103 protein-coding genes and 1 pseudogene (1 of these 104 running past the window's edge) are annotated in these 115343 nt (G+C 37.3%); 23 read left to right on the top strand and 81 right to left on the bottom strand.

Annotation, left to right across the window (positions count from 1 at the left end; genetic code table 11):
* From pyc to glsA, 3 genes are all read right to left on the bottom strand, one after another.
* Positions 1 to 3209: the 5' portion of a pyruvate carboxylase gene (gene pyc, locus AC1FXP_RS06875; RefSeq protein ID WP_480059712.1), read on the bottom strand. 238 nt of this gene lie to the left of the window's left edge; only the first 3209 of its 3447 coding nucleotides appear in the window; the start codon lies at positions 3207 to 3209; the stop codon falls past the left edge of the window.
* Positions 3210 to 3491: 282 nt separating this feature from the next.
* Positions 3492 to 3773, bottom strand: coding sequence for an Fpa/YlaN family protein (locus tag AC1FXP_RS06870; RefSeq protein WP_250095249.1), 282 nt, complete (start codon positions 3771 to 3773; stop codon positions 3492 to 3494).
* 99 nt (positions 3774 to 3872) lie between these two features.
* On the bottom strand, positions 3873 to 4802 hold the full coding sequence (gene glsA, locus AC1FXP_RS06865; protein ID WP_480059710.1) for a glutaminase A: 930 nt from the start codon (positions 4800 to 4802) through the stop codon (positions 3873 to 3875).
* A gap of 216 nt (positions 4803 to 5018) precedes the next feature.
* On the opposite strand from glsA, the gene AC1FXP_RS06860 reads away from it, so the two are divergent.
* Positions 5019 to 5534 (top strand): peptidyl-prolyl cis-trans isomerase, encoded by a 516-nt coding sequence (locus tag AC1FXP_RS06860; protein ID WP_480059708.1) that lies wholly within the window; start codon positions 5019 to 5021, stop codon positions 5532 to 5534.
* Positions 5535 to 5600: 66 nt separating this feature from the next.
* On the opposite strand, the gene AC1FXP_RS06855 is transcribed toward AC1FXP_RS06860, so the two are convergent.
* Both AC1FXP_RS06855 and AC1FXP_RS06850 read right to left on the bottom strand, forming a co-directional pair.
* Positions 5601 to 6932, bottom strand: coding sequence for a PhoH family protein (locus AC1FXP_RS06855; RefSeq protein ID WP_480059706.1), 1332 nt, complete (start codon positions 6930 to 6932; stop codon positions 5601 to 5603).
* Positions 6933 to 7155: 223 nt separating this feature from the next.
* Entirely contained in the window at positions 7156 to 7614 is a 459-nt protein-coding gene (locus AC1FXP_RS06850) for a pyridoxamine 5'-phosphate oxidase family protein (protein ID WP_480059704.1), read from the bottom strand.
* Between the two features lie 302 nt (positions 7615 to 7916).
* Here AC1FXP_RS06850 and AC1FXP_RS06845 point away from each other — a divergent pair, with 302 nt between their 5' ends.
* The gene (locus tag AC1FXP_RS06845; protein ID WP_480059702.1) at positions 7917 to 8120 is read left to right on the top strand and encodes a YlaI family protein; all 204 of its coding nucleotides are present in this window, start codon (positions 7917 to 7919) and stop codon (positions 8118 to 8120) included.
* Positions 8121 to 8144: 24 nt separating this feature from the next.
* On the opposite strand, the gene AC1FXP_RS06840 is transcribed toward AC1FXP_RS06845, so the two are convergent.
* Positions 8145 to 8471, bottom strand: a complete 327-nt coding sequence (locus AC1FXP_RS06840; RefSeq protein ID WP_250095244.1) for a YlaH-like family protein — start codon at positions 8469 to 8471, stop codon at positions 8145 to 8147.
* A gap of 21 nt (positions 8472 to 8492) precedes the next feature.
* Positions 8493 to 10328, bottom strand: coding sequence for a translational GTPase TypA (gene typA, locus AC1FXP_RS06835; protein WP_480059699.1), 1836 nt, complete (start codon positions 10326 to 10328; stop codon positions 8493 to 8495).
* 270 nt (positions 10329 to 10598) lie between these two features.
* Between typA and AC1FXP_RS06830 the strand changes: the two genes are divergently transcribed.
* Complete coding sequence (locus AC1FXP_RS06830; protein ID WP_480059697.1) at positions 10599 to 10784, top strand: DUF5325 family protein; 186 nt, start codon at positions 10599 to 10601, stop codon at positions 10782 to 10784.
* Between the two features lie 75 nt (positions 10785 to 10859).
* On the opposite strand, the gene AC1FXP_RS06825 is transcribed toward AC1FXP_RS06830, so the two are convergent.
* The 3 genes from AC1FXP_RS06825 to AC1FXP_RS06815 all read right to left on the bottom strand — a co-directional run bounded on the left by AC1FXP_RS06825 (position 10860) and on the right by AC1FXP_RS06815 (position 12890).
* Positions 10860 to 11750, bottom strand: coding sequence for an NAD(P)-dependent oxidoreductase (locus AC1FXP_RS06825; protein WP_480059695.1), 891 nt, complete (start codon positions 11748 to 11750; stop codon positions 10860 to 10862).
* Between the two features lie 3 nt (positions 11751 to 11753).
* Positions 11754 to 12554 (bottom strand): inositol monophosphatase family protein, encoded by an 801-nt coding sequence (locus AC1FXP_RS06820; RefSeq protein WP_480059693.1) that lies wholly within the window; start codon positions 12552 to 12554, stop codon positions 11754 to 11756.
* Positions 12555 to 12701: 147 nt separating this feature from the next.
* Positions 12702 to 12890: a hypothetical protein gene (locus AC1FXP_RS06815; protein WP_250095239.1), complete on the bottom strand. Its 189-nt coding sequence runs from the start codon at positions 12888 to 12890 to the stop codon at positions 12702 to 12704.
* A 240-nt stretch (positions 12891 to 13130) separates the two neighbouring features.
* On the opposite strand from AC1FXP_RS06815, the gene AC1FXP_RS06810 reads away from it, so the two are divergent.
* Positions 13131 to 13760: a YktB family protein gene (locus tag AC1FXP_RS06810; RefSeq protein ID WP_480059691.1), complete on the top strand. Its 630-nt coding sequence runs from the start codon at positions 13131 to 13133 to the stop codon at positions 13758 to 13760.
* Between the two features lie 23 nt (positions 13761 to 13783).
* On the opposite strand, the gene AC1FXP_RS06805 is transcribed toward AC1FXP_RS06810, so the two are convergent.
* Together AC1FXP_RS06805 and AC1FXP_RS06800 are read right to left on the bottom strand one after the other, a co-directional pair.
* Complete coding sequence (locus AC1FXP_RS06805) at positions 13784 to 14059, bottom strand: UPF0223 family protein (RefSeq protein WP_480059689.1); 276 nt, start codon at positions 14057 to 14059, stop codon at positions 13784 to 13786.
* A 3-nt stretch (positions 14060 to 14062) separates the two neighbouring features.
* The gene (locus AC1FXP_RS06800) at positions 14063 to 15031 is read right to left on the bottom strand and encodes an NAD(P)H-dependent flavin oxidoreductase (RefSeq protein ID WP_480059687.1); all 969 of its coding nucleotides are present in this window, start codon (positions 15029 to 15031) and stop codon (positions 14063 to 14065) included.
* 182 nt (positions 15032 to 15213) lie between these two features.
* On the opposite strand from AC1FXP_RS06800, the gene AC1FXP_RS06795 reads away from it, so the two are divergent.
* The gene (locus AC1FXP_RS06795; protein WP_480059685.1) at positions 15214 to 16689 is read left to right on the top strand and encodes an aminotransferase class I/II-fold pyridoxal phosphate-dependent enzyme; all 1476 of its coding nucleotides are present in this window, start codon (positions 15214 to 15216) and stop codon (positions 16687 to 16689) included.
* A 14-nt stretch (positions 16690 to 16703) separates the two neighbouring features.
* Here AC1FXP_RS06795 and AC1FXP_RS06790 read toward each other — a convergent pair whose 3' ends face one another.
* The 5 genes from AC1FXP_RS06790 to AC1FXP_RS06770 form a co-directional block, all read right to left on the bottom strand.
* Entirely contained in the window at positions 16704 to 16910 is a 207-nt protein-coding gene (locus AC1FXP_RS06790) for a hypothetical protein (protein ID WP_480059824.1), read from the bottom strand.
* Entirely contained in the window at positions 16837 to 17022 is a 186-nt protein-coding gene (locus AC1FXP_RS06785) for a GapA-binding peptide SR1P (RefSeq protein ID WP_480059683.1), read from the bottom strand. Before AC1FXP_RS06785 ends, AC1FXP_RS06790 begins: the two co-directional genes overlap by 74 nt.
* Positions 17023 to 17144: 122 nt before the next feature.
* Complete coding sequence (locus tag AC1FXP_RS06780) at positions 17145 to 17594, bottom strand: hypothetical protein (RefSeq protein WP_480059681.1); 450 nt, start codon at positions 17592 to 17594, stop codon at positions 17145 to 17147.
* 105 nt (positions 17595 to 17699) lie between these two features.
* A complete protein-coding gene (locus tag AC1FXP_RS06775) occupies positions 17700 to 18788 on the bottom strand; it encodes a M23 family metallopeptidase (RefSeq protein ID WP_480059679.1) in 1089 nt (362 codons plus the stop codon).
* A 270-nt stretch (positions 18789 to 19058) separates the two neighbouring features.
* Positions 19059 to 19901 (bottom strand): polysaccharide deacetylase family protein, encoded by an 843-nt coding sequence (locus tag AC1FXP_RS06770; RefSeq protein WP_480059677.1) that lies wholly within the window; start codon positions 19899 to 19901, stop codon positions 19059 to 19061.
* 154 nt (positions 19902 to 20055) lie between these two features.
* Here AC1FXP_RS06770 and AC1FXP_RS06765 point away from each other — a divergent pair, with 154 nt between their 5' ends.
* The 3 genes from AC1FXP_RS06765 (at position 20056) to AC1FXP_RS06755 (ending at position 23499) form a co-directional block, all read left to right on the top strand.
* Positions 20056 to 21096 carry an FUSC family protein gene (locus AC1FXP_RS06765; RefSeq protein ID WP_480059675.1) on the top strand — a complete coding sequence of 347 codons (1041 nt, stop codon included), beginning with the start codon at positions 20056 to 20058 and terminating at the stop codon, positions 21094 to 21096.
* Between the two features lie 119 nt (positions 21097 to 21215).
* The gene (locus AC1FXP_RS06760) at positions 21216 to 22832 is read left to right on the top strand and encodes a glycine betaine uptake BCCT transporter (protein ID WP_480059673.1); all 1617 of its coding nucleotides are present in this window, start codon (positions 21216 to 21218) and stop codon (positions 22830 to 22832) included.
* Positions 22833 to 23028: 196 nt separating this feature from the next.
* Positions 23029 to 23499: a hypothetical protein gene (locus tag AC1FXP_RS06755; RefSeq protein WP_480059671.1), complete on the top strand. Its 471-nt coding sequence runs from the start codon at positions 23029 to 23031 to the stop codon at positions 23497 to 23499.
* Positions 23500 to 23563: 64 nt separating this feature from the next.
* Here AC1FXP_RS06755 and lpdA read toward each other — a convergent pair whose 3' ends face one another.
* The 5 genes from lpdA to AC1FXP_RS06730 form a co-directional block, all read right to left on the bottom strand.
* Positions 23564 to 24973: a dihydrolipoyl dehydrogenase gene (gene lpdA / locus AC1FXP_RS06750; RefSeq protein WP_480059669.1), complete on the bottom strand. Its 1410-nt coding sequence runs from the start codon at positions 24971 to 24973 to the stop codon at positions 23564 to 23566.
* 2 nt (positions 24974 to 24975) lie between these two features.
* On the bottom strand, positions 24976 to 26265 hold the full coding sequence (locus tag AC1FXP_RS06745) for a dihydrolipoamide acetyltransferase family protein (protein WP_480059668.1): 1290 nt from the start codon (positions 26263 to 26265) through the stop codon (positions 24976 to 24978).
* A gap of 92 nt (positions 26266 to 26357) precedes the next feature.
* On the bottom strand, positions 26358 to 27335 hold the full coding sequence (locus tag AC1FXP_RS06740) for an alpha-ketoacid dehydrogenase subunit beta (RefSeq protein WP_480059666.1): 978 nt from the start codon (positions 27333 to 27335) through the stop codon (positions 26358 to 26360).
* Between the two features lie 3 nt (positions 27336 to 27338).
* The gene (gene pdhA, locus AC1FXP_RS06735; protein WP_480059664.1) at positions 27339 to 28424 is read right to left on the bottom strand and encodes a pyruvate dehydrogenase (acetyl-transferring) E1 component subunit alpha; all 1086 of its coding nucleotides are present in this window, start codon (positions 28422 to 28424) and stop codon (positions 27339 to 27341) included.
* Between the two features lie 448 nt (positions 28425 to 28872).
* Entirely contained in the window at positions 28873 to 29520 is a 648-nt protein-coding gene (locus AC1FXP_RS06730; RefSeq protein ID WP_480059662.1) for a YkyA family protein, read from the bottom strand.
* A gap of 343 nt (positions 29521 to 29863) precedes the next feature.
* On the opposite strand from AC1FXP_RS06730, the pseudogene AC1FXP_RS06725 reads away from it, so the two are divergent.
* The 4 genes and pseudogenes from AC1FXP_RS06725 to rnjA form a co-directional block, all read left to right on the top strand.
* A pseudogene (locus AC1FXP_RS06725) lies at positions 29864 to 29941 on the top strand (YjcZ family sporulation protein); the annotation flags it as partial.
* 116 nt (positions 29942 to 30057) lie between these two features.
* The gene (gene def, locus AC1FXP_RS06720) at positions 30058 to 30606 is read left to right on the top strand and encodes a peptide deformylase (protein WP_480059660.1); all 549 of its coding nucleotides are present in this window, start codon (positions 30058 to 30060) and stop codon (positions 30604 to 30606) included.
* A 357-nt stretch (positions 30607 to 30963) separates the two neighbouring features.
* Complete coding sequence (locus AC1FXP_RS06715) at positions 30964 to 31173, top strand: DNA-dependent RNA polymerase subunit epsilon (RefSeq protein WP_480059658.1); 210 nt, start codon at positions 30964 to 30966, stop codon at positions 31171 to 31173.
* A gap of 4 nt (positions 31174 to 31177) precedes the next feature.
* The gene (gene rnjA / locus AC1FXP_RS06710; protein ID WP_480059656.1) at positions 31178 to 32845 is read left to right on the top strand and encodes a ribonuclease J1; all 1668 of its coding nucleotides are present in this window, start codon (positions 31178 to 31180) and stop codon (positions 32843 to 32845) included.
* A 198-nt stretch (positions 32846 to 33043) separates the two neighbouring features.
* Here rnjA and AC1FXP_RS06705 read toward each other — a convergent pair whose 3' ends face one another.
* The 5 genes from AC1FXP_RS06705 to AC1FXP_RS06685 all read right to left on the bottom strand — a co-directional run bounded on the left by AC1FXP_RS06705 (position 33044) and on the right by AC1FXP_RS06685 (position 37836).
* Complete coding sequence (locus AC1FXP_RS06705) at positions 33044 to 34507, bottom strand: electron transport protein (RefSeq protein WP_480059654.1); 1464 nt, start codon at positions 34505 to 34507, stop codon at positions 33044 to 33046.
* The gene (locus AC1FXP_RS06700; protein WP_480059652.1) at positions 34425 to 35033 is read right to left on the bottom strand and encodes a hypothetical protein; all 609 of its coding nucleotides are present in this window, start codon (positions 35031 to 35033) and stop codon (positions 34425 to 34427) included. Before AC1FXP_RS06700 ends, AC1FXP_RS06705 begins: the two co-directional genes overlap by 83 nt.
* Positions 35034 to 35170: 137 nt before the next feature.
* Positions 35171 to 36403 (bottom strand): peptidoglycan recognition protein family protein, encoded by a 1233-nt coding sequence (locus tag AC1FXP_RS06695; RefSeq protein ID WP_480059650.1) that lies wholly within the window; start codon positions 36401 to 36403, stop codon positions 35171 to 35173.
* Positions 36404 to 36519: 116 nt separating this feature from the next.
* On the bottom strand, positions 36520 to 36972 hold the full coding sequence (locus AC1FXP_RS06690; RefSeq protein WP_480059648.1) for a redoxin domain-containing protein: 453 nt from the start codon (positions 36970 to 36972) through the stop codon (positions 36520 to 36522).
* 312 nt (positions 36973 to 37284) lie between these two features.
* Complete coding sequence (locus tag AC1FXP_RS06685; RefSeq protein WP_250095216.1) at positions 37285 to 37836, bottom strand: peroxiredoxin; 552 nt, start codon at positions 37834 to 37836, stop codon at positions 37285 to 37287.
* Between the two features lie 359 nt (positions 37837 to 38195).
* On the opposite strand from AC1FXP_RS06685, the gene AC1FXP_RS06680 reads away from it, so the two are divergent.
* On the top strand, positions 38196 to 39035 hold the full coding sequence (locus AC1FXP_RS06680) for a mechanosensitive ion channel family protein (RefSeq protein WP_480059646.1): 840 nt from the start codon (positions 38196 to 38198) through the stop codon (positions 39033 to 39035).
* A gap of 56 nt (positions 39036 to 39091) precedes the next feature.
* Here the strand turns inward: AC1FXP_RS06680 and AC1FXP_RS06675 are convergent, their stop codons facing one another.
* The 11 genes from AC1FXP_RS06675 to AC1FXP_RS06625 all read right to left on the bottom strand — a co-directional run bounded on the left by AC1FXP_RS06675 (position 39092) and on the right by AC1FXP_RS06625 (position 50915).
* On the bottom strand, positions 39092 to 39337 hold the full coding sequence (locus AC1FXP_RS06675; RefSeq protein WP_480059644.1) for a YkuS family protein: 246 nt from the start codon (positions 39335 to 39337) through the stop codon (positions 39092 to 39094).
* Between the two features lie 240 nt (positions 39338 to 39577).
* The gene (locus tag AC1FXP_RS06670; RefSeq protein WP_480059642.1) at positions 39578 to 40699 is read right to left on the bottom strand and encodes an N-acetyldiaminopimelate deacetylase; all 1122 of its coding nucleotides are present in this window, start codon (positions 40697 to 40699) and stop codon (positions 39578 to 39580) included.
* On the bottom strand, positions 40686 to 41909 hold the full coding sequence (locus AC1FXP_RS06665; RefSeq protein ID WP_480059640.1) for an aspartate aminotransferase family protein: 1224 nt from the start codon (positions 41907 to 41909) through the stop codon (positions 40686 to 40688). The genes AC1FXP_RS06670 and AC1FXP_RS06665 overlap by 14 nt, the downstream gene beginning before the upstream one ends.
* An 82-nt stretch (positions 41910 to 41991) precedes the next feature.
* Positions 41992 to 42714, bottom strand: coding sequence for a 2,3,4,5-tetrahydropyridine-2,6-dicarboxylate N-acetyltransferase (gene dapD, locus AC1FXP_RS06660; RefSeq protein WP_480059638.1), 723 nt, complete (start codon positions 42712 to 42714; stop codon positions 41992 to 41994).
* A gap of 96 nt (positions 42715 to 42810) precedes the next feature.
* Entirely contained in the window at positions 42811 to 43707 is an 897-nt protein-coding gene (locus AC1FXP_RS06655) for an AEC family transporter (protein WP_480059636.1), read from the bottom strand.
* Between the two features lie 234 nt (positions 43708 to 43941).
* Positions 43942 to 45225: an isocitrate lyase gene (gene aceA, locus AC1FXP_RS06650; protein WP_480059816.1), complete on the bottom strand. Its 1284-nt coding sequence runs from the start codon at positions 45223 to 45225 to the stop codon at positions 43942 to 43944.
* A 42-nt stretch (positions 45226 to 45267) separates the two neighbouring features.
* Positions 45268 to 46854 (bottom strand): malate synthase A, encoded by a 1587-nt coding sequence (aceB, locus tag AC1FXP_RS06645; RefSeq protein ID WP_480059814.1) that lies wholly within the window; start codon positions 46852 to 46854, stop codon positions 45268 to 45270.
* A gap of 200 nt (positions 46855 to 47054) precedes the next feature.
* Complete coding sequence (locus tag AC1FXP_RS06640) at positions 47055 to 47582, bottom strand: DUF4309 domain-containing protein (protein ID WP_480059634.1); 528 nt, start codon at positions 47580 to 47582, stop codon at positions 47055 to 47057.
* A gap of 162 nt (positions 47583 to 47744) precedes the next feature.
* Positions 47745 to 49244, bottom strand: coding sequence for a glycine betaine uptake BCCT transporter (locus tag AC1FXP_RS06635; RefSeq protein ID WP_480059632.1), 1500 nt, complete (start codon positions 49242 to 49244; stop codon positions 47745 to 47747).
* 101 nt (positions 49245 to 49345) lie between these two features.
* Positions 49346 to 50476: a mechanosensitive ion channel family protein gene (locus tag AC1FXP_RS06630; RefSeq protein WP_480059630.1), complete on the bottom strand. Its 1131-nt coding sequence runs from the start codon at positions 50474 to 50476 to the stop codon at positions 49346 to 49348.
* A 199-nt stretch (positions 50477 to 50675) separates the two neighbouring features.
* Positions 50676 to 50915 (bottom strand): YtxH domain-containing protein, encoded by a 240-nt coding sequence (locus AC1FXP_RS06625; RefSeq protein ID WP_480059628.1) that lies wholly within the window; start codon positions 50913 to 50915, stop codon positions 50676 to 50678.
* A gap of 171 nt (positions 50916 to 51086) precedes the next feature.
* On the opposite strand from AC1FXP_RS06625, the gene AC1FXP_RS06620 reads away from it, so the two are divergent.
* A complete protein-coding gene (locus tag AC1FXP_RS06620; protein WP_480059626.1) occupies positions 51087 to 51230 on the top strand; it encodes a hypothetical protein in 144 nt (47 codons plus the stop codon).
* A 133-nt stretch (positions 51231 to 51363) separates the two neighbouring features.
* Here the strand turns inward: AC1FXP_RS06620 and AC1FXP_RS06615 are convergent, their stop codons facing one another.
* The 6 genes from AC1FXP_RS06615 to ku all read right to left on the bottom strand — a co-directional run bounded on the left by AC1FXP_RS06615 (position 51364) and on the right by ku (position 58130).
* The gene (locus AC1FXP_RS06615; protein WP_480059624.1) at positions 51364 to 51540 is read right to left on the bottom strand and encodes a DUF4025 domain-containing protein; all 177 of its coding nucleotides are present in this window, start codon (positions 51538 to 51540) and stop codon (positions 51364 to 51366) included.
* A gap of 106 nt (positions 51541 to 51646) precedes the next feature.
* Positions 51647 to 51790: a hypothetical protein gene (locus AC1FXP_RS06610; RefSeq protein WP_480059622.1), complete on the bottom strand. Its 144-nt coding sequence runs from the start codon at positions 51788 to 51790 to the stop codon at positions 51647 to 51649.
* A gap of 77 nt (positions 51791 to 51867) precedes the next feature.
* Entirely contained in the window at positions 51868 to 53457 is a 1590-nt protein-coding gene (locus tag AC1FXP_RS06605; protein WP_480059620.1) for a response regulator, read from the bottom strand.
* Positions 53458 to 53461: 4 nt separating this feature from the next.
* A complete protein-coding gene (locus AC1FXP_RS06600) occupies positions 53462 to 54337 on the bottom strand; it encodes a CheR family methyltransferase (RefSeq protein ID WP_480059812.1) in 876 nt (291 codons plus the stop codon).
* A 24-nt stretch (positions 54338 to 54361) separates the two neighbouring features.
* The gene (locus tag AC1FXP_RS06595) at positions 54362 to 57064 is read right to left on the bottom strand and encodes an ATP-binding protein (RefSeq protein ID WP_480059618.1); all 2703 of its coding nucleotides are present in this window, start codon (positions 57062 to 57064) and stop codon (positions 54362 to 54364) included.
* Positions 57065 to 57263: 199 nt separating this feature from the next.
* Positions 57264 to 58130, bottom strand: coding sequence for a non-homologous end joining protein Ku (gene ku, locus AC1FXP_RS06590; RefSeq protein WP_480059616.1), 867 nt, complete (start codon positions 58128 to 58130; stop codon positions 57264 to 57266).
* 120 nt (positions 58131 to 58250) lie between these two features.
* Here ku and AC1FXP_RS06585 point away from each other — a divergent pair, with 120 nt between their 5' ends.
* The gene (locus AC1FXP_RS06585) at positions 58251 to 60089 is read left to right on the top strand and encodes a DNA ligase D (RefSeq protein WP_480059614.1); all 1839 of its coding nucleotides are present in this window, start codon (positions 58251 to 58253) and stop codon (positions 60087 to 60089) included.
* 99 nt (positions 60090 to 60188) lie between these two features.
* Here AC1FXP_RS06585 and AC1FXP_RS06580 read toward each other — a convergent pair whose 3' ends face one another.
* Entirely contained in the window at positions 60189 to 60863 is a 675-nt protein-coding gene (locus AC1FXP_RS06580; RefSeq protein WP_480059612.1) for an NAD(P)H-dependent oxidoreductase, read from the bottom strand.
* Between the two features lie 205 nt (positions 60864 to 61068).
* On the opposite strand from AC1FXP_RS06580, the gene AC1FXP_RS06575 reads away from it, so the two are divergent.
* The 3 genes from AC1FXP_RS06575 (at position 61069) to AC1FXP_RS06565 (ending at position 63564) form a co-directional block, all read left to right on the top strand.
* Positions 61069 to 61221, top strand: coding sequence for a YjcZ family sporulation protein (locus tag AC1FXP_RS06575; protein WP_480059610.1), 153 nt, complete (start codon positions 61069 to 61071; stop codon positions 61219 to 61221).
* Positions 61222 to 61442: 221 nt separating this feature from the next.
* Positions 61443 to 62351 (top strand): PucR family transcriptional regulator, encoded by a 909-nt coding sequence (locus AC1FXP_RS06570; protein WP_480059608.1) that lies wholly within the window; start codon positions 61443 to 61445, stop codon positions 62349 to 62351.
* A 112-nt stretch (positions 62352 to 62463) separates the two neighbouring features.
* Complete coding sequence (locus AC1FXP_RS06565) at positions 62464 to 63564, top strand: ABC transporter ATP-binding protein (RefSeq protein WP_480059606.1); 1101 nt, start codon at positions 62464 to 62466, stop codon at positions 63562 to 63564.
* Between the two features lie 62 nt (positions 63565 to 63626).
* Here the strand turns inward: AC1FXP_RS06565 and AC1FXP_RS06560 are convergent, their stop codons facing one another.
* The 15 genes from AC1FXP_RS06560 to AC1FXP_RS06490 all read right to left on the bottom strand — a co-directional run bounded on the left by AC1FXP_RS06560 (position 63627) and on the right by AC1FXP_RS06490 (position 82959).
* Complete coding sequence (locus AC1FXP_RS06560; RefSeq protein ID WP_480059604.1) at positions 63627 to 64595, bottom strand: ROK family glucokinase; 969 nt, start codon at positions 64593 to 64595, stop codon at positions 63627 to 63629.
* Positions 64596 to 64890: 295 nt separating this feature from the next.
* Positions 64891 to 65859 (bottom strand): sugar phosphate isomerase/epimerase family protein, encoded by a 969-nt coding sequence (locus tag AC1FXP_RS06555; protein WP_480059602.1) that lies wholly within the window; start codon positions 65857 to 65859, stop codon positions 64891 to 64893.
* A complete protein-coding gene (locus tag AC1FXP_RS06550; RefSeq protein ID WP_480059600.1) occupies positions 65856 to 66914 on the bottom strand; it encodes a Gfo/Idh/MocA family protein in 1059 nt (352 codons plus the stop codon). Before AC1FXP_RS06550 ends, AC1FXP_RS06555 begins: the two co-directional genes overlap by 4 nt.
* 15 nt (positions 66915 to 66929) lie before the next feature.
* Positions 66930 to 67955, bottom strand: coding sequence for a Gfo/Idh/MocA family protein (locus AC1FXP_RS06545; protein WP_480059598.1), 1026 nt, complete (start codon positions 67953 to 67955; stop codon positions 66930 to 66932).
* A gap of 31 nt (positions 67956 to 67986) precedes the next feature.
* Positions 67987 to 68700 carry a ThuA domain-containing protein gene (locus AC1FXP_RS06540; RefSeq protein WP_480059810.1) on the bottom strand — a complete coding sequence of 238 codons (714 nt, stop codon included), beginning with the start codon at positions 68698 to 68700 and terminating at the stop codon, positions 67987 to 67989.
* Between the two features lie 266 nt (positions 68701 to 68966).
* Positions 68967 to 69953 carry a LacI family DNA-binding transcriptional regulator gene (locus AC1FXP_RS06535; protein ID WP_480059596.1) on the bottom strand — a complete coding sequence of 329 codons (987 nt, stop codon included), beginning with the start codon at positions 69951 to 69953 and terminating at the stop codon, positions 68967 to 68969.
* A gap of 155 nt (positions 69954 to 70108) precedes the next feature.
* Positions 70109 to 71590 carry a glycoside hydrolase family 32 protein gene (locus AC1FXP_RS06530; RefSeq protein WP_480059594.1) on the bottom strand — a complete coding sequence of 494 codons (1482 nt, stop codon included), beginning with the start codon at positions 71588 to 71590 and terminating at the stop codon, positions 70109 to 70111.
* A 58-nt stretch (positions 71591 to 71648) separates the two neighbouring features.
* Entirely contained in the window at positions 71649 to 72440 is a 792-nt protein-coding gene (locus tag AC1FXP_RS06525; RefSeq protein WP_480059592.1) for an endonuclease/exonuclease/phosphatase family protein, read from the bottom strand.
* A gap of 3 nt (positions 72441 to 72443) precedes the next feature.
* Positions 72444 to 74087, bottom strand: a complete 1644-nt coding sequence (locus AC1FXP_RS06520) for a PTS transporter subunit IIBC (RefSeq protein ID WP_480059590.1) — start codon at positions 74085 to 74087, stop codon at positions 72444 to 72446.
* A 68-nt stretch (positions 74088 to 74155) separates the two neighbouring features.
* On the bottom strand, positions 74156 to 75823 hold the full coding sequence (locus tag AC1FXP_RS06515; RefSeq protein WP_480059588.1) for a glycoside hydrolase family 13 protein: 1668 nt from the start codon (positions 75821 to 75823) through the stop codon (positions 74156 to 74158).
* Between the two features lie 224 nt (positions 75824 to 76047).
* On the bottom strand, positions 76048 to 77715 hold the full coding sequence (locus AC1FXP_RS06510; protein WP_480059586.1) for a glycoside hydrolase family 13 protein: 1668 nt from the start codon (positions 77713 to 77715) through the stop codon (positions 76048 to 76050).
* Between the two features lie 306 nt (positions 77716 to 78021).
* The gene (locus AC1FXP_RS06505; protein ID WP_480059584.1) at positions 78022 to 79044 is read right to left on the bottom strand and encodes a LacI family DNA-binding transcriptional regulator; all 1023 of its coding nucleotides are present in this window, start codon (positions 79042 to 79044) and stop codon (positions 78022 to 78024) included.
* A gap of 269 nt (positions 79045 to 79313) precedes the next feature.
* Positions 79314 to 80159 carry a sugar ABC transporter permease gene (locus AC1FXP_RS06500; protein ID WP_480059582.1) on the bottom strand — a complete coding sequence of 282 codons (846 nt, stop codon included), beginning with the start codon at positions 80157 to 80159 and terminating at the stop codon, positions 79314 to 79316.
* A 4-nt stretch (positions 80160 to 80163) separates the two neighbouring features.
* Entirely contained in the window at positions 80164 to 81495 is a 1332-nt protein-coding gene (locus AC1FXP_RS06495) for a carbohydrate ABC transporter permease (RefSeq protein ID WP_480059580.1), read from the bottom strand.
* Between the two features lie 168 nt (positions 81496 to 81663).
* Positions 81664 to 82959, bottom strand: a complete 1296-nt coding sequence (locus AC1FXP_RS06490) for a sugar ABC transporter substrate-binding protein (RefSeq protein WP_480059578.1) — start codon at positions 82957 to 82959, stop codon at positions 81664 to 81666.
* Between the two features lie 546 nt (positions 82960 to 83505).
* Between AC1FXP_RS06490 and AC1FXP_RS06485 the strand changes: the two genes are divergently transcribed.
* Positions 83506 to 84882, top strand: coding sequence for an MATE family efflux transporter (locus AC1FXP_RS06485; protein WP_480059577.1), 1377 nt, complete (start codon positions 83506 to 83508; stop codon positions 84880 to 84882).
* A gap of 60 nt (positions 84883 to 84942) precedes the next feature.
* Here AC1FXP_RS06485 and AC1FXP_RS06480 read toward each other — a convergent pair whose 3' ends face one another.
* Positions 84943 to 85332: a hypothetical protein gene (locus AC1FXP_RS06480; RefSeq protein WP_250095177.1), complete on the bottom strand. Its 390-nt coding sequence runs from the start codon at positions 85330 to 85332 to the stop codon at positions 84943 to 84945.
* Positions 85333 to 85582: 250 nt separating this feature from the next.
* On the opposite strand from AC1FXP_RS06480, the gene AC1FXP_RS06475 reads away from it, so the two are divergent.
* The gene (locus tag AC1FXP_RS06475; protein ID WP_480059576.1) at positions 85583 to 85786 is read left to right on the top strand and encodes an alpha/beta-type small acid-soluble spore protein; all 204 of its coding nucleotides are present in this window, start codon (positions 85583 to 85585) and stop codon (positions 85784 to 85786) included.
* 79 nt (positions 85787 to 85865) lie between these two features.
* Here the strand turns inward: AC1FXP_RS06475 and hpf are convergent, their stop codons facing one another.
* The 5 genes from hpf to AC1FXP_RS06450 form a co-directional block, all read right to left on the bottom strand.
* Entirely contained in the window at positions 85866 to 86423 is a 558-nt protein-coding gene (gene hpf, locus AC1FXP_RS06470; protein ID WP_480059574.1) for a ribosome hibernation-promoting factor, HPF/YfiA family, read from the bottom strand.
* A 178-nt stretch (positions 86424 to 86601) separates the two neighbouring features.
* Positions 86602 to 87798 (bottom strand): MFS transporter, encoded by a 1197-nt coding sequence (locus AC1FXP_RS06465; RefSeq protein WP_480059572.1) that lies wholly within the window; start codon positions 87796 to 87798, stop codon positions 86602 to 86604.
* Positions 87799 to 87860: 62 nt separating this feature from the next.
* Positions 87861 to 89321, bottom strand: a complete 1461-nt coding sequence (locus AC1FXP_RS06460; protein ID WP_480059570.1) for a CoA-acylating methylmalonate-semialdehyde dehydrogenase — start codon at positions 89319 to 89321, stop codon at positions 87861 to 87863.
* A 539-nt stretch (positions 89322 to 89860) separates the two neighbouring features.
* Complete coding sequence (locus AC1FXP_RS06455; RefSeq protein ID WP_480059568.1) at positions 89861 to 90883, bottom strand: LacI family DNA-binding transcriptional regulator; 1023 nt, start codon at positions 90881 to 90883, stop codon at positions 89861 to 89863.
* A 275-nt stretch (positions 90884 to 91158) separates the two neighbouring features.
* Entirely contained in the window at positions 91159 to 92151 is a 993-nt protein-coding gene (locus tag AC1FXP_RS06450; RefSeq protein ID WP_332630378.1) for a LacI family DNA-binding transcriptional regulator, read from the bottom strand.
* Positions 92152 to 92539: 388 nt separating this feature from the next.
* Here AC1FXP_RS06450 and AC1FXP_RS06445 point away from each other — a divergent pair, with 388 nt between their 5' ends.
* The gene (locus AC1FXP_RS06445; RefSeq protein WP_480059566.1) at positions 92540 to 93295 is read left to right on the top strand and encodes a DeoR/GlpR family DNA-binding transcription regulator; all 756 of its coding nucleotides are present in this window, start codon (positions 92540 to 92542) and stop codon (positions 93293 to 93295) included.
* Between the two features lie 106 nt (positions 93296 to 93401).
* On the opposite strand, the gene fba is transcribed toward AC1FXP_RS06445, so the two are convergent.
* From fba to AC1FXP_RS06380, 13 genes are all read right to left on the bottom strand, one after another.
* Entirely contained in the window at positions 93402 to 94274 is an 873-nt protein-coding gene (gene fba, locus AC1FXP_RS06440; protein ID WP_480059564.1) for a class II fructose-1,6-bisphosphate aldolase, read from the bottom strand.
* A 152-nt stretch (positions 94275 to 94426) separates the two neighbouring features.
* Positions 94427 to 95326 (bottom strand): myo-inosose-2 dehydratase, encoded by a 900-nt coding sequence (gene iolE, locus AC1FXP_RS06435; protein WP_480059562.1) that lies wholly within the window; start codon positions 95324 to 95326, stop codon positions 94427 to 94429.
* A gap of 20 nt (positions 95327 to 95346) precedes the next feature.
* Entirely contained in the window at positions 95347 to 97260 is a 1914-nt protein-coding gene (iolD, locus tag AC1FXP_RS06430; protein ID WP_480059560.1) for a 3D-(3,5/4)-trihydroxycyclohexane-1,2-dione acylhydrolase (decyclizing), read from the bottom strand.
* 11 nt (positions 97261 to 97271) lie between these two features.
* Complete coding sequence (iolC, locus tag AC1FXP_RS06425) at positions 97272 to 98267, bottom strand: 5-dehydro-2-deoxygluconokinase (RefSeq protein ID WP_480059558.1); 996 nt, start codon at positions 98265 to 98267, stop codon at positions 97272 to 97274.
* Between the two features lie 59 nt (positions 98268 to 98326).
* Positions 98327 to 99142, bottom strand: coding sequence for a 5-deoxy-glucuronate isomerase (gene iolB / locus AC1FXP_RS06420; protein WP_480059556.1), 816 nt, complete (start codon positions 99140 to 99142; stop codon positions 98327 to 98329).
* A 591-nt stretch (positions 99143 to 99733) separates the two neighbouring features.
* Positions 99734 to 100723 carry an ABC transporter permease gene (locus tag AC1FXP_RS06415; RefSeq protein WP_480059554.1) on the bottom strand — a complete coding sequence of 330 codons (990 nt, stop codon included), beginning with the start codon at positions 100721 to 100723 and terminating at the stop codon, positions 99734 to 99736.
* A 55-nt stretch (positions 100724 to 100778) separates the two neighbouring features.
* Positions 100779 to 102326, bottom strand: a complete 1548-nt coding sequence (locus tag AC1FXP_RS06410) for a sugar ABC transporter ATP-binding protein (protein ID WP_480059552.1) — start codon at positions 102324 to 102326, stop codon at positions 100779 to 100781.
* 84 nt (positions 102327 to 102410) lie between these two features.
* Positions 102411 to 103373 (bottom strand): sugar ABC transporter substrate-binding protein, encoded by a 963-nt coding sequence (locus AC1FXP_RS06405; RefSeq protein WP_480059550.1) that lies wholly within the window; start codon positions 103371 to 103373, stop codon positions 102411 to 102413.
* 608 nt (positions 103374 to 103981) lie between these two features.
* Positions 103982 to 105805: a UbiD family decarboxylase gene (locus AC1FXP_RS06400; protein WP_480059548.1), complete on the bottom strand. Its 1824-nt coding sequence runs from the start codon at positions 105803 to 105805 to the stop codon at positions 103982 to 103984.
* Between the two features lie 180 nt (positions 105806 to 105985).
* On the bottom strand, positions 105986 to 107191 hold the full coding sequence (locus tag AC1FXP_RS06395; protein ID WP_480059546.1) for a nitrate/nitrite transporter: 1206 nt from the start codon (positions 107189 to 107191) through the stop codon (positions 105986 to 105988).
* Positions 107192 to 107550: 359 nt separating this feature from the next.
* Complete coding sequence (locus AC1FXP_RS06390; protein WP_480059544.1) at positions 107551 to 108138, bottom strand: MSMEG_1061 family FMN-dependent PPOX-type flavoprotein; 588 nt, start codon at positions 108136 to 108138, stop codon at positions 107551 to 107553.
* Between the two features lie 50 nt (positions 108139 to 108188).
* Positions 108189 to 110150, bottom strand: a complete 1962-nt coding sequence (locus AC1FXP_RS06385) for an iron ABC transporter permease (RefSeq protein WP_480059542.1) — start codon at positions 110148 to 110150, stop codon at positions 108189 to 108191.
* On the bottom strand, positions 110150 to 111157 hold the full coding sequence (locus tag AC1FXP_RS06380) for an ABC transporter substrate-binding protein (protein WP_480059540.1): 1008 nt from the start codon (positions 111155 to 111157) through the stop codon (positions 110150 to 110152). Before AC1FXP_RS06380 ends, AC1FXP_RS06385 begins: the two co-directional genes overlap by 1 nt.
* 209 nt (positions 111158 to 111366) lie before the next feature.
* Between AC1FXP_RS06380 and AC1FXP_RS06375 the strand changes: the two genes are divergently transcribed.
* Both AC1FXP_RS06375 and AC1FXP_RS06370 read left to right on the top strand, forming a co-directional pair.
* Positions 111367 to 112194 (top strand): ABC transporter ATP-binding protein, encoded by an 828-nt coding sequence (locus AC1FXP_RS06375; RefSeq protein WP_480059538.1) that lies wholly within the window; start codon positions 111367 to 111369, stop codon positions 112192 to 112194.
* Positions 112187 to 112843 (top strand): hypothetical protein, encoded by a 657-nt coding sequence (locus AC1FXP_RS06370; protein ID WP_480059536.1) that lies wholly within the window; start codon positions 112187 to 112189, stop codon positions 112841 to 112843. The genes AC1FXP_RS06375 and AC1FXP_RS06370 overlap by 8 nt, the downstream gene beginning before the upstream one ends.
* 247 nt (positions 112844 to 113090) lie before the next feature.
* Here the strand turns inward: AC1FXP_RS06370 and AC1FXP_RS06365 are convergent, their stop codons facing one another.
* Positions 113091 to 114770, bottom strand: coding sequence for a glycoside hydrolase family 13 protein (locus AC1FXP_RS06365; RefSeq protein WP_480059534.1), 1680 nt, complete (start codon positions 114768 to 114770; stop codon positions 113091 to 113093).
* 27 nt (positions 114771 to 114797) lie between these two features.
* Positions 114798 to 115343 (bottom strand): carbohydrate ABC transporter permease (locus AC1FXP_RS06360; RefSeq protein WP_480059532.1); only part of this gene is annotated, 546 nt, incomplete at its 5' end.

Raw genomic sequence — 115343 nt, 5'->3', positions numbered from 1 at the left:
GAAACAGAACTCGTTTGAACATTTACATCTTTTATCATAACTTCACGAGGCTGCCCATTTAGCTCGAAGTAAACTATACGTGTCCCGTCTTCTTTTGGCTTTGAAATGGAAACCAGTTTCACTATTAATGTTTTCCCTTTCTCAATTTCCACTTCAATCTCTTCACCTAAACGCAAGCCGTAGAAGAATGTAGGTGTATCTAGAACAGAAATATCTCCAAACTGTTGACGGAACTGCTCAAATTCCATAAATACTTTCGGATAGATGGCATATGAAAGCAAATCGTGACTTGTTACTTGACGATTCAACTTTTTAAACAGAGATTCTTTCATCTCTTGGAAGTTTACCGGTTCCATTGTTTCACCAGGTCTTCCCTCAATTGGCTTTCTTCCTTTTAAAATGATCTCTTGAAGCTGTTTAGGAAAACCTTGATACGGTTGACCTAATTGACCTTGGAAGAGTTCTACAACTGAATCAGGGAAATCAAGCTTTTCCCCTATCTCATACACATCTTCTTCCGTTAAGTTATTTTGAACCATATAAAGTGCCATATCCCCAACAACCTTAGAAGAAGGTGTTACTTTTACAACATCACCGAACATGTCATTGACCGTTCTGTACATCTTTTTAACTTCATTCCAACGTGCACCAAGCCCAACCGCTTTTGCTTGTTGTTGAAGATTACTATATTGGCCACCTGGCATTTCATGCTCATAAACTTCCGTATGAGGTGCATTCATTCCGCTTTCAAAACCAGCATAGTATTTGCGGGTATAATCCCAAAATTCGGCTAGTTTCTCTAGGGACTTAACATCGACATTTGGCTGACGATCAGAACCGCTTAGCGCATAATATAAACTATTTGCACTAGGCTGTGATGTAAGACCTGCCATTGAACTTACAGCAACATCAACAATGTCAACCCCTGCTTCAATGGCACGTGCATAAGTAAATAGACCATTGCCGCTTGTATCATGAGTATGCAAATGAATTGGAATATCTATTGTACTTTTTAACTCTGTCACAAGCTGATATGCAGCTTCTGGCTTAAGCAATCCTGCCATATCTTTAATGCCAAGAATATGTGCACCAGACTGCTCTAATTCTTTAGCTAAGTTTTTATAATACGTTAAATCATATTTCGATCTAGAAGGATCTAAAATATCGCCAGTATAACACATTGAGGCTTCAGCAATTTTTCCGCTCTTGCGCACGGAATCGATCGCAAGCGTCATCCCTTTTACCCAGTTTAAGCTGTCAAAGATACGGAATACATCTATACCAGCATCTGCTGATTGCTCAACAAACTCCTCAATTACATTATCAGGATAATTGGTATACCCGACAGCATTCGATGCACGAAGTAGCATTTGGAACAAAACATTAGGTGCTTGTTTTCTCAGAGTGATCAAGCGTTCCCACGGATCCTCGTGCAAAAAGCGCATCGTTACATCAAACGTTGCTCCACCCCACATTTCAAGTGAGAATAAATTCGGAAGCATACGTGCAGTTGGCTCAGCAATTTGTTTCAAATCATGAGTACGTACTCTTGTAGCAAGTAATGATTGATGTGCATCGCGGAATGTTGTATCCGTAAGCAATACTTCTTTCTGGTTTTTCACCCAGTTAGCTAAGCCCTCAGGACCTTCTTTATCTAAGATTTGCTTCGTCCCATCTACAATAGGATCTGAATATTTTAGTTTAGGAACTGGCGCTTTATCCAAAACTGGCTTCTTTGTACTTTCAAGACCAGGATATCCATTGACGATCGTCTCACCGATGAACGAGAGCATTTTCGTGCCTCGGTCTTTTCTTTTCGGAAAGACAAAAAGCTCAGGTGTCGTATCTATGAACGATGTGTTGTACTCACCATTTAGAAATTGTGGGTGTTGAACAACATTTTCTAAAAACGCTATATTCGTTTTAATACCACGAATACGAAACTCTCTTAAATTTCGTAACATTTTAGCTGCAGCACTTTCAAATGTAAGAGCCCACGTTGATACTTTGACTAAAAGAGAATCATAATACGGTGTAATAATTGCTCCTTGGAAACCATTTCCTGCATCTAACCTTACCCCAAATCCTCCACCTGAACGGTAAGCATTAATACGTCCTGTGTCCGGCATAAAACCATTGCTTGGGTCTTCTGTAGTCACACGTGATTGAATCGCATATCCACTATAAACAATTTTCTCTTGATCAGGGATACCAAGCTTTGATCCGTGAAGGTGTTCACCATCTGCAATTAATAATTGTGACTGGACGATATCTACGCCTGTAACCATTTCCGTGATTGTGTGTTCTACTTGAACACGAGGATTTACCTCAATAAAATAGAACTCTCCTGAATCCGTTACAAGAAATTCCACTGTTCCTGCGTTCACATAATGAATATTTTCCATAAGTTGAACTGCTGCATCACAAATATCTTTACGAACATCTTCAGGTAAAGAAACGCTAGGGGCGATTTCAACAACCTTTTGATGTCGACGTTGGACTGAGCAGTCTCTTTCGTATAAGTGAACAATGTTTCCATGTTTATCTGCTAGTATTTGGACCTCAATATGTTTAGGGTTTTCAATAAATTTCTCAACATAAACTTCATCATTGCCGAAAGCGGATTTAGCTTCTGACTTTGCGCGATCATAGGACTCTTTTAAATCTTTCTCATTACGCACAATCCGCATCCCACGCCCACCGCCGCCAAGCGATGCTTTAATAATAAATGGAAAACCATGCTGATTAGCAAAAACTTGCACATCCTCTACACTATGTACAGGACCATCACTTCCAGGGATAACAGGAAGGTTGGCTTTTAACGCTTGTTCACGCGCTTGAACTTTATCTCCAAACATCACTAAGTGCTCAAGCTCTGGACCAATAAAGATTATCCCTTCTTCCTTGCACCTTGTTGCAAAATCAATATTTTCAGATAAAAATCCATAACCAGGGTGGATCGCATCAACATCATGTAACTTAGCTACTTCGATAATTCCTTCAATGTCTAAGTAGGCCTCAATTGGCTTCTTTCCTTCACCAACTAAATACGCCTCATCTGCTTTGTAACGATGATAGGCACCCGAGTCCTCTTTTGAGTAAATGGCAACTGTCCGGATATGTAACTCCGTACAAGCTCGAAAAATACGAATCGCTATTTCCCCACGATTAGCGACAAGTACTTTTTTAATGTTTGTTAATCCGTTCATTTTTTCAACCCCTCTTCCTTCTCCTAAATTTGACTTTCCCCATTGCACGATGGTTCTTCTCCCTATCTTCTACAAAATGAGTGAGCCATTGTCATTACTGATCTCCAGCTTTATCCTAGTATAGATAATAGGGGATTCCCTTGGCAATCATTTTTTAAAGCCTCCTCAAGAAATATGAGGGCACAGAAAAAGTGAAAGGCGACCTTTTTCATCCCCCTAGAAAATAAGCGCTTTCTTTTTGGGTAAAAATAAAGATCAAGCTATTATATAATAGCTTGATCTTTATTTTCTCACAGATGCCTCATGTAAGTCATCTAATTTACGCTGTAATTCTCCTAAAATCTGTTTGCCATGTTCCTCATTGACTAGACCCAAACGTACAGCAAAGTCAATTTCCCTTGACAGTCCAAACATTTGTGTATCAAGAACCTCTTCATAGAGAGGACATTGGGGCATCGTTAAATTCTCCAACTGCACTTCAATAAGCTGGCGAATTTTATCCGCATCTGATTTCAGAAGGGCAAATGCTTTTTCTTTATCTCCAGTCACCATTTCTGCTGACATGTTGATCCCCTCCTTTATTGAATTTACCTTGTCTTAATAGTATCTTTTTCAAAAGAAAATTGCAACGATTTTCACAACAAAGGACTGGTTTATAACTTGCTAAAATATACTTAGATGATACTTGGCTGATAGCAATTCTAACAGTTTCATTCCTGCAATACTATTGCCTTTTTCATCTAGCGCCGGACCATACAGGCCGATTCCAATCCCCCCAGGAACCGCACCAACAATTCCCCCAGACACTCCACTTTTTGCTGGAATGCCAACACGTATAGCAAATTCACCCGAAGCATTATACATACCACAAGTAACCATAAAAGTTTTCACTAATCTTGCTATTTCAAATGGTATAATGGAATAATTTTCATCTGGATGTTCCCCTTGATGAGCTAAAGAATAGCCAATCTTTGCTAAATCTTCACAATCAACTTCTATCGCACATTGCTTTGTATAAAAATCGAGTAACACATCTATTTCACCTGATATAACCCCATGTTGCTTCATAAAATATGCTAACGATCTGTTCAAGTCAGCCGTCTCAAATTCTGACTTTGCCACTTCTTGATTATACGTAATTTGACTATTTCCACTTAATTCTCTAACAAATTGTATAAGTCTCTCCAATTTTTCTTCATTAGAGCTACCATTTATTAGAGAACTAACAGCAAGAGCACCTGCATTAATCATTGGATTTAAAGGCTTTGACGGAATGTGCGATTCTAATTTTGCTATTGAATTAAACGGATCTCCTGTCGGTTCCATTCCCACCTTGCTAAACACAACATCCTCTCCATGGTCCATTAATGCTAGTGCTAACGTGAGGACTTTCGAGATACTTTGTAATGTGAAAGGTTTATGATGTTCTCCTTCACTAAAACACGTCTCATTTCCATCAAATATCGCCACACCAACATCGTCACGATTGGCTTTTGATAAAGCTGGAATATAATCAGCTACTTTGCCGCGCTTTGTGTAACTCTTTACTTGTTCAATCATTTCCGTTAGATCCTTCCCATAATGACAAACCACGAAAATCCCACCTCACCTATAAGTATGTACTTCATATCCTTTACCAAAAGTGACAAAAACATTGAAACACTTTATACTTTAAGAGGTTGTTCTAAAGTTAGAGCAATAGAGCAAAGCCGCTCCATTATTATTACGATACATTACTTTTTTTAAAGATGGGGCACTACATAAGAGCTCTAATACAGCTTAAAAGAAATTGTTATAGGAGGGGACAATATGCAAGAGTTTGTTTTTTTTATTGAAGGAGAAGTTGGACACCCATTAACGATCGATCCCACTGTATGGATCTTTGATGAAAGAAAGGTAGATCTCGATACATATTTTGAAGAAATAAAAACAAAAGACGATGAGGAAACGGCATACAAAAAAGCCATTTCGGCTCAATGGGATAAAGAAATTACAGAAGGCTCAGCTCCGCCCCGGCCTAATAGTAATGGAAATGAAATTAGGTACGAAAAGCAAAAGTTAATTAACGGTTCTTTCGGGATGCCTCTCAAACCATTTATTGTTAACGCAGAACCTCTAGAAGGGGTAACCAATGTGGAAATAACGGAAAAAAACGGCACCCAACATGTAGTAACCCTAGCGGATGTCTTATCTGGCATTGTTGGATTCTCCCATAAAGGACAGCCACTGCGCGAAGATGGCCCTATCCATTTTTATTATGGAGATGGTTCAAATCAAACAAGCCAAATTAAAAATGTATGTAAGTTCACTCTCCAGAAGGGGTGACTCCCAAAATCGCACTGCAGCGAACAATTGCCACTGCAGTGCGATTTTTTTAAGCTAGTGCAAAGCCTATAGTAAATCAGCTGCTAGCTGCGCTAATCCTGATCGTTCACCTTTCACTAATTTAACATGCCCACTTGCTGTTTGATCTTTGAATTTCTCTACCACATAGGTAAGACCATTATTGTATTCATCTAAATATGGATGATCTATCTGCTGTGGATCGCCCATCAATACAATTTTACTTCTCTCTCCTACACGAGTTAAAATTGTTTTCACCTCATGCTTTGTTAAATTTTGTGCTTCATCAATAATAATAAATTGATCTGGAATACTTCTTCCACGAATATATGTTAATGCTTCAACTTGGATTGATCCCATACCTGCAAGGATCTGATCAAGCTCACCAGGCTTTTTCGTATCAAACAAGAATTCTAAGTTATCATAAATGGGTTGCATCCATGGCCGTAACTTCTCTTCCTTTTCTCCTGGTAAATAACCTATATCCTTTCCTAGTGGTACAACCGGCCTTGCTACAACGAGCTTTTTGTACTTTCCTAAGTCCTCTGTCTGCATAAGTCCAGCTGCAAGTGATAATAGTGTCTTACCAGTCCCAGCTTTCCCTATCATTGTCACTAAACTAATATCATCTCTTAATAATAATTCAAATGCCATTCGCTGTTGAACATTTCTCGCACGTATCCCCCATACATGATCGGGTTCACTTCTAAAAGGCTTTACCTTCTTTCCATCTGGTTCTACTTTTCCTAATGCCGAACTAGAACTTCCTAAAGCATCCTTCATTATAATAAATTGATGCGGATAAAACGGGTGTTTTGTTAACTCGGAAATAGCAATTTCGCCATTTGTATAAAACTTCTTCATTACATCTGCATCTACAAATATCTCAACATAGCCCGGATATACATGATCAAATTCCACTACGCGATCACTTAAAAAGTCTTCAGCCGGCAAGCCTAACGCATCTGCCTTGACTCTTACTAGGGCATCTTTACTTACAAGAATCACGTGTCTTCCTTCAATTCGCTCCTGCTCTTCAAGCATTAAATTAAGGGCTACGGCAATTATTCGATTATCATTTGTCATTTCTGCAAACGAATCTTTTAATCGCAAAAATGATCGGTGATTTAATTCAACTCTTAATTTACCTCCTGATTCTATAGGGACCCCTTCATGCAACTTCCCCATTCCTCTGAGATTATCTATTAACTTTGAAAATTGTCGTGCATTTCGACCAATCTCGTCCATATAGCGTTTCTTGGAGTCAACCTCTTCTAACACAACTGCTGGTATAACTACTTCGTTATCTTGAAATGAAAAAATGGAGTAAGGATCCTGTAAGAGTACGTTCGTGTCCAATACGTAGATTTTTTTCAACATTCCGCCTCCTGACTAAAGAATCGTTTATCAACTCTTACTATTAAGTTATGCAAATTGAACAAGTTGGTCCATATGTTTTAACCAATTGTTCAATTATCCTCTTAATATGAATGTATGTTCAAGCTATCAAACTTAGACGAAGGAATCGAAAACAAAACGTGGTTATAATAAAAAAATCCAAATAACGGACACAAATAGTCACTATTATTTGGACAAAATTAGGTTATTCCTTTTTCTTTAACGCTTCCATAACTTGACGATCTAGTTTAGCAGCAGCTTCTGCATCATATGTTTTTTCATAAGAAGGCGTCATCGTCATTTTTGCCCCATAAAACATCACATCGCGCACCTCTTGAATTTGCATTTCAATCATCGATAATTTTAACGGAATATTTTCAATACGTTCTGTTACAACCTTTGCAGATCCAGTTATTGAATATGTTGAGCCATTGGTAATCAAAGTCAGAACGACACCTTCATTAGCCTTAATATTTCCAACAATTCGCGAACGATTATCAATCATAAATCGTATAGTTTGTACATTAGGAGCATACACCCATGAAATAGCTTTTACATTCGGAATATTTTTTTCATGGTCAATAGTTGCTATTGTTACGTAACATTCCTTTTGGAGCAATGGTAACATCTCTTCTGTTAATGCATGTTCAACTTGGTTGGCCATATCATACCCTCCTTGTTTTTTCTACATTGTTCTATATCTATCATACCATTATTTTTCAACGAGTTTTAGCGCTTCATTACACTTTTTATGAAAAAGTAACATATATAATTTTCGGGGCTGTCTCAAAAGCCAGGAACAGAGAAGAATGCCGCTCCTCTCAAGGCTTTTAATAGATGTAGCGACTCCGCACATTGCTTCGGGTTTATCCCAAAAGGTCAAAACCATACTTGCCTCTTTTTCATTGAAGATAGCTTTTTTTCTGTTTTTTGTTAAAATGAAAGAAGAATGGAGTGATTATACCCATGCGAGTGAAATGCGTACTATGTGATAAAATTGATAAATTAGACGATCAATTACCTTTAGCTAAACGTCTACGTAACCGGCCAATTCATACTTATATGTGTGACGTTTGTTATGAACGCATAAAGGAACGAACAGAGACGAGAAAGGCATCTAATTCATTTCAATTAACAGTAGAAACAAAAAAAGAGAGCGAATGGATTTAATTCCAATCGCTCTCTTCTTTTTTATTATGCTTGTTCTTTTTCTTTTCGATGCTTATGCAGTCTGAATCGATACATACCAAGTATAACTCCTGAAATGATTAATACTGCAATAATTGGAGCACCGAATGCAAATTCAAGAAACCACATGACAAAACTACCGATAACCAATAACACATAGACTATTGCTTTTTTGAGAACTGGTAACTCTCTTGCAAAACCTAAATTAAATACAACAATGGTTAATAAAACAACGACTAGATACGATAAAAAACCATACCATGGATTCTCCGCCGTCATCCTCATCATCCATGTTAATGCTTCTAATTCTTCTTCCGTAAACTGGTTGTCCATTCGATCACCAACTTTTTATTGTTACTTCGCCGCAAGCTTTCTACGTTTCTCTTCACGCTCACGTTCTGATTTGATAAGAATTTTCTTGCGAAGTCGGATTGAATCTGGCGTTAGTTCACAATACTCGTCCTCATTCAAATATTCAAGAGCTTCTTCAAGTGTCATGATTCTAGGTTTTTTCATCGTAACAGTTGTATCTTTTGTCGCAGAACGGACGTTTGTTTGCTGTTTCATTTTGGTAATGTTTACAGCTAGGTCATTATCACGAGTATGCTCACCAACAATTTGCCCTTCATAAATTTCCGTTCCAGGCTCTACAAAGATTGTACCTCTATCTTCCACTTGCATAATCCCGTATTGACTTGATTTACCTGTCTCCATGGAAACAAGTACACCTTGACGACGTCCCCCAACTTGTCCAGGAGTAAGAGGTGCATAGCTGTCAAACGAGTGGTTAATAATGCCATATCCACGAGTTTGTGATAGGAACTCTGTTGTGTAACCAATTAGACCACGTGCTGGCACTAAAAACTCTAGACGAACTTGTCCGCTACCGTTATTCGTCATATTTAGCATTTCACCTTTACGTTCTCCAATTGACTCCATAACGGATCCCGTATATTCTTCTGGAACATCAATTTGTACTCGTTCCATCGGCTCCGACTTCACACCATCAATCACACGAATAATAACTTCTGGCTTAGAAACTTGAAGCTCATACCCTTCACGACGCATATTCTCAATTAAAATAGAAAGGTGAAGTTCGCCACGTCCAGAGACAATCCAAACGTCCGGAGACTCTGTATTTTCTACACGAAGACTTACATCCGTTTCAAGTTCTGATTTCAAACGTTCTTCAAGCTTACGGCTTGTTACAAATTTCCCTTCACGACCAGCAAATGGACTGTTGTTAACGAGGAATGTCATTTGTAGTGTAGGTTCATCAATACGTAAAATTGGAAGAGCTTCTTGATGTTCTACTGGGCAAACCGTCTCACCAACATTGATTTCTTCCATACCAGAAACCGCTATTAAGTCGCCAGCCTTCGCTTCTTGAATTTCGGTTCGTTTTAGTCCTAAAAAGCCAAACATCTTTGTAACACGATATTGTTTAACAGAGCCATCAAGTTTCATTAAAGCTACTTGCTGTCCAACTTTTATTGTCCCTCTAAACACACGGCCAATCCCGATACGACCAACGTAGTCATTGTAATCAAGCATTGTGACTTGGAACTGAAGAGGCTCATCACTATTATCAATCGGAGCTGGGATTGTTTCAATAATAGTATCAAACAATGCAGACATGTTGTCATCTTGTTTCTCTGCGTCCATACTAGCTGTTCCATTAATGGCTGAGGCATACACAACTGGGAATTCTAACTGATCTTCGTTTGCACCTAAATCAATAAATAAATCAATAACCTCATCAACTACTTCTGCTGGACGAGCAAAGTCACGATCAATTTTATTGACCACTACGATTGGAGTCAGATTTTGTTCTAGGGCTTTCTTTAATACAAAACGAGTTTGTGGCATACAACCTTCATATGCATCAACGACAAGCAATACACCATCAACCATTTTCATAATACGTTCTACTTCTCCACCGAAGTCAGCGTGTCCTGGTGTATCCATAATATTAATACGTCTATCGTTATAGTTAATTGCTGTATTTTTAGCAAGGATCGTTATTCCACGCTCTTTTTCAAGTGCATTAGAGTCCATCGCACGTTCATCTACTTGCTCATTTTCACGGAAAGTACCCGATTGTTTTAATAATTGGTCAACTAATGTTGTTTTCCCATGATCAACGTGGGCAATAATAGCGATGTTACGTATATCGTTACGAATTGTCATTTTTTTCTCTCCTTATTCGTTCATTAACTGTACAAGTATATCATAAATTCTTTATAAAAAAACAATAATCGACAAATACATTGCACGAAACGTTTATTCTTACTTTTTATATACTAGATATTATTAACGTAAATGACTTAGATAAACACCCTCCTTAACACTATCTGTACCATGTTTAACGTATTTGTCACAATGTTGGGGTTTTTCTTTTTTCAAATAAGAGTTACACTTAGGATAAGCGAATGATCTTTTTTGAGGGGGATCTCATAAATGAAGAAAGAAAATATAATGTTTTTATTGCTTTCTGCTATTACCGTTATTTGTATAATGAGTATTGGAGTCGCTGTTGCTGAAAGAAGTATTCTAATTGCTGTTCTTGCCATAGCTGGAGTTTTCATCGCAACCGGTCTTGGGTTCACACTTCGTAAAAAAATTAGAGAATCAAGCGAAATGTAAAAAAAGCACGCAAAAGAGGTTTGATTTTAAACCTTTCTTGCGTGCTTTTTGTAAGAATGTGGTCAATTGCTTTTTTTACCCTTTTCTTTTTAAAACTGTTCCTGTCTTCTCTTCTAATGGACGAACAATTGCACATACGTCTTGTTCACCGTATTTTTCTTTCGCTTCCGCTACTTTCTGTTCTCCTAATTTAATTAAATCAAGTGGCATGTTTACTTCCTCAGCTAACTGTAAAGCAAGCAAAATGTCTTTATGTAAAAGATTGATAGAGAAGCGCGGATCGAACTTCCGATCAAGGATGGCATCAACAGACCAGTCCATACTTTTTGAGAAGCCTGCACTTCTTTTAATTAAGTCATATGCAATTGCAGGATCAACACCTGCTTTTTCTGCCATTATGTAGCATTCTGCTAAGGCTGATTGATGGACACCAATTAACATATTATTAAGCAACTTGACAACCGTTCCGCTGCCAGTTGGTCCAACATGAACAATATATTCACCAAAAGCTTTCATGACAGGCAGAGCTTTTTCAAAGGCTTCTTCTTCTCCACCACACATAATTGTCAATGTTCCTGCAGATGCCCCCATTGGTCCGCCACTAACTGGAGCATCAATAAAAAGCGCCCCTTTTTCAGCTAATAATTTGGCAACATATTCATTTGTTTCACGATTAACAGTTGAATGGTCGATGACAATTTTCCCTTCTACAGCCCCAGTGATTAAACCATTTTCTCCTTCATAAACGTCAATAATTGTTTGTGGCACCGGTAAGCAAGTCATGATAATGTCCACTTTCTCAATTAAATCTTTCGGGGAAGCTGCCTCTTCTGCACCAAGCGCTACAGCATTATCAATGGGCCCTCTACTTCGACCTACTACAAATGTTTTGTATCCAGCATCAATTAAATGTTTTGTCATTGGCAATCCCATTGTTCCTAAACCGATAAAGCCAACTTTTGTCATCGCTTATAACTCCTCCCCAACATACGAAGAAACCATCTCTTTATGTAATCTTGGTTTCCCAACAATAACAGTACTTTTTTGTAAGTAATCTAAATGTTCTCCTCTAAAAGTAGAAGCCTTACAACCCACTTCCTCTAATAAAACAACCCCAGCTGCATAATCCCAAGGGGACAGATTCACACTTATATACCCATCTAATCGGTCTGCTGCGACGTAAGCTATTTCAAGAGCAGCAGATCCATAAGAGCGAATGCTTCTCACATCTCTAACGAGAGCTTTCAGTGGATTTCGATATGGATTTTTTTCTTGCACTAACCATTTTGCATTCAATCCAATAATTGATTCATGTAAAGGCCGCTCCTTAACAGGAACGAGTTCCTCATTATTTACATAAGCACCATGATCCCGAATGGCATGAAATAATTCATCATTCATTACATCATAAATAAGACCGACCATTCCGACTCCATCATGATAGACAGCGACTGAGATAGCAAAATTATATTTCTGATGAACAAAATTCATTGTCCCATCAATCGGATCAACAATCCAAACGGTTCCATCTAAAGAATCAAGTTCTTCAGCAATCCCTTCTTCGCCTAAGAAATGATGCTCGGGATATGTTTGATCAATCTTATGATAAAAAAATGATTCAATTGCTCTGTCAACCTCAGTAACTAAATCATCCGGATTAGACTTGGCTTCAATATGAATCGGGTTGGCGAGTGATTTTCTGATCAAGCCAGCAGCTTCATATGTCCATGCTCTAGCAACCTTTTCAAGTTCTAACCAGTCGACTGACATCTACATGACCTCCTAAATGGTACTTCACTTTTCAATTTCCATTATGACATACATTTTCCAAATAGAAAAATAGTAGCCCTTTTTACAAGGCAAAAAAAAGAGTAGCTTATACGCTAATAAAAGCTACTCTTAAGAAATTAATCACCACTATACTTCTAATAAAATAAGTTCTTGCCGTAATTGTTCAAGTCGTTGTTTTGTCTGTTTAATTGTTAGTAAATCTTCATCGAGTAAAGCATCATGTAGAGTCGCTAGCTCATAATCAATTTCAAGACGCAACACCGGTATTCTCATTTCACCATCTTCGCGAATAAAAGCTTGCACAACTTGTTCCATACGGCTTCACTCCTCTTTATATAATCAAAATACAAACCACTAAATAAAAACTAAATTTTCTGTTATTTAAATTAATTTTATTATAGCACATTTAATAGTAGAAGAGAATGTTAATTAAAAAAAGAATAAAATATTAATATAGTCATGTTTTATGTCCTAATGATCAACTGCATATCATTCGAGTTTATTAGATAAGATATGATAAAATACATCTATAAATGATAAAGTGAGGTTAAAATAATGAGTTTAAAAGGATTTTCACAGTCAGATTTTGATGTCTTCCATATCGATGGACTTGAAGCAAGGATGGAAGCAATTCAATCACAAATTCAACCAAAATTTAAAGCGTTTGGAGATATATTGAGAGAGGAACTTGCTGTTCTCGTTGGAAACGAAATGTACCTTCATATCGCAAGACACGCTAGACGAAAGGTTAATCCACCAAATGATACGTGGATGGCAATAGCCCATGATAAACGCGGTTACAAAAAGCATCCACATTTTCAATTAGGGTTATTTGACGATCATTTATTCATCTGGTTCGCTCTTATATATGAGGCACCAAAAAAAAAGGCTATCGCTGAGACCTTAATGACAAATAGTAATTTAATTATGGACTTACCGGGTGATTTCGTCATTTCATTAGATCATATGAAAAAGGACGCAACCCCAATCGGAGAAAAGAACGAAAGTGAAATCATTGCAGATTTAGAGAGATTACGTGACGTAAAAAAAGCTGAATTCTTAGTAGGACGTCACCTTAAGCCTAATCAATCACTCGTTCAAGATGGCAAAGCATTGCTGGACCTTACTAAGGAAACATACGAACAACTACTGCCAATTTATCAACTAGCTATGTCTCAATCTTAATATAAGAAAAACGGAAAGAGTATTCACCCTCTTTCCATTTTTATTATATTCTCCTTTCCTTCACGGGCTTTTTTTATGACATGGTAACTAGATATTCCTAGCTCCTCATCATATTGTTTAAAGAGTTGTTTCTCCTCGCTTTTACTCGGAACGACTTCTTTAAACCTTCGATAATCTGTCAGAAGCTTCCCTCTTTCCACTCCTTTTTTATATGCTTTCTCAATTGTCTCAAAAAATTGGATGACAGTGATCACTTCTTCTGTCGACCAATCAAGTGATATAGGTAATTTTGATTCCACTATTTATTCTCCTCCTAATACAACCCATTGCTTTCGAATCATCTTTGCTTCATTGATTATTTTCGTTATTAATTGTGATACTGTCAACTCTTCATGAATTCTTCCTACGACTTGTCCTGCCCAGCCAAATCCCTCGTCTTCCTTTCCTTCATAAATATAGGATTTGTTTGCATCTCCACTGATATACTTTTTTAAAGCATCATATGTCGGTTCATCCTTTTCTATATCGAGGATTTTATTTGTCCATTTATTCTTCAAGGCACGTGCCGGAGATCCGATCGAACGTTTTATTACAGTTGTATCGTTCTCTGTTGCGGTTATGATGTTCCTCTTATAACTCGGATGTGCATGAACGCATTCCTTCGTAACGATAAATCTAGTCCCCATTTCAATACCCTCTGCTCCAAGAGCCAATGCAGCCATCAACCCTCTTCCATCTCCAATTCCACCGGATGCAATAACAGGGATTGATACGGCATCAACTACTTGAGGTACTAACACAATAGTCCCTGTATCTGCTCTTCCTAGATGTCCTCCGCCTTCTTGGCCGACAACCATCACAGCATCTGCACCGAGTGCTTCTGCCTTCTGCGCTTGCCTTGTAGATGCCACTAAAACCACCTTTTTTATCTTCGTATTTTCTAATCTCTTCATTAATGGAGAAGGATTCCCACCCGTCATTGATATAACAGGTACATTTTGTTCAATAGCAACGTCTAACATATGTTCATAGCTTCGTCCATGATGTCCAATGGCAAAATTCACACCAAATGAAAGTTCTGTACTTTGTCTTACTTTTCTTATCTCATCCTTTAATGCATCAGGCGATGGAAGTGACATTGCTGTAATTTGTCCTAATCCACCTGCATTTGAAACGGCAGATGCTAATTCCGAGTACGCTAAATAGGCAAGTCCCCCTTGAATAATCGGATATGTTGTTCCTAATAATTTTGTTACTCTATTCTCCCACATAAAACCCCTCCCTAGCTGAATTACCAAAATCGTAACATATAAGAACGCTGAATTTTGTCAAATTTCACATCAATCCGGTTATTAATTCTTTGCTTTCGGTCACATTTTTGATATACTCAAATTTGTTTTAGAAGTTCTTACAACTAGCTTTTAGTTTATAATGAAAAAATGAGGTGAACCTGTTGTCACGACAACATCTTACTCCGTTGTTCACCGGTGTACGTAATCACGCCGAAAAACAACCCATTCAATTTCATATTCCTGGGCATAAACAAGGAAAAGGCATGGATCCTGAATTTAGACAATTCATTGGAGAAAACGCCCTTTCTATTGATTTAATAAATATCGAACCATTGGATGATCTTCACCATCCACACGGGATCATAAAAGAGGCGCAAGAGTTAGCTGCTGAAGCTTTTGGTGCAGACCACACGTTTTTTTCTGTACAAGGGACAAGCGGGGCCATTATGACAATGATCATGTCAGTCTGTGGTCCAGGAGACAAAATTATCGTTCCTCGTAATGTGCATAAATCGATTATGTCTGCCATTATTTTTTCTGGAGCTACCCCCATTTTCATTCATCCTGAGATCGATCCTGTACTTGGAATATCTCATGGAATAACAACAGATTCAGTTGAAAAAGCATTAGATTCGCATCCTGATGCTAAAGGACTCCTTGTCATTAATCCTACCTATTTTGGGATCGCTGGAAATTTAAAGAAAATAGTTGATATTGCTCATTCGTATGATGTCCCAGTGCTAGTAGATGAGGCTCACGGTGTTCATATTCATTTTCATAATCAATTGCCTATTTCAGCGATGCAAGCAGGGGCTGACATGGCTGCAACAAGTGTTCATAAACTTGGAGGTTCGATGACACAAAGCTCCATCCTAAATGTCAAAGAAGGCCTCATTTCACCCAAACGTGTACAATCTATTATTAGTATGTTGACAACTACTTCAACTTCTTACTTACTACTCTCCTCTTTAGATGTTGCTAGAAAACAACTTGCAACGAAAGGAGAACAATTAATTTCTGAAGTCATTACACTAGCTGAAACAACAAGAGCCCGTATTAATAAAATAGATGGATTAACATGTGTAGGCGACGAAATCTTAGGTACAAAAGCAACGTTTGATATCGATCCGACAAAATTGATTATTAGTGTAAGAGATTTAGATATTAGTGGTCATGAAGTTGAAATTTGGCTCCGTGAGCATAACTCCATTGAAGTTGAAATGTCAGATTTATACAATATCCTTTGTATTGTTACATTAGGGGATACACAAGAAAAAATGGATATTTTAATTGAAGCACTATCACAACTTGCTTCTGCTAAAGCAAATAATACTAGAACTAATCAACGATCATCTGTTTATGTGCCTAACATTCCTACTCTAGCTTTGTCTCCTCGCGATGCCTTTTACGCTGAAACAGAGGTCGTTCCATTCCATGAATCAGCCGGGAGAATCATCGCTGAATTTATTATGGTTTATCCACCTGGAATTCCCATTCTCATTCCAGGAGAAATTGTAACAGAAGAAAATCTAGCCTATATAGAAGAAAACTTAAAAAACGACTTACCTGTGCAAGGTCCTGAAGATGCAACATTTCAATCATTACGCGTTATAAAAGAACATAGAGCGATTCGATAAGAAAAGGGGGTGTTTCAGAAGGTTTGTTTTTGACCTTTTAATATACCCGTCTTTTTTTTCTGGCTTTTTCGAAAGACCCCCATTTTTATACTATCTTTTATAAAGAAGAAGGACTCCCAATGTGGAAGTCCTTCTTCTTTTGTATCATTATTTTTTTTGCTCAGCTGTTTTACAATGTGTGCAACCATTTCCCTTTGCATAAAGCTTTGTGACTTTTTCACCTTCAAACACATCGATCGTCTTGTTACATGATTGACAAATGATAATACCCATTTGAGTCATCCCCTTTATGCATTTTAATATTTTGGAAGCGGTTTTAATTTCCTTAATCATATAATAATACATACTAATTGGTTAAGTCAATCATTAATTGTATGTCACATTAATTTTTTTTAAAATAAAAAGAGGATACTGATTAATGGCATTTTAACCAGTACCCTCTTTGAAATCTACTTTTAATAAGTATGCGGATAAAATGTTTCATGCTGAACCTCAATAAAACGTCCTACCTCTTTTAAGAAAACGAAATCATCATCAGACACAACATAATAATCCAAAGGAATATGCAAAACCATTACACCGAGTAAATGATGCGTTTTATAAAATGGCAAATAAATGATTTGCATATCATGTTCGATTTGAAAGAACAAATCTCCTTTTATAGCCACTTCACTAAGTATCCCTACGCCAAAGGACATCGACTGATCTAAGTAACATGGACCAGCGCACACTCTCATAACAAATTCACGATCTGTCGCCTCATAGATCGAAACGGAGGAACGATTATCCATAATATTAGCAAACTTTCTTGTAATGCCAATATAGAAACTAGATAATGTTTGTACTTTTTCACGCACAAGACCAATTTCTAGGCGTAACTCATCAAGAAAATAGGACTTATCCATACTAGAAACCCCCAACCAAGCAAAATCAACTAACCTCTATCTTAGCTTACCATAATCCCCCTTGTCGAAGGATGAATTGTTAGAGTAACTATTGTCGAGAACCTTCTAATCCCAGATTCTTTCTAACACTTCTAACACTTCTTCTTGAGATAGTGGTTTCCAAAATAGTTCTCCATAGATCAGTAAATCCTGATGCAAGTGCAATCCAGCATTATAATCTCCTTTCACTCCATCACTTGTGCCTGAGTTCCCGACATACCCGATAATCGTTTCAGCAGTTACCCGATCACCAACCTGTAAGTCACTAGGAATTTCATGAAGATGAGCAAAGCGATTCATAACTCCACCTTGATATTGGACCCATACTTGTCTTCCTCTTAATCTGTCAAAAATATATTCTGGCGTATCTTGAAGCTCAGCCGTAAAAGCTAAATCTTGATTTCTTATTTCAGACGATTCGTATTCGTCAAAATCATGATCTGCCCTTACAACAATCCCCTCAGCCATTGCGTAAATTGGAGTCTCCGTCGTAATTCCTCCACCACTAGCAAAGTCATACCAGTCTATCCCTTCATGATATCCGTTTCGGTATGGTCTTGGAGCTCCTGGTAAATGGCTTGGAATTTTACTAACTTGAGCTCCTTTGATTGGTTTTTCTAGAAATGATAAATATTCAACCATTTCATCAACATTCCAATCTTCAAATGTGAATGCTTCTGGAGGTCCACCCACTCTTTCTGCTGGGCCATACCAATCGAATGAAACTTGTTCATCGCTAAAGACAACACTCGTCTCAAGAGCTTGTCCAAGAAATTCAACTGGCAAATAAATCTCTTCATTCCCTGCTTCTCCTTCTACGATTAAGTAGATATCCTCTGAAGGAATATACTCCCCATTTCTCTCTAAAACAGGTACTTCATCAATTAAATAGAAAGAATCTTCATTAATTGTTAATTGCAATGTGCGGTGAATTTCATCAAATTCATAACTTCCTCCAACAACCTCAAGTAAGTCATCAAGTAGAAATCTTGCTTCATTTTCTTTAATTTCAATCGCTACTGTTTCACGATATTCACTTTGGCTTTGCCCATCTGTTTGGGACGTTTCTCTACCGAATTCATTCTGCTCACTTTGACAACCACTAATTAAAAATAAAACAAATAATATTGATAAAACCTTCTTAGCTGCTTTCATATAGTACAACCTTTCCTTGGGTGTAAAATTCGTCACATACCGATTATTTTACCCTTTATTCACTGTCGTTGACAAGATGATAAAAGAAGCAAAAAATGAATGAATTGGTGTGAGAAGTGTCTCACGCCTAAAAAGCCTGCTATGAGTGGGTTTCTCATAGCAGGCGCGCAACGTGTGGAGCCATTGCTGCTTCCTCGAATTTGCTAAAAGAGACTTTTTCAGTGGCCTCTTGTTTTCACCTTTTTCAGTGGCTTCCGAAATTAGCTCTCACTAATTCGTTGCAATCTCATTTGGATGAACAATTTCGTAACCTTTCTCTCTAAGTCCAATAACGATGTGTTCTAATGCTTCTTTGGTCCACTTCCGATCATGCATTAACAGATTCGCTCCTTTGGTTAGCAGTGGACTATTAACCATAATTTCAGCTAATGCGTCAGCTTCTTGAAACTCGCTCTCCCAATCATAACCATACGTCCAATTCATTGGTTGCATCCCTTCAGCTTCTACAACTTTATTAGACGTTTCAGTATTTACTCCAAATGGCGCCCGGTAAAACCTTGGTCGTTCTCCGATAATATCTTCAATTAAACGGTTTAATTCAATTATCTCATTTTTTTGATCTTCTTGTGATAATTGACTCATATTCGGATGTGTCATCGTATGATTCCCGATTTCAAAACCTAGTTCATGAATTCTTTTTAGTTTTTCTCGGTCTTCTTCCGTTTGCAAGAAATGCCCATTTACAAAAAAAATGGCTCCAGCATCAAAACCTTTTAATATTTCTGCCATAACTACACTATAATGTTCAGGCGCATCATCTATCGTTAAAAGAACAACTTGATCAGATGCATCATCTATCGCTTCAACTAACCAATTCGTTTTATTAATTGTATATTTTTTCTCAAATTCATTCAAAACTCCTGATTCCATAACCTCACTTTCTAACTCCTCCTCTTGAACCGGTTCTTCTCCCCTTCCCCCCTCTTCTTCTAATTCTTCTTCAACTGAACTTCGAATAGGGTCCTTTTCTACTTTGCTTTCAACCTGATCATTTTGGCATCCAATTAAAATGAATAAGCTCATAATAAATAAGATAACAAGAAGTCGTTTCATTGATTACCTCATCCTTTCTCGTCTAACATACTTTACTACTCATGTCGAAAAATGGAGTATAACTTCCTTTTTTCTCTCTCATACTAAACATAGGACTTATTTAGTATGTTCTTATCGAAATAAAACTTGTTTTACATAAGGAGTTCGTGTTGATATGAAAAGCTGGATTGGGAGGCGTGTAATAAAAACGGGTGTCGCTGTTTTCATTACAGCTTTTATTTGCCACCTTATTAATTTACCACCTACGTTTGCAGTTATAACCGCTATTGTTACAACGGAACCCACAGCAGCTGATTCACTAAAAAAAGGGATAATACGTTTACCTGCCGCTGCTCTAGGGGCAACGTTTGCTATTGCTGCTGATTTTGTTCTCGGCCAAAACGCAATCACTTATGCGGTTGTTGCCATGCTTACTATTATCGTTTGTTCAAAACTTAAGCTTGATACGGGAACACTAGTTGCCACTTTAACTGCAGTAGCCATGATTCCTGGTACAACAGATCATGCTATCTTTGACTTTTCTATCAGAATTTCTGGTACATCGATTGGGATTATTGTTTCAACCTTTGTTAATTTTGTAATTCTCCCACCTAAATTTGGACCGATACTAGTAAAGAAAGTAGATGCTCTATACCAACAAACAGCTAATAAATTTGCTTTGATCCTCGAATCCCATTTTTTAGACGAGACTGTGGATCGAACACATTATTATCGGCAGTTACATGAAGAGCTTACAAAGGCCTACCAATTAACACAATTTCAACACGATGAGTGGCAATACAGACGTTCATGTGAATTTGAGCGAAGGTCTTTCGGTTACTTACAAAAAAAGTTAGATTACTTACACCTTACTCTTTTTCATTTAGGGAAAATTTCTCATCTTCGCTTGAATCAATCTTTGTCTGAAAAGGAAAAGGATCTTCTTCGTAATACAATCAAATCATTTTGTACCATTTACGAAGATCATTATCATCAAATAACAACTGCTCATTTTATAAATATAGAAAAAATTAAACAATTACGTTCTGAGCAAAAAAAACAAGATTCCTTTTTATCACAAATATGTCACGAGCTTATATCTCTGAATGAGGTGACATCTGAATTAGCACAAATTACGACTGATGAACGAAGATTTTCCATGGAAGAAACAAGCTATCCAACTTATATATTCCAAAAACAGGCGGTATATGATTAAATAATTGGTTTTTATTTGGATGCAAGCGGGTACATATATAAAGCCAATTAAATCTTTTGCACTCTATTTCACGTTTATGGTACGGTAGAAGTTGGTTTTTAAAGAAAGGTTGATGAATAATGAAAAAAGTGACACCTGTTTTTACAATTTCAGTTGCAATTGCAGTCGCCTTTATTATTTGGGGAATCGTTGCTCCAAATAATTTAGAAGTAGTGACAACAAGCATTCAAAGTTTTATTACGAATGAATTAGGTTGGTTTTATCTTTTAGCCGCTACTGGTTTTTTGATTTTTTGTCTATATTTAATATTTAGTCCATACGGTAGAATTAAACTCGGTAAACCCGATGATAAACCTGAATATAACTATTTAACCTGGTTTGCTTTTTTATTTACTGCTGGAATGGGAATCGGGCTTGTTTTTTGGGGTGTTGCGGAACCGCTCTATCATTTCTTTGATCCTCCTACAGCAGAACCTGGTTCCACACAAGCTGCTGGTGAAGCGATGCGATATGCTTTTTTCCATTGGGGACTACATCCATGGGCGATTTATTCTATCGTCGCATTAGCACTAGCATATTTTAGATTTAGAAAAGAGTCGCCAGCTGTCATGAGCGCTGTTTTAGAACCATTGTTAGGAGATAGAGCAAATGGCGGTTTAGGTACATCAATTAATGTATTGGTTGTTTTTGCAACAATTTTTGGAGTAGCTACATCTTTAGGATTTGGAGCTGCCCAAATTTCAGCTGGGCTTTCTTATTTAATACCAGGTTTACAAGAGATGAATGAAGTAATGCTTCAACTTATTGTCATCCTTATTGTTACTGTATTATTTATGATATCAGCCCAAACTGGTCTAAATAAAGGAATTCGTATTTTAAGTAAAGTAAACGTGTATCTTGCTATTGCATTAATGTTATTTGTCTTACTATTTGGTCCAACTAGCTACATAATGGGCGTTTTTACACAAGGGATTGGTAGCTACATTCAGAATCTCGCTGGAATGAGCTTCAGGCTCGATGTATACAACCCTGAAACGACTTGGGTTGAAGGATGGACTATTTTCTATTGGGCATGGTGGATTTCATGGGCTCCATTTGTAGGAACATTTATAGCACGCGTTTCAAAAGGACGTACAATTAGAGAATTTGTTGTTGGTGTACTTGCTGTTCCATCTATCTTCGGTGCTTTGTGGTTTGCTGTCTTCGGTGGGACAGGAATTCAACTTCAAAGACTCGGTACAGCCGACATTATGGGAACGATGTCTGAAGGTGGTATGGAAGTTGCTCTGTTTGCCGTACTCGAACAATTCCCACTCGGATTACTCCTTTCAATTATTGCCGTCTTTTTGATTTCCTCTTTCTTTGTTACATCTGCCGATTCAGCTACAGTTGTACTGGGGATGCAAACAACGAATGGAAATCTAAACCCACCAAATGGAGTGAAATTTGTTTGGGGGCTAATTATTTCTGCAACAGCAGCTGTCCTACTATCAACAGAAAAAGGATTAGGGGCCTTACAAACAGCAGCGATCATCGCCGCCCTCCCTTTTACAATTATTATGATTATGATGATTTTCTCTGTTATGAAAGCATTAAAGGCAGAAAAACCAACTTTAGCAACTGAAAAAGAACGTATTCGTCTTGAACGATATGAGCTCAAACAAGAGCGTGAAAAATTAAAAGAAGAAAAATCTACCTTTAAAAAAGAAAAAGCAGAGTTAAAAAAGAAGAAATAGAAATAGTAAAAGCAAAAGACGTTTCTCCGGTTTCCCCACCTAGGAGAGGCGTCTTTTGTCATATAAAAGTCCTAAATATTTCTATTTGATTACATTTAAATAATAAATATCCTAAGTGAATCAATGCGTGATAAAATGAAGTAACATAACTCAATTAGTAAAAAAATGTAATTTTATAAAAAGGATGTGACTAGTGATGGACAAGTATGTCGAAGTGATGATAATTGGATCAATTCTATTATTAAACTCGTGCTTTTCAGCAGCATCATCGATAGAAAATCCTTTAGAGCAGCATACTGACGAAACAATTACTGTCCTTTTTTCAGATTCTTCTACTATGCAAGATGAGAAAACATATTATGACGCGTTCCTTGAACTAAAACAAAATTATCCAAGTGAGATGCCTTCGTTTTTAATTATTGACGCAGATGAACGTGAGGCGATTCGTTATTTTAACATCGAACAATTCCCAACTATGCTCGTAATAACCGGTGATCACGAGGACTTACGAATGGAAGGCATATTTACAAAAGACGAAATATTAACACATTTAATGGAAGTATTTCAACTTGAGAAGGAAGCAAAGCTAAACCTCACCTATATTTCAATCGAATACATACATAAATCCAGTATCTCTTTAATAGAGAAACTGGATTTTTTAGTATAAAACCATATTTAGTTGTACTAAAAGTAAAAAAGACCTTCCACAAAAGTGAAAAGCCTTTTTTATATTACTTAACAATATGAATTGGTGTTCCAAGGGCAACTTCTGCTGCTTCCATTGTAATTTCACCTAAAGAAGGATGAGCATGAATCGTTAATGCAATATCTTCTGCAGTCATTCCTGTTTCAATCGCAAGACCTAATTCTGCTATCATATCCGAAGCATTAGGGCCGGCTACTTGAGCACCAATAACTAGTCCGTCATCTTTGCGAGTAACCAGTTTCATAAAGCCATCTGTTTCGTTTAGAGATAACGCACGGCCATTAGCAGCAAATGGGAATTTCGATGCAATAACATCAAACCCAGCATCTTTTGCTTCTGCTTCTGTATATCCAACACTTGCTAGCTCAGGATCAGAGAATACAACAGCTGGAATCGCAAGGTAATCTATTTCAGACTTTTCACCTGCAATTGCTTCAGCAGCAATTTTCCCTTCATAAGAAGCTTTGTGAGCTAATGGTGGTCCTTCTACGATATCACCAATTGCATAGATATTTGAAACGCTTGTACGGCACTGCTTATCAATCTTAACAACTCCGCGATCTGTTGTTTCAACACCAATTTGCTCAAGACCAATCTCATCTGTATTCGGACGACGTCCCACCGTTACTAAGCAGTAGTCAGCCTCGAAGACTTCCTCCTTACCTTTCACCTCAGCTGTCACTTTTACACCGTCACTTGTTTCTTCAACACCTTTAGCAAGTGCTTCCATCTTGAATTCAACACCGTTCTTTTTCAAACGACGTTCAACAACCTTAGCCATTTGTTTTTCAAATCCGCCAAGAATTTGCTTTGAGCCTTCAAGAACAACAACTTCTGTTCCCATATTCGCATAAGCACCAGCTAATTCAATCCCAATGTACCCTCCACCAATAACAACCATTTTCTTAGGTACTTCTTTAAGAGCTAGAGCACCTGTTGAATTAATGACGCGATCCGTGTATTTAAAACCTGGAATTTCAATTGGGGTAGAACCTGTTGCAATTATACAATTTTTAAAATTGTATGTTTGTGCGCTTTTCTCATCCATGATACGGACAGAGTTTTCAGAAGCAAAATACGCTTCACCACGAACAATTTCTACTTTGTTTCCTTTAAGAAGTCCTTCTACTCCACCTGTTAACTTTTTAACTACTGAAGCTTTCCATTCTTGTACTTTCTCAAAGTTAACGGAAACTTTTTCTGCAATAATTCCCATATCTTCGGAATGCTTTGCATTATGATAACGATGTCCTGCTGCAATCAATGCTTTAGAAGGAATACAACCAACGTTTAAACAAACGCCACCCATTTCTCCTTTTTCAACGATAGTTACTTTTTGCCCTAGTTGCGCTGCGCGAATTGCTGCAACATATCCACCAGGACCAGAACCGATGACAAGTGTGTCTACTTCATTTGCGAAATCTCCTACAACCATGCTTACCCCTCCATTAATAATAATTGTGGATCATTTAATAGGCGTTTTACGTGGTTTAGTGCATTCTGAGCTGTAACGCCATCGATAAGACGGTGATCATAACTGATTGAAAGCGCTAGTACTGGAGCAGCTACTATTTCGCCATTCTTTACAACCGGCTTCTCTTCAATACGACCAATACCTAAAATGGCTACTTCTGGGTGATTAATAACTGGAGTGAACCAAAGACCACGAGCTGAACCAACATTCGAAATTGTGGCAGATCCGCCCTTCATTTCTGCACCACTAAGTTTACCATCACGTGCTTTAACTGCCAACTCATTAATTTCATCAGCAAGAGCAAAAATTGATTTACGATCTGCATCTTTAACTACTGGTACAAATAATCCATGCTCTGTATCTGCAGCAATACCGATGTTGAAATAATTTTTGTATACAATTTCATCGTTTGCATCATCAATTGACGCATTAAGCGCAGGGAATTTACGTAGAGCAGCCGTTAGAGCTTTCACAACGTAAGGTAAGTACGTAAGCTTCGTACCTTGATCTGCAGCAGTAGCTTTATAATCTTTACGATGAGCAACTAAAGCAGAAACTTCTACTTCATCCATGTGTGTAACGTGTGGTGCAGTATGCTTAGAGTTCACCATAGCTTTTGCAATTGCTTTACGAACACCTTTGAAAGGAACACGGTGCTCTAGTTCTCCAACAGGAATCGCAACTGGTTCTGTTTTTTGAGGTGCTGCAGCAGCTGGTGCTTCTTTTTCTTCTGTATGAGCTTGTGCTGCTGGCGCTTCTTGCGATCCACCGTTTAAGAATGTATCGATGTCTTCTTTAACGACACGACCATTTTTTCCAGTTCCACTTACTTTGTAAATTGCAACACCTTTTTCACGAGCATATTTACGTACAGAAGGCATTGCAATTACACGCGCATCACTATCTACCTCATCATTTGCTGTGTCAGCAGCCGGCTCAGAAGTCTTTGCTGTTTCTTCGTTTGTAGCTGGTTCTTCTGCCGGAGCACTTTCTTCTTCTTCTGCAGGATTTGCATCTCCAGCATCAATAGTTAGGAGGACATCCCCTACGATACTAACCGTTCCCTCTTCTACTTTAACTTCGAGAATTTTACCATCAACTGGTGATGGGATCTCTACAACAGCTTTATCATTTTGAACTTCAAGAAGAATGTCATCTTCCTTAATTTCATCACCTGGTTTAACAAACCATTTTACAATTTCACCTTCGTGAATACCTTCACCAATATCAGGAAGTTTAAAATTATATGCCACTTTGAAGTGCCTCCTTTAATTCCTCTTAAACTGAATTTAAATGAAAAGGAAAGACAATATCTTTCCTCTTCTTATGCTCGTCTCTTGTTAGATTAGAAATTAATAACTTTTTTAGCCGTTTCAATGATTCCTTTATAGTCAGGTAACCAAGCATCTTCTGCTTGTGCAAATGGATAAACAGTATCAGGTGCAGTTACACGAAGTACTGGAGCTTCCAAACTTAAAATCGCTCGTTCAGTAATTTCAGCTACTACGTTCGCTGCAATCCCCGCTTGTTTTTGAGCTTCTTGAACAACAATTGCACGATTTGTCTTCTCTATAGAAGCAAGAATCGTATCAATATCAAGTGGACTGATTGTCATAAGGTCGATAACCTCAACGTCAATACCTTCTTTTTCTAGCTCTTCAGCTGCTTTAAGGGAAGAGTGGACCATTGCTCCGTATGTAACAATAGTTAAATCTTTTCCTTCACGCTTAATATCTGCTTTTCCAAGAGGGATTGTGTACCCTTCTTCAGGTACTTCGCCACGGAATGAGCGATATAGCTTCATATGTTCAAGATATACAACAGGATCGTTATCACGAATTGCTGAAATTAAGAGTCCTTTTGCATCATATGGAGTTGAAGGAATAACTACTTTCAAACCAGGAGTTTGTGCAACTAGCCCTTCTAAACTATCAGCATGCATTTCTGGTGTTTTAACTCCCCCACCAAAAGGAGAACGTACAGTAATTGGTGATGTTAGTTTTCCACCTGTACGATAACGCATACGGTTCATTTGTCCAGCAACAGAATCAAAAACTTCAAACAAGAATCCAAAAAATTGAATTTCCATAACTGGACGGAATCCCGTTAATCCAAGACCAATTGCTAAACCACCAATACCTGATTCCGCAAGTGGCGTATCAAATACGCGTTCTTCACCAAATTCATTTTGCAGGCCTTCTGTCGCACGGAATACCCCACCGTTTTGACCGACGTCTTCACCAAACACAAGAACATCTTCATTATTCTTAAGCTCATTACGCATTGCATCCGTAATCGCTTGAATCATCGTCATTTGTGCCATAGGTTACTTCGACTCCTTTGCTGTGTATTCTTCCATTTGCTCACGAAGATTACGAGGTAAATCTTCGAACATGAAACCAATAAGATCTGTAACTTTTTGCTTAGGTGCAGCATCTGCTTCTTTCATTGCAGCTTTGATATCTTCTTTCGCTTGGTCAACAATTTCATTTTCTTTTTCTTCAGTCCAAAGACCTTTTGTTTCTAAGAACTTACGGAAACGAACTAAAGGATCTTTTTTCGTCCACTCATCATCTAAATCAGAAGAGCGGTAACGAGTTGGGTCATCCCCAGCCATCGTATGTGGACCATAACGATACGTCATTGTCTCAATTAATGAAGGACCTTCGCCTGCTAATGCACGGTCACGAGCATCTTTTGTTGCAGCGTATACAGCAAGAATATCCATACCATCTACTTGAATTCCTTCAATACCCGCCGCTACTGCTTTTTGTGCAATTGTTTTTGCTGCTGACTGCTTTTCAACAGGTACGGAAATCGCAAAGCGGTTATTTTGTACGATAAATACTGCAGGAGCGTTATATGCACCAGCAAAGTTCATTCCTTCATAGAAATCCCCTTGTGAAGCTCCTCCATCACCTGTGTAAGTGATCGCAATGTTGTTTTTGTTTTTGCGCTTAAGGCCTAATGCTACCCCAGCTGTTTGAATAATTTGTGCTCCAATAATAATCTGAGGGAATAGAACATTTAATCCATCAGGGAATTGGCTTCCTGCAAAGTGTCCGCGAGACCATAGGAATGCTTGATGTAACGGGAGTCCGTGAAATACAATTTGAGGAATATCACGGTAACCAGGTAGAATCCAATCATCTTTATCAAGAGCAAATTGACTTCCTAACATTGATGCCTCTTGACCAGCAACAGGTGCATAGAAGCCAAGACGCCCTTGGCGGTTTAATGAGATCGCACGTTGATCCCAAATACGTGTATAAACCATACGTCTCATCATTTCTTGTAATTGATCATCACTTAAATTAGGCATAGCAGCTTCATTAACAACTTCGCCTTCTTCATTTAAAATTTGGAAAGTTTCAAATTGATTTTCAACTTGTTCTAACGTTTTTGTACTCACTACCTTCACCTCTTCCTTTCGAATAAAAAAATAATAAATTAAGGGAATCTAATGACTATTTGACAAATCTCCCCCATAGGATACCCAAACTCTTACCTTCCATAACCTTTAGAGAAAAGTTTGAAATAAAAAATCATGAAAGCTATTTAATGTCACAAAGTACAGAACAGAGTTTCGTGCTCACTTTCAACTCAAAACATTAACTGTATTAGTCTAATTACCAATTGAGTGATACAACATAACTCACAAAATTAAGTCTACATCACAAAGATAAAATACGTCAATCCCTTTTGCTAATCTAATTTTAAGATTTTTTTCATTGCACTTAGAAAACAATCTCAAACAACTTGTTATATAGCAATTAACAACAACATTAGTACAGATGAGGTTATCTCTCCCTATTGAATCTTTCTCGATTACACAAAAAAGAGCTTAACGTACAATACGATTAGTATTGTACGTTAAGCTCGGCTTTTTCATAAAATTCCCTTTTCAATTGATTATAACGGTCTGTTGATTCATTAAATTGCGCCTTATGTTCAACAACGTTTTCATATATCTCATTCACTTTGTCAATTTGTTCTTGAAGCGATTCCATCGTCAATTCTTCTTGCTGAAGCATTTCAAATAACGCCTTATCCAAGCTAATTGCTTCATTATAACTAACATATAACTGTTGATAGTACTCATAGCGCTCATCCATGGTTGATCTAAGTTGTTCTAATAAATTGCTAAGTTCCTCTCCCTCTATATTCTCAAACTGTTCCTCAATTTTTAGAAACTCTTGATAACCATCCTCTATACTTTCTTTTTCTAGTAATAACATGGATTCTCTAGAGTTTATAGATGAGATTGCTTCTTCTGCTAGTACCACTATTTCTTCAAATTCATTCATACCAAGCGAAATAATCTCTTCAAATAATTCATTTTCTCTCATTTCAGCTTTTTGCAAAGGTTCTTGTTGTTGTTCAAAAGGCACCTCTAATTCTACTGCAGCTTCTAAATGTTGATATACTGATTCTGCCGGGTTCTCCCCACACCCTGTTAATAAGAACGTTGTTAATAAAAGTGCTGCTCCCCATTTCTTAACACTCACCAGCCTTTTCCCCCTTACCATGTACTAAAACTCTACCATAAAACAAACGGAACAAATTAACAATATTTCAATTTCAAAGCTAGTATATGAACAGTTATTTTGTAATATGAGCCTGTCCATCAAATAATTATAAAAGAATCCGTAAAAATGGGCATTCGTCCAACCAACTTGCCTAAGTATGCATAATGTAGTTAGTGAATCGCAGCCAATGCGGTGCAAGAGAAAAAGGAGGAATGTAAAAATGTTTGGTTACGGATATGGTGCAGGTCACGGATGTACTGACCCTTGTGGATATGGTTATGGTGCTCCAGTAGTAGCAGGGGCTGCTTATGCACCTGGTGCTGGAAGAGGTTTCGCGTTAATCGTAGTACTTTTCATCCTGCTTATCATTGTTGGAGCTTCTAAGTTCGGACATTGTTAATAATTATAAGAAGGAATAAGACAAAATTGTCTTATTCCTTCTTTTGTTAGAATATTACTTGATATTTCATTTATTTCTTCATAAAGTAAACGTAAGTGCAAAAGGAGTGATACATAATGTTAACCATGAAAGATGTTGTAAGAGAAGGCGATCCCGTTTTAAGAAAAATAGCTGAAGAAGTCTCACTTCCTGCAAGTGAAGAAGATAAAAAGATCCTACAAGAGATGCTTGACTTCGTTATTAACAGCCAAGATCCTGAGATTGCGGAAAAATACGAATTAAGACCCGGTGTTGGAATCGCAGCTCCCCAAATCGGGATTTCTAAACGAATGTTTGCTGTTCATGTAACAGATGAACAAGACCAATTATATAGTATGGGGTTATTTAACCCAAAAGTAATAAGTCATTCTGTTGAAGAAACACATTTAGAAGGTGGCGAAGGGTGTTTATCTGTAGATAGAGATATACCTGGAAATGTTCCTCGTTATTCAAGAATCACAGTAAAAGGAACCAATTTAGAGGGGGAAGAAATAACATTACGCTTACGAGGATTAGTGTCAATTGTATTCCAACACGAACTTGATCACTTAAATGGCATTATGTTCTATGACCGAATTGAAGGCTTTAAAGATAAATTAAAGAAGGAATTGCCTAATAAGGCATAAAAATGATGATTCATCTCCTGAGGTTGCTCGGAGTTGAATCATTTTTTTATCCAGTTATTACCTTGAACAGCTAAATGCTAACTAACACATACTATACATATAAAAACCCTCACCTATTGGAAAAAACATGAATAAGGAGTGTGGAATCTAATGTTACGAAGATTGAGAAAAAAAATCGTAAAAGGCTGCAAAAACCTTTTACCAAAAAGCCGTTTAATCGAAGTTTAATTAAGACTAATAACGTGAATAATGAACTTTTATGTAGAGGCGAAACCGTACTCGTAAATAAATAACATGAAATGAGATGACATTTGCTTTATAATGAAAATATAACCAATGGTAAGGAGAGGTAGTAACATGTTATTTAAAGTATTTTATCAGAAGAATTTTAATCAAGTTCCTGTTCGTGAATTTACTGAAGCTATTTTCGTAGAAGGCGAAAGCGAAGAGGATGTCAGGAAGAAACTAGCCGATCGCAATTACAATATTGAATTTGTAACACCTGTCTCTGGGGCTTATCTCGAATACGAACAACAAAACGAAAATTTCAAAGTGGAGACTATTTAATTTTATGAAACAAGTAAAAAATAACCAAACTGCAGTATTTGCCTTAGGCGGACTAGGTGAAATCGGAAAAAATACGTATGCAGTTCAATTTCAAGATGAAATTATTTTAATTGATGCGGGGATTAAGTTTCCAGAGGACGAGCTTCTTGGCATCGATTATGTAATACCAGATTATACGTATTTAGTGAGAAATGAAGACAAAATTAAAGGTCTTTTTATCACTCATGGTCATGAAGACCACATTGGCGGGATTCCTTATTTACTCCGAGCAGTAAACGTTCCTATATATGGAGGAAAGCTAGCTCTTGGATTATTAAAAGGAAAATTAGAAGAACACGGTTTGCTTCGTAAAACGAAGTTGCATGAAATTCATGAAGACCAAATCGTTAAGTTTACGAAAACGTCGGTTACATTCTTCCGTACGACTCATAGCATTCCTGATGCTTACGGTATTGTTGTTAAGACACCACCTGGAAATGTCGTTCATACTGGTGATTTCAAATTTGATTTCACACCGGTAGGAGAACCAGCCAATTTAACAAAAATGGCCAAAATTGGTGAAGAAGGTGTACTCTGTTTACTATCTGATAGTACAAATAGTGAAATCCCGGAATTCACTATGTCTGAACGCAAAGTCGGAGAAAGCATTAGTAACATCGTTCGAAAAGTAGATGGACGAGTTATTTTTGCCACATTTGCTTCAAACATCCATCGCCTTCAACAAGTAGTTGAAGCAGCTGTTCAGCAAGGTAGAAAAGTTGCTGTATTTGGTCGCAGTATGGAAAACTCTTTAACTATAGGTCAAGAACTAGGCTATATTAAGGCTCCTAAAAATACATTTATCGAGCCGTCACAATTAAATAAGTTACCTGACAATCAAGTAACGATTTTATGTACAGGAAGCCAAGGCGAACCGATGGCAGCACTTTCTAGGATTGCAAATGGTACACATCGCCAAATACAAATTATACCTGGTGATACAGTTGTCTTTTCATCTTCACCAATCCCTGGAAACACACTAAGCGTAAGCAAAACAATTAATCAGTTGTATCGTGCTGGTGCAGATGTGATTCATGGATCTCTTAATGATATTCATACTTCAGGTCACGGTGGACAAGAAGAACAAAAGTTAATGTTACGCCTAATGAAGCCACAGTATTTTATGCCAATACATGGTGAATACAGAATGTTAAAGATGCATATGAAACTAGCTGAAGATTGTGGAGTACCAAAACAGAATAGTTTCATTATGGATAACGGCGATGTTTTAGCTCTACATCCTGAAGAAGCTGGAGTAGTTGGCAAAGTCCCTTCAGGCTCTGTCTATGTTGACGGAAATGGGATTGGGGATATTGGAAACATTGTCTTAAGAGACAGACGTATTCTTTCAGAAGAAGGTCTAGTTGTTGTAGTTGTGAGCTTGAATATGAAAGAGTTCAAAGTAACAGCGGGGCCTGATTTAATCTCTCGCGGATTCGTTTACATGAGAGAATCTAGTGATTTAATTCACGAAGCACAAAAGTTACTTGCCTCACACCTAAATGACGTGATGGAGCGCAAAACAACTCAATGGTCAGAAATCAAAAATGAAATAACAGATTTACTTGGACCATTTTTATATGAGCGAACGAAACGAAAGCCCATGATTTTACCAATCATTATGGAAGTATAAAAAAAGCGGATGACTTTTTATTGTCATCCGCTTTTTCTTGCAAGAAATCACTTTGGGATTTTTTCATTTTAAAAATAAAAAGGTTGTCCCTCAAATAGTGGATTTCTCCTTTCGCTACATATTACGAAAGGAGAAATCCACTGCTTAAATCACTTGTAAAGCTTTTGTAGCTACACACTTATTACTTTGAGTAACCCCCTACTCCTTCTCTGCTTGTTTCTCTTTTTCTAAATCAATTGATAATAAATATTGAATTAACGCATCCTGTTCTTCTGCTGAGAAGCCATTTTGTGCATCTACCCAATGCTTGTGCCCTTCACCAGTTGAATGAGCATCCCGCAAGCGTTTTGATGCTTTATTGGCCTTAACAACTTTATCACGTAAATCACGATCAACAAGTGCTAATAAACTGTTATATGCATCAGGCATAATTCCTTTTTCTAACGTACTAGGAATACCTAATTGTGACATTTTGTCCTTGCCAACCGCTACACCTCCATCATGTAAATATGGTGGTGAAAACTTTAGCCCTACCAAACCTTTGACCTTATATCCACCTTCATTCCCTTGAGCAAGCGTCAGTTTAACCTGATCCATATCTAGTTGATTCGTTGGGATCTTCACTCTTTCTGCATCTTCCGGTATCGGAATTGGCGTATCTAATGGGTAAAACCATGGTTCTTTTAGCAATTTGACTGTATCTTCAAATGCTTTAGCACGAGAAGGTTCTGCTCCTACAACTTCATTCGGAACGACTCGGTTATTAGTACGCGCAGTTCCTGCATGACAACTTATACAACCTGCACGATCAAACACTTCTCTACCAGATGCTTCCGTTACTGTATACGTTGGCACATCCGATGGCGGCTTTAATGCATTTTGATATGCCGATATAGCATTTAATTCCTCTAAGACTGTATGCCCTTCTGAACCTATTACTGTGCCATTCGGGGTAAAAAGAGAAATATTAGGATAGGTCGGCGGCCGTATCATATCATTAAAGCCATAAACCGTTCTATTATGATCCACTCTTGCTAGTAAGTCACTTGGCTTTTCCTCTAAAGAATTATCATAACGATAGTTTGAATTTGAAGCATTTTGCAGGAGTGTCCCAATATAACGTTCTTTCTCTATATCAAATAACTCGTCGCTTTGATCTGCTTGAGCTAAGAGGTCTGAGTTTTGAGCATGAACATTATTATTTAGTGCCGTTAACCCTTTAAATGGTCCAATAGAAGCAAAGCCATTCCAACCATATGGGTGATCTCCTAACGTAAATGAATCAGGTATCTGTGCTGGATTATTTTTTAAGTCCATTGTTGAATCGAAATTTCCCCTTGGCCAAGCCAACAACGCCTTGTCTACTTCATCTTCTAATTTCTCGGCATCTGGCAAAGCAACAAAGTTTTCCTGCCCTAACTCTTTCTCCTTCATCCAATCTTGATGATTAATAAAAGACTTGATCTTCTCTGCATCCACATCTGTATTCGTAAAGTAGGCAGTAGAATTTGTAGCAAGTGCCATTAGTAACCCTGCGTTAAAATCTGCATTTGGAGCCCCTTCAATTACCTTTCCTGTATCACGGTCTACAGTCGCATGACAAGCCGCACAGGAAATTCCGGCTTTTAGACCGCCCTTCACTAAATTTAATCGGCATCCCAAGCGGGCCAAAAGCTCCTTTAGGCACATCTAAACCCGTTTCGATCATTTGACCTTTTTTAAATGTTTGCCCGCCAATTACAGCATCTTCGGCTAGTTCTACTTTTAAATTGTCCGTCCCTTCTCCTCTCGCTTTTAGGACTGCTTTTCCAATATTAATGACAGATAATGGTCCATCTAAAATTCCTAGTACGTCCGTTATAAATTCTTCATTATTAAACATTTCTTCGTAAAATAAATCACGACCTTCCAGAACAAACGCTCCATCTACTTTGACAGCACCATTATGTAACGAAAGTATCTTTCTCCCTTCGTTAGAGTTTAATAGTTCATTTGCTTCATTCGATGACAAAGACAGTCCCCAAACATCATAACCATACACATCGTTCATTTTATGCTCAATAGGGTGATTCAAAGAGAGTTCTCCAGTAGGATTCACTGCATAACCTGGCTCGAAATAATACAGTCCCATATATACAGCAACAAAAACTGCAGCAATAGTTAAGCCTATAAAAAAACGACGTTTCATATTATCCTCCTGTTAAAAAGTTCACTCTTCTTACTATGAGATTACAAGGTATTTCCTATTCACTCAGATACAGGAATAGTTTAGAGTCTCCGAAACCCAAAAAAGAGAACAGCAAACAGCCATTCCCTTTAAGGTGTTTATCCAAATAATCTTCTCCACGTTTGTGGTCCTACAATCCCATCGACAGTTAGCGCTTCTCTCCTTTGAAAGCTGCGAACTGCCTGTGCCGTCATCGGACCATATATTCCATCAGTTGTAATTCCAAGAGCCTCCTGTACTTGTTTCACATCAGATCCACGTAAAAATGGTGTTTGAACAGCTAAGAGGCGTTGGTAACTTACTCCATTGAATTGCTCAACACGGTCTAGTGCACGCCAAGTTTGAGGCCCTACGATCCCATCCACTGTAATCCTTTCACTACGCTGAAATTGCCTAACTCTTTCTTCCGTTTCTGGTCCAAAGATTCCATCAACAGTAGCTCCAACTTTTTGTTGAACCTCTTGGACATCTCCCCCTCGCATCATCGGTTGAATAAATCGGAGCATTCTCCTCGTTTCACTACGATACATTTCTTCACGTTCATCCGGTTCATCTGTTGGAGATGCATGTTCAGGAGGCTCAATCGTAGATTCAAAATCACGAAGAGCTCCCCGCGTTTGCGGCCCCACAATTCCATCAACTGTAATTGAAGCTGTTCTTTGAAAGCTCATTACTGCATCTGCTGTTTGTCGTCCGAAAACCCCATCGATTGGTCCTGGATGAAATCCAAGCTCCTCTAACCGTTCTTGAAGCGCTCGAATATCATCACCTTGGTCACCACGAGAAAGTATAGAACGCTGTCTAACCCCAGCAACATAGGTAGGCGACTGTGTTGGCCGACTTGATAGGGATGCACCTTCTTCACGTAACCAATTTCTAAAGCTTTGCATACTAATAGATGGACAAGGTTTCCATGAATAACCTGGAAATTCAATATGTCCCCAAACATTATCAACCGGAATATTCAATTCATCCATTAGATACCTTGTTAAATCTAAAGTTGCTCGTCTTTGGACTTCAGGTAACGTCTGGTTTCTAAAATCACCTACCATGCAAATTCCTACTGCATGACTATTGCTATTTCCGACGTGATAACTTACAACTTCTAAGTCATGACAACGACTAATTGAACCATCTCTATCAACAACATAATGATAGCCTATTCCTGGCCAACCTAATTCGTTTACATGATAGCGGGCAAATGCTTCTGCACTACCAGAAGTTGTCGCACTATGATGGATAGCAATGTTTCGAATCGCACTTCTTGCTCTTCTCCTGTACGATCTTGAACGATTAGATGCAAGTGCATTTCTCTTATCAATTATGTTCATGAAATCACCTCGTTGTATATATATGATGAAATGATCCAAAGTGATGTAATGAAACAAAAAAAGAAGGTGTTGAACGAGCACTAGCCCATTGAACACCTCGAGAGTCTTGTTGATCTTTATTCTTTTATACCTAATACACGATTTACTCGCTTTGTCAGCATTTTCATACCGCCTCCACCTGCTTGAAAATGGCGAAGTTGGCCTTCCTCATCAAATACATAATATGCAGGAACATATTCGTTCTCAAATGCATCAGTAAGTTTGTGATCATTATCTACGAAAATTGGTTGACTAATACCATGTTCTTCTGCTACTTTTTTAATTTCTTCTAGATCTAAATCCTTCTCAGAACGAGGCATATGAACAGCAATTACATTCAACTGATCTTTATACAAATCACGAAACTCATTTACGTTTGGCATTGCTTCTTTACACAAACCGCAACTAATTGACCAAAAATGAAAAAGTGTTGGTTTATTACCTACTAATTCATCTTTCGTCACTTCACCATTTAACCAAGTTGAAGCTCCTTGTAGCTCCGGCATCTGAGATCTTAATTTTAACGCCATAATAAAACCTCCTCTTTTTTTAGGCTGTCTTCGCATACTTTGTTGTTTTTATGGGGTACGTATCCTTCACATGTTCGTTCCATTGCGCTCTAGCCACTCGCTTTCCGCGGGGAGGTGCCGAGCCTCCTCGGCTGCGCCTGTGGGGTCTCGCCCCTACCTCTACATCCCGCAGGAGTCGAGTGACTTCCGCTCCATTTCACTAAGAGGAAAACTATTTATAGCAACACCCTTTACGAAAACAGCCTTTTTTAAAGCATCTAGGATAAAAAAAGGCCTAACATCACTGCTAGACCCTTTATCTTTCCTTTTTTCTTACACTTTAAGTGTTTCTTGACCTGGCTTCCAGTTTGCAGGGCAAAGGCCACCAGTTTGTAGGGCTTGAAGTACACGAAGTGTTTCGTCTACATCACGGCCAATGTTGTTATGGTTAACAACAGAGTACATTAACTCACCTTCTGGGCTGATGATGAATAGTCCACGAAGAGCAACACCCTCTTCTTCAATAAGAACTCCATACTCTCGAGAAACAACGTGATTTGTATCAGCAGCAAGTGGATACTTTAACTCACCAAGACCATTTTCATCACGAGCTGTGTTGATCCATGCTTTATGAGTATGAACTGTGTCAGTTGATACTCCGATTACTTCAGCATCTAAGTCTTCGAACTCATCATAACGATCACTTAAAGAAGTTATTTCAGTTGGACAAACGAAAGTGAAGTCCATTGGGTAGAAATAAAGAACTGTCCACTTATCGTTTTTCATGTTTTCTTCAAGGCTAACCTTTGCAAATTCTTTGTTTGGCATAACTGCGTCCATTTCAAAACGCGGTGCTTGCTTTGCTACCATACGTTTGTCTGTCATATGTAAAACCTCCAATTTAAAAATAAATTTACTATACAGCCGTCATTATAAAAGAAGATTTAACACTAGTCAATATTAATTAATAATAAATATAAATTAATATGTTTTCTTCTATTACATCAGCACCAATTGTAGTATACCCATAGTTGTAGCTAATAAACGATCTTTTCAAATTAAATTATACCAGTCCTTTCCACGTAATGCGACAAATATGCTTATCATTCTCAGTAAAGCTCTTTCGCTTTACTGAGAGAAGTAATTTTTTTATGCTGTATTAATATTCACCTATCAAAATTGTTTGAATGTATAACCGAACGGGAATAGCTTTGATAGAGTTATTAAATTATAGGAGTGATTAAATGGAACCATGGCTTAACCAGCTTACAGAAGGGACATTTCTTGTAGGGGTGATCACACTCGTCGGTCAAATGGTATTGGCTATCTTAGCTTTTTTGATCGCGCGTTCAATTGGGAAAAGAATAATTCAAGGTGGATTTTCAAAAATGGAATTGCAAAAAGGGATGTCCGCCCCCCGCGTAAAAACACTTGAGAAGCTTTCAGTGAATGCATTTTCCTATGTACTCATATTCGTATTTATTACGATTATTATTAGTATTTTTGGACTTGACGCAACCGGGTTAATTGCTGGTGCCGGTGTTGTCGGTCTAGCAATTGGTTTTGGGGCACAAGGTCTAGTGAGCGATGTTGTCACAGGCTTTTTCATACTCCTAGAAAGACAAATCGATGTAGGAGAATATGTTACTGCTAGTGGAGTTGATGGCATTGTTGAAGAAGTTGGCTTACGAAATGTTCAGATAAGAGGCTTCGATGGTACATTGCATTACATACCGAATAGAGGGATAACAAATGTTAGCAATCATTCGCGCGGTAACATGAGAGCACTTGTTGATATGAGTATTTCATATGATGATAATATTGATGAAGCTATGGCTGTTTTACAAGATGCTTGCGATAAAATTGCAACAGAAGATGAAACGATTAAGGAAGGACCCAATGTCGTTGGTGTTCAAGGCCTTGGCGATTCGGACGTTGTGATTAGAGTAATTGCAAAAACTAAAAATATGGAGCAATGGGCTGTTGAAAGAAAACTACGGAAAGCATTAAAAGAAGCACTTGATGCTAATAACATTGAAATTCCATATCCGCATCAAGTCTATATTGAAAAGAAAGAGCAATAAAAAATCAATACATTAAAAAGGAGGCTGAAACATACCAGCCTCCTTTTTAATTATTGTTAATGGCCTATTTTTTGTTCAACTTGTTGACATACTTCTTGTGCTGACATTCCATGCGCATTGATAACAGAACCTTTAATGGCTGCATCTTGAACACCCATCACATTTTGATCTTGCCCTGTAATGACACAGCAGTCACACCCTTGTGCATCTTGTTCCTGCTTTAATTGAACAACATCATAACCCATTGATTGTAGTTCTTGTTGTACAGCTGTAAGCGATTGCTCGACACCAATTTTTGGCATGTTTCGTACCTCCACTAATTAAAAGTTTAATTCACTTCAATAATTAAACTCCCCAAAAATATGGTAACTATGCATGAAATATCAAAACTTACGCTTATAAAAAGAGGCTGTCTAAAAAAGCCGGTTCTTTGACCTTTTAGACAACCTCGAAGCAATAAGTTAAATCGTTGCAATCTTTTGGAAGGGGTATCCCCCAAAGGTAAGATTTTGACCTTTTGGGATACCCCGAGACAAATATATTTACTTAGTTAAATAGTCAACAATGGTTTGAACCGCAAAACCAATGGCATTCTCATTTGGTTCTAATCGCGCATCATGAAGGCCATACTTACTATCAACACCGAGCCAGAACATAAAGCCAGGAATTTCTTCTAAGAAATAACCAAAATCTTCCCCAGTCATTGCCTCATCACATATAACAAGGTTGACGGATTCCTGACCTTTCAAATATTCAATAAAATCATTTGTAACACTTTCCTCATTATAAACTTGACAATAATTAGCTCCATAATCTATGGAAATGGAGCAATCAAAGCCGATCTCCATCCCTTTTGTAAGATCTTCAATTCGTTTTTTTATTAACTTCATCGTCTCGATTGAACGTGTTCGAATCGTTCCTTCAACCACAGCCGTATCAGCAATAATATTTTGTTTTGTCCCACCCTTAATAACTCCAATTGTTACAACACCGGCATCTAATGGATTGACATTCCTAGATACAATCGTTTGTAATTGGGTGACAAGATGACTTGCTGCAACGACCATATCGTTAGCAGTATGAGGATAGGCTGCATGGCCCCCTTTTCCTTTTAATGTTATAAATAACTCAGATGTATTTGCAAATAACATGCCTGTCTTTATTGCGATCGTACCGACCGGATATTCAGGAGCAATATGAAGCGCCATAATTTGATCGGGTTTCCATTCCATTAACTCCGCTGATTCAAGCATAAGCTTCGCACCACCTGGCCCCTCTTCAGCAGGTTGAAAAATAAACACTTGATTATATTTTGGTTGTTGATGAGCAAAAAACGATAACACGCCCAAGGCAATAGTCATGTGTAGGTCGTGACCACATGCATGCATTGCTCCTTCATGCGTTGAGCGAAAGTCCGTATAAGACGTTTGTTCAACAATTGGCAACCCGTCAATATCTGCACGATAACCAATCGTTTTAGAAGAATCTAATCCTTTAACATGAACTAATATCCCTGTTTTCCACTTTTTTATCGTTAACAGCTCTTGAGGCAATCGACCAATCTGCTCTAATAGATATTTTTGTGTCTTCACTTCTTCATAACCAAATTCTGGTATTCGATGTAGATCACGCCGTATTTGTGTGAGTTGCTCAACTGATAACATTAGAGTTCACCTTCATCACATTTTGTAGCTTTTCTTCAAAAGTCTTCATAAATAAAATAACCTCTTCACTAGTCAATGTTAACGGCGGCAATAATCGAATGATTGTTTGTTGAGTCACATCTACCATTAGTCCTTCTTCAAGCAACTGACGTTGAATCTCTTTTACTGATGAAGCTTCCAGATTCATGACAATGCCAAGCATCATGCCTTTGCCGCGGACATCAGAGATTACACTCGGAAACTGTTCTTGTAATTTTGTGACAGATCCATGTAGCTCTGAAGCAACACGATTGCCTTCCTCCAGCTGACCTTTTTCCATCAAAACATCAATAACTGCGTTCCCTAATGCAGCACTTAATGGAGATGGTCCAAAGGTTGTGCCATGATCACCAGGTTTAAACAAGTGAGCATAACGCTCTGCAACAATAATCCCTCCCAGTGGAAGGCCTCCCCCGATCCCTTTTGCAAAAAGAATGACGTCAGGTATGATACCGGCATGCTGGTACGCAAAAAAGGTTCCAGTACGACCAACTCCTGTTTGGATTTCATCCATACAACAAAGGACACCGTATTCCTTACAAAGTCTTGAGATCTCTTGTAAGTATTCTGTTTCAAGCGTTACAATACCACCAGATCCTAGGATAGGTTCAACAATTATAGCAGCTGGTTTATTTACTTCAAATATTTCTTTTAACGCTTTCACATCATGAGCTTCCACCTCATAAACAGGTGTATCTGTTACAGGGAAGTCTTGGTATACTCCTTTTTGCCTTGTTAACTTTAAAGCCCCTAAAGTTCTTCCGTGAAAGCTCTTTTTAAGGACAACGACTCCATTACGCTCTTCCTCTTGTTCTTTTGACCACTTATGAACAAATTTTAATGCAGCCTCTGTTGCTTCGGCCCCAGAGTTTGCAAAGAAAACTTTTCCTCTGATTGAATTTACAACCATTTTCTCAGCTAAAGTGATCGCTGGCTTGTTATAAAAATAATTTGATATATGAAGGAATTTAGATGCTTGACTCGTAAGTGCTTTCGTAATCTCAGGATGAGAGTGGCCTAATATATTAACAGCCAACCCTGTAAATAAATCTAAATATTTCTTACCATCTTCATCAAATAGATAGTTTCCTTCTCCACGATCAATCACAATCGGTAAGCGTCCATATGTAGACATAATCACTTGTTTGTCACGTTCTATCCAGTTTGACACAAAATGCTCCCCTTTCACTCTAGGTATGGAAAGAGCTTTGCCGAAAGGATCATCCCTAACAACAAAGCTGCTTGTCCACTACTTATCTATCTTCATTTAAACGACGAAGTTCTTGCTTAATTTCTGTTTTCCCTTTTGTCTTTTCATCAATTTCTTTAATAACACGTGCTGGTGTACCAGCTACTACTGTATTAGGAGGAACATCTTCAGTTACGATTGCTCCAGCAGCTACAACAGCGCCTTTCCCTACAGTTACACCTTCTAAGATAACACAATTCGCACCAACTACCACATCGTCCTCGACAACTACTGGCTTTGCAGAAGGTGGCTCGATTACTCCAGCTAGTACAGAACCAGCACCAATGTGACAGTTCTTTCCTACTGTTGCGCGTCCTCCTAATACAGCGTTCATATCAATCATCGTTCCTTCACCAATGACAGAACCGATATTAATACTAGCACCCATCATGATAACAGCATTGTTTCCGATCTCAACTTGATCACGGATGACAGCACCAGGCTCAATGCGCGCTTGAATTCCTTTCATATCAAGAAGCGGAATAGCGGAGTTACGACGATCATTCTCAACAACATAGTCTTCAATTTTCGCTTCATTTTCTTTTAATGCAGGCTCAATATCACTCCACTCACCAAAAAGCACTCCTACAGACCCTGTAATAAACGCTTTTGTATCAGCTCCAAAGTTTAAGTCCTCTAATTCACCTTTAATATGTACTTTAACCGGAGTTTTCTTTTCACTTTTAGAGATAAATTGAATAATCTCATTTGCATCCATCATTTTCATGTTTCGTCCTCCTACCTTTCTAAAACAATCTCTTCATTATGATAAAGATTTCACTGAAAAAAAGCAATGGAAAAAGACTGTTTTTCGACATTGTTTTCATCCTAGTATAACTAACAACAATGTAATAGTGATGACACTGAGAATTGTGGAAACTAACGTTACACTAGAGACAAGTCTAGGGTGTGCATCAAATTGAACAGCATACATAACAATGGTCGCTGCTGATGGCATGGCCGAAGAAACAATTAACACTTTTGCCATTGTTGGATCCATAGGGAGCAATAACGTAATCCCAAACCCAATAGCCGGAGAAACAAGCAGTCTAATTATAGTAGAATAAGTTACTTTTCCCCATTCAAATCCCCCCCATTGAATTCTAGCTAATTGCATCCCTAAAATAATCATTACTGTTGGAATGGCCGCTTCTGCTATAATATCAACTGTTACAAGGACATTGTCTGGCAAAGACACATTAAATATCTTCAAGAAAAGACCAATAACCACTGCATATGTTGCCGGCATTTTAAATACTTCTTTAAGGGCAACCCCAAACCCAGCCTTGCCTCTCGCAGCATAATAAACTCCGAAACAATTCATCACAATTGATTGTAAGACAAGAAACATAACGGCATACGCAAACGCCTCTTCACCATAAGCAAACAATATGATAGGGGCACCGTAGTTTCCTGCATTCATAAAAGCAGTTGACAGGATCAAACCACTTTCCATTGATTGATTGTATCTCATAATTTTGACGTAGACTTTATTAATAACTATTAAACTAAAAAGTAAGATAATAGAAAAAATAACCATATATAAAGATTGGACATCTAATTCAGAACTATAAAATGTTCGAAATACTAAACAAGGTGTCATGATAAATATAGCAACCGTCGATACTGGTTTTATATCGGTTTTCTTCCATTTTTGTACTATGAATCCAATAATAAAAACAAAAAAAACAGGCAAAACCACTTGTATGAAAATATCCATTTGAATCCTCTCCAACCAAACTTCCAAAATTAAGTATATCGCTAATTATACTCCTCTATTGGTTAACATGAATAGATCAAATGCAATATTTCCCCGGCAAGAAAATGAAAAAAGATACAAAGAATGAGATAAACCGACAATAATTGTATTATATAAACAAAACACAAAACCATCTGTAGTATAACAGCCTCTGCATAAAAAATGCAGAGGCTGTTATTTATTCACTACTATGCTCTACTTTTGGAATTGCGCTTCCTCTGTCGATCCTTTTAAAGCCGTCGTCGATGACGTACCTCCCGAAACAACTTGAGAAATTTCATCAAAATACCCAGTTCCTACTTCGCGCTGATGTCTTGTTGCTGTATATCCTTTTTGTTCGCTTGCAAATTCTGCCTGTTGCAATTCAGAGTAAGCACCCATACCGCGCTTTTTATATCCATGAGCGAGTTCAAACATACTATGATTAAGTGCATGGAAACCTGCCAGCGTTACAAATTGAAACTTATAACCCATTTTCCCTAACTCAACTTGATACGTTTCAATCGTTTCTTTATCTAGATTTGCTTCCCAATTAAATGAAGGCGAACAATTGTAAGCAAGCATTTTACCAGGATATTGTGCATGAATGGCATCTGCAAACTGTTTCGCTTCTTCTAAAGACGGTTTTGATGTTTCGCACCAAATTAAATCAGCATACGGGGCGTAAGAAAGACCTCTTGCAATTGCTTGATCAATTCCTGCATTTGTTCGATAAAATCCTTCAGGTGTACGTTCCCCCGTAATAAATCGTTGATCAGCCGGATCAATATCACTAGTGATTAAATCAGCTGCATCTGCATCCGTCCTAGCAACAATAATCGTTGGCACTCCACTTACATCAGCAGCAAGTCGTGCTGCTGTTAAATTACGAATAGCTGTCTGTGTTGGAATAAGAACTTTCCCTCCAAGATGACCGCATTTTTTTTCTGAGGCGAGCTGATCTTCAAAATGAACTCCCGCTGCTCCTGCTTCAATCATCCCTTTCATTAATTCAAATACATTCAATTGGCCACCAAAGCCAGCTTCTGCATCTGCCACAATCGGAGCAAAATAATCAATATTCCCTTTCCCCTCCATGTGTTGAATCTGATCAGCCCGCTGCAATGCTTGATTGATCCGCTTCACTACACTCGGAACACTATTAGCTGGGTACAGACTTTGATCTGGATACATTTGACCAGCAAGATTCGCATCAGCAGCTACCTGCCACCCACTTAAATAGATAGCTTTCAAACCTGCCTTCACCTGTTGAACAGCTTGATTTCCAGTTAGTGCACCTAGGGCGTTCACGTAATCCTCTTCCTTTAATAACTTCCATAGCTTCTCGGCACCTCTTTTAGCAAGTGTATGCTCAACTTGAACAGACCCCCTTAACCGAACGACATCTTCAGCTGAATAAGGTCTTTCAATCCCATTCCACCTGAGGTCTTCTCCCCATTTTTTCTCCAACTGTCTTACTTCCATTTGTCTAGACTCCATATGCATACTCATTTTCCATCTCTCCCATCTATTATTTTTTTATTAATTTAGTAGTTGATATCCAGGCAACGTTAGAAACTCTTCAAATTCATCGTTTTCAATTAATTTAGTAAATAAATCTGCAGCTTCGTTAAACCTTCCTTGTTCCCACCTCTCTTCTCCAAGTTCAACACGTAAAACTTCTAACTCCTCTTCTTGAATGCATTTAACAAATTCTAAAGTGATATTGGTTCCATTATCAAGTACCCCTTTTGGATGTCTAATCCATTGCCATACTTGCGCACGGGAAATTTCTGCAGTTGCTGCATCCTCCATTAAATTTCGAATTGGCACCGCACCATTCCCATTCAACCAAGATTCGATATACTGAATTCCTACACTAATGTTCATACGAAGACCTTCTTCTGTAATTGACCCATTAGGTACTTCGATTAATTCCATTGCACTAACTTCTACATCTTCTCTCTTTTTATCAATTTGATTAGGCGTTGGCATATAGCGATTGAACACTTCTTTTGCTATAGGTACAAGAGCTGGATGTGCTACCCATGTACCATCATGCCCATCACGTACCTCTCTCTCTTTATCTATGCGCACCTTTTCAAACGCTTCTCTATTTTTTTCTTCATCATTTTTTACTGGTATTTGTGCAGCCATTCCTCCAATAGCCGGTGCTTCTCTTCGGTGACACGTTTTAATTGTTAACAGCGAATAGGCCCTCATAAATGGTGTCGTCATTGTTACTTGACTACGATCAGGAAGTACGACGTCAGGATGATTTCGAAAACGTTTTAAATAGCTGAAAATATAATCCCACCTTCCACAGTTTAAGCCTGCTGAATGATCTTTTAATTCAAATAAAATTTCGTCCATTTCAAATGATGCCAAAATCGTTTCAATTAAGACTGTTGCTTTAATCGTCCCTTTTGGAATAGCTAATTGCTTTTGCGCGTAAATAAATACATCATTCCATAACCTAGCTTCAAGATGGCTTTCTATTTTTGGTAAATAAAAATATGGTCCAGTCCCTCTACTTATTAATTCCTTAGCATTGTGGAACATGTATAAACCAAAATCAACAAGACTTGCAGAAGCCGGCTTCCCATCTAATATTAGATGTTTTTCTTCCAGGTGCCAGCCGCGCGGTCTTACAACCAAGGTTGCGGTATTCTCATTTAACTGATAGCTTTTACCTGTTTTCGTATTTTCATAATTAATTGTTCTTCTAATTGCATCACGGAGATTCACTTGCCCTTGTATTGTATTTTCCCAAGTTGGAGCATTAGCGTCTTCAAAATCAGCCATAAAAACATGCGCACCTGAATTTAATGCATTAATTACCATTTTACGTTCAACTGGACCCGTAATCTCGACCCGACGATCTTGTAAGTCTTTCGGAAGTGGAGCAATCGTCCATTCACTTTCTCTAATATGCGTTGTAGAGTCTAGGAACGTGGGCAATATTCCTTGATCCAATTCTTCTTGCCGTATTTGCCTCCGTTGTAAAAGTTTCTCACGACGTCCGTTAAATGTTCTGCATAGCCCTTCAACAAATGCTAAAGCCTCGGTCGTTAAAATTTCATGACAACTCTGATCGACTAGACCAACCACTTGTAACCCTTGCTTCATTTTCTGTCTCACTAATTTTCTCCTCCTCTTCTTCAATCTGTATTAATACAGTGTTTATATTATGATATTATCATATAACAGAGGTGTGGTTTCCGCAACCATTTTTTTCTTTTTTTCTGAATTTTCTATGCCCAATAACAAAGGAGCTCCAATTGGGTCTCTTTTGGACCTTGGAACTCCTTCACTATAGGCTTTTTTCTTTAGTGTTTGTTTGTTTTTCTTAGCCAAGCATATGATAAAATGTCTTTCTCTGATTTGGCTTCAAAAAGTAATTCATAATTATCTAACTTATAAACAAACATCCAGTACCCATCCATTTCGTTCATCTCACTTTGATCAGGGGTACCCAGCTGTCTTCTCATTTCCTCACTTGTAAGTTGATTTTCTTCAATATTTATTGCAATTGCCACACCTTTGTTCGTATGTGGGTCAAAAAAATAGGTTGCCTGTTCATAGTCCCAATAAACACCACCTTCATAATGTCCCTGCGCTTTAGGTTCACCTAATCGTCCCAACACCTCATCCATACTTTGCTCTATATTAGCCTGAATCGGTAAAAAAAAACCATTATATCCTTGCTCTATCCACTTAAAAGACAAAAATGAATCATTATTACTCATGACGGGTAAAGAAAATTGATCCTGATTTTTTTCACTTGAATATTCACCTGAGACTTGTACGCACCCTACTAATAACAACACTAAAATGATAGTTAATACACTCTTCATTTCGCTCACCTCGTATTATCCGAATAATAAAAGCCTTGACGAACATGAAGCAAATTAACCTTATCATTATATGTAATTAATAACTCTTCATGACAACAAAAAAATAGATGACTCCAGCGTCCTTTATGATGTACAAGGAAGGCTAGGTCATCCAAAACTACATTATCCTTCTTTCCGCGTTTTTTTAAAACCCCTAACTTCGGTTTTAAATATTTTCAAAATACCAACACTCATAACTAACAGAACGATGGTTAATGGAAAAGCACTAACTATAATTGCTGTTTGAAGTGCTTGCAATCCACCAGATGCCATTAACACAATAGCTGAGGCAGACAGTATTAAACCCCAAGATATCTTTATAAAATTAGATGGATCCATATCTCCTTCCGTAGTTTGCATTCCTAAGACAAAAGTCGCTGAATCTGCAGAAGTAATGAAAAACGTTGTAATCAGCAAAACCGTAATAACTGATAAGACACCACCTAAAGGGAGATGCTCATAAACGAAAAATAAACCCGTTTCTAAACTTTGTCCGGCTACATCAATTCCATGTATTAAGTCTAAGTTTATCCCGGTTCCACCAAACACGCAAAACCAGAATGCGCACACAAGGGTCGGGACGACTAGCACAGCAATTGTAAATTCTCTAATCGTACGCCCTTTTGAGACCCTAGCAATAAACATTCCTACAAATGGCGACCATGAAATCCACCATGCCCAGTAAAAGATTGTCCAACCTTGTGTCCATTCAGCTCTCGCCTCATCAAAAGGAAAAATTCGTAAACCCATTTGAGGTAAATTTTGAATGTATTCACCTAATGTATGTGTAAATAAATTAAACAAAAACAAAGTAGGTCCTAAAATAACCATTGCAATCAACAAGAGCGTTGCTAAAACCATGTTCGTATTACTTAAATATTTAATTCCACGCTTGATTCCCGTACTAGCAGAAATTATAAATAATACAGTAATGATCAAGATAATGATTAGTTGTACCGTAAAATTAACAGGGATTCCTATCAAATATCCTAATCCTGCATTAATTTGTTGCGCCCCTAACCCAAGTGAAGCACAAACTCCAAAAATTGTGGCAAATACGGCAATAATATCAACCGTATATCCAAGTGGACCATTAACACGATCTCCAAAAACCGGATGCAATGTTGCGCTCATTAGACCAGGTGCATCTTTACGAAATTTAAAATAAGCAAGAGCTAAGGCAACAACTGCATAGATGGCCCAAGCATGAAAGCCCCAATGTAAATACGTATACCGGAGAGCAAGAAGAGCAGATTCTTCTGTACTTCCTTCACCAGTTGGAGGAGCAGCATAATGGGAAACAGGCTCAGATACTCCGTAAAATAAAAGACCAATCCCCATACCAGCACTAAATAACATCGCAAACCATGTTGCTCTATTGAAATCTGGTTTATCCGTATCTTTCCCAAGTTTGATCTTGCCGTACTTACTAAAAATTAAAATTAGCGAAAAGATCAAAAAGAATGTAGCCGCTAAGTTATAAAACCAGCCAAATGCACTTAAGAAAAAGGCTTGTGCAATCCCCATTATGTCCCCAAGCTGCTCTGGAAACAACGCTCCCCAAATAACAAAAACGAGAGCAATAACAACCGATATCTTATAAGTAATGGTTAAATTCTTCACGCTTTTTATCTCCTTCCTTTCCTACTACTATCTCTCTAAATTAGCTTGCGACAAAACACACATAATTATTTATTTGAAAGCGATCCATACAAAAAGAGAGCTCAGCTTTCGCTTGAACTCTCTTTCAGCATCAATTCTTCGTTTTTTTCTTGACGATCATTTTCCATATAAATGCTTCTGCTTGGAAATGCAACTGATACATTTTCTTCTTCTAATATTTTCAAAATTTCAAAATTAATCTCTTCTTTAATTCTAAACCATTCAACCCAGACAATCGTTTTTGTAAAAAAGTAAATGTAAATATCCAAACTAGAACTATTAAATTCGTTGAAACGAACCATGATTAAATCTTGGTCAATTTCATCATGAGATCTAAGTACAGATTCAATTCTTCTCGCGCAGGTTTCAAGCTTGTCTTTTGGAGTTGAATACGTTACACCTACTGTAAACGCAATTCGACGCTTCCCCATCTCTGACCAGTTCGTTATAGGCTCATTAGCTAAAGTAGAATTAGGAATGGTAACGATCGAATCCGAGAACGTTCGAATTTGTGTACTTCTAAAACTAATATCTTGGACTGTTCCTTCAACCGAAGGCGTTTGAATCCAATCCCCTTTAGAAAATGGCTTCTCAGTAATAATAATAACTCCACCAAAAAAGTTCCCGATAGTATCTTGAGCTGCCAATGCAAATGCTAGTCCACCAAGACCCAAACCAGCTATAAAACCACTGATTTCATATCCCCACTCACTTGCGACAACAACGATAACCAAGGCAACCACAGCAAAGCGCAAAATTTTTGATACAAAAGGAACAAACATGCTATGTTCGTCTAAATCAACATTACGAGCAAGTTTAATAATTGCCATTGAGTATTCCGATGTATAATTAAAAAGCCCCCAACCAATTAACATAATAATAATCGATCTATATAAGTGTTCCACAAATTCAATTGTCGTAAAATGAAAAGGTAAATACACTAGGGCTAAATATGTACCTATTACAATCCATAAAACTCGAATCGGCTTTTCAAAAGACATTAGAAGATTTGAAAAGAATTCCGTTGGAGTTTTCTTTAGCATCAATAAAATAAGTTTGAAAATATATCGAGTAAATAATTTCCTAAATAACAAAAACACTGAAAATATGGCAATTGCTATTCCAATGTCTGTCCATTCTAAACGGTTCAATGAATGGACAAAAGCATCCCATTTCCAATTATCAATCTCCATTAAAATCCCACCTTTGCATATAGTATTTTATCATAGGTAGGACAAAATGGTATAGAAAACAATATTGTATTAATTACTCTTGCTTTTTCTATAATTTGTCAAAAATAAACAAAGCGGGGTGTCCCAGGGCCTTGACTTTGACCTCTTGGACACCCCGACTTTTGAAACACTCTTCACTTAAAAATAACTCAATATTATTTTATTCGTCATTTTCTTTAGTAGTTGTTCTTGCATCTACAACGTCACCAAAGGTCGCCCACTCTTTGCCCATTTCCACTAAAGTTTCGGAAAAAGGTTGATTCATTTGATTACTCATTTCTTTTCGCAGATCTCGCCCACGTTCACTATTCATGAACATGACTCCTGCTGCTCCTATAGCGCCGCCAACTATTGAACTTACGATATAACTTGACCTGGATGGTTTTGACTTTTTAAACATATAAATCTAATCCCTCCCATTTATCGTCTCGTCCTTACTTTTACACAAAGAACAATTGTTATGCAAAACAAATAAGAATATTTTTGATTGATGCTTATGTATATGTAAGCAAATATCTAGCCCATTTTGTGATACACTTATACATACATTCATAAAAGGAGTAGATTTATTTTGAGTTTAAAATCATCGATCTATAAAATGCTCAGAATTTGGAATGATATTGACGCAGTTAGAAAAGGCAAGGTTGGAAAGAGATTAGGCAGACGTGTAGTTGGACGCACTTCTGGAAAAGCGATAAGAAAACTATTTAAATAATTATCCTTTTATGTTAGAGGTGCCGAGGGAGATGCTTTTATCTTTTCAGGCACCCTTTTTTCATTTAAAAAGGAGGTGCCTAGGTTTTCACCTCTATGACACCCCCAACTTTATTATTTACTTTTCTTTAAACTCATCTTTTCGATTGACTGTCAATCGTGCCTTCAACATACGCATCACTTACTTGCTCATGCGTTTCCGCTAATCCTTGTTCAACTTCTTCTGTACTTTTATAATCGGAAGGTTGATATGAATTCTCTGCGACGCCTTCTGATGACTTTAATGAATTTTTATCCTTTTGATTGGCCAATAGAAACCCCTCCTTTTTCTTCAGTAGTATTTGTCACCTATGACAAAATATAATGAGAAAAACTGGGACCAAATATCTTATCAAAACCAAAACAAAGCTTTAACTTTTACATCGTTTCCTTATTCAACTTGCTATTATTTTCTTTTTGAATCAACCATTTCATGAAGCGTCTTTCTTTTTCATCTGTTTTTCTAGTTAAGCTTTTTTCAACAGAGCGCCTTAAACTTGGATATTTAATATCTCCATTCATTAGCACATACCTCCTGCATTGGTGTTTTTTACTCCATACCCTGTTTGCGCTTTTAGTAAACATGAATAGTGAATTTTTTAAGAAAGCCTGTTTGTAACTTGAGGTGTCTCTACTGATGTCTGTTGAAAAGAAATGATAAAAGATGTTCCTTTTTCACTCGTTTTAACGTCTATATTGGCAAAATGACGTGAGGCAATGCTATAACAAATAGCTAAACCAAGTCCTGTACCGTTATCTTTTGTCGTAAAAAATGGTGTACCGATATTTTCCAATACCTCTTTCTTAATTCCGGGACCGGTATCTGCAATTTCTAATATTACGTTCTCATTACTTGTGTACGTCTTTAATGTCAAAATCCCGCTAGCTTCCATTGCCTCTAGACCGTTTAACCCTATATTTAAAATTAACTGTCTAATCTCTTTTTCATCTAAATAAAGCTGTGGACATTCTGCTAAATCTAATAACACAGATTTGTTATTCATCAGTGCTTCTGCTCTTAGTAAAGGATGCAAGGTTGTCACAATTTCGTTTAAGTCTTTTTTCTTTCGATTATTTGCTTTATCTTTTGCTAACGTCAGAAACTCTGTAATGATTCCGTTTGCCCGGTGCAACTCATCAATCATTAAATTAATGTATTCCTCAGGCTGCGGATGATGACTCTGATTTTTTGCTAGTTGAAGAAAGCCCAGTACAGTTGTCATCGGATTACGTATTTCATGTGCAATTCCTGCTGCCATTTCGCCTACTAGATTTAATCGATCTAAGCGAGAAACCTCTTTTTCTAAATCGACTAGTTCTGTTATATCTGTAATGGTGCTAATGATGCAAGGCTCACCATTGATTGTTGCTGTTTCTGTTGAAAGCAAACCTTCTCGCCTTTCACCTTTTTTGGTCACATATGTAATTTCTTTATTATATATTCCCACTTGTAAATCTTTCGGGCTTGTCTCCGTAACAGTTTGCTCCCTTGTATCAGAATGAATGGCAAGCACGTCATTACTTAATGTAGCAAGCTCCTCGAATTGATAACCAGAAAACTGAATCCAACTTTGATTTACATCAACATATCGTTGATCGGCTAATGAACGAATGGCCATTAAATTAGGACTAAGTTGAAAAATCTTTTGGAATCGTTCGTGAGACACCTGGAGTTCCTCATTCGCTTTTAGCAATTCCTTCGTTTTTTCATTAATAATATTTTCAAGATTATTTTGCTTTTCTTGCAATTTTGAAGACTGTTTTTCTAATTGAGAATTTTTTCTCTCAATTTCTAGTTGTTTTCGGTAAATTTGAACAAACGCTTCGACTTTGCTTCGCAGAATAATTGGATTAAATGGTTTAAATATGTAATCAATAGCTCCGCTTAAGTAACCTGTTGAGACATGTTCATTCGCTTTACTTAATGCAGTTATAAATATTATCGGAATATGGCATGAATTTTTTCTTTGTTTGATGATTTCTGCCGTCTCAAATCCATTTAAACCTGGCATTTGGACGTCTAATAAAATTACTGCAAAATCATAGTGTAATACTTTCTTTAAAGCTTCTTCTCCTGACTTTGCGCTTACTAATAAATAGTGTTCAGAGTCTAACACAGCCTCTAAAACCATTAGGTTTTCTGGTCGATCATCAACCATTAGTATTGCAACCTTTTCGTGAGCAGACATAACTTTACCCCTCTAATTCACTTCTGATTTTTTTAATATATATCTTTTCAGCAGAATTAACTTCTTCGTATAATTCTGCTGATCGGTACATGCTAATCGACTCTTTTGAGCCAAGACCTAAATAACCATTTTCACTTAAACTATCATAAAAAAGAGTATACACTCGATTAGTTAGTTGCTTATTAAAATAAATAAGTACATTTCTACAAACAATCATGTGAAACTCATTAAAGGAATGATCAGTTACTAGATTATGGTGGGCAAAGACAATATTGTCAATAAGGAAAGAATGAAGCACTACCTCACTATCACACACAGAATAGTATTCAGAGAATTCCTTCTTCCCTCCTGCTTGATGGTAATTCTTCGTGTATAATTTCATATGTTCAAGTGATACCTTGCCTAGCTTTGCCTTCTCAATAATTTCTTCATCCATATCGGTAGCATAAATCTTTGTTTTTTCAAGAAGTCCTTCTTCAAACAAAACAATAGCCATAGAATATACTTCTTCCCCTGATGAACAACCTGCATGCCAAATTCGAATAAAGGGTAAATTTCGTAAAACCGGTACAATTTCTGTACGAAATGCTTTAAAGAAACTTGGATCTCGAAACATTTCTGTTACATTAATGGAGAAATCACGTAACAATTGTTTCATCAATTCAGGCTGATACAACACTTTTGCCTGAAATTCTGAAATAGTCTTAACATCCTCAATTTGAGCACGGTACCATATTCTTCTTTTAATAGATGAATAGGCATAATTTCGAAAGTCATACCCGTACGTTTGATAAATTCCTTCAAGTAATAATTCAATTTCTGTTCTCTCTATTTCATTCAATCGTTCCTCTTGAGTTTGGAATAAAGACGAATCAATCATCTGCACTCACCATTCTCTTCTAAACTACTTATGGAGCCAAACCTTCATTAGCGAAAGAAGTTGTTCCATGTTTACAGGTTTGCTAATATAGTCTGAAGCTCCTGCTTTAATGCATTTATCTCGGTCATTCTTCATTGCTTTTGCGGTTAATGCTAAAATAGGCAACTGGGACCACTTTTCATTTTTACGAATCTCTTTCATTGCTTCATATCCATTCATCTCAGGCATCATGATATCCATTAAGACGATATCAACTTCCTTATATTCTGATAAGGCCTCGATAGCGTCAATTCCATTTTCAGCATAAATGACATTCATATTTTGCATTTCTAAAGCCGCTGTTAGTGAAAAAACATTCCGCATATCATCGTCAACAATAAGAACCGTTTTATTTTGCAACTGTTCTTTCGTCTCATCCTGTTCCTGTTCTTCTGCCACTGTAAGCATTTCATCTGATTCCTCAATAACTTCATCTATTATGACGATCTTATCCTCGATTGTCCCTGCTACTTCATCAATAAACGTTTCACGCAGCTCAGATTCGTGAGGATAATCAGATAGGTGCAAAGTAAACATACTACCTTCACCTTCTATGCTTTCCACTTCAATATAACCACCTAACAACTCTGAAAGCTCTCTACTAATGGATAATCCGAGTCCTGTTCCGCCATATTTGCGAGTAATCGTACCATCCTCTTGATAGAACGCCTCAAAAATATTTTGCTGCTTGTCCGGATCAATTCCAATTCCTGTATCAATAACGGAAAACGCAATTTTTACCCCATCTGCTTCCTTCCCCTTTTTAAAGTGAAGCTCTACTTTCCCATCTCCAGTAAACTTGAAAGCATTCGATAACAAATTCTTAAGTATTTGTTTTAACCTTTGATCATCTGTAAAGAGAATCGCAGGAGCGTTCGGTTCTATAACAATGTTAAAATCTATTCCTTTTTGAGTAGAAATAGGTGCGAATTGTCTCTCGACGAACGCCTTGATATCACTAATTAACACCTCTTCTGGGAACACATCTATTTTTCCAGATTCAATTTTAGACAAATCTAATATATCATTGATCAAATCTAGCAAATCTCGTCCTGATGAATAAATCGTTGATGCATGTTCTACCTGTTTATTTGTTAAATTACCATTTACATTTTCGACAAGCATTTGTGATAAGATCAACATGCTATTTAAAGGTGTCCTGAGCTCATGCGACATATTTGCTAAAAACTCTGATTTATACCTTGACCCAAGTTTAATATTTCGATTCTTTTCTTCTAAATCCTTTTTAATCACTTCAAGCTCCTGCTTTTTCTCATCTGATTGTTTAAATTGTTCGTGTAACTGTTCATTAATTAAACGCAGTTCTTCTTGCTGTTGTTGGAGCTCCTCTGATTGAGTTTGTGATTCAGTCAGCAGCTCTTCAATTTTCATATGATCTAATATTCGTTCAATGCTTGATCCAGATGATTGACTTAGCTGCTCTAGAATTCTGACTTCTGATTGGGTGAATGGCTCAAATTTAGCTAATTCTAAAACACCTACAACCTCTTGATCAAATTCAATAGGTAAAAGAATAAGTGATGTTGGAGCAGCTTCTCCTAAACCAGATGTTGTGGACACATACCCGTTTGGAAGATGATCTAATACCATCAGTTTCTTATCAGCTGCACATTGTCCGACTAACCCTTGGCCTAAGTGTATTTTATCCTTGCCAATCCTACTATCATCAGAGGCGTAAGAGGAAATCTTCGATAACGTATTTCCTTCACCTCTTACATAAATAACTCCATAAGTAGCTCTTACAAATTGTGCAATATTCGTCATAAAGACCGTACCAAATTCATTTAAGTCTATGATGCCTTGAAACTTCATTGCAATTTCGGCATATCTTGATTTAATCCAGTTCTCCTCTTTTAACGATTCAGCAATTTCCTTTTCTTGTTTCGTTACGGTTTCCAGAGAATCTGCCATATTGTTATAGGCAATGGCTATTTCACCGATTTCATCTTTTGACTTCACTTCAATTCGAGGTAACCTATCTAAAGGATGACTCCTTACACTAGTTATTACTTTGCGTACACTGTTAATACTAGAAGATATATTTTTAACAATCGAATATGTGATAGTCGTAACGACTCCTAACGAAATTATTGTTAAGAGAACTAAATATGTAATGGTACTACGGTAACCAGCTTCTGATTCTGTGAGTCTATCTAACATAAAAAGTTGTTCTTGCTCTGCAAATAAGTCAACTTCTTGTATCATTCCTCTTCGTAATTCTTCATTTTCGTTTAATAAATAATTTATTGCCCCTATATAGTCATCAGATAAAACCAAAGATATAACTGTTTGAACCATTTCATTATATGCATTTCTTATTTGGTAGATAGACGCAATCGAAGAACGTTCTTCTTCAGTTAATGAACTTATTTGCTCAAGAGAATCTAATATCGTTATTTGATTATCTAAAGCGTCATTAATAATTGTAACCTTCTCCGTTATTTCAGCATTTGAGTCCAATAGCAAGAGCTCTCTCATTTCTCTAGCTATCGTATTTGTCTCATGATTTAGCGTTTGTGCTAGTACTATCTTTTGATGGTCTTCTGTCACAATTTCACGCATACTCGTATTTTGTTGGGTTAATGTGTAGAAAACGGTCGTACTCAAGATGATAATAATCCCAAGTATTGAGCCTAATCCTATGATAAGCTTTGTAATTATTTTCATCTTTTTACAACCTACTCCTGACTTTTATTGATCGTACTCACTAGTTTACTATATAAACCATAGCAGTTCTATAGAAAATAAGTGCTTTGCCTCTCTCACAACTTAGATCAAACTAGAACTTTCTTTTAAAAAAGAAGTCACTAAAAAAGGTAAACACGAAGACCTCTTTTAGTGACTTCCCTTTAAGTCTCTTTTTCCTTTAGGCATTTTTTCGTGCACTTGTTACTGTTTCAACTGCTTTTTTCTTGGCTGGTGCTTTTTTCTTTCTTGTTGCAGGCTTCTTCGTTTTTGTTTTATCCAGAGAAGCTTGTAGAGCAGACATTAAATCTGTAACATTCGTTGCGGCGGCGGCTGGTTCTTTTTCTGTTGCTGTAACGGTCTCCTTCCCTGACTTCTTTTCTTCAATTAATTCCATTAAGGCTGTTCGATACTCATCTGTATACTTTTCAGGCTCAAATGTTGTTGTTAATTGTTCAACAAGCATAAGCGCTGTATCAAGTTCCTTTTGTTCTACTAATTGTTCTGAAGGTACATTCGGAACATCTTGTACATTACGCACTTCATCAGGAAAATGGATCGTTTCCATTAAAAGAGTATCTTTATATACACGTACTACAGCTAATTGCTCCTTAGATCGGATAATGATTTTTGCGATACCAATCTTTCCTGATTCTGTTAATGCTTTGCGTAACAATGAATACGCTTTTCCCCCACCATTATCAGGGGCAATAAAATAGCTTTTCTCAAAATAAATCGGATCAATCTCTTCTAGTTTCACAAAGTCAATAATTTCAACTGCCTTATCTTCATTTTCTTTTTTTAACTTTTCAAGTTCCTCATCATCTAATACAACAAATTTGTTTTTTGCATATTCATAAGCTTTAACGATATCCTCATTCTTAACTTCTTTATCACACCCTGGACACACCTTTTGATAGCTGATAGGAGTATGACATTCCTTGTGTATTTGTCGCAATTTAATATCTTTGTTTTCTGTTGCAGTGTGAAGTTTAATCGGAATATTAACAAGGCCAAAACTTATACTGCCTTTCCAAACTGTATGCATAAGAACCACCTACTTTTTCTTTTAATATGCAAGTTTTTGTCTACGATTATGTATGGTTGTCTTACATTTGTTACAGCTTAAATAGTAACTGATAACTGAATGACAAAGTAGGTGACATTTATGAAACCAATGCTATTATCCCCTGCAACTGATATTCCTACAGGGAAGGATTGGATTTACGAAACAAAGTATGATGGATTTCGTTGTATATTGTATTGGGATGATGAAATACCTAAGCTAATCAGTAGGAATGGAAAAGAATTAAACCTTCATTTCCCTGAAATTATTAAGTATTGTGAGGAAATTTATCCTTTACTTAAAGATTTTTTACCACTAACTTTTGACGGAGAACTTGTGAATTTAAGAAATGATTTACAGAGTCATTTTTCTACGGTTCAAGTTCGAGGACGAATGAAAAATCAATCAAATATCGCAAAACACGTTAAAGAGTTCCCTTGTCACTTTATCGTTTTTGACGTTATGAGGGTAAAAGGAGAGCTGCTTGTTGACCGAAATCTAAAAAAAAGAAAAGAAATATTAGAAGGCTTTTTTACCGAAAAGCGGTTACCTACTTCTGTTGATTATAGAAACACTAGCCGACTGCAATTAATCGATGTTTTCACTGAAGAAAGCTATTTGTGGAATAAAATTGTTTCCAACAATGGAGAAGGAGTCGTTGCCAAACGAACGACAAGTCACTGGGAAAGCGAAAAGCGAACCTCCAATTGGCTTAAAATAAAGAACTATCGCTTTGTTTCCGTTATTTTAACGAAATTCGATAAAAACAACGGTTATTTTCACGGTGCTATTTATCATGGAAGTGACCTTATAGAGGTTGTTATTTTCAGGCATGGCCTGACAGAAGATGAAGAAAAAACATTATTGGCTTTTTTTGAAAATAACGGGGCGAAACGAGGACTAAATATATGGGAGCTACCACCATCTATTTGCGTTGACATTGCTTGTATTGACTTTGACGGGAAGCAATTGCGTGAGCCGCGTTTCCATGCTTTTAATTTTAATCAGGAACCTCCAGAATGTACATGGCACCATATGCAGCGACAGCTTCATCCCATTCCTGATAACATTACGATCACAAATCCAGATAAACCAATTTGGTCAACGATTGACGTATCAAAAGATAGATACTTACTTTACTTACAAAAAGTAGCACCTTACTTGCTCCCATTTTTGGGTGAGCGTCTTCTTACGGTTATTAGATATCCACATGGTGCAGTAGGTGAAAGCTTTTATCAAAAGCATTGTCCAGACTATGCACCTGACTTTGTTGAGACTGAACAGGTTGAAGATATTAATTATATCGTCTGTAATGATATCGAAACTCTCCTTTGGTTAGGGAATCAACTCGCTCTTGAGCTTCATATCCCCTTTCAAACAAGATATACAGACAAACCAACAGAAATTGTATTTGACCTAGATCCTCCATCTGTTAATGAGTTTTCTTTAGCTATCATTGCAGCAAAGCAAATGAAAGCGATTTTTGACCAATTTACTATAACCTCCTTTGTTAAAACATCGGGAGGGAAGGGCTTGCAAGTATATATTCCATTGCCAGAGAATCGCTTCACATATCTAGAGACTAGAATTTTCACGCAATTCATTTGTCAGTTTTTATGTGAGCAGCAACCCGATTTATTTACGACGGAACGATTGAAGAAAAATAGAAACAATAAACTATACCTTGATTACATCCAACATGATGAAGGAAAAACCATTGTCGCACCTTATTCCCCTCGGGGAAGCGTAAAAGGGCTCATCGCTACTCCATTAAACTGGGATGAAGTAAATGACTCATTAACCCCGAATACTTTTACACTACCAGCGGTGATTGAACGATTAGAAAAACAAAAAGACCCTTTCTCTTCTTTCCGTGAAGTTGATAATGAAGAAGCTTTCACAGCCATTCTTACGCAATTGAAAGAATTAGTTAAGGGGTGAACCAAAGATTTTGACCTTTTGATTCACCCCCTAGTCCTGCCTTTTGAGACACCCCTTCTTTCCAATTAGTAGAAGTTCTCAAATACTTTAAGACATACCTTAATTAATCCATGTAACAATATCATTTAATTCTTTTCTAGTCTTTGGTCTTGGCTCATCCTTTCTATACCCAAAGGCAGCCATAACAGAGACGTCGAAATGACCATCTTCTAATAACCCTTGTTCTTTTAGAAACTCATGAACAAACCTATAATTAAAGCCTTCAATTGGACAAGAGTCTATTCCTATTTGCGCAGCAGCGGTTAACATATTCCCTAACGCAATATACGTTTGTTTACATGACCAATCAAAGATGGTACGTTCACTTTCCAAAACCCCGAAGTTTTCTTGGAAATTTTGATAGCGTGCCGGAATCTCTCTAACGACCTCTTCAGGTGCATTCTTCACAGTTCTAAAATGATCCGTAATATAATTAGAGTCGTACCTGACATCTTTACTTGTACGAGCTAAAATAATAACAAAATGACTAGCTGTCGGTAGTTGCCCACCAGCTCCCCAAGCGATATCTCTTAACTTTTCCCTCATCTCTCTATTTTGCAGTACGACAAACTTCCAAGGTTCAAGCCCAATCGAACTTGGAGATAGCCTTCCTGTTTCTAATATGAATTGAAAATCATCGTCGGAAATAACTTTATTCGGATCGAATACTTTTGTAGCATGTCTAAACTGAAACGCATCTAAAATTTGCTTTTTTGTCTTATCTTTTTCTAACATAACCATTCTCTCCTATTTTTTATTCTACGGTAGAGTTTTCCAAAAAAAGAGTATCATACATAGAAGGATCAAACAAATAAAAGGAACTAAAAAGATAGAGAGGCTAACAAAAAAATATATTTTATTAAAATTCCACTCTTACCTAGCTCTAAAGTCAAGACAAATGCATAGTGTGTAGTAACCCTCCTGAAAGGTGGTGTGAGTTATGGGTTACTATAGTCCATGGTACGGCGGATATGGCGGGTACGGTGGATATTGTTGTCCCCCAACCCCCCGCCCAGGATTTGGCTTTGGCTTCGCATTGATTGTGGTGCTGGTCATATTGCTTATTATCCTAGGTGCAAGTTGGTGTAAGTAATTTTCTGCACATCCAAAATAAAACTGTGATGTTTTGAAGGAGGCACTGAAAAAGGTAGTTTTTCAGTGCCTGCCCTTTAGAAATGCGCTTTTTTATTAGAGCATAAGCTCATCGTTTCTTTTCTTCTAATTAATAGTAGAATGATGATGTTATCTTTATATTGTTGTTCATGATTGTTATACTTATTTCAAGTTAAAACCTTGAAAGGGATTTGATCATTCATGTTAGACAAGCTTAGAGCACATTTTGGAGATGTTTTTATCGTCGGTCATGATCACATTACATACGATGACAACTTTTATTGGTTCAAAACACCCGAAAACGTAACGATTGGTTTTCCAATTGACCGCATGCATGAAAAAGAACTCGACCTATTAAATATTTTTCTAACCCCTCTACCGAAACAAAAAGAATTTTCCCCTAGAACACCTGAAGAGGAATATTGGTCATCCATATTATTTAAAGAAGGTGAAGCTAATCCAGAACGTCATAACGGTGAAACTTTCCGTTTTGTTTACTTTCATTTAAAAGATGAACTTCAAGAACGGGAAGCATTTACAGAAGCCATAAGAAGTATGTTTCCAGCAAAAACAATCATCCTATGGGAAAACGAATCATCAGGAGTCATCATTGATCTAGATCCAAAAATGACAGATACAATTGAGAATTTATTTGAATCCATCGTTGACAACATCATCAGTGACTTTTTTATAGAGATAGTGATGTATCTAGGAATTAGCAATGTGACAATAACTGAGGCAAAGACCCGCTATTATTGGGAAAAATCTAATTTCCAAACTATTAAACACTTTCATAAAAAAAAGGTATATAAAGGAGCAGAAGAACTTCCTTTCCTGCTTATCGGTGAAGCTCGTCCTGACACTCTAGTTAAGATGAGAGAGCAGACATTAAAACAAGTTATTGAGGATCCTGATTTAATTCAAACTATCAAAGTCTATTTGGATTGTAATATGAATGTGTCGCTTGCAGCTAAAAAACTATATCTACATCGAAATACATTACAATATCGAGTTGATAAATTTATTGAAAAAACTGGAATTGACATTCGACATTTTCGTAGTGCCGTTACCATCTATTTATCTCTATTAATAGAAAAAAACATCCATTAATGCATTGTGCACAAAAACAATGCATTCTTTTTTATGCACTTTTACCGTATACGAAAACGGTTACAAACGTTACACTTTATCTATATTAAAGATATTCAAAGGAGAGATCGACATGGGTGAAATTAGATTAGATAACGTTTACAAGATTTATGATGGGGATGTAACAGCGGTTACTGATTTTAATTTACAAATTCAAGATAAAGAGTTTGTTGTATTCGTTGGACCATCTGGTTGTGGTAAATCAACAACTTTACGTATGATTGCAGGACTTGAGGATATCTCTAAAGGGGACCTTTATATCGGAGATCGTCGCGTAAATGATGTAGCTCCAAAAGACCGTGATATCGCAATGGTTTTCCAAAACTACGCTCTTTATCCTCATATGAATGTATATGATAATATGGCGTTCGGTTTGAAACTACGTAAATTTAAAAAAGATGAAATTGATAGAAGAGTACAAGACGCAGCAAAAATCTTAGGTCTAACAGAAATGCTTGATCGTAAGCCAAAAGCAATGTCTGGTGGTCAGCGCCAACGTGTTGCTTTAGGACGAGCAATTGTCCGTGACCCTCAAGTTTTCTTAATGGATGAGCCATTATCAAACTTAGATGCTAAGCTTCGTGTACAAATGCGTGCGGAAATTACGAAATTACACAAACGCTTGCAAACTACAACAATTTATGTAACACATGACCAAACAGAAGCGATGACAATGGCGTCTCGAATCGTTATTATGAAAGACGGAATCATTCAGCAAGTTGGGACACCAAAAGAAGTATATGACAATCCAGACAATGTCTTTGTTGGTGGATTTATAGGATCTCCGGCAATGAACTTTTTTAAGGGTTCACTTACTGCTGATGGTTTCTTTAAAATGGGGGACGTTCAAGTAAAAGTACCTGAGGGTAAGTTAAAAACGTTAAAAGAAAGAAACTATATTAACAAGGAAGTTATTCTAGGAGTTCGTCCAGAGGACGTCCATGATGAACTACTATTCTTAGAATCATCTCCTGAGTCAAAATTTACGGCAACTGTTGATGTATCAGAGTTGTTAGGAGCGGAATCATATCTTTATTCTAAAGTAGATGGTCAAGACTTTATCGCTCGTATCGATGCTCGTTCTGATGTAAAAATGGGACAAAAAGTCGACCTAGCATTCGATATGAACAAAATACACTTCTTTGATACTGAAAGTGAATTAAGAATTCACTAAAATAAACAAATCAAATTCCCTTAACGAATCGTTAAGGGAATTTTGTTGTCTTATTAAATTACTTATGTTAATTTCGTTTTTGCTAACCAAGCTCCGCCTATTACACCCGCATCATTTCCAAGTGTCGCAATCGTTAACTCGGCACCTTCTAACACTTTAGGAAACGCAAAACGTGAGAATTGTTCTTTAATTGGGGCTAATAACGTATCCCCAGCTCTCGATACACCTCCGCCAATGACAATCTTCTCTGGATTAAGGCCGTTCGCTAAGTTAGCTAAAGCAAGCCCTAAATATAAAGTGACTTGATCCATTACTCGTTTTGCCATTTCATCATCTTCTTTTGCAGCGTCCAAAACGAGCTTGGCTGTTACCGTTTTATGTTCCTCGTAATAACCTCTAAGTTGACTAGCTGTATCCGTTTCTTGCAGTGATTCTATTGCTAGACGAACAATACCTGTTGCAGAAGCGATCGTTTCTAGACAGCCATCTTTTCCACAATTACAAGGCGCGCCACCTTCAATAACCGATGTAATATGTCCGATCTCTCCCCCAGCACCGTTCTTTCCATGGACAATTTTCCCATTAGAAATGACTCCGCCTCCAACACCTGTTCCTAATGTGACAAAGATTAAATCATTAGCACCTTCACCTGCACCTGTCCACATTTCACCAAGAGCTGCTAGATTAGCGTCATTGTCAACAACAACTGGCAAACCGCTCTCTTTCTCTAATAGTTCTTTGAGCGGGAAGTTCTTCCACCCTAAATTAATAGCTACTTCAATTGCTCCAGTCGCAAAGTTAACCGGACCAGGGGCACCGATTCCTATCCCTGCCAAATTGCTTTTCGATTGGTTTAACTCCACTAACTTTTCCTCAAGAGACCTTGCTATATCACTAGGAATTTGTTGTCCATTTTGATTTGTATCCGTATCTATTTCCCATTTCGACACGATTTCTCCAGCCTGGGTTAAGAACGCCATTTTAATTGTCGTACCGCCAATGTCTACACCAACTAGCCATTTATTTTCCATATATACATCCATCCCTATCATAAAGTTTTTGTTATGTAAACGATACTATTATCCTATCACATAACGTGGATTTTTAGCTGATTCTTGTAAAAAATAATTCAATTGGCAAAGGGGGTGACTCAAAAGGTCAAAAACAGACTTTTTGAGTCACCCCCGAAGCAATGAGCGTAGTCGCTACATCTTTTAAATGCCATGAGAGGAGTGGGTTTCTCCACTCATGGCAAGTAGCGAACGGGTAGCCATAGCCCCACCTCGTTCCGGACTTTTCGGACAGCCCCTTTGCCCTAGACTATGTTTATACCCACCACATATCAGATGGTTTTTCTTCTATTACGACTGAGTTAAGGTTTTTAACCGCTCTTGCAAACCCTTCTTCAATCGACATAATTGGATCTTCGTGCTCAATACTTACTACATAATCATAACCATACGTTCTAAGGGCACTTATCATATCTGACCACTCTTGAACACTGTGGCCACAACCAACAGATCTAAACGTCCAAGCTCTCGTTTGGACTTCTCCGTATGGCTGCATATCGATTAGTCCATACAAGTTAACATTATCCTGATCAATATATGTGTCTTTTGCATGGAAGTGATGAATAGCATTTTCTTTCCCTAAAATTTTGATAGCTGCGACAGGGTCGATTCCTTGCCACCATAAATGACTTGGATCGAGATTTGCTCCAATCGCATCACATGTTTCTTCTCTTAACTTTAATAACGTGTATGGAGTATGAACTAAAAAGCCACCATGAAGCTCTAACCCAATTTTCACATTATGATCCTTCGCAAACTGGCCCCATTCCTTCCAATAAGGAATGAGTTTTTCTTCCCATTGCCACTTTAAAATATCGCCATATTCATTTGGCCATGGAGTGACAGGCCAGTTTGGATATTTTGCGCCATCATGATCTCCAGCCGTACCAGAGAAACAGTTGACAACAGGAACTCCCATCAAGCTAGCTAGCTTGATTGTTTTTACCAAAGCCTCATGTGATTCCTTCGCAAAAGCCTCATCTGGAGAAATTGGATTCCCATGGCAACTGAACGCACTAATCTCTAAACCGCGTGACGTTACCTTCTCCATATATTCTTTACGTAACTCTTCACTTTCTAGAAGGTTATCAATATCACAATGCGCGTTTCCAGGATAGCCCCCCGTGCCAATTTCCACAGCTTTTACTCCGGCTTCTTTGACATAATCTAGCATTTCCTCAAATTTCTTTTGAGAAAACAATACAGTAAATACGCCTACTTTCATACAAAGTCCTCCCTATTTTCTATCTTTACACTTTGACCTGTTTCACTGCTTTTATATATCGCATCGATAATTTGAGACACTTGCATTGCTTCTTCTGGCTTTACAATAAGCTCATCCATACCTAAACACGTGTCTACGAAATTCCTAACTTGCGCGAGACCTGGATTGTCTTCACCTGGAATCCAGGTCGATTGACTATTTAAAAGCATCCCGTGTTTTGCTTGATTAAGTTCAAACGGAAATAAGTCAATACCGCCTTGTAAGCCCGAAATACTAACACTTTCTACATCTTCTTTAATATTTGCTGCCCATGATGTTTCAAACAACATGGTTGCACCATTTTCAAACGTAATATAGGCTGTAACATGATCATCTACATCAAATGTTTCATGATCAAAGCTTCCCCACTCATTCACTTGCCCAGGAATTTTACTAAGGTGATTATACGCTTTTCCCATTACTTGAACTGGTTTCGGATTGCCAAGCAACCAAAGTGATAAATCTAAAAAGTGACAGCCCCAATCTATCAAACTTCCTCCACCCTGGAGCTCCTTATTTGTAAATACACCCCAGCCTGGTACCTTTCGTCTTCTAAGCGCTTGTGCTCTTGCCACGATCGGCTCACCAATTTCTCGCTCTAAAATGACCTTTTTAGCAGCCTGTGATTCCTTCATAAAACGATAGTGATATCCAATAGAAAGAACTTTTCCTGACTCATTTGCCGCTTCTATCATAGAATTGCATTCATCTGTACTCATGGCCATTGGTTTTTCACAAAAGACATGAACACCTGCTTCAAGTGCTGCAATGGTAATTTCGGCATGAAACTTATTAGGCGTACAAATGGTAACAGCATCTACTTCACTAAAAAGGTCCCAGTAGTCAGAATAAACTTTAGGAATATCAAACTTTTCTGCAGCTGCTTTCGCTGTATCAAGATTCACATCACAAACAGCTTCAATTGAGACTCTATCTGAAATAAGTTGATAGGCAGGGATATGACGATCCTGAGCAATCCCTCCTGCTCCAATAATTCCCATTCTTAGTTTTTGCATAACATACTCCCTCAATTACAAGCTAGTAATTCGTTTTGTTTCATTTGATTCTAACGCTGATAACACCACTTGAAGAGATTTCATCCCTTCTTCACCTGGGACAGGAACCTCCGTGTCTTGTAAGATCGCACTCACAAATTGATCAATTACTTGTGTATTGTTTTGTCCACCAGCTTCATTCGTTTGAATACCGCCTAGCTCATACTTTACGACTTCACCTGTTTTATATTGAACAATTAGTGAGTTAACAGGATCATCTTCTAAACGAAGAATCGCTTTTTCCCCGTAAATAATCGTTGAATTATCTTCACCCGCTACATACGACCAGCTCGCAGCAAGAGTTCCGATAATGCCACTTTCTGTTTTTAATACACATACCGCTGTATCATCAACATCTGCATTTTGCTTAGCACTTGTTTCAATAAATGCACCGACTTCTACAAATTCTTCTCCAAGAACAAAACGTAATAAATCGGTTTTATGAACACCGAGGTCACCCATGGCCCCAATAAATGCTTCTTCCTTTTTAAAGAACCAGCTCTCACTTCCATCGGCACTCCAGCCTTCAGGACCACCATGACCAAAGGCTGTGCGGAAGCTATAAATCTTCCCTACTTCTCCAGCTTCAATTAATTGTCTTGCCTTTTGATGTGAAGGAACAAAACGCTGGTTATGTGCAATCATTAATTTTTTATTATTTTCTTTTGAAGCCTCAATCATTTTTTCCGCATCTTCACGTGAAGTTGCCATTGGCTTTTCACAAAGAACATGCTTTCCCGCTTTCAGCGCAGCAATTGAGATAGGAGCATGTAAGTAGTTTGGTGTACAAACACTTATTGCATCGACATCTGGATTTGAAAGTAACTCTTCGTAATTTGTATAAGCCTTTGCACTATAAACTTTTGCTAATTCATGGACTCGCTCTTCTACGATGTCACAAACAGCTACAATTTCTACCTCAGAATTATTTGCATACTCCGGTAAATGACGATGCTTTGCAATACTTCCACAACCAATAACCCCAACTTTTACTTTACTCATGTACAATTCCCCCTATTGAATAAATTATTAATTAAATATTTTCTAACGGTTTTGCATTTCCGTAAACAGGCATATTTCGATCTGTTGGCTTAGCCCACTTAACAGCATTCTTGATTACTTTTTGTATTTCTTCGTTATGGTAGGTTGGATATGTCTCATGCCCAGGACGGAAGTAGAAGATTTTTCCTTTTCCTCTTTGATACGTACAACCGCTTCTAAATACTTCTCCACCGCTAAACCAGCTCATCATGATCAATTGATCTGGTGCTGGAATATCGAAATGCTCTCCATACATTTCTTCTTCTTCTAGTTCAATGAACTCACCGATGCCCTCTACAATAGGGTGACTTGGGTCTATAATCCATAAACGTTCTTTATCATTTGCTTCACGCCATTTTAAGTCACATGTTGTTCCCATTAGTGTTTTAAAAATTTTCGAGAAATGTCCTGAATGAAGAACGATAAGCCCCATTCCCTCTAGTACTCTCTGCTTTACTTTTTCAACAATTACATCATCAACTTCATCATGCGCCAGATGTCCCCACCAGAGTAAGACGTCAGTTGAGTTGAGTACCTCCTCTGTCAAACCGTGTTCTTGGTCATCAAGTGTTGCTGTTTTCACTTGCACTTGATCTTCCTTTAAGAAATTTGCAATAGCACCATGAATACCTTCAGGATAAATGTCTCGCACGACCGGGTTTTTTTGTTCATGACGATTTTCATTCCATACTGTTACGTTTACCATCATATTTCCTCCTCTGATTCTTACCTGATTTATTATTTAATCTGATTGACATTAGTCTTACTTTTTCCATAATTTTAGTAATTTACTAATCGAGAAGACTAAACACCTCCTATGTGAGATCGTTCTCATATGGCCGATAAAAAATGAAGTTTTGTGAGATCGTTCTCATATCAAATAAAAAGTAAAGTTTATGAGATCGTTCTCATACCTTCTATTAAAATATTAGCCTTCTATTCAATGAGGTTTGTTGTGAGATCGATCTCAGATCAGACCGATTCTCTCTTAATTAATTGAATAGGAAGCTCAATTACATCTTCGTTGACTTTATTTTGATTTGTTAACATGGACACCATAATCTCCATCGTTTTTTGTCCCATCTCTTTAATTGGCTGCTTCACTGTAGTCAAAGATGGTTCCATCAATTGAGCAACTGGTAGATCATCAAAACCAATGACAGCTATATCCTCTGGAATCTGCAAGCCTAGTAATTTAGCTTCTTTAATTATACCTGCCCCTACTTCATCACTTCCAGCAAAAATGGCTGTTGGTTGATCTTCAAGAGATAGAATCGTTCTTAAGATCCTTTTTCCCGTTTCAATACTAGGTGTATCTCTGAAAATCCACTGATCATTCATTTCAATGTTATATTCATCTAATGCAGCAAGAAACCCTGTTTCCCGATCAGCGCCAAGCTCACCTTTGTTATTTCCACAATAGGCAATTTTCTTATGTCCGCTTTCAATTAAATGCTTTGCACCTAAATAACTTCCCTTTACTTGGTCTAGTCGTACGACTGGAACCGTTGCCTCTGATCGATACTCATTACACATAATTATCGGACCAGATTCCTTAAATGGTGCAATGGAATCCCAATCATTTTCTAAAGAAGTTAAGATCAAACCATCTACTTGCTTAGTTTGTAATAGTTGCAAGTAGTTTCGCTCCTTGTCCTTATTTTGATGTGTTTGACAAATGAGCAATTGCAACCCGTTCTCCACAGCTACTGTTTCCAACCCTTCAATAAGAAAAGGAAAAAACGGGTTCGTCAGACTTGGAACAAGTACGGCAATCGTGTCGGTTTTTTGCTTTCTCAGACGTTGCGCAGATGAGTTAGGGTAATAATCTAATTCCTTCATTGCCTGATAAACAAGCTGCTTTTTTCTCTCCGTAACATACGGGTGATTATTGATCACTCGTGAGACCGTAGATCTTGATAATCCAGCTAACTTAGCTACATCTTCAATCGTTGCCATCGTATCCTCCTTTCTTTTCTCAGGAGTGATGACGCTTTAACGATAGCGTTTTCACAAAACTGAATTACCTATATTTTAAAATAAGCAAGAGAAAAAAACAACCTTTATTTGTAGAAAAAATGGACCCCTACCCTTCTAAGATAAGGGTCCATAAACTACTTAATCGCTTTCTTTAAGCTCCACTTAGATAAGCTGGTTATTCCAACTGTTTGATCAGTAAAGAATGTAATGCCTTGCGCTTCTTTCGTCGGGAAAATCCGTGCACTCATTACTTTCTCTCCTTCATTTATAAAAACTTCAACTGAAGATTTATCAATGAAGATTTGAAGATCAATATACTCGTCCATAGACACCTCTGTTTTACGGACTCCGCCTGGTCCTTTCCCAGAATTCGTCCGATCGAGTGTAACGAGACCATCGCGTTTATCAAATGTCAATACAGTCTCTTGCTTTGTTGCAGCATCCTCCCTTAACTTCAAACCAAAGGTTGTCGCATCTTTAACATCAATTTCCAATTTAAGTTCTAAGCAGTCCCCGTGAACTCCTTCTAATGACATTTCCCCTTCAATCAGAACATTAGAATAGGTCGTTTCACCTTCACGAAGTTCTTCCAGTTCAGGAACTGGTAACGTATACAACCTATCATCTTTTAATGACACGATTCTTGGAATTGACATTGCACCTGAATAGCCAAATTCTTGGGTTGGCATATCACTTTCCCACATATCCATCCATGCAATAAGAATTCTCCGCCCTTTATCATCCTCCATTGTTTGCGGAGCATAAAAATCAAAGCCATGATCCAATGTGTAATACGGGCCATATTGGAAGGTACCAGTTTGGTAATTAAGATCACCAATCACATAACCAGCTTGATGTAGGTTGTGATAATCGTTTCCTTCAGGCTTCACACCTTGTGGAGACATAACCAAAACGTCTTTTCCTTCAAGTTCGAAAAGATCAGGACATTCCCACATAAATCCGAAATTGCCCTCCCCCTTGGCCATGATGGATACAAATTCCCAATCAATTAGGTTAGGAGATCGGTATAACAATACTTGTCCTGTATTGCTTTTCGTTTTAGATCCTAACACACAATAGTAAGATTCCTCATGCTTCCATACTTTTGGATCTCGAAAATGAAAGATATTTATATCCCCTTCAGGTATTTCTGAAATGACAGGGTTTTCTTTTATCTTTTCAAAATGAATCCCATCTTCACTTACGGCTATGGCCTGTACTTGTTTTAAATCTTCATCTAGTTTTCCTTCAATCCAGACATTCCCTGTGTACATTAAATAGAGCTTTCCACCCTTCTCAATTGCACTTCCAGAGAAGCAACCGTCTTTGTCATAATCCTCACTAGGAGCCAAGGCAATAGGCAAATGCTCCCAATGAACAAGGTCTTTGCTTTTGACATGTCCCCAATGCATCGGGCCCCATTTAGGATCATATGGATGATGTTGATAAAAAAGGTGATACTCTCCCTTAAAGAAAGAGAACCCATTCGGATCGTTCATCCAATTTGCTTGCGGCATCACATGGTATTGTAAGTTCCATTCGTGACTGCTAACTTGCTCTTTTAATTTACTTACTTCTTGATTAGCTTTTTCAATTTGCTGTTGATGCTTATCCATGTCTGCCTCCAACATTTTAGTATTCCCTACTGCCTCTAAATCAGTTTGAGTTCATTTGTTAGAAATTCATTTCAGCTTCTACGCCAAAGTGATCAGAAATGACTTTTCGATTCTCTCCATTAAAAATCACATTTGATCTTTTCACTTTAACTAGAGTGTTCGTAAAAATATAATCAATTCGTAAATCACGTTTGTTCTGATCCCAGCCAGCAATCTTACCTTCTACAGTTGTACCTTTATCTTTCTCCTCTGCTAGCTGATACGTATCAAATAGGCCTTTTCCAAGTAAATAGTCATAGCCTTCCTCTTTTAAGCTAGCATCATTATTGAAATCTCCCATTAAGAAGAAACGTTCATTCTTTCGAACAAATGAATAAAGTGAATCGACTTGATTCTTATACGGCTCTTCATCGTCGTTCCACCAGCCAAGATGGCAAGAATAAAAAGTAACGGGCTCCTCGTTGTAAGAAATTGTCGCACCGACAATTTTTCTTGTTTTCCAGTTATTCATATCATCTGATTGAGTAATAAAGAAAGAGTGTCCTTTTTCAATTTTATGTTTTGTTAAGATGGCAAGACCTTCCTCATATACTTCAAATCCAATATGCGCAAAATCCCACACATAATCATAGTCACTAACACCCAGTTCCCTTAACTCGTTTTGCAACACTAAAACGTAATTGTCCTTTTTCACAGCACCTTCAATGAATTCTTCTTCAATTGACTGACTCACTTCTTGTAAAGCAATGACATCATAGGAATTCTCTTTAATCGCTTTTGCTAACGTTTTTATCTTGTCTAGCTGATTGTCCTCCTGCCAAGCGTGGCAATTTAATGTTAACAGCTTCATGTATTACGCTCCTATTCGGTCTTGAATATCAGATTTAATAATATCCGCTTTGGGACCATAGATTGCTTGAACACCTTTACCTTTCACTATCAATCCTAATGCACCGTTTTTCTTCCACTCTTCCTCAGAGGCAACGGCATTAATATCTTTTATCGTTACACGAAGTCTTGTCATACACGCATCTACTTCCTCAATATTATCTCTGCCACCTAGTAATGCAATAATAGAGCTAGCTAAAGACTCATCAGGTTGTTTGGCATTGCCTTTTTGAGTACTTTGATCGCTTCCTTCATCAATATAGTTCCCTAAACGCCCAGGAGTAGCAAATTTAAATTTCTTAATCATGAAGTTAGCAACAACAAAATTCAATCCGAAAAATATGGCACAAGCAACAATGAAGTTAATAAAATCTAACCATAATCCTGCTCTAATCGCCATCGGGGTACGCGTTAATAGTTCCAACATTCCCATAGAAGAAAGGCGAATATCAACAAGATCAACGACAGCAAAAGCAAGCCCGGTCATAAGGGCATACACGATATAAAGAACTGGTGCAATAAACATAAACATAAATTCAATTGGTTCGGTTACTCCGGTTAAAAATACCGCAAGCCCTGCAGAAAAGAACATGGATTTGTATTTTGTTCGTTTTTCTGGATCAACATTACGATACATCGCTATCGCAATCCCCATTAAAGCAGCACTAGAAAGAATCATTTGTCCGACTTTAAAACGTGCAGGAGTTACTTCAGATAATAACTGATTATAAGCGGCCATATCACCAGCAGCTCTTAAATTATTCAGATCCGCAATCCATGCAAACCATAGAGGCTCTTGACCAGCAACAATCTGTCCTGCATTCGTTCCTGTTAAAATGGTATATGTACCACCAAGGTTTGTAAAGTTCATTGGTATCGTTAACATATGATGCAAACCAAATGGAAGCAATAATCGTTCTACTGCACCGTAAATAAATGGTGCTAGAAATGGAGCAGTATCCCTTGATGTAGCAACCCAACGACCAAAATCATTTAAGCTCCCTTGTATTACTGGCCAGATTAAAGAAAGCACTAAAGCGGTCACAACTGACCATAAAATAACAACAAACGGAACGAAGCGCTTTCCATTAAAGAATGATAATGCTTGTGGTAATTTATCATAATTATAGTATTTGTTAAAGATAACTGCACCTAAGAAACCGGAAATGATCCCAATAAATACACCCATATTTAAAGCTGGCGCACCAAGAACATCTGTGAAGAAATCTTGTACAATTAATTCACTGCCAAAAATGGATGTTACGGTAGCATCAGGATCTCCTAGCATGCTACTATTAATTCCAAAAAAAGCACCTGTCACACGATTAATCAAAATAAAAGCAACTAGAGCAGCAAATGCTCCTCCTGCACGCTCCTTCGCCCAAGACCCTCCAATTGCGACTGCAAATAAAATATGCATATTCCCAATAATTGCCCAACCTAGCTCTTCTAAAATTACAGCGCTCGTTTGAACAAAAGCCAAATCCACTTCAAACATCGCAATCATCTTACCTAATGAAATCATAATACCCGCAGCTGGCATAACAGCTACCACCACAATTAAGGCCTTCCCAAACTTTTGCCAAAAATCAAACGATGTGATTTTCATTTCTTTTTCCCCCAATTAATCATCACCCTTCCGTCCGAGCAACCGTTTGCACAGAACGGTGAAACATACTATTTTAGTTTATAAACTCTTGCTTCATATGGTTTTAACACTATATTGGAAAGCTCTTCATTCAAATCTACTTTATAATTATTAATCAATAACTCTTTATTTTTTCCTCTTAGACTCGTTGGCCACTTAACCTCTGTCTCCTTATCGAATAAATTCGTAAGAATGAGAAACAGCTCATCATCCATCGTTCTAGTGTAAGCATATACTTGTTCATGGTCTTCAAGGACAAGATCATAACTTCCATAAATAAGGACATCGTTTTCTTTCCTAAGTTGAATAAGCTTCCTATAATAATGGTAAATCGAAGAATAATCTTCTATTGATTGTTCAACGTTTATATCTTGATAATTCGGGTTAATTTTTAACCAAGGAGTTCCTGTCGAAAACCCGGCATTTTCACCATTGTTCCATTGCATTGGTGTTCTTGAATTATCTCGGCCATTTTGCCAAATAACCTCCATGATTTCCTCATGTGACTTGCCTTCTTCTCGTTCATTTCGATATAAATTTTTGATAGCGACATCATTATAATCATCAATAGAAGTAAACTTTACATTTGTCATCCCTATTTCTTGACCTTGATAAATAAACGGGGTTCCTTGCATCAGAAAATACATCGTCGCTAATGCTTTTGCCGATTGAACACGGTACTTTTCACTATTTCCCCAAGTTGAAACGGAACGTGGCTGATCATGATTTTCTAAAAATAAGGCGTTCCACCCCATTCCATCTAAACCTGTTTGCCACCTTGTTAACGTTTTTTTCAAAGCAGGTAAGTCTAACCCCCCGTCTGTACTTTTGCCCCAGAGATCTAGATGTTCAAATTGAAAGATCATATCAAAACAACCATCGTCTTCTCCGACCCATTGCTCTGCCTGATTCACCTTTACTCCATTGGCTTCACCGACCGTCATAATATCATACTTATCAAATGTTTCTCGCTTTAGCTCTTCGAGAAAAACTTCAATCCCCTCTTGATTCATATGTCCATCGAGTGATGATACATACTTCTTTTTCTTTGGATTAGGCAAATCAGGAAAACCAGCGACTTTCTTTATATGAGAGATCGCATCTACACGAAATCCATCAATTCCTTTATCTAACCACCAATTAACCATGTCATAAAGCTCATTTCTCACCTTTGGATTCTCCCAATTCAGGTCAGGTTGTTTGCGTGAGAACACATGCATGAAGTATTCTTCCGTACGCTCATCATATTCCCAAGCCGAACCTCCAAAAATTGACTCCCAGTTATTTGGCTCTTGCCCTTTCTTTCCTTTATGCCATATATAGTAATCTCTGTACGGATTGTCTTTTGATGAGCGCGATTCGATAAACCAAGGATGCTCATCAGAAGTATGATTGATAACAAGATCGAGGATTAATTTCATTTCTCTCTTATGTACTTCCTCAAGCAGCTGATCAAAATCTTCCATCGTTCCAAAATCAGCCATTATTCCTTTGTAGTCACTAATATCGTAACCGTTATCATCGTTAGGCGAACTAAAGATTGGACAAATCCAAATCACATCAATTCCAAGTGCTTTCAAATAATCTAATTTTGAAATGATACCTTGGATGTCGCCAACCCCATCCCCATTCGAGTCCATAAAGCTACGCGGATAAATTTGATAAGCTACCGCTTCTTTCCACCAAGTTTTTTTCATGATTACTCCTCCTTATCTATCAATAAAATATCATAGATTCAAAACTTGCGCAACCGATTGCATTAATATTCATTCTTAATTTTATATTTTTTACATTTATTTGTCCTCAATTTACGTTTGCTAATCAACATCATAAAAAATAAGAGGTTGTCTCACAGAGTCTGCCCACCTATGGGGGAAAACTTGATTTGAGACAACCTCTATATTATATATAAGTTGATCTGTTATATTCTTCCTTTATATACTCTTGCTTCATATGGTTGTAATTCAAGTTCTCCCACATTCACGTCAGTCTTCACTTCATAATTACTTAGCTTTATCTCCAATGATTTACCTGTAATGTCTGGTAATACAAGCGAAGTTTTTTCTGCAAATAAGTTTGCAATTACTAACACATATTCATTGTCTAACGTTCTAGTATAGGCATATACATGTTCATGCTCTTCTAAAACTAAATCATATTCTCCATAAATTAACACATCATTTTCTTTACGAAGTTGAATTAAGTTCTTGTAGTAATGATAAATTGAATGCGAATCACCAATCGATTGTTGCACATTGATTGACTTGTAATTTGGATTCACTTTTAACCAAGGGGTACCCGTTGTAAAACCTGCATTTTCTTGATTATTCCACTGCATAGGGGTTCTTGAATTATCTCGACCGTTTTTCCAAATCACTTTCATAATCTCTTCATGAGTTTTTCCTTCTTCTCTTTCATTTCGATAGAGATTTTTAATAGCAACATCATTATAATCCTCAATGGAATCAAATTTAACGTTTGTCATCCCAATCTCTTGTCCTTGGTAAATGAACGGGGTTCCTTGCATCAGAAAATACATTGTCGCTAATGCTTTAGCTGATTTTTCACGATATTTTTCGCTGTTCCCCCATGTTGATACCGAGCGCGGTTGATCGTGATTTTCTAAGAACAGGGCATTCCATCCCATGCCTTCAAGACCTTTTTGCCACCTTGTCAACGTTTCCTTTAAAGCAGGTAAATCTAAACCTCCCTCTGTACTTTTCCCCCAGAGATCTAAGTGTTCAAATTGGAAAATCATATCAAAACACCCGTTGTCTTCTCCTACCCACTCTTCTGCTTGATCGACCTTTACTCCATTGGCTTCACCAACAGTCATAATATCATATTTATTAAACGTTTCGTTTTTCAGTTCTTCTAGAAAAACATGAATCCCTTCTTGATTCATATGGCCGTCAAGAGAAGGTACATACTTCTTTTTCTTCGGATTTGGTAAGTCAGGAAACCCTTCTAATTTCTTAATATGAGAAATTGCATCTACGCGAAATCCATCAATCCCTTTATCTAACCACCAATTAACCATAGCATATAAATCATGACGAACTTTCGGGTTTTCCCAGTTTAAATCAGGCTGCTTGCGGGAGAAAACGTGCATAAAATATTCTTCTGTTTTCTCATCATATTCCCAAGCGGAACCACCAAAGATTGATTCCCAATTGTTCGGCTCTTTTCCATTTTTTCCCGGATCCCAAATGTAATAATCACGATACGGATTATCTTTAGAGGAACGAGATTCAACAAACCAAGGATGTTCATCCGATGTGTGATTAATAACAAGATCCAATATTAACTTCATCCCTCGATTGTGCACTTCCTCGAGAAGCTGATCAAAATCTTCCATTGTTCCAAAGTCTTCCATAATATCTTGATAATCACTTATATCGTATCCATTATCATCATTCGGAGATTTAAAGATCGGACAAATCCAAATGACATCAATCCCTAGATCTTTTAAATAATCAAGTTTTGAAATAACTCCTTGGATATCACCAATTCCATCGCCATTTGAATCCATAAAGCTGCGAGGGTAAATTTGATATGCAACTGCTTCTTTCCACCATGATTTTTTCATTTTTTCTCCCCCTAAAATCATTAAATTCATGCAATCGCTTGCACTGGTGTACAAACTCATAACCTTATATGACTTTTACTTAATTCATCAATTCTTGAGGTCTGAGTAACATTATATTGATGTCCGGCATTATGAAAATAGCCGGACCGATGGAAAATGGGAATCTACACTAATCCCCTTTACCATCTGTTCGTAATAACTCTTCCTATACTCTAAATACAAATTGCTTTTTCCACCAGGCTCTATTCAAAGTATCCCCTTCTCCTATTGGAATAATTCACCTTTAAAGCAGAATTTGATGACTTGCTAATTATATTTACAAGATTCTCTTTTAATTAGTCTGTGTGGAACAATGACTTTTCTTTCGCCAATTTCAGGCTCTTTTATTTTATTAATTAAGCATTTTGTCGCTTCAAATCCTAATTCATAAATATGAATATCAACTGTTGTCATCTTTGGTGAAGATAGTTCAGAAATCATGACATTATTGAAACTGACAATAGAGATATCTTTTGGAACATGCACATTCATATCTGCAAGCATTCTAAGTACTCCAAAAGTCATAATATCATCTGCAACGATAAGTGCTGTCGGACGCTCCTCTATGGACATAAGTTCAATAACCGCATCTTGCCCACCTTCTTTAACTTCCTCGTGATGGACAATATAATCTTGCCTTAGCGGAATATGAGCATTAGTTAATGCTTGCTCATACCCTTTCATATGGTCAATTGTAACAACATAATCTAGATTTCCACCGATAAACCCGATTCTTTCGTGGCCTAATAACATTAAATATTCAGTTACTGTTTTCGCTGCTTTAAAATTGTCATTATTCACAAACGTAACTTCATTCTCATTCATATTATAGGGTCTGCCTATTAACACAAATGGAAAGTTCTGTTCGATAAGAAACGGCATAACCTTATCATTCACTCTTGAATAAAGGAGTACGATTCCATCTACTCGACCCCCATATACCATTTGCTTTACTTCTTCAAGAATCTCTTCTTCCGTTTGCCCTGTTGATAAATAAAGCCCGTAGCCTTCTTGATAAGCCTTTGTGCTAATTCCCCGAATAACCTCTGGGAAGAACGGATTTTGAAATGCAATTTTTGCTGAATTTGGCATAACAATACCTAACGTATTCGTGCTTTTATTAGCTAAACTTCTAGCGTTAAAGTTTGGATGATACCCCAATTCCTTCATTGCTTCTCTTACACGCTCTTTCGTTTTTTCACTAATCCGCGAGCTATTTGCAATAACTCGAGATACCGTCGACGGTGCTACGTTAGCCCGCTTAGCGACATCCTTAATGGTGACCGCCATCGGTATCCACCTCCCTACCCCTTTTGTCTCTTTTATTCTAGCTCTTACATACTCTTTACACAATCCATAGATTTTCAAATAATAAATGAACAAGGCATTATCTCATCCAACCTTAGACAGATAATGCCTCATCACATTCGATGATTCTATGTTGTTGTCACAATCCAAAGTAACAATGCAGAGTATAGAAACAACCCTATGGCAAGCACCATTAAAATAATTGATAATATTTTAAATCGTCCAAACAAGACCAAACACCTTCTTTGTCGTTATCCCTTTTCAGCACCAGCCGTTAACCCTTCCACAATATAGCGTTGGAACACAAAGAACAACACCATAAGAGGAATTGAAATCAATACAGCTCCCGCTGCGAATACGGTAAAGTTGTTATTTGCTTGTCCTGATACTAATGTAAACAACCCTTGAGCTAATGTCCAATTACTACTAGAGCGAAGAATAACTTCTGCCATAATAAAGTCCATACTTGCTCCAATAAAGCTATTAAAGGCAACAAATGCGATAATCGGTGTTGCTAGTGGAAGCATGACTTTCACAAAGATATCTGTATTCGATGCACCGTCGATACGAGCTGCTTCCATTAAACTATTTGGAATTCCATCAAAGAACCCTTTTACAATCCAAGTATTAAAGGCCACACTTCCAGCAGCTAATACTAAAATGTAACCAAGGTGAGTATCTAAAAGACCGAATGCTCCAAGCAACGTGTAGATCGCAATCATCCCCATAATTGTTGGGAACATTTGTAAAATAATGATCGCCATTAACCCTTGCTTCTTCCCTGCAAACTTAAATTTGGAAAAAGCATACCCAGAGAAAACACCAAATGTTGTCGAGATAAGCATATTTGATATAGCAATGAACATCGTGTTCTTATACCACGTTAAATAATCATGTTCCGCAAATAAGGCCTTATAATGTCCCCAATTCCAATCGGCAGGACTAGGAAATATTTGTGATGAATGTAGAGATGAACCAGGGTTGACTGATCCAATGAAAATGAAATAAACCGGGAATAAACAAATGATCACTAATGCGACCAAAATACTATATACGATAAAGTAGTTGATTGACTTTTTAGCTTTCGAACTAAGCATTTTCTTACACATCCCCTTTCATGGATTTTGTATTTCGTAAATTGAAATACGCAAACCCAGCAATGATCAAGAAGACCACTAGGGCAACAGCAGAGGCAATCGCATATTGACCGTTATCTAATGTCATTTTGAAGATCCATGATAATAAAATATCGGTATGACCTGCGTAATTATAATTGGCGTTCATTGGTCCACCTTCAGTCATTAAATAAATAAAGGTTAACTGGTTAAAATTAAACGCAAAGGTAAAGACCATTAATGGAACAGCAGCTACCATTACAATCGGGAATGTGATCTTACGGAACTGTTGAACAATGCTCGCTCCATCCACTTCAGCTGCTTCATACAACTCTTTGCTAATCGTTGTAAGGACAGCTGTAAATAGTGCCATCCAAAACGGAAACCCTAACCAAAGATTTGTCATTAATACGGCTATTTTTGCCCATGTCGGATCAGATAACCACGGAATTGGATTTAACCCAACGGCGCGCAGCATATCATTAAATACCCCAAACTGCCCATTGTACATATTTCTAAAAATTAAAATACTGACAAAACCAGGTACAGCCCAAGGAATAATGTAAATATTTCTCCAAAATTTTGTGTATTTCACGACTTTTTGCGATAACACAACGGCAACAAAAAGACCGGCAAACACTACGATTAATGTAGATGATATAGCCCAAATAATCGTCCACGAGAAAACACCAAGGAACGTTCCTCTCCAAGATTCCATCGTGAACAAACGAACAAATTGCTCAATCCCAACCCAATCAACTAAAGCCCTTGGAGGTAAATAGTTCGGGGAAGAAAAATTAGTAAAAGCAATTAACGCGGTAAATACAAGCGGAAAGACCGTTAATAAGATCATACAAATCGCTGTAGGTGTGATCAGAATATAGGCATACCCATTATCCCAAAGATTACGGACTGATTCTTTGAAATTCATGATTTTCTTTCCTTGCTCACGCAACTTCCCAACTAAATAGGCATCACGAACACTTAAATAATAAATACCCAATATTGCTATAAGCACGATTAACAACATTAGCCCTTCAGCCATTAACAAGATCGAATGATCACCTGGGTCGACGATACGACCTCTTTGTCTTACTTGAGGCGTTTCTCCTAACGTAATTAAGCCGTGCAATCCGCTTGCAATCGGTTTAATAAAGAAAAGTAAAACGATAAGTTCAAACAAGGCCCAACTAATACCCTTCCAATATTGCTTGTTGTACATTTGTCCAAGTCCCATAAAGAGAACAGATAGCAAAGCGGCGATTTTGCTATGGCTTTTGTCTTTATGGGACGCTTGAGATTCTAGATTTGTCGACACACTTATTCCCCCTTCAACTGGAATAGTAAACTTTCATAATTTCACCGAGGATAAACAGTGAGGCGGTTTAGGGGATTTTCCTATAAACCACACTCACTGATCCATTCATTTTTTCTGCTTTTATAGAAGGCCTTTCATCGAATTGCTATACCTTCTAAACTGGTTCTATTATTGATGTTGTTCCTGAATTGCTCGTTCAATTGTATTCACTGCTCGATCTAATGCTTCTTGAACATCAACATCACGATTCCAAATTTCTGTAAATGCCGCTGCCATTGGATCCCAAACAAGAGGCATTTCTGGAATGTTTGGCATTGGAACAGCATGTGTTGCTTGCTCTAAGAAACCAACTGAAATTTCGTTGCTTTGAATCGCTTCATGTTCTACTAATGCTAAGCGTGGAGGTAATGCACCAGTCAACTCATAGTTCTGTAATAAGTTTTCTTCATTTGTAATGAATTGAGCCAATAATGAAGCTGCATCCGGGTATTCCGTATATGCGTTCACATAAAAGCCACGAGTACCTGAGAAACTAGTAGGGTTTTCTCCATTGTCAAGTACCGGTAGTGGCGCAACGCTGAAGTTTACCCCTGCTTCCTCATATCCACGAACAGCCCACGGTCCGTTAATATCAAATGCTAAATCTCCACCTTCAAATAAAGCGGTTCGAACATCATAAGTAATATCTTCATTTTGAAATCCAGGAAGTAATTCATCACGCATACGAACTAGTACTTCTTCTGTACCTTGGACAGCACCTTCATTGTTTAAACCAATATCATTTGGGTTTGTCCCTTCATCACCAAAGACGTACGCGCCATACCCACCAAGAAATGCATACGTAAAGTAAAGGTTTTCAGGTTCCATCATAAACCCGTACTGATTGCCTTCTGTTAATTCTTTCGCTACTTCAAACAATTCATCCATTGTCTCAGGAGCTTCCTCTACTAAATCTGTGTTGTAGTAAAGAGCATACGTTTCAATACCAGATGGGTAACCGTAAAGCTCCCCGTCAAATGATGTAGCAGTAATAGCCGCTTCCATAAACTCTTCTTCATATTGCTCTGGCCAGAAATTTTCTAGAACTAATCCGGCAGAGATCGCACGTCCAATACGGTCATGAGTAGAAGCAAATACGTCGCCCGCTAATCCTTGAGGACCATCTGTTGCTAAACGTTCAGGTGCATCCTCTTGGTTTACTTCCTCAACTTGTACTGGAATTCCATATTCCTCTTCGAATTTCTCAGCCATTGCTTCAGCCCATATAAGCTGTTCGTCACCGTCACTCCATAACAATAACTCTGCGCCTTCTTCAGGTACGATTTCAAAATCGATTGCTTCTTCACCAGCGCCGCCTCCTTCATCAATTGTTTCTTCTGGAGCTTCTTCAGCAGGTGCTCCACAAGCAGCAAGTCCTAAAGTCAAAGCTAATACTGCAGTTACGTACTTTGTTTTTTTGAACATTTTATTTGTCCCCCTTATAAATAATTAATTTCATAATAATTGCTACTACCTGTGATTTGATTTTTCACCTCCCATTAGAATTAAGTTTCCTATGGATTTTGGTATTCATGAATTCTAATAGTTGTTTTCCTTTGCTTATCATTTACCAAAATAAGATACAAATTGCATCGTTTAACAAATAAGATTTAAGTTATATTAAAAGTAATGCAAACCTCTTGCATTAATAGCGCAAGCGATTGCGCATTTATCTATAAAAAAAGAACTGTTAGTTGAAAACGGTTCCACTTGGTTGGTTTCATTATAAAACGCTAATTCTTAAATGACAATACTTTTTTTTAAAAAAGTAGATGTTTAATCATTTTACATTTTTTAACTTATTGCACAAAACTGCGCAAACGCTTGACTTCATCTGCTATTGTTAGTATGTTGTTTTTGAATTCGAAAGATTATTGTTATTTTGTATAAATTGATTTTTAAGGAGTGGTTACGATGCTTAAAGAACATTAGGCTCTTTTAATAGACCGGCTGGGGAACTCATTAAAGGGGATGATCGTTATTGAAACAAATAAACCGAAACAGACAAAACGTAATTTAACTCTTTTTGCCATTACATGGCCTATTTTTATTGAAATTATGCTTCATATGATCATGGGCAATGCCGATACACTTATGCTTAGTCAATACTCCGATGATGCCGTAGCAGCAGTAGGAGTTTCCAATCAACTTATGTCTGTTATCATCGTTATGTTTGGATTTATTGCTACTGGCACAAGCATTTTAATTGCACAATTTTTAGGAGCTAAAAAGGAGAAGAAAGCTAGCCAGCTAGCCGTTGTCTCTCTTGTTGCTAATGTGGTAATTGGCCTGTTATTAAGTATTATCCTTCTATTTTTTAGTGAGGCATTTTTACGATTAATGAGCTTGCCAAAAGAATTAATGGATAGCGCTGTAACTTATTTACGAATCGTCGGAGGTTTCGCCTTTGTCCAAGCTCTCATAATGACAATTGGCGCGATTATTCGAAGTCATGGTTTTACAAGAGATGCTATGTATGTCACTGTTGGAATGAATATTGTTAACATTTTCGGTAATTATGTTTTAATTTTTGGCGCATTCGGTTTCCCTGTTTTAGGAGTAACGGGTGTTGCCATTGCAACTGTTTTCAGTCGATCAATTGGAGTCATTGTACTTCTTTACCTTCTATATAAACGTTTAGACGGGAAACTTCCATTCTCCTTTTTACGCACGTTTCCAAAGGTTGAGGTCAAGTCATTATTAAAAATAGGGATTCCAACAGCCGGAGAACACCTCTCTTATACCGGCTCCCAATTAGTGATTACATATTTTATTGCGACAATGGGGACAGAGGCTTTAACAACGAAAGTGTATGCACAAAACATTATGATGTTTATTCTACTTTTCTCAGTGGCAATTGGCCAAGGTACTCAAATAATAATCGGTCATCAAGTCGGTGCCAACAAAATAGAAGAAGCCTACAAACGTTGTATGAGAAGTTTAAAAATAGCCATCACCGTTTCAGCTACAATGGCTATTCTTTTTTATTTTTTAAGCAAACCGATCTTCTCCTTATTCACTTCAAATGAATCAATCATTGGTCTAGGTAGTTTATTACTATTACTAACAATCATTTTAGAGCCCGGCAAAGCGTTTAATCTTGTTGTAATAAATTCATTGCGAGCAGCAGGTGACGTTCGCTTCCCTGTCTATATGGGGATTCTTTCAATGTGGGGTGTTTCTGTCACAATTTCCTATACTTTAGGAATTTATTTCGGCTTAGGTTTAATTGGTGTATGGATTGCCTTTACTTTAGATGAATGGCTACGAGGTTTATTAATGTTATGGAGATGGCGCGGTAGGAAATGGCAAAGAATGGCTTTCGTAAAGAAAAACGACGTATCGTAAAAAAAGGGGATGTCTCAAAGATCAAAACCAGACCTTTTGAAACACCCCTTCCTTACTTTTTTACCGCTGATCTTCTGGCTGCACCTCTGTATGAAGCGCTTTAAAAAATGCGAGTATATTTTTATAACTACTTCCCAAATCCCCAAAAGCCCCTTGTTTAGAACAGTATACATCTACAGCTGATTTTATTGGTGTAATTTTAAATACGGTGATAACCATAACGCTTGATGATACACCTTTCTTTTCTAAAACGACTTCTCCACGTTCTTCATCAACATTTGTAACTTGCCAATTCGGCAACTTGTTATTATTTACAATCTTATGTACATAGTCAATCATAGCTTCACGGCTCTTTTTATAGTAACGTGTATTTAACCCTTCTAATTTTGGTTTCTCGCCAGTTTCTTCATGACTTTTCCAAATACCAGTAATTGTTCGTAATAGTGACAATGTATTCCCTCCTTAATTTAAAGTTTATGTATACTGTTTTTTCATACTTAATGTCCATCTCTATCTTATCACGTTTTTCTACTAAGATGTGCACAACCATCGATCGATTTAAAATGTTTTATGATTTCTTGTAAAATGAAGATAAAAAGTGTTCTTTCATTTCAGTAAAATATAATCTATGTTTAACTTATGTATAATATTTAAGGTGGCTCATATACTAAGCTCGAAACTAATAAAGAGGTGATTAGATATGACACAAAACAACAGCAGCAACAACCTTTTAGTTCCAGGAGTAGAAGAAGCACTTGATCAAATGAAACTTGAAATTGCTCAAGAATTCGGAGTACAGCTAGGAGCAGATTCAACGGCTCGTGCTAACGGTTCCGTTGGGGGAGAAATTACGAAACGTTTAGTTCAAATGGCCGAACAGCAAATACAAGGCTCTAGATTCTAAAAATAAAATACTCCTTGCCTCCACTGTAAAAAGCACCTTGATTTTAATTTCAAGGTGCTTTTCTTCTAATTGTTGAATATCAGTCAATCTCAATTACAGCGTACTTTCCATCATTTCTTTGGTAAACAATATTCGTTTCTAATGTTTCTGCTTCTGTAAAAACAAAGAACTGATGTCCTAGCATATTCATTTGTAAAATTGCTTCTTCTATATCCATAGGTTTTAAATTAAAGCGTTTGGTTCTTACAACTTGAAACATTTCTACTTGGTCAAAAGTTTCCACTTCTGGTTCGAGCAGTTGAACTGCATTCGTTTCACTCTTGCTAATAGCTTTTACCTGACGAGGTTTACGATTTACTTTCGTTTTATATTTACGAACTTGACGTTCTAATTTATCGACAATTAAGTCAATAGCAGCATACATATTCTCATGTTGTTCTTCTGCACGAAGGACTAAAGATTTTAAAGGGATAGTAATTTCTACTTTAGTATCTTTTTCATATACTTTTAACTTTACTTGAACTTCTGTTAAGATAATTTCGTCAAAGTATTTTTCTAACTTATCTACTTTTTTTATAATATAATCTCTTAAGGCTACTGTTACTTCTACGTTTTCACCACGAATGTTAAATCTCATTAGTAATCTCCTCCTGAATCCGTTTTCTAAATAGAAGATCTTTCTTTCTATGCTTTTATCATACTAATAGTCTGATATTTCTGCTGTGATGTGTATCACAAAAAGTATAAACAATAAAGAAACCGGCTGCATTTTTGATGCGACCAGTTTCTCCTTAGATAGTGAAAAGATTTTCTATTTAACTGCTTATTTGATATTTTTCCACTTGTTTTTGGGACTTTTTCCTTCCCCATACAACAATTAAACCACTCGCAATTAAACCTAACATTCCAGCAAAGTAAAAGCCAGCCGCAATACCAAAACTTGAATTTAAAATACCTGCTAAAAGCGGACCTAAAAACATCCCAATCGCGTACACCGCCTGATAAACCCCCATAGCAGTTGCTCTTTTTTCATGAGATATTGATTCAATTGACATCCCTAATAACAACGGAAACAACACTCCAAGTGCAAAGCCATTAACTCCTTGCACGACGATAAGTAACCATTTCGACTCCACAAAAGGGGTTATTAAAGTAAATAACGCGGTTAGCAAAAATGCATACTTTAATGATCTCCATTTTCCAAATCGCGGTACAACAAATTTCCCTAAATAAAGGGTAGCTAAAGCATGAGGGATCATAAAAGCAAAAACAATTAAACTAATATCCCTTGCCTCTAATCCAATGCTCGTAACATACGTGGGAATGAATCCAAACATGGTTGTAAAAATAATGCTATGAGCTAAAATTGATAGTAATGAGATCTTTAAAAGTTGTGGTTCTCTCATAACGGATGTAAGATCCTGCAGTCTTACTGGAGCTTTCGGTACACCCTCTTTCGGTTCATAGATAAAGAAGGCGAGTGCTATTCCTATCAATCCAACTATTCCACCTATCCAAAATGGAGCATGCCAGCCCCACGCGTTAACGACATAGCCACTAAAAATCATACCTAACAGTTGAGCTAACACAACCACAAAGGAAATACTGCTCATCGCTCGATGAACTTCACGATCAGCAAAATAACTAGAGTATAAAACGGCAAAAACCACCCATGTTGCCACCGATAATCCTGCTAAAGAACGAGCGAAAAGAATCCAACCTAAACTATCTGTTAGTGCAAATATAAAACAACTAACAGTACTTATTAATAAGCCTAAAATGATAAATGGTTTACGTATCTTAAATAAATCTGAACTTATTCCTATAGGTAGCCTGAATAAAAATTGCATTAGACCATAGCTACTTAACACAATTCCAATAAAGACATATGTCCCACCCATTGATTCCATATAGGGGGACAATATTGGAAGGTAGATAAAATGTGGAAACCAAATCATAAATGAAACAAGTAAAAAGATATATTTCTCTTTGTTTGAAATATGAGTACTCAATTTATCACTCCATTTTTAAAAAGGAAAGGTACTAAGCATCCATGCTTAGTACCTCCATTTAATTACCAACGAGTCGTTAGCATTTTCTTACGTGTATAGAATTCAACCCCATCTGTACCATTCGCATGTAAATCACCATAGAACGATTTTTTGTAACCAGAGAATGGGAAGAACGCCATTGGAGCTGGAACACCTAAGTTTACTCCAAGCATACCCGCGTCGATGTCTTCACGGAATTGACGAACAGCCCTTCCGCTATCTGTATAAATACACGCACCATTTGCAAATTCTGATTGGTTTGTTAACTCAATTGCTTCTTCCAGTGTGTTCACACGTACGACTGATAGAACAGGAGCAAAGATTTCTTCTTTCCAAATGGTCATTTCTGTATTTACATGATCAAAAATTGTCGGTCCAACGAAGTATCCAGCACCTGAACTCGCTGCATCTTTACGTCCATCACGAACTAAAGTAGCACCTTCTTTTTCACCAAGCTCAATGTATTGCTCAGTTTTTGCTTTATGAGAGTCACGGATAACTGGGCCAAGGAACACTCCTTCTTCCATTCCATTACCAATTGTAATCTGATCAACTGCTTCAACTAATTTTTCCATGAACGGCTCTGCTACATCACCAACAGTTACTACAACTGCAGCTGCCATACATCTTTCACCAGCTGAACCATACGCTGCATTCATAATTTGGCTAACTGCACCGTCTAAATTCGCATCTGGCATAACGATGGAGTGATTTTTTGCACCAGCTAACGCTTGAACACGCTTACCATGAGCAGATGCTGTTTTGTATACGTATTCTGCTACTGGTTGAGAACCTACAAATGAAATCGCCTTTACTGTTGGGTGTTCAAGAAGACCATTAACAACATCATGTGCACCATGAACGATATTTAACACACCGTCAGGAAGACCTGCTTCTGTAAATAATTCAGCTAAACGGTTTGCAAGTAATGGTGTACGCTCAGATGGCTTTAATACAAATGTGTTACCGCTCGCAATCGCAAGTGGGAACATCCAGCATGGTACCATCATCGGGAAGTTAAATGGTGTAATTCCACCAATTACTCCGATTGGGTAACGGTACATTCCTGATTCAACTCCTGTTGCAATATCTGGTAATTGCTTACCCATCATCAATGAAGGAGCTCCTGCTGCAAACTCAACACACTCAATTCCACGTTGAACTTCGCCGTATGCTTCACTGTAGCTCTTACCATTCTCTAGTGTTACTAGACGAGCTAATTCTTCCCAGTTTTCTACTAATAATTGTTGGTATTTAAATAGAATACGAGCTCTGCGAGGTACCGCTGTTTTGCCCCACTTTTTAAATGCCGCTGCTGCGTTTTCTACTGCTTGATCTACATCTTCACGACTTGAGATCGGTACATGCGCAATAATTTCACCTGTAGCTGGGTTTGGAACCGCATCTGTTTTTCCTGAAGTTGATTCTACCCATTGACCTCCAATATAGTTTTTAAGATTTTGTACAGTTACTGCATTTGACATAGTAATTACTCCTCTCAATATTTGCTTCTATAATTTTTTTGCTACCCTTTTAAGATGGACCAGCACCTATATAGTTAATTTCATCGTATTCCACAATGAAATCCTTTTCAAAATAGGTAGCGCCAATCCTTTTCCCCAGAAATTCTATTAATTTTTAGGTTTCTAGAATTCGCTGGACCTGTAGCCGTCCCACAACCGAGACCGTATACATTTCCTAGAAGTGAAACTTGAATTTTTGCAACCGCACTGAAATCGATTACATTCAATTAAGTTTTGACTTCCTCTTACAATACTCATTCTATAGTATTCAGTTTTTTTTGTAAATGCTTTTTCTAGTTTTTTTTTTACTTTTTTTTAATGTTAATTTTACCATGCTAGCCCTTTAAAATATTGGGTTTTCATTGATTCTTTTATCAATAGCCTACAAATAATAACATAATTATATAAGGGTTTTTCATTAAAAGTATTTCTTACTTATGATGAATAACTAAGTTGATATCTCGAAAATGACTGCAATCGATTTCAAGATCTGCACGGTCCTAAATTCTTTCTAAAGCCTTTAAAGTGTTGGATTTCGATCCACAGGACTCGCCAATGATTAGTTCATCCTTCATTACAATTTTCTTTTTGAGCATTTTTTCACCATTTATTTGTTTTAATAATAAATCCATCGCTTTTTTTCCTATGTCATACTTTGGTTGGGCAACCGTCGTTAGGTTCGGTTCATGTATTGATGACATTTTTATATGGTCAAAACCGACGACCGCGATATCTTCAGGTACATCTAGGTGACAACCCTTTACTGCCTTTATTACACCCATTGCCATATCATCGTTGAAAACAAAAACTGCAGTAGGTGGGGTTTCTAGTGCCAATAGTTTCAGCATTTGATTATAACCAGAATCAAATGTTTGATCTCCTTCTTGAATATATGCTGAATCAATTTCTAAATCATGGCTCATCATCGCTTGCTTATACCCCCTTAATCGGTCTCGACTAAGGACTATATTTATTGGACCTGTAATATGTGCTATCCTAGTATGTCCTAATTGAATTAAATGTTCCGTAGCCTTTCTTGCACTACTTATATTATCAATAGAAACTGTTGGAACATTCAATCCATCCATATATTCACAAGCGAGTACAAGCGGGTACTGCTCAGAGATCTCCTCTAATTTACGCTTATCTAAGCGAGCAGTTAAAAGAATCATTCCATCAGCTTGTTTTTGAAATAATAGGTTAATATATTCCGCTTCTCTTTCAATGTTATTTTCAGTGTCACCCAAAATTACTTGGTACCCACAACTAACGGCAACGTGCTCTATACCTCTAAGCACTTCAGAGAAAAAGGCACTTGTAATATCCGGGACAACGACAAGGATGATTTTCGTTGCCTTCGTCCTAAATTGCCTTGCAACTGCATGAGGCTTATAATTAACCTGGTTGATTACATCCATGACTTTTTGCTTTGTTTCTTTGCTTACGAGTTCGGGGTGACAAAGTACCCTCGAAACTGTAGCAGGTGAAACATTCGCTAGTTTGGCTACATCACTCATCTTCATATTATTAAACTCACCTCCCATATTTCAAGCTAATAACTGAAAACGATTACACTGACTATCAAAAAAAATCAGTATTTGTTCCGCTTACAAAAAAGTACCTGAAAATACTTCTTATTTTATTTTATATTATTTAGTTTTCTTTGTAAATGGCTGTTTTTTGTAACCCACTCCTCTCAAGGCTCTTAAAAGATGTAGCGACTCCGCTCATTGCTTCTGTGGTGTCTCAAAAGGTCAAAACAGACCTTTGAGACACCACAGATCACTTTTTCAATTATTTACTCAATATGGCTAGATTCTCTTATTATTAATTCATCTTTCATAACAAATTTCTTCTTTTTCAGAGGCTCACCATTTATTAATTTTAGCAACAACTCCATCGCTTTTTTACCAATTGCATACTTCGGTTGGTCAATCGTCGTTAAATTAGGTTCAAATACTGATGACATTTTTATATTATCAAAACCTACTACCGCTAAGTCGCTTGGCACATTTAATCCACTATCTTTAGCTGCCTTAATTGTGCCCATGGCCATTTCATCATTAAAAACAAATATAGCTGTAGGTGGTGTTGATAACGATAACAATTTTAAAGTTTGATTATAACTAGATTCAAAACTTAATTCTCCCTCTTGTATATATGCAGGATCGACCTCTAAATCGTTACTAATCATTGCTTGTTTATATCCTTTTAACCTATCTCGACTTAAGATAACACTAATGGGCCCTGTGATGTGAGCAATCTTCGAATGACCTAATTGAATTAAATGCTCGGTTGCTTTACGAGCGCTACTTACATTATCGATTGAAACAGTAGGAACATTCAAACCATCTACATATTCACATGCTAGTACTAATGGAAATTCACTAGCTAATTCTTCTAGCTTGCTCTTATTTAGACGAGCTGTTAACAGTACCATTCCATCCACTTGTTTCTGCAACAATAAATTAATATAACTATCTTCTCTCTCAATATCGTTTTCTGTATCCCCTAAAATTACTTGATAACCATTTTCCAGGGCTATATGCTCAATACCTCTTAATACTTTTGAAAAAAAGGCACTCGTAATATCGGGCACAACAACTAAGATGATTTTCGTTTCTTGTGTTCTAAATTGTCTTGCAACAATATGAGGTTTGTAATTGACTTTATTTATGACATCCATAACTCTTTGTCTTGTCTCAGCACTAACCTTCTCCGGATGACTTAGTACCCTTGAAACTGTTGCTGCTGATACATTTGCAAGTTTTGCTACATCACTCATTTTCATATTTTTATAGCACCTCACCTTCCTTCCACTGTAAAAACGTTTTACTGGGAATGTCTGTATTTTTGGTCGTATTTTTCTTGCTATCGATGATTGTCATGAGAGTAATAGATTATTATAAGTAAATCCAAAACCTTTGTCAAAACAAAGTATTATATTGTTATTTTACCACGTTATGAAAACGGTTACTAACTAATTATAAAAAGTTGACACCATTTGTAATTTCTCTGAAAATTTGATGGTGATGTTTTGATTAAATGTTGATATAATATGAATAAGTTTTCATATGAATTCTTTTACTGGAAAATCAAGAACGACAATGGTTACATTGCAAAAACCCAAGGGAATATACTCCCTATTCAATTTCTCTTAAATAAAGGGCTGGTATAATATGTTAAAATCACAACGCATTAATCAAATTTCTGACTATATTAATCAACATCAAACGGTTGCATTGGATGATTTGGTAACGGTTTTTGGCGTTTCGAAAAATACCATTCGGCGAGACGTACAAGAATTGGTTGAATCCGGCGAGTATAAAAAAGTATATGGTGGAGTCAGTGTAAATCGAACACGACTTGAACCTTTTCAAGATAGAAAAACACGCAATTTGCGTCAAAAGCAACTGATTGCCAAAAAAGCCGCTAGTTATTTAGCAGATGGAGATGTTATATTTATCGACTCAGGAACAACAACACTTGAAATAGTCGAGTTTATAAAAACACTTGATTTGACGATCATTACGAATAATCTTGATTTCATCATTCACGCTCTTCCATTTGAAAATTTAAATGTTATTTCAACTGGTGGTGTACTAGAACGCAAGACCAAATCATTTGCTAGTTTCATTAAACAGGATATTCTGAAATCACATAATATCAACAAAGCATTTATGGCTTCTGCTGGTGTTTCTATAAAAAATGGAGTAACAAATTCGAGCCCACTTGAAAGCGATCTCAAACGTACAGTTGTAGAAAGAAGTTCCGAAGTGTTTCTTTTAGTTGATCACAATAAATTTGATCAGCATGCTGTAATGACTTATTGTGATATACAGGAAATAGATGTTCTAATTACAGACTCTGTTCCTGCGAATAAATACACAGAATATGCTCAAGACTATAATATCGAGCTTGTTATTGCAGATTAACTTTAAATAGCTAGACAATCAACCTAAGTCTCCTTTCGATTGTCTTTTTTTATATTAAAAGAACCTGTTATGATTTTCCATAACAGGTTCTTTTAATAGTACTTTACTAAACGTTAGTTTTTTCAGGGGCTTTATTACTTGTATTAAATTCTCTCATCTTCTCTTTTACTGTAGCAACGATAGCCTCTTTACCAGGTGTGGTAATTGCGCGATTATCGTAAATATCACTGTCGTTAATTAATACTTCACGGACGGCTTTTGCCCATGCTTGTAAACATTCAGTATTCACATTAATTTTTGCATGTCCAAGTTCAATCGCTTTTTTGATTTGGTAATCTGGAATTCCTGATCCTCCATGTAAAACCAATGGAATACCAGTCATTTCTGAAATTTGTTTCATTTCATCAAAGCCGAGTTGCGGTTCACCTTGGTATGGCCCATGAACAGATCCTAAAGCGGCTGCCAATGCGTCCACTCCCGTTTCTTCAACAAGACGCAAACATTCATAAGGATCAGCATATTTCACACCACCAATAAGTCCATCTTCCATTCCGCCAACTGTTCCTACTTCAGCTTCTACAGATACATGGTGAAGTTTAGCGTAATCAACTACTTCTTTAGTCATAGTAATATTTTCTTCAATAGAATAGTGGGATCCATCGATCATCACAGATGTAAACCCTGCATCAATCGCCTGTTTACACCTCTCCACATTCATTCCATGATCTAAGTGTAGGGCAACTGGAACAGTGATTTCCATTTCTTCTACAAGCGTCTTCACCATAGCTGCTATTGTTTTAAACCCACCTAGATAATCAACGAGTCTATCAGAAGCTGCCACAATAACTGGTCCACTTTCTTCTTCGGCTGCTTGTAAAATAGCCTGTGCCCACTGTAAACTATTAATGTTATATTGCCCAACCGCATAGTTTCCTTCTTTTGCTTGTTGTAGCATATCTTTCATAGAGACTAATGCCATTTATTTAATACCTCCTTTTTATTCTTTCTATTACTTTAAATTCATTTCTAATTCTTTAAATTTATAAATCGAAATTAATACATTTTATCTTTCTTTCTTAAATCGCATATTAAACCGAGTCTCTCTAAACAAAAGACCCGGTTTAAGTCTAGTTAAACTGTTACTTTTTGAAATAATTTTTCGTCAATATATTTACGTGCAATTAGTGCATATTCTAATGGATGTGCCTTTGCTGGGTCCTGCTCAGCTTCAATTACAATCCACCCTTTGTAGTTATGCTTAAGTAATGTTTGGTAAACTTCTGAGAAATCTATACAACCATCACCTGGTACGGTAAACATACCATTTAAAAACGAGTCTAAGAATGAGTTTCCAGCTGTCTTACATTCTACTAATTTGTTCTCCCTTACATCTTTAAAGTGAACATGCTTGATACGATTCATATGCTTGTTTAACAATGTCATAAAATCATTATCTGAAACATAAATGTGTCCAGTATCATAAAGGAGGTGAACATGATTAGGATCTGTATTTTCTAATAAATGATCGATTTCCTCTAACGTTTGTACACCTGTTCCCATATGGTGGTGAAATACTAAATGTAAATCATACTGTTCGGCGATTTTTCCAAGCTCATTTAAGCCTTGGCATAACGTATTCCATTCCTCATCCGTAAAATAAGGCTTTTCAGTAAAAACATTCTTTTTTGTACCTTGAATGCTATAAGTTTGTTCTGAAACAACCGCAACGGCTGCGTTTACTTGCTGTAAATTCGCACAATGCTTGTGAAAATCCTTTGCTACTTCTTCAAGTCCATCACGAATTAAAAAGCTTGAGAACCATTGTCCTGCGATCTTTAAATTACGCAAGCTGAGTTCTTTGTTTAGTACTTTAGCTTCAGGAAAAAAACCTCCAACTTCCGTACCTTGAAACCCTGCTACAACAATATCACTTAATAAATGTTGTAATGTATTTTCTGCACCGATTTCTGGAATATCATCATTACGCCAGCCAATTGGAGCAATTCCCCATAGAATATCTTGATTACTCATTAGCATTCACCTTCTACTTTTTAATATTGCTTTGCATTTTTCAATTTTTCTTGCTTTAATTCATATGCTTTTTGAATTCCTTCACGATCAGAAACTTCAGAAACCCCTAAGTTCCACCAGCTTCCTTCATAACCGTCTGTCATTGTTTTAGGTAAAACTTTCATCTCAATTAACGTCGAACATTCTTGTTTCTTTGCGTCTTCTAAAGCTGCCTTTAGCTCTTCAACTGTATTGGCACGATATGCTTTCGCTCCGTAACCTTCAGCTACTTTCGCATAATCTACATTTAAGATTTGATTATCGTCTGTTCTAAATTCACAGAAGTAACTTCCGCTTCCAAAATCCATTTGCAGATTGTTAATACAACCATAACCAGAGTTATCAAATAATAAAATGTTAATTTTTTTGTTGTATTGAATTGCTGTTACAAACTCTGAATGAAGCATTAAGAAACTACCATCACCGACCATCGTGTATACTTCTTTTGTAGGCTCAGCTAATTTCAATCCTAACGTACCTGAAACTTCATATCCCATACATGAATATCCATACTCAAGGTGGTACGTATTAGGCACTGATGAATGCCATAGACGTTGTAAGTCTCCTGGTAGCGAACCAGCCGCACAAATAATGATACTATCTGGGTCAATTGTGTCATTAATAGTTAATAATGCTGTTGTTTGAGCAAACTCGGTTCCTAACACATCGGCATATTCATTCATCACTTCTTGAGAGAAATGATTTTTAATTTCAGGGACAAAACCTTCACGACTAAATGTTACTTTGCTTAAGCGGTCACGTTCAGCCAACCATTCTTCCTTCAATTCAGTAATAGTGTTGCCGAATTCACTTTCATATCCTTCTAGCATCGGTGTTAATGCTTCAAAGGTAGTTCTTGCATCGGCCACCACTTGGAAACCATCAAGTTTATATGCTTGCATACGGCTTAGATTCACATTAAGGAACTTAGCTTCAGCAAAGTTAAAAATTGTTTTTGATGATGTCGCAAAGTCTGTATACCTTGTTCCTACACCAATCACTAGATCTGCTTGTTGAGCTGCTTTATTCGCTGCCAGTGTTCCAGTAATCCCAAGTCCACCTAGGTTATTTTTAAACGAATGCTCGATAGTAGACTTACCAGCTTGTGTTTCTACTAAGGGCACATTATATCTCTCAGAGAATTCAACTAAAATGTCGCGTGCTTCTGAATACTTTGCCCCACCGCCAACAACGATTAAAGGCTTTTTACTATTTTTAATTAATTCTACAGCACCTTTTAATTCACGATCACTCGCTGGCTTGCGGTCAATATAATGAACGCGCTTTTCAAAGAACTTTTCATCAAAGTCAAACGCTTCCCCTTCAACGTCTTGTGAAATACACACTGTTGCAGGACCTGATTTTGCCGGATCTGTCATTACTTCAAAAGCACGAATTAAACTTGACATTAATTGTTCAGGGCGAGTAACACGATCCCAATACCTAGATACTGGTTTTAAAGCGTCATTTGTCGTAATAGCTAAACTGTGCTCTTGCTCAATTTGTTGCAATACAGGATCTGGCTGACGAGTAGCATACGTATCAGCCGGGATTAGTAATACAGGAATGTTGTTAGCAAGTGCCGTTCCCGCTGCAGTTACTAAGTTTGCTGACCCTGGACCGCTAGACGTTGTAATCGCATAAATCTTTTTGCGAAGCAATTGCTTACTGTAAGCAATCGCAGCGTGTGCCATTCCTTGCTCATTTTTCCCTTGAATCACTTTTAAATGGCCTGGATCACTCTCTAGTGCTTGACCTATTCCTAATACATTTCCATGACCGAAGATGTTAAAAATTCCTTCCACGAACGGAATCTCTTCTCCATCCACATGAATATATTGTTGGTTTAAAAACTTGATTAAAGCTTGCGCTGTTGTTAGTCTAATCGTTTTCATAAGCGTCTCCTCTATCCCACTGAAATGGTTTCATTCTTTGCAATTAATCCTTCAATCTCTTCTACAGATGGCATTGCATCTGATGAACTATGCTTGCTCACTACGATTGAAGCTGATGCACTTCCATATTTTAAAGCTGTTTCAATATCCTTACCGCTAATTAGTGCGAATAAGAATGCTGATGCATATGAATCACCTGCACCAAATGTTTTTAATACTTTCGTTTTATAAGCCAATCCTCTGAAGACTTCTCCAGATTTCGTATACGCGTATGAGCCTTCAACACCATGTTTAATAACCACTAAATCAGCTGAGTGTTTAAATAAGTAGTTTACTGTATCTTCGTTATTACCTTCTGTCGTTCTATTTTCAAGGGCATCGAATTCTTCACGAGTACCGATAACAACATCAGATTGTTCAGCAACTAATGAATAGTACACAGCAGTTTCTTCTGCATTATTCCAAGAATATGGACGATAATCTAGCTCAAAGATAACCTTTACATCATTTTTCTTCGCTAAGTTAATCGATTTCAATACCGCCTCACGAGATGGGCTTTTTGATAAAGCTGTACCTGAAACAAGAAGAACTTTAGATTTTTTAATATACTCTTCATTTACTTCACTTTGGTCTAGGTAAAGATCTGCTACATCTTGTCTGTACATTAGAATGCTACACTCTTCTGGACTTTTAATCTCTGTAAAAGCTAATCCCGTTTTATGTCCTTCTTTATCAACAACCATATTGGAAGTGTCAATTCCAACTCCACTCATGTATTGCTCAATGAAACGACCATGTTGATCGTCTGCAAGTTTTCCAATAAAACCAGCCTTCAAGCCAAGTTTTGAACTTCCGATTGCGATATTAGCTGGTGAACCACCAACGTATTTAGAAAATGTCATTGTTTCTTCCATTGGACGATTGTACTCAACTGCATTTAAATCAATACACGCTCGACCTATTGCAATAATATCGAATTCTCTGTTTTCATTAAATTTATAATTCATTTTATCTAACACTCCTCTTAGTAGTTTTTAAGTTTTTAAGGTTTTAAGTTTTTAAGGTTTTAGCCTTTTAGAATCCACTCGTGATCAGGGTCGTTATGAAATTTCCAAATTCGAGTTGGACCTGCCATTACGTTTAGATAGTAAGAAGTATAACCTTCAGGAACACCAACCGGATGATACCCTACAGGAACAATGACCATGTTCCCATTTTCAACTGTCATCGTTTCATCTAGTGAACGGTCATCTGTATAAACACGTTGGAATACAAAACCTTGCGGCGGATTCATTTCATGATAATAAGTTTCTTCTAAAAATGACTCTTCTGGTAAGTTATCTTGATCATGTTTGTGTGGGGGATAACTAGACCAATTTCCACTTTCTGTGAATACTTCTACAACTAACAAACTATTTGCTGAAGGATCCGAATCAGGTAAAATATTATGAACCATTCGTTTGTTGTTACCTGTTCCTCTGTGCTCCACTCCATTGTCTGCAGCACTGATTAACTTCGTAGGTAATTGTTTATCTGAAGGTGAATAACAAAGAGCTACACGTGCTTGGCTTACTGCTACGACTTCAAACGTGCGATCGTTTGAAACATAAACACTATCTGTCGGTATTTTTTCAAATACAGTTTCACGAGTTCCTAAATTTTCAAATGTAACTTCCTGATCAGTCACATTGATCTTCCCCGTTACAGCAACAATACAACACTCTTGTTTTCCTAACTCCTCTGAATATGTAGCTCCAGGAGCTAAATCAATCATCTTAAAATTCACATATTCAAGAGATGCATTTTCAGATGTCACATCATGAACGAGTGTTACACCGTCTTTAATTTCCGTACTTTCTGGCTTACGAAGCAATTTGCTCATTACTACTACCTCCTAAAATCAGTTAACTCGTTGCAAAATTACCGAAACTCAATGAAATCGATTTCATTGAAACGAAATTTTTTTTGTAAGTTCTTATTTAATTGTATCAAAAATCAGAACCTTTATGACTTTCGTTACACTTAATTATCTTGCAATTGTTGTCATGTTTTGGTTATGTTTTGATAACTTCTGTTTCAGAATAATATTAAAAGCGTTTTCAGTCAATACTTTTTTAATCATTTATCTGATTATTTTTTGAAATTTATTAAGGCGATAACTATTTATAACCACTATCACTTAAGGTTCTAATAAACTCTATTAGTGATTAAACTATCCCCTAAATAATTTTGTAATCGATTTCAATGAATTAAAAAAATATAAACATCGGGACCAACTAACTTTTGTAATTGGTTAATCATCATATTTGTATAATACCATTATTGTAAAACGCTTTCAATAGTATACTTGCTTTTTTCTTATTTACTTATTTTCTAGTATTTGTAGCGTACAATTCATGAAGATTAAGAAAAAAGGAACTAGTCTTTAAAACAAGACTAGTCCCTTTAGGATCTCAAAGAGAGATCAATAGCTTTATTTTTTTCGGTTCTTTCTAGAGTCAATATATACAGCTGCAACGATAATTGCACCCTTTACGATTTGCTGCCAATATGAGCTTACACCTAGAAGGTCTAGACCATTGTTCATAACACCAATAATCAAGGCTCCAATGATGGTTCCACCGACTGTACCAATACCGCCAAACAAACTAGTACCACCAATAACAGCTGCAGCAATTGCATCTAACTCAAACATAATACCTGCTTGTGGCTGACCAGATGCAATCCTTGATGTAAGAATCATACCGGCAATACCACCCAACAGACCAGCATATGCATAAACCATTAACTTAATTCTGCTTACATTAATACCAGCTGTAACAGCCGCTTGTTCATTTCCTCCAATTGCATAAACATACCTACCAACCTTTGTTTTGTTAAGAAGTACCCATGTCACTAAACCAACTAATCCAAAGATGATAACTGGTACTGGAATCCCAAAAACAATTCCTTGACCGATAAATGTAAATGATTCAGAAATACCACCAATTGGCCGACCATCACTATAAAGCATCGCAGCTCCACGAGCAGCTGTCATCATTCCTAATGTGGCGATAAAAGGAGCTAGCATTCCTTTTGCTACAAGCGTACCGTTAATTAGACCAGCTAATAAACCGACACCTAAAGCTACTAAAATCGGAACAACTATCGGATAATCTCCTTGAGCAAATGTTGCCACTACAACTGAGACTAAAGCAATAACTGAACCAGAAGATAAATCTATCCCTTTTGTAATAATGATAGGTGTAACCCCTATTGCTATAATACCTATAATGGACATCTGCCTTACAATGTTTATCAAGTTAGTAGCGCTTAGAAAATGGGGTGTTAAAATGGACATTAATACAATTAGTAAAATTAGAATGATAAATATACCATATTTTTTTAATATATTCATTGCTAGTTCTTTACCTTGATTATTTTTCACTTGTTTTGATTCCGTCTTTTCTAGCTCTAGACCCATCTTACGTTCCTCCAAACTGAATAAATTCACTAGACACTTCTTTCACGTTGCGATATTAATTAGATACGGCTTGTCGCGTTTCGCTCTGACTAGTATTTTTCGTACTAATATTTTGTTGACCAGTAGCATATTGCATAATCTTTTCTTGGTTGGCTTCTTCTCTGCTTAATTCACCAGTAATTCGACCTTCATGCATAACTAATACGCGATCACACAAACCTAGAATTTCTGCCATTTCAGAAGAAACAACGACAATCGCTTTCCCCTGGCTTGCTAATTTAAAAATAATGTTATAGAACTCTGATTTCGCTCCAACATCAATTCCACGAGTTGGTTCATCTAAAAATAAAATATCTGGGTTTTTCAATAACCATCTTGCTAATAATACTTTTTGCTGATTCCCACCACTTAAATTTTCAACAATTTGATCAATGCTTGGTGTTTTGATTTTAAGATTTTCTTTTTGCTCTAAGCAGTCGGATTTAACTTGTTTATAGCTCAATAACCCCGATGAAATATACCGATCAATATTGACAGTTATCATATTTTCTCTAACTGATAGAGGTAAAAACAAACCTGTTAATTTGCGGTCTTCGGTTAAAAAGCCTATGTTACTTTTAATAGCCTCTATTGGGGTGTTAATATTGACTTTTTTACCATGAACATAAACCTCACCTTGGTCCGCTTTTTTCACACCAAAGATGGTCTCAAGTACTTCTGTTCTCCCTGCACCCATCAAACCTGCAAAACAGACTATTTCTCCTTTTCGGACTTCAAAATTCACATCTTCAAACCAACCAGTATGACTTAAATTTTTAACTGATAAGGCCACTTCTCCAATTTTAGGTTCAGGCTTATTGAATACTTGATTTAATTCTCGTCCTACCATCATCTTAATTAGTCTATCTCTTTCCATATTCGCAGCCGTATCAGTACCGATAAACTGACCATCTCTAAATACAGATATGTCGTCTGCAATTTCATACAACTCACTCATCTTATGAGTAATATAAATAATTCCAACACCTTTATCTTTTAATGAGCGTATCATTTTAAAAAGTTGAGCAACCTCTTTTTCTGTAATTGCTGAAGTTGGCTCATCCATAATGACTAACTTTGAATCAAAGGATATCGCTTTAGCAATCTCAACCATTTGTGTATTAGCAATACTTAAATCAATCATTTTTGTTCTAGGATCAAGATTTATTTCTAGACTGTTCAATAGGTCTTTAGTCATTTGATATAACTTACGATTATTTACGAGTCCACTTTTCCCATAAGTTGGTTCCCGTCCCAAATATATATTTTCTGCAACAGTCATTTCAGGAATAGGACTTAACTCTTGATGGATCATGGATATCCCTTTATCCAAAGAATCATTAATATTGTTTAATTTCAACTCTTCACCGTCAAAAATAATTTTTCCCGTATCTGGTGTGTACATCCCGATAATGATTTTCATAAGAGTCGATTTTCCTGCTCCATTTTCTCCCATAAGAGCATGGACAGTACCTTTTCTAACTTTTAATTGGACGTCGTCTAATGCTTTTACACCAGGAAATTCTTTTGTGATGTTTTCCATTTGTAAAATGTATTCACTCATTTTGTACCCTCCCATTTTCAATAGGATATTCATTTAATGAAAGGAAACCAATGAGGTTTCCTTTCACAACCTGTTTCTTAAGTATTACTCGTACTTGGCGACATACTCATCTACATTATCTGGTGTCACAAGTTGATAAGGCACTAAAACGTCTTCTACTTCTTCACCATTTGCTGCTTTTACAGCAGTAATGATACTATTTGCTCCTTGACCTTTTGCATCCTGAAACACGGTAACATCAAGTTGGCCAGACTTCATAGCATCTAAAGCTGCAGGTGTAGCATCAATTCCCGCAACTAAAACTTCATCTAGTTTTCCAGCTGCTTCAAGTGCCAAAATTGCTCCAAGAGCCATTTCATCGTTATTCGAAACGATAGCATCGATATGAGAACCTGAATTTAACCAGTTTTCCATTAATCTCATACCTTCAGAACGATCGAATTTAGCTGTATTTTGATGAACAATTTCTAATCCAGCATGTTCTTCAATAATTTGTACATTTCCTTCTGTACGTTTAATTTGTGCTTCGTGCCCTAATTCACCTTCCATAATAGCGATGTTACCTTCTCCACCTAAAAGTTCTGCCACTTCTTCCATCTGCAAGAGGCCTGATTGAATTGATTCAGAACCAACATAGGCTGTCGCTTCTTCTACTCCGTCAAATGTACGATTAGCAACAATAATTGGAATACCTGCATTATTGACCATATTAATAATATCTACTGCGGCTGTTGTATCTACAGGGTTGATAACGATCGCATCAACTTGACGTGTGATAAAGTTCTCAATTTGGTCCATTTGTCTTGCACTGTCATTTTGTGCATCACTATAAATAAATTCAAAATCAGGATGATTTTCTGCTTCTTCTTTCATCGCATCTTGCATGTAAGTTAGGAATTCGTCTAAGTTAGAAATTGAAACACCAATTGTCTTTTTATCTCCAGATCCTTCTGTTGTCGAACTAGGTTCATTCCCACCTCCGCAAGCAGCTAAGAATAATAGCATGATTAAACCGACAAAAGTTAGTACCGTTTTTCCGAATTTCATTCGTAATTCCCCCTGATAAACATTTGTTTTTTTGTAATCGTTTTCACATAACACCAAAAACAAGACAACTATTATAATTGAACAGGGCCAAATTTGATAACTATCACCCTCCTTTTCTTAATAAACCCACCCTCTTTATTTGAAAAATCAGATAAGTAAACGCAGTACAATCGCTTCCGCCACTTTTTTGCAATCGATTACAATCTTATTGTGGTGCGTTTGATTGCGCTTTATTTTGATAAATTAAAGATACATGATTGTGTCTATTTTGTAAACGCTTTTTTAAAACATTTTTTTGAATTTTACCAAATTTGACTAATCTTTTTAGAAAAAAGGCTATTCTATAGCTTTTTTGAAAACGATTACAAACAATAGATATTTGATCGTATTAATCTCAAGAACTAGCAGTTGTTGAGCAAATTTGCTATCCTGCTCCTCCAAATCGATCATAAATCAACAAAACGTTCTAATGACTAAAAGAAATTGGATTTGTCTCACGGAAACATAAATACCTCCCCGTTTTTAAAGCTAATGGGGAGGTATGAGGATGATCCCTCACATTATTCTTTACGAGTAATTAAAAGTTGGTTGACCAACTCGCACTCCAGTTAAATTTGACGTAGGCTACCTTTATCAAAAAACCTCGCAATATTTTTCTCTACATTAGGATCAGGCACTAATGGCGGAGCATGATGAGGCTTTGTCCTAGCATCAATAATGACATTGTCACAAGCCCAGTGCTTATATTCATAATGCTCATTCACACCATATATATCGTGAGAAGGGTTACTTCTTGTGAATGTTGCCCACAAAAAATTGCTTGTAGATTCACTTACAAATTGACTATCATCACAAAGAATAATCATAGGACAAGTAGGTAGATCACCCTTCTTACTGATTGCCTCACTTAAATCTTTCAACTCCTGTTTAGCCTGATTATAACTAGTAAACTCTGGCCCTTGAAGCGTTACAATCCCCGGCATAACAAGTTGTGGTTGATCAAAGCCCTCTAATTCTTTTAAAGAATCAGGGACCTCCATACATAAGTCTCTAATTTTATCTCCATAAGCGGCAAATACAACTTTACTTCCTGTATTTAACCCGGTTCCAGAATAATCTAATGTATCAATGGTGGTGTTTGTTTGGAAATGGATGTCACGTCGTAGATCAATTCGTTCTAAAATATAGGTTAAAAACTCCTCTTCCCTACGTGTAGCTAAAGGTTGTTCCTCTTCAGCTGTAATAAATAAATATTTCGCTAAGCTTAATTGGCCAGTCCCTAATATGCGGTTAGCAAGTGTAAGAAGCTCGGTTGGCTGCTTCACCTTTTGAAATGGAGTATAACGCTCACTGCCAAGTGCAAATAGCAACGGATGTACACCAGCTGCGTCTACCGCATGGACTTCTTGAACTCCTGGAATGTCTTGCTTAATTGCATCACCCGTCAACTCATGAATCAAATCACCAAAAGCTGTATCTTCTTGAGGTGGACGGCCAACAACTGTAAATGGCCAGATTGAATTAGACTTTGCGTACACTTTATGAACACGCATGACTGGAAATGGATGAGTAAGGCTATAGTATCCTAAATGGTCACCGAAAGGTCCCTCTGGCTTCGTTTCTTCGGGGTGAATCTCTCCCGTAATAACAAAGTCAGCATCATGACTAATACAATACCCATCGACATAGCTATAGCGAAAACGACGCCCTGCTAACAAGCCTGAAAACGTCAGTTCACTTAGCCCTTCTGGAAGTGGCATCACAGCCCCTAACGTATGAGCAGGAGGTCCTCCAATAAAAATACTCACCTTTAATGGGATGCCTAGTCTATTGGCTTTTTCTTGGTGTACCCCAATTCCGCGATGGATTTGATAATGTAAGCCAATTTCTTTATTCATTTCATACTCATTGCCACTAAGCTGAATACGATACATCCCAAGATTTGCATTCATAATCCCCGGTTTCTCTGGATCTTCTGAATAAACTTGAGGAAGAGTAACGAAAGCCCCTCCATCATCTGGCCAGTGATGAATAAGGGGAAGATCAGAAATTTGGATTTCCTTAAAATCAGCTGGAATGCTGTTTGACTTTTTTATTGGCAAGGCTTTGGTAGCAGCCATTCCTGCTCCTATATGTTTAAAAGGATTTTTTAATGGACTCATAGGATCATTTCTTAATGCGATGACACTCTGTGTTGCCTCTAACGTTTTACGAAAGATAAACTTACTTCGATCAATAGTTCCGAACAAATTGGATACCGCTTTAAACTTTGAACCTTTTACATTTTCAAATAATAACGCAGGACCACCAGCTTCAAAGACTTTTAAGTGAATTGCTGCCATTTCAAGATAAGGATCTACTTCCTCTTTAATTCTTACTAATTGGCCGTCCCTCTCTAAATCCAAAATGCATTCTTCTAAATTACGATACATAGTACATTAGCTCCTATTTTTATTACTTAATACAATCATTATACTTGTTCTAGTGTACACTGTCTTCTTCAGAGGTGCCAATGTAGTGAAATAAGACATTCTCTCAGGAATCTAACTTAAAATTCATTATAAAATGCACCTCTTAAAAAGAAAGAGGCGCATCCATAAAAATAAAGAAGTTTAAATTCGGACAGACTTTCCTGACAACTTCCATTGTTTCCTCCAACCAACTTGTGCCATAACTAAAATCCCTAATGCAACCAAAGCAACGATTGAAAATGTAATAAACCCCGATGCATACGTTCCTGTGATGCTTTTTAGTGTACCAAGAATATTCGGCAAGAAGAAGCCACCAATCCCACCAGCTGCACCAACAATCCCCGTAACCATCCCAATTTCTTTTTGGAATCTTTGTGGCACTAATTGGAAAATCGCACCATTACCCATTCCTAGACAACCCATTCCAACAAACAAGGCTACTGTAACTATAGCTAATGGTGGAAGCAAGCTAACAGCAAACATACAAATCGCTACCCCAACAAATAAATACTGCAACAGTCTAACTCCACCAATCTTGTCAGCAATTAATCCACCAACTGGACGTAAAAAACTTCCTGCTGCTACGACTAATGTAACAAAGTCCCCAGCACGGACACCAGATACATTGTATTGTGAAGAAAAGAAATAGCTTAAAAAGCTTGCTAGTCCAACAAACCCTCCAAATGTTACACTGTAAAGGATACAAAAATACCAAGTGTCTTTTTCTTTAAACACGGAAAAGTATTCTTTAATTGGCTTTGGCGCTGGTTGATTTGGAGGTTCTTTCGCCAAAAAGATATATGAAAATAAAACAAGTGCTAATGGAATGATCGCTACACCAAAGACCCCGTTCCAACCAACATACTCAGCAATCCTTGGACCAAAAAGCGTTGCAAGCAATGTACCACTATTACCAGCTCCTGCAATTCCCATAGCAAGTCCTTGCAAATGAGGAGGATACCAACGACTTGCCATAGGAAGTGCCGCTGAGAAGCTTGCACCTGCAACCCCTAATAAAATCCCAATTAAATAAAGTTCTCCTACGGTAAAACCAAATAACCATCCCCATAATAATGGAACCATCGTAACAATCATTCCGCCAATAGCGGTCTTTTTTGGACCAAACCGATCTGTTAATATTCCCATGATGATTCTAAATACCGACCCAGCTAATATAGGAATAGCAACAATTAATCCAACTTGAGAAGCTGACAATCCAAAATCTGCGGTCAAGTACACACCCAAAGCTCCTAGTAAAACCCAGATCATAAAGCTAATATCAAAGTACAAGAATGATGATAGTAATGAAGGCGCGTGCCCGCTTTTTTTTAATTCAGATAATTTCATTTTTTTATCCACCTCAAAGTTTATTTGTTGAGGTCATTATCTCAAAGATATATATTTAATACAGCTTTCCTGTCAACTTAACTGACAGAGTACTTTTAAGGGGCAAATCATATGAAGTACTTAAAATACGTCATTTATTCCCACCCTCTAAATAAATAAAGCTGGATTAAAGGTGTAATTGGTTGTTGACAGAAAAGGGCAATTGGCGACATTATTCACCGGGAAATTACTTAACTCCATAACTCTCAACTCTAATAATTACAATTCAATTCTTTCTTTTCTATTACAATATTAAAAGTCCCCAAAAACTTGGGGACTTTTAATATCATTTTATAATATGGCTAATAGTCCGTTTACCCTTATACTTCTACTCCGTTAATTTTCAAATGAGCATGAAATATTTCTATCAATGTTGGTAATGTTTCTTTATCTTCCCATGATTCATGGTTCCAGATGTTTGATTGTTTCAATGCCCTAGGACAATGAATGAAAGCTTCTTCTACATCAACCCCAATACCAAGTAAAGGCGGTTTCCCTTTTAGACTCATTTGGTTTAAAATATCTTCGTTCTTAATGATCGTTGCCTGACCATTTATACGAAGTACATCGTCCAAACCTGGGATCAGAAAAAGCAAACCAACTCGAGGACTTGACAAAATATTCAAAATCGAATCTAATCTTTTATTTCCTGGTCGATCAGGTATAACTAGTTGATTATTATTTAACACAAGAACCGTTCCTGGCTCATCTCCTCTTGGCGACACGTCGCAATGACCTTTTGAATCCGCTGTCGCTAGAAATAGCAACGGTGATTTAGCAATAAAGTTTTTGCAATGTTCATCAATGATGGATATTGTTTTACTGACGACGTTCTTATGGGGAGATCCTACAATTTCCCTTAGCTCCTCTTCGGATGTAATTGCACTTTCAGCAAAATTCACTGTCATAAAAACACCTCTCCTTCCTATTATGATTGTAATCTTGCAAACTAATTATACTATTTCATTTTCCTTAATAAGTATAACAAATAAGGAGTACCAATCACTGCAACGATTAGACCGCTTGGAATTTCATTTGGTGTAATCAGTATTCTACCTAGTAGATCTGCTGTAACAAGTAATAATCCGCCTAGCAAACCTGAAACTAGAATTAGTGGAAGGTGACGATATCCAACTAACCTTCTAGCAATATGCGGTGCAACAAGCCCGATAAAACCAATTGTTCCTACTAACGAAACCGCAACTGTACTTAATGCGACTCCAATTACTAGTGCCCAAACTCTTGCTGATCTAACTGAAACTCCTAGACCTGACGCAACGTCGTCCCCAAAAGTTAACGTATCTAGCTTACGAGTCATGTAAAGTGCTGGTCCAATGAAAAGAGCTAATAAGATGAGGGCATAATAAACGTCATCCCACCCTTTTCCATACGTACTTCCTGATAACCAGACAAGTGCTGCCGCTACAGCTAGCTTTGCTTTCACGACAAATACTTGGGTAGCTGCCGACCCAAACGCAGAGATGGCAATTCCCATCAACGCGACTAGCATTGGCTGAAAATTATTTTTCCATGCGGTAACTAAAATAATGAGCAGAGCTACAATAGAACCGATAATAGCACCTAGTGGCATAAAGGCAACAGGGATCGCCGGGAACATAACAAGTAACAACATTGCCCCCGCCCCACCCATCGATGTGACACCAATTACACTGGCATCTGCAAGTGGATTACGTAGCACTCCTTGTAACAGAACTCCTGTAACAGCAAGAATCATTCCTACGATAAACGATGTCAACACACGAGGAATACGAAAATTCCAGATATATGGGTTCGTCCAATTAAGCGACCATTCTGTGCCATTATATGAAAAAGCAATAACAACGCTTATAGCTACCATTGTCACTAGAATTGGGATCATCACTTTTAAGCGAATTGGCGAGGTGGTTCCTCCCATTTGTCGATCTGATCGTTTGATCGAACGTGCTGTCTTCCACGCTAAATAAAGAAGCCAAGGACCACCAATCAACGCAGTCATAGCTCCAACCGGCACTTCTTGTCCTGGTTGGATAATACGGCCTAATACGTCTGCTCCAATCATCATAATTGCACCCCATAAGAACGAATGGATCAATATCATCACATGCCCTTTTACACCAAGCATCCGTACAATATGTGGAGCCATTAATCCGATAAACCCTATAGGACCAACTACACTAACAGTTACAGCAGCTAATACAATTGCTACACCCCAGGTAGCTAATTTAACCGCAGATACCTTCTGGCCGAGTGAAGTAGCAATATCTTCACCAAGTGATAAGGTATCTAGCGGTTTTGCTAAAAGCAAAGCACAGCCAAACGCAATAACGATCACAGGTGCTGCGAATGTGATACCATTCCAATTTAATTGAACAAGGGTACCAGACCCCCATAAAAAGAGTCCATTTGTTTTATTTTCGAATAATAATTGCAACGCCCCAGTAACAGAGGCAAACATTAAAGAAATAATCATTCCTGTTAACGCAACGCGTACAGGTTCCATTTGTCGTCCAGCTAACATGACAACCATGATCGACGAAAAGACCGCACCAAGTAAAGCTGTTAAAAATGGAAAATTCCCTATTAAGCTAGGAAAGAAAATCGTTGAAGCAACAACAAAGAAAAATGCCCCTGCATTAATCCCTAACGTACCAGGTGCTGCCAACGGGTTTTTCGTCAAGGTTTGTAAGAGAGCACCCGATACGGCAAGGGCTCCTCCTGCTAATATACCAATGACAAGCCTAGGGAGACGAAATGATAGCACGATATCTTGAATTCGACCTTCCACCCAAACTTCACTAAGTAATTCAGAAATGGAGTATTCAGCTTGTCCTTGTGTTACGTGGATAAGCGATAACAAAATAAGCAGGAAGAAGCCCCCTGTCAGAATGACAAAGGACTTATTCAGCGACTTCCCAGACATTACTCATTCACCATTGTGGCTGTAATTTGATCAACCAATGTACCTGCTGATAACGGTCCTCCATATAACCACGTATCAGCTCCTAAGTCATAAAGACGGTCTTCCGCTACAAATGCTAAATTCTCCCAAACTTTATTGCCTTTTAACTGGTTTTCATAAATATTATCTGTATCCGGCACTGTATATAAATAATTAGCTTCTTCATATTTTACTAGACCTTCAACATTAAAAGTGCTTGAACCAAAAATCTCAAATTGATCTGGTTCATGTATGTTGTTCAACCCGATTTTTTCTAAAATAATGGAAGCCATTGAATGTGGAGTAAAAACTCGAATTTCAGGTGCTTGAGGCCCTGAATAAGCAAGAGATAAGATCACATCATTTGTTGAAAGATTACCAGCTTCAATTTTTGCTTTTGCTTCCTCATAATGTGCATCAAGATCAGCTAACACTTGTTGTGCCTCAGCTTCTTTTCCAACTGCTTTTGCCATTTCATTAAAAGTCATTTCCATTTCTTCATATAAATTAATACTCTCATCTTCTGGATAAGGATTAAAAATAACGGTTGGAGCAATTGACTCTAGTTGATCAAGCATACCATCATGACGGAAGCTAACACCAATAATCAAATCTGGATCAATTGAAGCAATAGCTTCTAAGTTAGGCTCTTGACGCCCTCCAACATCTGTTACACTTTCGTCTAATTGCGGTTCAATGTTTACATAGTCTCCGTACCCTTCAATATCAGCCATACCTGCTGGCTGCATTCCTAAAGCTAAAAGGTTTTCCGCATATGTCCATTCTAGTACAACAACCTTTTTGGCAGGAGCATCTAATGTCACTTCTCCATTGACACCCTCTATAATTATCTCACTCACTTCTTCATTTGACGACGTTACTTCATTTGCTAAGTCATCCTCATTCGCAATCGTTTCTTCGTTACCTGAAGAACACGCTGCTAATACAAGCACAAATAGAAAAAGTACCACTGCTATTAGTTTTTTCATTTTGGACCCCCGATTTAATCATAAAATATGTTTCTCTCTCGTTGAATCTGATAATCATTATCAATTCAATGTTAGTTTAAATGTTGCTTCCACTTTTGTAAAGATAAATTTCAATTGTTATTAAAAATCATTCTCACTTGTACTCATTTATGGTAGGATATATGTATTGAGAGAGAATATCAATGAGGACAATATGGAGGAATGATTAAATGAAGACTTCTATTCAAACAAAAGAATTATCCATTGGGTATCACGATCACTTGCTCTTTGAAAATTTAAATTTAACGATCCCGCGTGGTGAAATCTCTGTATTTGTAGGAAGCAATGGTTGTGGGAAGTCTACCCTTCTTCGTTCAATCGCGCGTTTATTAAAACCGACAGACGGCTCAGTCCTAATAGAAGGAAAAGATATTCATCGGATGTCTTCTCGTGAAGTAGCAAAAAAGATGGGAATCCTCCCTCAATCTCCTATCTCACCAGAAGGCTTAACTGTTCATGATCTAGTAAAACAAGGACGTTATCCTCACCAATCTTGGTTAAAACGGTGGTCTGAAGAGGATTCAGAAAAGGTTGAAGCAGCTATGAAGGCAACGCGTGTAGATGAGTTACGCGATCGACCTGTTGATGAACTTTCAGGCGGGCAAAGACAACGCGCATGGATTGCCATGACACTCGCCCAAGACACAGATATTATCTTATTAGATGAACCTACAACTTATTTAGATATGACCCATCAAATAGAAATTTTAGATCTATTATTCGAGCTAAACGAACAGCATGGTCGAACGATCATTATGGTATTGCATGATATTAATCTTGCTTCACGATATGCACACAATATTATTGCTATTAAAGACGGAGCTGTTTTCAATCAAGGGACACCTGAATCAATCATAAATTGTCAACTAGTACGTGCTGTCTTTGGTATGGAGTGTCAAGTTGCAACAGATCCTATTTTTGGTACCCCACATTGCATTCCTTTTGGTAAAGGTCGGTGTGTAATCCCAAAAGTGAATGAGGCGATTTCTGGTGCTTAATCTAGAAGACATGAAACGGTTTCAAGTTCAAGTTTTAAAAGAACCAACAGGATTTATAACTGTTAGCGACATTCTTTCACATGGATTTGACCGTTTAATTACGAACATAAACCATTCAACAGGCTCTTCAACTTCAGCTGTAGCTACGTCAGTCTATATGCGTCGCTACGGCTTTTTTATAGCAGCACAACTCTACTTAAAAGCATTAAATAAAGTTTGGGACGGTCCACTAGAAGAAATACACGTTGCTCAAACTGAAACTGGTCTTGTCTTTCAAATTGATAAGCGTTTCATAAGAGACTCACAAAATGATGATTTAGAGTTGATTTTGAAGAAGTATGGATACCCTGTTGTAAATGCCTTAGCAATGAAGGCAAACATTTCAAAGTTTATTTTATGGGAGAATATATGGGGGTATGTCTTATGGATGTACAGCTCCATTGATACGGAACATGCTTTTGAGGATTTATATATCCTACTGAAAGATGATATTTGGCGGCCTGAAATTCGTAGTTCAATGTTCAAAAGGTTTCTTAACGGGCGATCTTTTCTAGAGTCAAAAAATGATTTTCAACGTGTTACTTGTTGTTTGTATAAAGAATTGCCAGGCAGTGATTCTTGTCCGTATTGCCCGCATGTAAGAGCATAGATTTACCATTCTTACGTATTAATACTTTGTCAAAGCCTGCTTTAATGCATTTTGGGGTTTACAATAGTATTTCATCAAGAGGCTTTACTTTTTTCTTTTTTTCTTAACGCATGTCTCCTGTTCTCTATTCTGAGATCTTACTTTTTCTGCTTTAACCAATGCTTAAAATCCTTTGAACCTAAATCATAATTAAGAAGTGCCTATTCTCAACTTTGAAAAGGCACTTCTTGTTCAAATGTCTCTTAATTTAAGTCAGTCTATAAACAAGAGCTTCGTAAGGTTTTAGATCAATCATCTCAATCTCTTTCGGTGCCTCATCATAATTTCCAATAATTAGTTCTGCTGAATTACAATTAATATGTCTAGGAAGCTCAAACTTGACTTCATCTGCTGAAAAGCTACAGATTATTAACCACTTCTGGTCTCCGAGTGTTCTAGTGTAGGAGAAAATTTCTTCTGAATCCTCATGAATAAGATCAAACTTTCCATACACCACAATTTCATTAGCCTTCCTTAATTGAATTAACTTCTTATAATAATGAAAAATTGAATTTGGATCTTGTAATACTCTTTCAGCATTAATCTCTTTGTAATTTGGATTTACTTGAATCCAAGGTGTTCCTGTAGTAAAGCCGGCATGTTCCGTATCATCCCACTGCACTGGCGTTCTAGCGTTATCACGTCCACGCTCATAAATAGCTTGAATAACTTGGTTCTCATCTTTTCCAAGCTCATGTACGGCCTCATTGTACATATTTAGTATTTCAAGGTCCCGATAATCATCGATTGAATCGAAGGCCACATTAGTCATACCAATTTCTTCACCTTGATAAATATATGGTGTCCCCTTCATCATATGAAGACAAGTAGCAAGCATTTTTGCTGATTTCTCATAATACTCTTTATCGTCCCCAAAGCGCGAAACCGCACGTGGTTGATCATGGTTGTTCCAATATAAACTATTCCAGCCATCATCTGCTAAGCCATATTGCCACTTTGCTAAAATTCCTTTAAGTTCTGTTAAATTCCACGGTTGAGGTGTCCATTTTCCACCAGGTCCATTTCCAACATCAACGTGTTCAAATTGGAACACCATGTTTAATTCGTTTCGCTCTGTTCCTGTATATAGTTTTCCTTGTTCAGCGTCTACACCAGGCATCTCACCAACAGTGAAAACATCATATGTTGACATCACTTTTTTATTCATTTCTTGTAAAAACTCATGAATACGAGGTCCGTTCATAAAGTATTTTGACCCGTCCCCATACCTGCTATCACCATGAACTTCACCGTCAGGATAAGTGTTATCTTTTGAGATAAAGTTAATAACATCCATCCGGAACCCATCTATTCCTTTATCTAACCACCATGTCATCATATTATAGATTTCGTTACGTAGTTTCTCGTTCTCCCAATTCAAATCAGGCTGTTTTTTACTGAATAGATGTAAATAATACTCGTCAGATGTCTCATCATATTGCCAAGCTGATCCCCCAAATACAGAGCCCCAGTTAGTCGGTGGCTCTCCATCTTTTCCAGGCTTCCAAATATAATAATCACGATACGGATTATCCTTTGACTTACGTGACTCAGCAAACCATGCATGTTCATCAGACGAATGGTTGACAACTAAATCCATAACTATTTTAATGCCACGATCATGCGCACTTTGAAGAAGCTCATCAAAATCTTCCATAGTTCCAAACTCATTCATAATATTTTGATAGTCACTTATATCGTAACCATTGTCATCGTTTGGAGATTTATAAACAGGTGAAAGCCAAATTACATCAATCCCTAACTCTTTCAAATAATCAAGCTTTGAGATAATACCTCGTAAATCACCTATACCGTCTCCATTCGAATCCATAAAGCTTCTCGGATAAATTTGATAAACAACACTTTCTTTCCACCATGCTTTTTCCATATTCTCCACTCCTCTTTATCTAATATTTTATTTAATTGCTCCCTTTGTCACTCCACTAATAATCCACTTCTGTGCAAATAAATACACAATTAGCATCGGTAATAGCGCTAGTAAGTAAGATGCAAATGCTAGGTTGTAGTTCACACTGAATTGTGATTGGAAAATATACTGTACTAACGGAAGCGTTGCATCATGTCGATCTGATAGGATGACGAGCGGCAGCATAAAGTCATTCCATGCCCATAACGCTGTTAAAATCCCAACCGTCGCATTCATCGGTGCTAATAGCGGGAACACGACTCTCCAGAACACGCCCCATCTGCTGCATCCATCAATGATCGCTGCTTCTTCTAACTCTTTTGGAATGGTCTTAATATATCCAACATACAGGAATATATTGAATGCTAGGCCGTACACAACATACAAAATAATCAGCCCAGTCGGATTGTTCAAGTTTAGCGCACTCATTTGTTTGACAATCGGTAACATGATGATTGGAAATGGTACGAACATTGCACTGACAAAATAATAGAATAAAATTTTATAGATGCGTTTGTGCATGTTTCTAGCAAT

The organism is Halalkalibacter sp. HAAS-P013, from assembly GCF_056619925.1.
The sequence above is the reverse complement of the archived record's forward strand: the minus strand, read 5'-3'. Positions and strand labels throughout refer to the sequence as shown.

What these genes read in the sequence shown, in the direction of transcription:
- AC1FXP_RS06870 (WP_250095249.1), bottom strand. Translation starts at nt 3,773, where the DNA reads ATGTCAGCAGAAATGGTGACTGGAGATAAAGAAAAAGCATTTGCCCTT.
- AC1FXP_RS06860 (WP_480059708.1), top strand. Translation starts at nt 5,019, where the DNA reads ATGCAAGAGTTTGTTTTTTTTATTGAAGGAGAAGTTGGACACCCATTA.
- AC1FXP_RS06855 (WP_480059706.1), bottom strand. Translation starts at nt 6,932, where the DNA reads ATGTTGAAAAAAATCTACGTATTGGACACGAACGTACTCTTACAGGAT.
- AC1FXP_RS06850 (WP_480059704.1), bottom strand. Translation starts at nt 7,614, where the DNA reads ATGGCCAACCAAGTTGAACATGCATTAACAGAAGAGATGTTACCATTG.
- AC1FXP_RS06845 (WP_480059702.1), top strand. Translation starts at nt 7,917, where the DNA reads ATGCGAGTGAAATGCGTACTATGTGATAAAATTGATAAATTAGACGAT.
- AC1FXP_RS06840 (WP_250095244.1), bottom strand. Translation starts at nt 8,471, where the DNA reads ATGGACAACCAGTTTACGGAAGAAGAATTAGAAGCATTAACATGGATG.
- typA (WP_480059699.1), bottom strand. Translation starts at nt 10,328, where the DNA reads ATGACAATTCGTAACGATATACGTAACATCGCTATTATTGCCCACGTT.
- AC1FXP_RS06830 (WP_480059697.1), top strand. Translation starts at nt 10,599, where the DNA reads ATGAAGAAAGAAAATATAATGTTTTTATTGCTTTCTGCTATTACCGTT.
- AC1FXP_RS06825 (WP_480059695.1), bottom strand. Translation starts at nt 11,750, where the DNA reads ATGACAAAAGTTGGCTTTATCGGTTTAGGAACAATGGGATTGCCAATG.
- AC1FXP_RS06820 (WP_480059693.1), bottom strand. Translation starts at nt 12,554, where the DNA reads ATGTCAGTCGACTGGTTAGAACTTGAAAAGGTTGCTAGAGCATGGACA.
- AC1FXP_RS06815 (WP_250095239.1), bottom strand. Translation starts at nt 12,890, where the DNA reads ATGGAACAAGTTGTGCAAGCTTTTATTCGCGAAGATGGTGAAATGAGA.
- AC1FXP_RS06810 (WP_480059691.1), top strand. Translation starts at nt 13,131, where the DNA reads ATGAGTTTAAAAGGATTTTCACAGTCAGATTTTGATGTCTTCCATATC.
- AC1FXP_RS06800 (WP_480059687.1), bottom strand. Translation starts at nt 15,031, where the DNA reads ATGTGGGAGAATAGAGTAACAAAATTATTAGGAACAACATATCCGATT.
- AC1FXP_RS06785 (WP_480059683.1), bottom strand. Translation starts at nt 17,022, where the DNA reads ATGATTAAGGAAATTAAAACCGCTTCCAAAATATTAAAATGCATAAAG.
- AC1FXP_RS06780 (WP_480059681.1), bottom strand. Translation starts at nt 17,594, where the DNA reads ATGGATAAGTCCTATTTTCTTGATGAGTTACGCCTAGAAATTGGTCTT.
- AC1FXP_RS06775 (WP_480059679.1), bottom strand. Translation starts at nt 18,788, where the DNA reads ATGAAAGCAGCTAAGAAGGTTTTATCAATATTATTTGTTTTATTTTTA.
- AC1FXP_RS06770 (WP_480059677.1), bottom strand. Translation starts at nt 19,901, where the DNA reads ATGAAACGACTTCTTGTTATCTTATTTATTATGAGCTTATTCATTTTA.
- AC1FXP_RS06765 (WP_480059675.1), top strand. Translation starts at nt 20,056, where the DNA reads ATGAAAAGCTGGATTGGGAGGCGTGTAATAAAAACGGGTGTCGCTGTT.
- AC1FXP_RS06760 (WP_480059673.1), top strand. Translation starts at nt 21,216, where the DNA reads ATGAAAAAAGTGACACCTGTTTTTACAATTTCAGTTGCAATTGCAGTC.
- AC1FXP_RS06755 (WP_480059671.1), top strand. Translation starts at nt 23,029, where the DNA reads ATGGACAAGTATGTCGAAGTGATGATAATTGGATCAATTCTATTATTA.
- lpdA (WP_480059669.1), bottom strand. Translation starts at nt 24,973, where the DNA reads ATGGTTGTAGGAGATTTCGCAAATGAAGTAGACACACTTGTCATCGGT.
- AC1FXP_RS06740 (WP_480059666.1), bottom strand. Translation starts at nt 27,335, where the DNA reads ATGGCACAAATGACGATGATTCAAGCGATTACGGATGCAATGCGTAAT.
- def (WP_480059660.1), top strand. Translation starts at nt 30,058, where the DNA reads ATGTTAACCATGAAAGATGTTGTAAGAGAAGGCGATCCCGTTTTAAGA.
- AC1FXP_RS06715 (WP_480059658.1), top strand. Translation starts at nt 30,964, where the DNA reads ATGTTATTTAAAGTATTTTATCAGAAGAATTTTAATCAAGTTCCTGTT.
- rnjA (WP_480059656.1), top strand. Translation starts at nt 31,178, where the DNA reads ATGAAACAAGTAAAAAATAACCAAACTGCAGTATTTGCCTTAGGCGGA.
- AC1FXP_RS06700 (WP_480059652.1), bottom strand. Translation starts at nt 35,033, where the DNA reads ATGAAACGTCGTTTTTTTATAGGCTTAACTATTGCTGCAGTTTTTGTT.
- AC1FXP_RS06695 (WP_480059650.1), bottom strand. Translation starts at nt 36,403, where the DNA reads ATGAACATAATTGATAAGAGAAATGCACTTGCATCTAATCGTTCAAGA.
- AC1FXP_RS06690 (WP_480059648.1), bottom strand. Translation starts at nt 36,972, where the DNA reads ATGGCGTTAAAATTAAGATCTCAGATGCCGGAGCTACAAGGAGCTTCA.
- AC1FXP_RS06685 (WP_250095216.1), bottom strand. Translation starts at nt 37,836, where the DNA reads ATGACAGACAAACGTATGGTAGCAAAGCAAGCACCGCGTTTTGAAATG.
- AC1FXP_RS06680 (WP_480059646.1), top strand. Translation starts at nt 38,196, where the DNA reads ATGGAACCATGGCTTAACCAGCTTACAGAAGGGACATTTCTTGTAGGG.
- AC1FXP_RS06675 (WP_480059644.1), bottom strand. Translation starts at nt 39,337, where the DNA reads ATGCCAAAAATTGGTGTCGAGCAATCGCTTACAGCTGTACAACAAGAA.
- AC1FXP_RS06670 (WP_480059642.1), bottom strand. Translation starts at nt 40,699, where the DNA reads ATGTTATCAGTTGAGCAACTCACACAAATACGGCGTGATCTACATCGA.
- dapD (WP_480059638.1), bottom strand. Translation starts at nt 42,714, where the DNA reads ATGAAAATGATGGATGCAAATGAGATTATTCAATTTATCTCTAAAAGT.
- AC1FXP_RS06655 (WP_480059636.1), bottom strand. Translation starts at nt 43,707, where the DNA reads ATGGATATTTTCATACAAGTGGTTTTGCCTGTTTTTTTTGTTTTTATT.
- aceA (WP_480059816.1), bottom strand. Translation starts at nt 45,225, where the DNA reads ATGGAGTCTAGACAAATGGAAGTAAGACAGTTGGAGAAAAAATGGGGA.
- aceB (WP_480059814.1), bottom strand. Translation starts at nt 46,854, where the DNA reads ATGAAGCAAGGGTTACAAGTGGTTGGTCTAGTCGATCAGAGTTGTCAT.
- AC1FXP_RS06640 (WP_480059634.1), bottom strand. Translation starts at nt 47,582, where the DNA reads ATGAAGAGTGTATTAACTATCATTTTAGTGTTGTTATTAGTAGGGTGC.
- AC1FXP_RS06630 (WP_480059630.1), bottom strand. Translation starts at nt 50,476, where the DNA reads ATGGAGATTGATAATTGGAAATGGGATGCTTTTGTCCATTCATTGAAC.
- AC1FXP_RS06625 (WP_480059628.1), bottom strand. Translation starts at nt 50,915, where the DNA reads ATGTTTAAAAAGTCAAAACCATCCAGGTCAAGTTATATCGTAAGTTCA.
- AC1FXP_RS06610 (WP_480059622.1), bottom strand. Translation starts at nt 51,790, where the DNA reads ATGAATGGAGATATTAAATATCCAAGTTTAAGGCGCTCTGTTGAAAAA.
- AC1FXP_RS06605 (WP_480059620.1), bottom strand. Translation starts at nt 53,457, where the DNA reads ATGTCTGCTCACGAAAAGGTTGCAATACTAATGGTTGATGATCGACCA.
- AC1FXP_RS06600 (WP_480059812.1), bottom strand. Translation starts at nt 54,337, where the DNA reads ATGATTGATTCGTCTTTATTCCAAACTCAAGAGGAACGATTGAATGAA.
- AC1FXP_RS06595 (WP_480059618.1), bottom strand. Translation starts at nt 57,064, where the DNA reads ATGAAAATAATTACAAAGCTTATCATAGGATTAGGCTCAATACTTGGG.
- ku (WP_480059616.1), bottom strand. Translation starts at nt 58,130, where the DNA reads ATGCATACAGTTTGGAAAGGCAGTATAAGTTTTGGCCTTGTTAATATT.
- AC1FXP_RS06585 (WP_480059614.1), top strand. Translation starts at nt 58,251, where the DNA reads ATGAAACCAATGCTATTATCCCCTGCAACTGATATTCCTACAGGGAAG.
- AC1FXP_RS06580 (WP_480059612.1), bottom strand. Translation starts at nt 60,863, where the DNA reads ATGTTAGAAAAAGATAAGACAAAAAAGCAAATTTTAGATGCGTTTCAG.
- AC1FXP_RS06575 (WP_480059610.1), top strand. Translation starts at nt 61,069, where the DNA reads ATGGGTTACTATAGTCCATGGTACGGCGGATATGGCGGGTACGGTGGA.
- AC1FXP_RS06570 (WP_480059608.1), top strand. Translation starts at nt 61,443, where the DNA reads ATGTTAGACAAGCTTAGAGCACATTTTGGAGATGTTTTTATCGTCGGT.
- AC1FXP_RS06565 (WP_480059606.1), top strand. Translation starts at nt 62,464, where the DNA reads ATGGGTGAAATTAGATTAGATAACGTTTACAAGATTTATGATGGGGAT.
- AC1FXP_RS06560 (WP_480059604.1), bottom strand. Translation starts at nt 64,595, where the DNA reads ATGGAAAATAAATGGCTAGTTGGTGTAGACATTGGCGGTACGACAATT.
- AC1FXP_RS06555 (WP_480059602.1), bottom strand. Translation starts at nt 65,859, where the DNA reads ATGAAAGTAGGCGTATTTACTGTATTGTTTTCTCAAAAGAAATTTGAG.
- AC1FXP_RS06550 (WP_480059600.1), bottom strand. Translation starts at nt 66,914, where the DNA reads ATGCAAAAACTAAGAATGGGAATTATTGGAGCAGGAGGGATTGCTCAG.
- AC1FXP_RS06545 (WP_480059598.1), bottom strand. Translation starts at nt 67,955, where the DNA reads ATGAGTAAAGTAAAAGTTGGGGTTATTGGTTGTGGAAGTATTGCAAAG.
- AC1FXP_RS06540 (WP_480059810.1), bottom strand. Translation starts at nt 68,700, where the DNA reads ATGGTAAACGTAACAGTATGGAATGAAAATCGTCATGAACAAAAAAAC.
- AC1FXP_RS06535 (WP_480059596.1), bottom strand. Translation starts at nt 69,953, where the DNA reads ATGGCAACGATTGAAGATGTAGCTAAGTTAGCTGGATTATCAAGATCT.
- AC1FXP_RS06530 (WP_480059594.1), bottom strand. Translation starts at nt 71,590, where the DNA reads ATGGATAAGCATCAACAGCAAATTGAAAAAGCTAATCAAGAAGTAAGT.
- AC1FXP_RS06525 (WP_480059592.1), bottom strand. Translation starts at nt 72,440, where the DNA reads ATGAAGCTGTTAACATTAAATTGCCACGCTTGGCAGGAGGACAATCAG.
- AC1FXP_RS06520 (WP_480059590.1), bottom strand. Translation starts at nt 74,087, where the DNA reads ATGAAAATCACATCGTTTGATTTTTGGCAAAAGTTTGGGAAGGCCTTA.
- AC1FXP_RS06515 (WP_480059588.1), bottom strand. Translation starts at nt 75,823, where the DNA reads ATGAAAAAAACTTGGTGGAAAGAAGCGGTAGCTTATCAAATTTATCCG.
- AC1FXP_RS06510 (WP_480059586.1), bottom strand. Translation starts at nt 77,715, where the DNA reads ATGAAAAAATCATGGTGGAAAGAAGCAGTTGCATATCAAATTTACCCT.
- AC1FXP_RS06505 (WP_480059584.1), bottom strand. Translation starts at nt 79,044, where the DNA reads ATGGCGGTCACCATTAAGGATGTCGCTAAGCGGGCTAACGTAGCACCG.
- AC1FXP_RS06500 (WP_480059582.1), bottom strand. Translation starts at nt 80,159, where the DNA reads ATGCTTAGTTCGAAAGCTAAAAAGTCAATCAACTACTTTATCGTATAT.
- AC1FXP_RS06490 (WP_480059578.1), bottom strand. Translation starts at nt 82,959, where the DNA reads ATGTTCAAAAAAACAAAGTACGTAACTGCAGTATTAGCTTTGACTTTA.
- AC1FXP_RS06485 (WP_480059577.1), top strand. Translation starts at nt 83,506, where the DNA reads ATGATCGTTATTGAAACAAATAAACCGAAACAGACAAAACGTAATTTA.
- AC1FXP_RS06475 (WP_480059576.1), top strand. Translation starts at nt 85,583, where the DNA reads ATGACACAAAACAACAGCAGCAACAACCTTTTAGTTCCAGGAGTAGAA.
- hpf (WP_480059574.1), bottom strand. Translation starts at nt 86,423, where the DNA reads ATGAGATTTAACATTCGTGGTGAAAACGTAGAAGTAACAGTAGCCTTA.
- AC1FXP_RS06460 (WP_480059570.1), bottom strand. Translation starts at nt 89,321, where the DNA reads ATGTCAAATGCAGTAACTGTACAAAATCTTAAAAACTATATTGGAGGT.
- AC1FXP_RS06455 (WP_480059568.1), bottom strand. Translation starts at nt 90,883, where the DNA reads ATGAAGATGAGTGATGTAGCCAAACTAGCGAATGTTTCACCTGCTACA.
- AC1FXP_RS06450 (WP_332630378.1), bottom strand. Translation starts at nt 92,151, where the DNA reads ATGAAAATGAGTGATGTAGCAAAACTTGCAAATGTATCAGCAGCAACA.
- AC1FXP_RS06445 (WP_480059566.1), top strand. Translation starts at nt 92,540, where the DNA reads ATGTTAAAATCACAACGCATTAATCAAATTTCTGACTATATTAATCAA.
- fba (WP_480059564.1), bottom strand. Translation starts at nt 94,274, where the DNA reads ATGGCATTAGTCTCTATGAAAGATATGCTACAACAAGCAAAAGAAGGA.
- iolE (WP_480059562.1), bottom strand. Translation starts at nt 95,326, where the DNA reads ATGAGTAATCAAGATATTCTATGGGGAATTGCTCCAATTGGCTGGCGT.
- iolD (WP_480059560.1), bottom strand. Translation starts at nt 97,260, where the DNA reads ATGAAAACGATTAGACTAACAACAGCGCAAGCTTTAATCAAGTTTTTA.
- iolC (WP_480059558.1), bottom strand. Translation starts at nt 98,267, where the DNA reads ATGAATTATAAATTTAATGAAAACAGAGAATTCGATATTATTGCAATA.
- iolB (WP_480059556.1), bottom strand. Translation starts at nt 99,142, where the DNA reads ATGAGCAAATTGCTTCGTAAGCCAGAAAGTACGGAAATTAAAGACGGT.
- AC1FXP_RS06415 (WP_480059554.1), bottom strand. Translation starts at nt 100,723, where the DNA reads ATGGGTCTAGAGCTAGAAAAGACGGAATCAAAACAAGTGAAAAATAAT.
- AC1FXP_RS06410 (WP_480059552.1), bottom strand. Translation starts at nt 102,326, where the DNA reads ATGAGTGAATACATTTTACAAATGGAAAACATCACAAAAGAATTTCCT.
- AC1FXP_RS06405 (WP_480059550.1), bottom strand. Translation starts at nt 103,373, where the DNA reads ATGAAATTCGGAAAAACGGTACTAACTTTTGTCGGTTTAATCATGCTA.
- AC1FXP_RS06400 (WP_480059548.1), bottom strand. Translation starts at nt 105,805, where the DNA reads ATGTATCGTAATTTAGAAGAATGCATTTTGGATTTAGAGAGGGACGGC.
- AC1FXP_RS06395 (WP_480059546.1), bottom strand. Translation starts at nt 107,191, where the DNA reads ATGAAATTATCTGAATTAAAAAAAAGCGGGCACGCGCCTTCATTACTA.
- AC1FXP_RS06390 (WP_480059544.1), bottom strand. Translation starts at nt 108,138, where the DNA reads ATGACAGTGAATTTTGCTGAAAGTGCAATTACATCCGAAGAGGAGCTA.
- AC1FXP_RS06385 (WP_480059542.1), bottom strand. Translation starts at nt 110,150, where the DNA reads ATGTCTGGGAAGTCGCTGAATAAGTCCTTTGTCATTCTGACAGGGGGC.
- AC1FXP_RS06380 (WP_480059540.1), bottom strand. Translation starts at nt 111,157, where the DNA reads ATGAAAAAACTAATAGCAGTGGTACTTTTTCTATTTGTGCTTGTATTA.
- AC1FXP_RS06375 (WP_480059538.1), top strand. Translation starts at nt 111,367, where the DNA reads ATGAAGACTTCTATTCAAACAAAAGAATTATCCATTGGGTATCACGAT.
- AC1FXP_RS06365 (WP_480059534.1), bottom strand. Translation starts at nt 114,770, where the DNA reads ATGGAAAAAGCATGGTGGAAAGAAAGTGTTGTTTATCAAATTTATCCG.